Source organism: Candidatus Krumholzibacteriota bacterium (genome assembly GCA_034520215.1).
Taxonomy (GTDB): Bacteria; Krumholzibacteriota; Krumholzibacteriia; order Krumholzibacteriales; family WJIX01; genus JAGHBT01.
In genome coordinates, this window is the sequence record JAXHNR010000001.1 from 1 (window position 1) to 115,343 (window position 115,343).

The 115,343-nt window shown below is 45.5% G+C and carries 97 protein-coding genes and 2 tRNA genes (1 of these 99 running past the window's edge); 80 read left to right on the top strand and 19 right to left on the bottom strand.

The features are described 5' to 3' along the window. Positions 1 to 260, top strand: a 260-nt coding sequence (locus U5O15_00005) for a hypothetical protein (protein ID MDZ7859045.1), incomplete at its 5' end; no start/stop codon positions are given. Between the two features lie 251 nt (positions 261 to 511). Here U5O15_00005 and U5O15_00010 read toward each other — a convergent pair. Then, a complete protein-coding gene (locus U5O15_00010; GenBank protein ID MDZ7859046.1) occupies positions 512 to 682 on the bottom strand; it encodes a hypothetical protein in 171 nt (56 codons plus the stop codon). A gap of 215 nt (positions 683 to 897) precedes the next feature. On the opposite strand from U5O15_00010, the gene U5O15_00015 reads away from it, so the two are divergent. The 4 genes from U5O15_00015 to U5O15_00030 all read left to right on the top strand — a co-directional run bounded on the left by U5O15_00015 (position 898) and on the right by U5O15_00030 (position 7,132). After that, positions 898 to 1,071 carry an NAD(P)-binding protein gene (locus tag U5O15_00015; GenBank protein ID MDZ7859047.1) on the top strand — a complete coding sequence of 58 codons (174 nt, stop codon included), beginning with the start codon at positions 898 to 900 and terminating at the stop codon, positions 1,069 to 1,071. 183 nt (positions 1,072 to 1,254) lie between these two features. Then, on the top strand, positions 1,255 to 2,142 hold the full coding sequence (locus tag U5O15_00020) for a Glu/Leu/Phe/Val dehydrogenase (protein ID MDZ7859048.1): 888 nt from the start codon (positions 1,255 to 1,257) through the stop codon (positions 2,140 to 2,142). Between the two features lie 60 nt (positions 2,143 to 2,202). Beyond that, complete coding sequence (locus tag U5O15_00025; GenBank protein MDZ7859049.1) at positions 2,203 to 3,960, top strand: PEP/pyruvate-binding domain-containing protein; 1,758 nt, start codon at positions 2,203 to 2,205, stop codon at positions 3,958 to 3,960. Further along, complete coding sequence (locus tag U5O15_00030; protein MDZ7859050.1) at positions 3,953 to 7,132, top strand: PEP/pyruvate-binding domain-containing protein; 3,180 nt, start codon at positions 3,953 to 3,955, stop codon at positions 7,130 to 7,132. Before U5O15_00025 ends, U5O15_00030 begins: the two co-directional genes overlap by 8 nt. A 1-nt stretch (position 7,133) precedes the next feature. Here U5O15_00030 and U5O15_00035 read toward each other — a convergent pair whose 3' ends face one another. Beyond that, positions 7,134 to 8,000 (bottom strand): metallophosphoesterase, encoded by an 867-nt coding sequence (locus tag U5O15_00035; GenBank protein ID MDZ7859051.1) that lies wholly within the window; start codon positions 7,998 to 8,000, stop codon positions 7,134 to 7,136. A 426-nt stretch (positions 8,001 to 8,426) separates the two neighbouring features. Then, positions 8,427 to 8,594, bottom strand: coding sequence for a hypothetical protein (locus tag U5O15_00040; GenBank protein ID MDZ7859052.1), 168 nt, complete (start codon positions 8,592 to 8,594; stop codon positions 8,427 to 8,429). A 219-nt stretch (positions 8,595 to 8,813) separates the two neighbouring features. Here U5O15_00040 and U5O15_00045 point away from each other — a divergent pair, with 219 nt between their 5' ends. The 4 genes from U5O15_00045 to U5O15_00060 all read left to right on the top strand — a co-directional run bounded on the left by U5O15_00045 (position 8,814) and on the right by U5O15_00060 (position 13,317). Beyond that, on the top strand, positions 8,814 to 9,857 hold the full coding sequence (locus tag U5O15_00045) for a DUF4236 domain-containing protein (protein MDZ7859053.1): 1,044 nt from the start codon (positions 8,814 to 8,816) through the stop codon (positions 9,855 to 9,857). A gap of 39 nt (positions 9,858 to 9,896) precedes the next feature. After that, positions 9,897 to 11,378, top strand: a complete 1,482-nt coding sequence (locus U5O15_00050) for an aminotransferase class III-fold pyridoxal phosphate-dependent enzyme (protein MDZ7859054.1) — start codon at positions 9,897 to 9,899, stop codon at positions 11,376 to 11,378. A 212-nt stretch (positions 11,379 to 11,590) separates the two neighbouring features. After that, complete coding sequence (locus tag U5O15_00055; protein ID MDZ7859055.1) at positions 11,591 to 13,090, top strand: SDR family oxidoreductase; 1,500 nt, start codon at positions 11,591 to 11,593, stop codon at positions 13,088 to 13,090. A 32-nt stretch (positions 13,091 to 13,122) separates the two neighbouring features. Continuing rightward, entirely contained in the window at positions 13,123 to 13,317 is a 195-nt protein-coding gene (locus tag U5O15_00060; GenBank protein ID MDZ7859056.1) for a hypothetical protein, read from the top strand. Positions 13,318 to 13,332: 15 nt separating this feature from the next. Here U5O15_00060 and U5O15_00065 read toward each other — a convergent pair whose 3' ends face one another. Further along, positions 13,333 to 13,860 (bottom strand): DUF4136 domain-containing protein, encoded by a 528-nt coding sequence (locus U5O15_00065; protein ID MDZ7859057.1) that lies wholly within the window; start codon positions 13,858 to 13,860, stop codon positions 13,333 to 13,335. A 228-nt stretch (positions 13,861 to 14,088) separates the two neighbouring features. On the opposite strand from U5O15_00065, the gene U5O15_00070 reads away from it, so the two are divergent. The 4 genes from U5O15_00070 to hutH all read left to right on the top strand — a co-directional run bounded on the left by U5O15_00070 (position 14,089) and on the right by hutH (position 21,065). Then, positions 14,089 to 15,129: a putative manganese transporter gene (locus U5O15_00070; GenBank protein MDZ7859058.1), complete on the top strand. Its 1,041-nt coding sequence runs from the start codon at positions 14,089 to 14,091 to the stop codon at positions 15,127 to 15,129. A gap of 283 nt (positions 15,130 to 15,412) precedes the next feature. Continuing rightward, on the top strand, positions 15,413 to 17,491 hold the full coding sequence (locus tag U5O15_00075) for a DUF3857 domain-containing protein (protein ID MDZ7859059.1): 2,079 nt from the start codon (positions 15,413 to 15,415) through the stop codon (positions 17,489 to 17,491). Next, a complete protein-coding gene (locus U5O15_00080) occupies positions 17,491 to 19,425 on the top strand; it encodes a DUF3857 domain-containing protein (GenBank protein MDZ7859060.1) in 1,935 nt (644 codons plus the stop codon). The genes U5O15_00075 and U5O15_00080 overlap by 1 nt, the downstream gene beginning before the upstream one ends. Before the next feature lie 59 nt (positions 19,426 to 19,484). After that, positions 19,485 to 21,065, top strand: coding sequence for a histidine ammonia-lyase (gene hutH, locus U5O15_00085; GenBank protein MDZ7859061.1), 1,581 nt, complete (start codon positions 19,485 to 19,487; stop codon positions 21,063 to 21,065). A gap of 74 nt (positions 21,066 to 21,139) precedes the next feature. On the opposite strand, the gene U5O15_00090 is transcribed toward hutH, so the two are convergent. Further along, the gene (locus U5O15_00090) at positions 21,140 to 23,245 is read right to left on the bottom strand and encodes an oligopeptide transporter, OPT family (GenBank protein ID MDZ7859062.1); all 2,106 of its coding nucleotides are present in this window, start codon (positions 23,243 to 23,245) and stop codon (positions 21,140 to 21,142) included. Between the two features lie 589 nt (positions 23,246 to 23,834). Here U5O15_00090 and U5O15_00095 point away from each other — a divergent pair. From U5O15_00095 to U5O15_00180, 18 genes are all read left to right on the top strand, one after another. After that, positions 23,835 to 24,524 carry a YggS family pyridoxal phosphate-dependent enzyme gene (locus tag U5O15_00095; GenBank protein ID MDZ7859063.1) on the top strand — a complete coding sequence of 230 codons (690 nt, stop codon included), beginning with the start codon at positions 23,835 to 23,837 and terminating at the stop codon, positions 24,522 to 24,524. 120 nt (positions 24,525 to 24,644) lie between these two features. Continuing rightward, complete coding sequence (locus U5O15_00100) at positions 24,645 to 24,908, top strand: YggT family protein (GenBank protein ID MDZ7859064.1); 264 nt, start codon at positions 24,645 to 24,647, stop codon at positions 24,906 to 24,908. Between the two features lie 97 nt (positions 24,909 to 25,005). Then, on the top strand, positions 25,006 to 26,319 hold the full coding sequence (locus U5O15_00105) for a DivIVA domain-containing protein (GenBank protein MDZ7859065.1): 1,314 nt from the start codon (positions 25,006 to 25,008) through the stop codon (positions 26,317 to 26,319). A gap of 281 nt (positions 26,320 to 26,600) precedes the next feature. Then, complete coding sequence (locus U5O15_00110) at positions 26,601 to 27,425, top strand: purine-nucleoside phosphorylase (GenBank protein ID MDZ7859066.1); 825 nt, start codon at positions 26,601 to 26,603, stop codon at positions 27,423 to 27,425. A gap of 68 nt (positions 27,426 to 27,493) precedes the next feature. Next, the gene (gene ileS, locus U5O15_00115; GenBank protein MDZ7859067.1) at positions 27,494 to 30,646 is read left to right on the top strand and encodes an isoleucine--tRNA ligase; all 3,153 of its coding nucleotides are present in this window, start codon (positions 27,494 to 27,496) and stop codon (positions 30,644 to 30,646) included. Between the two features lie 27 nt (positions 30,647 to 30,673). Beyond that, entirely contained in the window at positions 30,674 to 31,075 is a 402-nt protein-coding gene (locus U5O15_00120; GenBank protein MDZ7859068.1) for a TraR/DksA family transcriptional regulator, read from the top strand. 4 nt (positions 31,076 to 31,079) lie between these two features. After that, a complete protein-coding gene (lspA, locus tag U5O15_00125; GenBank protein MDZ7859069.1) occupies positions 31,080 to 31,559 on the top strand; it encodes a signal peptidase II in 480 nt (159 codons plus the stop codon). A gap of 107 nt (positions 31,560 to 31,666) precedes the next feature. After that, complete coding sequence (locus tag U5O15_00130) at positions 31,667 to 32,647, top strand: RluA family pseudouridine synthase (protein MDZ7859070.1); 981 nt, start codon at positions 31,667 to 31,669, stop codon at positions 32,645 to 32,647. Then, positions 32,637 to 32,981, top strand: a complete 345-nt coding sequence (locus U5O15_00135) for an STAS domain-containing protein (GenBank protein MDZ7859071.1) — start codon at positions 32,637 to 32,639, stop codon at positions 32,979 to 32,981. The genes U5O15_00130 and U5O15_00135 overlap by 11 nt, the downstream gene beginning before the upstream one ends. Positions 32,982 to 32,999: 18 nt before the next feature. Continuing rightward, complete coding sequence (locus U5O15_00140; protein MDZ7859072.1) at positions 33,000 to 33,431, top strand: ATP-binding protein; 432 nt, start codon at positions 33,000 to 33,002, stop codon at positions 33,429 to 33,431. 142 nt (positions 33,432 to 33,573) lie between these two features. Then, entirely contained in the window at positions 33,574 to 35,835 is a 2,262-nt protein-coding gene (locus tag U5O15_00145) for a GAF domain-containing SpoIIE family protein phosphatase (GenBank protein MDZ7859073.1), read from the top strand. Positions 35,836 to 35,842: 7 nt separating this feature from the next. After that, complete coding sequence (gene ruvX, locus U5O15_00150) at positions 35,843 to 36,280, top strand: Holliday junction resolvase RuvX (GenBank protein MDZ7859074.1); 438 nt, start codon at positions 35,843 to 35,845, stop codon at positions 36,278 to 36,280. Further along, complete coding sequence (gene mltG / locus U5O15_00155; GenBank protein ID MDZ7859075.1) at positions 36,277 to 37,293, top strand: endolytic transglycosylase MltG; 1,017 nt, start codon at positions 36,277 to 36,279, stop codon at positions 37,291 to 37,293. The genes ruvX and mltG overlap by 4 nt, the downstream gene beginning before the upstream one ends. Then, positions 37,290 to 38,102, top strand: coding sequence for an ATP-dependent sacrificial sulfur transferase LarE (gene larE, locus U5O15_00160; protein MDZ7859076.1), 813 nt, complete (start codon positions 37,290 to 37,292; stop codon positions 38,100 to 38,102). The genes mltG and larE overlap by 4 nt, the downstream gene beginning before the upstream one ends. Before the next feature lie 116 nt (positions 38,103 to 38,218). Beyond that, positions 38,219 to 38,374 carry a hypothetical protein gene (locus tag U5O15_00165; GenBank protein ID MDZ7859077.1) on the top strand — a complete coding sequence of 52 codons (156 nt, stop codon included), beginning with the start codon at positions 38,219 to 38,221 and terminating at the stop codon, positions 38,372 to 38,374. 13 nt (positions 38,375 to 38,387) lie between these two features. After that, positions 38,388 to 38,464: transfer RNA gene (locus U5O15_00170), tRNA-Val, on the top strand. A 310-nt stretch (positions 38,465 to 38,774) separates the two neighbouring features. Further along, positions 38,775 to 40,028: an SUMF1/EgtB/PvdO family nonheme iron enzyme gene (locus tag U5O15_00175; GenBank protein MDZ7859078.1), complete on the top strand. Its 1,254-nt coding sequence runs from the start codon at positions 38,775 to 38,777 to the stop codon at positions 40,026 to 40,028. A gap of 216 nt (positions 40,029 to 40,244) precedes the next feature. Beyond that, on the top strand, positions 40,245 to 40,703 hold the full coding sequence (locus tag U5O15_00180) for a superoxide dismutase [Ni] (protein MDZ7859079.1): 459 nt from the start codon (positions 40,245 to 40,247) through the stop codon (positions 40,701 to 40,703). Positions 40,704 to 40,899: 196 nt separating this feature from the next. Here the strand turns inward: U5O15_00180 and U5O15_00185 are convergent, their stop codons facing one another. Then, positions 40,900 to 41,208 carry an MTH1187 family thiamine-binding protein gene (locus U5O15_00185; GenBank protein ID MDZ7859080.1) on the bottom strand — a complete coding sequence of 103 codons (309 nt, stop codon included), beginning with the start codon at positions 41,206 to 41,208 and terminating at the stop codon, positions 40,900 to 40,902. Between the two features lie 481 nt (positions 41,209 to 41,689). Here U5O15_00185 and U5O15_00190 point away from each other — a divergent pair, with 481 nt between their 5' ends. Both U5O15_00190 and U5O15_00195 read left to right on the top strand, forming a co-directional pair. Beyond that, positions 41,690 to 42,394, top strand: coding sequence for a fasciclin domain-containing protein (locus tag U5O15_00190; GenBank protein MDZ7859081.1), 705 nt, complete (start codon positions 41,690 to 41,692; stop codon positions 42,392 to 42,394). A 395-nt stretch (positions 42,395 to 42,789) separates the two neighbouring features. Further along, positions 42,790 to 44,178: an aminopeptidase P family protein gene (locus tag U5O15_00195; protein MDZ7859082.1), complete on the top strand. Its 1,389-nt coding sequence runs from the start codon at positions 42,790 to 42,792 to the stop codon at positions 44,176 to 44,178. A 129-nt stretch (positions 44,179 to 44,307) separates the two neighbouring features. Here the strand turns inward: U5O15_00195 and pepT are convergent, their stop codons facing one another. Further along, complete coding sequence (gene pepT, locus U5O15_00200; protein ID MDZ7859083.1) at positions 44,308 to 45,534, bottom strand: peptidase T; 1,227 nt, start codon at positions 45,532 to 45,534, stop codon at positions 44,308 to 44,310. A 68-nt stretch (positions 45,535 to 45,602) separates the two neighbouring features. Next, positions 45,603 to 47,009: a C1 family peptidase gene (locus U5O15_00205; GenBank protein ID MDZ7859084.1), complete on the bottom strand. Its 1,407-nt coding sequence runs from the start codon at positions 47,007 to 47,009 to the stop codon at positions 45,603 to 45,605. Positions 47,010 to 47,250: 241 nt separating this feature from the next. Between U5O15_00205 and U5O15_00210 the strand changes: the two genes are divergently transcribed. Next, positions 47,251 to 50,640, top strand: coding sequence for a M20/M25/M40 family metallo-hydrolase (locus U5O15_00210; protein MDZ7859085.1), 3,390 nt, complete (start codon positions 47,251 to 47,253; stop codon positions 50,638 to 50,640). Between the two features lie 682 nt (positions 50,641 to 51,322). Here U5O15_00210 and U5O15_00215 read toward each other — a convergent pair. Further along, entirely contained in the window at positions 51,323 to 52,012 is a 690-nt protein-coding gene (locus U5O15_00215; protein MDZ7859086.1) for an SPOR domain-containing protein, read from the bottom strand. A gap of 439 nt (positions 52,013 to 52,451) precedes the next feature. Between U5O15_00215 and U5O15_00220 the strand changes: the two genes are divergently transcribed. The 4 genes from U5O15_00220 to U5O15_00235 all read left to right on the top strand — a co-directional run bounded on the left by U5O15_00220 (position 52,452) and on the right by U5O15_00235 (position 61,694). Further along, complete coding sequence (locus U5O15_00220) at positions 52,452 to 53,906, top strand: C1 family peptidase (protein MDZ7859087.1); 1,455 nt, start codon at positions 52,452 to 52,454, stop codon at positions 53,904 to 53,906. 179 nt (positions 53,907 to 54,085) lie between these two features. After that, positions 54,086 to 57,136, top strand: coding sequence for a PD-(D/E)XK nuclease family protein (locus U5O15_00225; GenBank protein MDZ7859088.1), 3,051 nt, complete (start codon positions 54,086 to 54,088; stop codon positions 57,134 to 57,136). Continuing rightward, complete coding sequence (locus U5O15_00230; protein MDZ7859089.1) at positions 57,133 to 60,573, top strand: UvrD-helicase domain-containing protein; 3,441 nt, start codon at positions 57,133 to 57,135, stop codon at positions 60,571 to 60,573. The genes U5O15_00225 and U5O15_00230 overlap by 4 nt, the downstream gene beginning before the upstream one ends. 161 nt (positions 60,574 to 60,734) lie before the next feature. Beyond that, positions 60,735 to 61,694, top strand: coding sequence for a VanZ family protein (locus tag U5O15_00235; protein ID MDZ7859090.1), 960 nt, complete (start codon positions 60,735 to 60,737; stop codon positions 61,692 to 61,694). 85 nt (positions 61,695 to 61,779) lie between these two features. Here U5O15_00235 and U5O15_00240 read toward each other — a convergent pair whose 3' ends face one another. After that, entirely contained in the window at positions 61,780 to 62,562 is a 783-nt protein-coding gene (locus U5O15_00240; GenBank protein ID MDZ7859091.1) for a sulfide-dependent adenosine diphosphate thiazole synthase, read from the bottom strand. Positions 62,563 to 62,880: 318 nt separating this feature from the next. Between U5O15_00240 and U5O15_00245 the strand changes: the two genes are divergently transcribed. The 16 genes from U5O15_00245 to U5O15_00320 all read left to right on the top strand — a co-directional run bounded on the left by U5O15_00245 (position 62,881) and on the right by U5O15_00320 (position 81,312). Next, positions 62,881 to 64,326: an aminoacyl-histidine dipeptidase gene (locus U5O15_00245; protein MDZ7859092.1), complete on the top strand. Its 1,446-nt coding sequence runs from the start codon at positions 62,881 to 62,883 to the stop codon at positions 64,324 to 64,326. 192 nt (positions 64,327 to 64,518) lie between these two features. Continuing rightward, a tRNA-Trp gene (locus U5O15_00250) sits at positions 64,519 to 64,591 on the top strand. A gap of 57 nt (positions 64,592 to 64,648) precedes the next feature. Beyond that, complete coding sequence (trpS, locus tag U5O15_00255) at positions 64,649 to 65,674, top strand: tryptophan--tRNA ligase (protein ID MDZ7859093.1); 1,026 nt, start codon at positions 64,649 to 64,651, stop codon at positions 65,672 to 65,674. After that, a complete protein-coding gene (locus tag U5O15_00260) occupies positions 65,674 to 67,299 on the top strand; it encodes a tryptophanase (GenBank protein ID MDZ7859094.1) in 1,626 nt (541 codons plus the stop codon). Before trpS ends, U5O15_00260 begins: the two co-directional genes overlap by 1 nt. 218 nt (positions 67,300 to 67,517) lie before the next feature. Then, positions 67,518 to 69,233, top strand: coding sequence for an ATP-binding protein (locus tag U5O15_00265; protein ID MDZ7859095.1), 1,716 nt, complete (start codon positions 67,518 to 67,520; stop codon positions 69,231 to 69,233). Between the two features lie 422 nt (positions 69,234 to 69,655). Next, positions 69,656 to 70,474, top strand: coding sequence for a protein-glutamate O-methyltransferase CheR (locus U5O15_00270; protein MDZ7859096.1), 819 nt, complete (start codon positions 69,656 to 69,658; stop codon positions 70,472 to 70,474). A 25-nt stretch (positions 70,475 to 70,499) separates the two neighbouring features. After that, positions 70,500 to 72,161, top strand: coding sequence for a methyl-accepting chemotaxis protein (locus U5O15_00275; GenBank protein ID MDZ7859097.1), 1,662 nt, complete (start codon positions 70,500 to 70,502; stop codon positions 72,159 to 72,161). Positions 72,162 to 72,201: 40 nt separating this feature from the next. Further along, on the top strand, positions 72,202 to 72,708 hold the full coding sequence (locus U5O15_00280; protein MDZ7859098.1) for a chemotaxis protein CheW: 507 nt from the start codon (positions 72,202 to 72,204) through the stop codon (positions 72,706 to 72,708). 60 nt (positions 72,709 to 72,768) lie between these two features. Beyond that, entirely contained in the window at positions 72,769 to 73,275 is a 507-nt protein-coding gene (locus U5O15_00285; protein MDZ7859099.1) for a chemotaxis protein CheD, read from the top strand. Beyond that, a complete protein-coding gene (gene cheB, locus U5O15_00290) occupies positions 73,275 to 74,342 on the top strand; it encodes a chemotaxis-specific protein-glutamate methyltransferase CheB (protein MDZ7859100.1) in 1,068 nt (355 codons plus the stop codon). The genes U5O15_00285 and cheB overlap by 1 nt, the downstream gene beginning before the upstream one ends. 4 nt (positions 74,343 to 74,346) lie before the next feature. After that, positions 74,347 to 76,101, top strand: coding sequence for a chemotaxis protein CheA (locus U5O15_00295; GenBank protein MDZ7859101.1), 1,755 nt, complete (start codon positions 74,347 to 74,349; stop codon positions 76,099 to 76,101). Then, positions 76,064 to 76,675 carry a chemotaxis protein CheC gene (locus U5O15_00300; GenBank protein MDZ7859102.1) on the top strand — a complete coding sequence of 204 codons (612 nt, stop codon included), beginning with the start codon at positions 76,064 to 76,066 and terminating at the stop codon, positions 76,673 to 76,675. Before U5O15_00295 ends, U5O15_00300 begins: the two co-directional genes overlap by 38 nt. Before the next feature lie 24 nt (positions 76,676 to 76,699). Beyond that, positions 76,700 to 77,077: a response regulator gene (locus U5O15_00305; GenBank protein MDZ7859103.1), complete on the top strand. Its 378-nt coding sequence runs from the start codon at positions 76,700 to 76,702 to the stop codon at positions 77,075 to 77,077. A gap of 23 nt (positions 77,078 to 77,100) precedes the next feature. Beyond that, positions 77,101 to 78,918, top strand: coding sequence for a tetratricopeptide repeat protein (locus U5O15_00310; GenBank protein ID MDZ7859104.1), 1,818 nt, complete (start codon positions 77,101 to 77,103; stop codon positions 78,916 to 78,918). Between the two features lie 18 nt (positions 78,919 to 78,936). Then, complete coding sequence (locus tag U5O15_00315) at positions 78,937 to 80,061, top strand: DUF4388 domain-containing protein (protein ID MDZ7859105.1); 1,125 nt, start codon at positions 78,937 to 78,939, stop codon at positions 80,059 to 80,061. Positions 80,062 to 80,349: 288 nt separating this feature from the next. After that, entirely contained in the window at positions 80,350 to 81,312 is a 963-nt protein-coding gene (locus U5O15_00320; GenBank protein ID MDZ7859106.1) for an asparagine synthase-related protein, read from the top strand. A 109-nt stretch (positions 81,313 to 81,421) separates the two neighbouring features. Here U5O15_00320 and U5O15_00325 read toward each other — a convergent pair whose 3' ends face one another. From U5O15_00325 to U5O15_00345, 5 genes are all read right to left on the bottom strand, one after another. Beyond that, a complete protein-coding gene (locus U5O15_00325; GenBank protein MDZ7859107.1) occupies positions 81,422 to 82,807 on the bottom strand; it encodes a YfcC family protein in 1,386 nt (461 codons plus the stop codon). Between the two features lie 243 nt (positions 82,808 to 83,050). Continuing rightward, positions 83,051 to 83,611, bottom strand: coding sequence for a flavin reductase family protein (locus tag U5O15_00330; GenBank protein MDZ7859108.1), 561 nt, complete (start codon positions 83,609 to 83,611; stop codon positions 83,051 to 83,053). A 30-nt stretch (positions 83,612 to 83,641) separates the two neighbouring features. Continuing rightward, positions 83,642 to 84,733, bottom strand: a complete 1,092-nt coding sequence (locus tag U5O15_00335) for a DUF362 domain-containing protein (GenBank protein MDZ7859109.1) — start codon at positions 84,731 to 84,733, stop codon at positions 83,642 to 83,644. A 21-nt stretch (positions 84,734 to 84,754) separates the two neighbouring features. Beyond that, complete coding sequence (locus tag U5O15_00340) at positions 84,755 to 85,366, bottom strand: DUF4405 domain-containing protein (protein MDZ7859110.1); 612 nt, start codon at positions 85,364 to 85,366, stop codon at positions 84,755 to 84,757. Between the two features lie 229 nt (positions 85,367 to 85,595). Beyond that, on the bottom strand, positions 85,596 to 85,808 hold the full coding sequence (locus U5O15_00345; GenBank protein MDZ7859111.1) for a hypothetical protein: 213 nt from the start codon (positions 85,806 to 85,808) through the stop codon (positions 85,596 to 85,598). A 335-nt stretch (positions 85,809 to 86,143) separates the two neighbouring features. Here U5O15_00345 and U5O15_00350 point away from each other — a divergent pair, with 335 nt between their 5' ends. The 18 genes from U5O15_00350 to U5O15_00435 all read left to right on the top strand — a co-directional run bounded on the left by U5O15_00350 (position 86,144) and on the right by U5O15_00435 (position 104,825). Next, a complete protein-coding gene (locus U5O15_00350; GenBank protein MDZ7859112.1) occupies positions 86,144 to 88,312 on the top strand; it encodes a S46 family peptidase in 2,169 nt (722 codons plus the stop codon). Positions 88,313 to 88,395: 83 nt separating this feature from the next. Beyond that, on the top strand, positions 88,396 to 89,271 hold the full coding sequence (locus U5O15_00355; GenBank protein ID MDZ7859113.1) for a DMT family transporter: 876 nt from the start codon (positions 88,396 to 88,398) through the stop codon (positions 89,269 to 89,271). Positions 89,272 to 89,313: 42 nt separating this feature from the next. Beyond that, positions 89,314 to 90,675 (top strand): reductive dehalogenase domain-containing protein, encoded by a 1,362-nt coding sequence (locus tag U5O15_00360; GenBank protein MDZ7859114.1) that lies wholly within the window; start codon positions 89,314 to 89,316, stop codon positions 90,673 to 90,675. Positions 90,676 to 90,819: 144 nt separating this feature from the next. Continuing rightward, complete coding sequence (locus U5O15_00365; GenBank protein MDZ7859115.1) at positions 90,820 to 90,975, top strand: hypothetical protein; 156 nt, start codon at positions 90,820 to 90,822, stop codon at positions 90,973 to 90,975. Between the two features lie 210 nt (positions 90,976 to 91,185). Then, positions 91,186 to 92,175, top strand: coding sequence for a MoxR family ATPase (locus tag U5O15_00370; protein MDZ7859116.1), 990 nt, complete (start codon positions 91,186 to 91,188; stop codon positions 92,173 to 92,175). An 87-nt stretch (positions 92,176 to 92,262) separates the two neighbouring features. Further along, positions 92,263 to 93,123, top strand: coding sequence for a DUF58 domain-containing protein (locus U5O15_00375; GenBank protein MDZ7859117.1), 861 nt, complete (start codon positions 92,263 to 92,265; stop codon positions 93,121 to 93,123). Positions 93,124 to 93,176: 53 nt separating this feature from the next. Next, positions 93,177 to 94,229 (top strand): hypothetical protein, encoded by a 1,053-nt coding sequence (locus U5O15_00380; GenBank protein MDZ7859118.1) that lies wholly within the window; start codon positions 93,177 to 93,179, stop codon positions 94,227 to 94,229. A 15-nt stretch (positions 94,230 to 94,244) separates the two neighbouring features. Beyond that, complete coding sequence (locus tag U5O15_00385) at positions 94,245 to 95,261, top strand: hypothetical protein (protein MDZ7859119.1); 1,017 nt, start codon at positions 94,245 to 94,247, stop codon at positions 95,259 to 95,261. 16 nt (positions 95,262 to 95,277) lie between these two features. Further along, a complete protein-coding gene (locus U5O15_00390) occupies positions 95,278 to 96,333 on the top strand; it encodes a VWA domain-containing protein (protein MDZ7859120.1) in 1,056 nt (351 codons plus the stop codon). Positions 96,334 to 96,339: 6 nt separating this feature from the next. Continuing rightward, positions 96,340 to 97,353 (top strand): VWA domain-containing protein, encoded by a 1,014-nt coding sequence (locus tag U5O15_00395; GenBank protein ID MDZ7859121.1) that lies wholly within the window; start codon positions 96,340 to 96,342, stop codon positions 97,351 to 97,353. Next, the gene (locus tag U5O15_00400; protein MDZ7859122.1) at positions 97,350 to 98,489 is read left to right on the top strand and encodes a tetratricopeptide repeat protein; all 1,140 of its coding nucleotides are present in this window, start codon (positions 97,350 to 97,352) and stop codon (positions 98,487 to 98,489) included. The genes U5O15_00395 and U5O15_00400 overlap by 4 nt, the downstream gene beginning before the upstream one ends. A gap of 14 nt (positions 98,490 to 98,503) precedes the next feature. Next, positions 98,504 to 100,396, top strand: a complete 1,893-nt coding sequence (locus U5O15_00405) for a BatD family protein (protein ID MDZ7859123.1) — start codon at positions 98,504 to 98,506, stop codon at positions 100,394 to 100,396. 5 nt (positions 100,397 to 100,401) lie between these two features. Continuing rightward, entirely contained in the window at positions 100,402 to 101,262 is an 861-nt protein-coding gene (locus U5O15_00410) for a tetratricopeptide repeat protein (GenBank protein MDZ7859124.1), read from the top strand. A gap of 42 nt (positions 101,263 to 101,304) precedes the next feature. Continuing rightward, entirely contained in the window at positions 101,305 to 102,714 is a 1,410-nt protein-coding gene (locus U5O15_00415; GenBank protein ID MDZ7859125.1) for a C1 family peptidase, read from the top strand. A gap of 32 nt (positions 102,715 to 102,746) precedes the next feature. Then, positions 102,747 to 103,112, top strand: coding sequence for an HIT family protein (locus tag U5O15_00420; GenBank protein ID MDZ7859126.1), 366 nt, complete (start codon positions 102,747 to 102,749; stop codon positions 103,110 to 103,112). 211 nt (positions 103,113 to 103,323) lie between these two features. Continuing rightward, positions 103,324 to 103,458, top strand: a complete 135-nt coding sequence (locus U5O15_00425; GenBank protein ID MDZ7859127.1) for a hypothetical protein — start codon at positions 103,324 to 103,326, stop codon at positions 103,456 to 103,458. A gap of 103 nt (positions 103,459 to 103,561) precedes the next feature. Beyond that, positions 103,562 to 103,819: a PqqD family protein gene (locus U5O15_00430; GenBank protein ID MDZ7859128.1), complete on the top strand. Its 258-nt coding sequence runs from the start codon at positions 103,562 to 103,564 to the stop codon at positions 103,817 to 103,819. A 31-nt stretch (positions 103,820 to 103,850) separates the two neighbouring features. Next, complete coding sequence (locus U5O15_00435) at positions 103,851 to 104,825, top strand: hypothetical protein (GenBank protein ID MDZ7859129.1); 975 nt, start codon at positions 103,851 to 103,853, stop codon at positions 104,823 to 104,825. Between the two features lie 170 nt (positions 104,826 to 104,995). On the opposite strand, the gene U5O15_00440 is transcribed toward U5O15_00435, so the two are convergent. From U5O15_00440 to U5O15_00455, 4 genes are read right to left on the bottom strand one after another with little or no spacing between them, the layout of a single operon-like run. Beyond that, positions 104,996 to 105,832 carry an ABC transporter permease gene (locus U5O15_00440; protein ID MDZ7859130.1) on the bottom strand — a complete coding sequence of 279 codons (837 nt, stop codon included), beginning with the start codon at positions 105,830 to 105,832 and terminating at the stop codon, positions 104,996 to 104,998. Next, on the bottom strand, positions 105,819 to 106,679 hold the full coding sequence (locus U5O15_00445; GenBank protein ID MDZ7859131.1) for an ABC transporter ATP-binding protein: 861 nt from the start codon (positions 106,677 to 106,679) through the stop codon (positions 105,819 to 105,821). Before U5O15_00445 ends, U5O15_00440 begins: the two co-directional genes overlap by 14 nt. A gap of 35 nt (positions 106,680 to 106,714) precedes the next feature. Beyond that, positions 106,715 to 107,992, bottom strand: coding sequence for a nucleotidyltransferase family protein (locus U5O15_00450; protein ID MDZ7859132.1), 1,278 nt, complete (start codon positions 107,990 to 107,992; stop codon positions 106,715 to 106,717). A 2-nt stretch (positions 107,993 to 107,994) separates the two neighbouring features. Further along, positions 107,995 to 108,498: a lasso peptide biosynthesis B2 protein gene (locus U5O15_00455; GenBank protein MDZ7859133.1), complete on the bottom strand. Its 504-nt coding sequence runs from the start codon at positions 108,496 to 108,498 to the stop codon at positions 107,995 to 107,997. A 966-nt stretch (positions 108,499 to 109,464) separates the two neighbouring features. Between U5O15_00455 and trxA the strand changes: the two genes are divergently transcribed. The 8 genes from trxA to U5O15_00495 form a co-directional block, all read left to right on the top strand. Continuing rightward, positions 109,465 to 109,818, top strand: a complete 354-nt coding sequence (gene trxA / locus U5O15_00460; protein ID MDZ7859134.1) for a thioredoxin — start codon at positions 109,465 to 109,467, stop codon at positions 109,816 to 109,818. A 193-nt stretch (positions 109,819 to 110,011) separates the two neighbouring features. Further along, entirely contained in the window at positions 110,012 to 110,329 is a 318-nt protein-coding gene (locus tag U5O15_00465; protein MDZ7859135.1) for a hypothetical protein, read from the top strand. Between the two features lie 46 nt (positions 110,330 to 110,375). Beyond that, positions 110,376 to 111,437, top strand: a complete 1,062-nt coding sequence (locus U5O15_00470) for a V-type ATPase subunit (GenBank protein ID MDZ7859136.1) — start codon at positions 110,376 to 110,378, stop codon at positions 111,435 to 111,437. 27 nt (positions 111,438 to 111,464) lie between these two features. Further along, a complete protein-coding gene (locus tag U5O15_00475) occupies positions 111,465 to 113,453 on the top strand; it encodes a V-type ATPase 116kDa subunit family protein (protein ID MDZ7859137.1) in 1,989 nt (662 codons plus the stop codon). 15 nt (positions 113,454 to 113,468) lie between these two features. Then, on the top strand, positions 113,469 to 113,870 hold the full coding sequence (locus U5O15_00480; protein ID MDZ7859138.1) for an ATP synthase subunit C: 402 nt from the start codon (positions 113,469 to 113,471) through the stop codon (positions 113,868 to 113,870). Between the two features lie 63 nt (positions 113,871 to 113,933). Continuing rightward, positions 113,934 to 114,239 (top strand): V-type ATP synthase subunit F, encoded by a 306-nt coding sequence (locus U5O15_00485; GenBank protein MDZ7859139.1) that lies wholly within the window; start codon positions 113,934 to 113,936, stop codon positions 114,237 to 114,239. Positions 114,240 to 114,274: 35 nt separating this feature from the next. Next, entirely contained in the window at positions 114,275 to 114,913 is a 639-nt protein-coding gene (locus tag U5O15_00490; protein ID MDZ7859140.1) for a V-type ATP synthase subunit E family protein, read from the top strand. A gap of 3 nt (positions 114,914 to 114,916) precedes the next feature. After that, positions 114,917 to 115,343, top strand: the 5' portion of a protein-coding gene (locus U5O15_00495; protein ID MDZ7859141.1) for a V-type ATP synthase subunit A. The gene runs 1,343 nt beyond the window's last position; the window shows 427 of its 1,770 coding nt (coding positions 1-427); its start codon is at positions 114,917 to 114,919; its stop codon lies off the right edge, out of view.

Sequence of the window (115,343 nt, forward strand, 5' to 3'; positions counted from 1 at the left end):
CCGTATCCGCCCGCTTATGTGGTCTACGCAGCGGGAACTCTGACGCCGACAAGGTTTCCAAAGTTTTCGCCTGCCGAGGTAGTAGTCACATACGCCCACGCAAAGGTGAATACTACCTCCTCGACCGAATGACGAAGGCATGTCCGAACAAGGTTATCTTCCCCGTTCCCAACGCGGTGTCGAAGGGGATGCTGGAGTTATTCCCACCGTCGAGGGAAACGGCGCTCGTCGGTCCCACCGCCGAGGAAGTGCGGGAGTAAAGACGACCTGTCCACTACCTCGGACAAACTGAAGCAGATCTTCGATTCAGCCAGACAGATGGTTCCGAAGATTTCCACAGGAGATGTAATTACCGCCTTCTCCGGCCTACGACCGCAAACAGCCCTGCCGGACGGAGATCTTCTACATCGCGGCAAGCAGAAAGATTCCGCGCTTTATTCATGTGGCCGGCATTCGGTCGCCGGGCCTCACCGCTCTCTCCCGCCATTGCCGAAGTATGTGAAGGATATTCTCAAGACAGAGGGACTCGTACTGAAAAGAACGAACCGACTACGATCCAAAAGTCGATGATGTGCCCCGAATCAGAAACAAGTCTGTCTACGAAATCGACGAACTCATCCAGGAAAATCCACACGACGGTAACACCCCCTGCCGCTGAAAACGTCTCGGAAGCCGAAATCATCGTAGGCAATACGCCGAGGCCACGAGACGCTCGATGGCATCAAATTTTTCTACCCGCGCCCAAATGGGTCGTTGTCAGGGAGGATTTTGTACCGGCAAGATTATCAACATACTCATGAGGGAAACCGGAAAAAGCTACGGGGAAGTGACGAAACGCGGTCCGAAGAGCCCGGTACTGCGGGGAGAATGATGCAGAGAATTAGGGAATAGGATACATTGGTCATCGGAGGAGGTGCAGCTGGGCTCGCAGCGACACACACCATCCACGATAAGGGATACCGTGTTGCTTTAGCCGAACGGGACGTCGAACTCGGAGGTGTCCTGCTGCAGCGCATTCGCATACGGTTTTCCGGGCTACAGGAGTTCAACGAAGAGCTCACCGGCCCCTGAATATGCGCGAGCGATGGACCGAAGCGGTGATGTCCACCGATGTAAGGAAGCATGGACCGGTACCACCATCATGGAAATTCACCATTCCGATGGGGGAAGAAGGAGTGTATAGGCTATGGGGCAAGCAGACGTAACTGAACCAAGGCCTGCAAAAAACTGTACGTATTGCTGTAAAGGCAGCTGATGAAGAATCTCGGACCGCTTAATGATGTTCCCGCTCCGGATGTTATGACGAGCCCACAGCACATGCTGTGGATGCTGGACGAATTCGAAACAGTCAGGGGTAAAAAGCTGCCCGGTTTCATAACGGGAAAACCGGTTGGAATGGGAGGATCTCTGGGGAGAACAGAGGCTACAGGATATGGAGTAATATTCAACGTCAGGGAGGCGCTCAAGGAGCTGGGTATACCGCCCGCAGACACAACGGCAAGTTTTCAGGGATTCGGCAATGTGGCTCAATACGCCATTGAACTCTACACCAAGATATGGGGCAAGGTGATATGCGTTTCCTGCTGGGATCAGCAGGACCAAACCTCTTACAGTTACAAAAAGAGCGGCGGCATAGATCTTGAGGAGCTTCTGGGGATCACCGACCGTTTCGGCGGTATCGACAGGGAGAAGGCGCAGGAACTCGGTTACGAAGTGCTTCCCGGGGATGCCTGGATCGAACAGGATGTGGATATTCTGGTGCCGGCTGCGCTTGAGAATCAGATTACAGCTGACAACGTAGGGAAAATAAGTGAAAAGGTAAAGATCATCGCGGAGGGTGCCAACGGTCCTACCGCCCCCGATGCAGATAAGGAGATAGCCGAACGGGGTATCTTTATGATTCCGGATCTTCTGGCCAACGCCGGGGGGGTTACCTGCAGTTATTTCGAACAGGTACAGTGCAATATGAACTACTTCTGGGAGAAGGATGAGGTAATAGGTAAACTGGACGCCCAGATAACCAGCGCGTTCGAAGCGGTTAATGAAATGAGAAAATCCAGAGATCTCTACGCTCGGGAAGCCGCTTATGTTATAGCTGTAGGAAGAGTTGCCGAAGCCTGTGCGGAGCGCGGCTGGGTCTGAGTCGTTATGTAGGGCGAGACGGGAAGTTTAACCTCTTTTTCAGCTTAGAGGATCTCACTGATGGGGATGAAAAATTACAGCCCGCATCGTGGCCTGCTGGTGCCGTTTGACCGGGATTTCTTTTCCAGTGATCATAGATTCACATATATTGGGAGAGGTGAACTGGGCGGCAAGGCCCATGGCCTGGCAGAGATGAAGGGTATCATAGATTCCGAGTTAGGCGGAAGGTTCGCCCCGGATCTGAATGCTTATATCCCCACACTGACTGTAATAACAACGGAATATTTCGATCTCTTCATGAAGGAGAACGATCTCTATTCCATAGCGTATTCCGACAAGAGGGATGATCTGATAGCTCATGCCTTTCAGAGAGCCCACCTTCCGGTAAGGTTGGTGGGGGATCTAAGGGCGCTGGTACATGAGGTTCATACGCCGTTGGCTGTGAGGTCTTCCAGTATGCTCGAGGATGCCATGTTCGAGCCCTTCGCCAGTGTCTACGGCACCAAGATGATACCGAATAATCAGCCCGGAGTGGACAAAAGGTTCAGTAAACTCGTAGAAGCGGTTAAATATGTTTATGCATCCACCTTCTTCGGGGCGGCCAGAAACTACATGAAAGCCACCCATCACACCACCAGGGACGAGAAGATGGCTGTGATTATTCAGGAGGTGGTCGGATCGAAGTTCGGAGAGAGGTTCTATCCGAATATCTCGGGAGTTGTAAGGTCTTATAATTTCTATCCAACCGGAAACGCTTCCCCTGAAGACGGTGTGGCGGATCTGGCGCTGGGGCTCGGAAGAACCATAGTAGACGAAGGGATGGCCTGGTCTTACTCTCCGGCTTATCCTAAAGCGGGCGCGCCGTTTAACTCCATAAACGACATGCTGAAGAATACCCAGACAGAGTTCTGGGCTGTGAATATGAAAGGCCCCGCCGCTTACGATCCCCTGAACGAGACCGAGTATATGAATAAATACGATTTGACAGACGGCGAATATGACGGAACTCTGAAGAATATCGCCTCCACACTGGATTCTCAGGACGGCAAAATCGTTATGGGGACAGGACGCAAGGGTCCCCGGATTATAGATTTCGCCCCGATTCTGAAGGCTGGAATCATACCCCTCAATGACCTTCTCAAGACACTTCTCAAGGCCTGCGAGGACAGTCTTGGAGTAATGGTGGAGATAGAATTCGCCGTCCGGATGGACATAAAAAGAGGAAAACCCGCCGAGTTCGGATTTCTCCAGATCAGGCCGATGGTGGTCTCGGAGTCCACAGTGGAGCTGGATGAAAATGAAATGAGGGGGGAAAAGGTTCTTCTGTCATCAGAGACGGTGCTGGGAAACGGAACTATTGATTCCATAAGGGATATAGTCTATGTCGACCCGGAAAAATTCGATGTCAGGAAAACAGAGAAGATAGCCGAAGAAATGGATGCTCTTAACCGGTCGTTGGTCAAGGCGGGGAGGGAATACATTCTTGTTGGATTCGGAAGGTGGGGCACTTCCGATCCTTCAGGCGGAATTCCGGTGAAATTTGACCAGATATCAGGCGCAAAGGTGATTGTTGAGGCTTCTCTTCCCGGACTCAGCTTCCCCCTGAGCCAAGGTTCTCATTTCTTTCACAATGTTACCAGTTTCAAGATCTTCTATTTCTCCCTGGAGCACAGGGAAGAATCAGGTATTGACTGGGAATGGCTGCGGAACAATAATATTATAGAAGAGACCGAGCATTTGAAGCACGTCGAAACCTCCTCGCCTCTGCGGGTAAAAGTCGACGGTAGAAAGAGCATGGGAGTCGTGTTGCATGGATGACAAGAAGAATATTTCGGATAACCTGATCCAGTCCTTCCGTGAACGGGAAAAGGAGCTGAAATGCCTCTACAGGATCGAGGAGATCCTTAAAAAATCCGGAAAGGAAAAGCAGCAGGTTTACGACGAAATTATAGAAGCTATTCCGTGGGGCTGGCAGTACCCCCAGTACTGTATGGCAAGGATTACCATCGGCACCGATGTTTACCAGCCTCCGGGTTTTGAGGAAACCCCCTGGGTACTGGAAGCAGATATCATGGTTCAGCAGAAGAAGGCTGGAGAGGTTGCGGTATACTATACCAGGGAGGTGTCCGGGGAGGACCAGGGCCACTTTCTCAAACATGAAAAGAGACTCCTCGAAGCGATAGCGGACAGGCTGGGCAGTCATATCCTTTACATGCAGCTTGAGGAAGCTCCTGACGGTGAAGTCAGCCGCGAACAGAAGGATGAATCCAGACAATGGCAGGTTATCCTTAATCTTCTCAGACACACTGACAGGAATCTGCACGCAACCCTCTGCGAGAAGATGCTGAATCATCTGAACTGGAGCGGTATTGCTGAAGTGGAGGAGATAGAATCGGGTTGTCTCGGAAAGAACCGGACAATGGACAATGAATTGAGCGGTGAAGTAAATCAGCCCGGAGAGAGACAGAAGATCGATTTATGCGATGAGACATGTGATAAGATATTCCGTGTCGCCGCCAAGCACTTCACCGACAGCAGGATACTTAATTACCTTCAGAAGTGGATAGCTGACGATAAGCTCAAATTCCTTGCCCACGTTGCCAACAGGAACCTGACGTTGCCTGAGGTGATATCAGCTGTCAGGCGCTACCGCGATATTGCCGGCGAGGGGGTGGAACTGTCCAATGTGGCGAAAAAAGGGGTGGTAGTTTCTCTGATAAGGAAGTTCTTCTCCAGCCAGCTGAATTATATAAGAATTGCCAAGAATTACTTTTCCATCGAAGATTTTTTCAAGATTATAGACAGCATAATTTACACCAAGGACAGCCGGGGAAGACTGGGCGGCAAGAGCGCTGGACTTTTTCTGGCTGAGAATATTATAAGGAAGTCAAAAGATTCAAAGGATCTCTTTAAGGAAATAAAGACGCCTAAAAGCTGGTATATTACCTCTGATGTTCTACTGGGATTTCTGAAGTACAATAACCTGGATGAAATCATGGAGCAGAAGTACAAGGATATAAGACAGGTGCGTATGGAGTACCTTTACGTGGTAAGAACATTCAAGAACGGAAGTTTCCCTCCGGAGATAGTTCAGATGCTCTCGATGGCCCTGGATGAATTCGATGAAAAGCCCTTGATAGTGAGATCTTCCAGTCTTCTGGAAGACAGCCTGGGGGCGGCCTTCTCGGGTAAGTACAAAAGTCTGTTCCTGGCCAACCAGGGCAGTAAGAGGCAGCGGCTGGAGGACCTGATGGACGCCATCGCGGAGGTGTATTCTTCCACTTTCGGGCCTGATCCGATACAGTACAGGGCGGAGAGGAACCTTCTCGACTTCAACGAAGAGATGGGGATAATCATACAGGAGGTAGTGGGAAACAGGATAGGGGATTATTTCCTTCCCGCTTTTGCCGGCGTGGCTTTCAGCAGGAACGATTTCAGATGGTCGCCCAGAATCAAGAGGGAAGATGGATTGATGCGGATGGTCCCCGGGCTGGGAACCAGGGCAGTGGACAGGATAAGTGAGGATTACCCGGTACTGGTGGCCCCCGGACAGCCCTCGCTGAAGGTGAACGCTACCCCGGATGAAGTGGTTTACTACTCTCCCAGAAAACTCGATCTGATTAACCTCCGGACTAAATCTTTCGAGACGGTGGATATTAAGGAGCTGCTGAAAAAGCATGGGCGGGAGCTTCCTCTGTTCAGCAAGATGGTATCCAGATATGAGGAAGGCCATCTGAAGACTCCTCTGGCGATGAATATCGATTTTGAGAAGGATGACCTGTTGGTTACTTTCGACGGTATGATAAAGAAGACCAGATTGGTCGAGCAGATGGACGGGGTACTTCGAATGCTCTCAGACAAGCTCGAGACATCCGTGGATGTGGAGTTCGCCCATGACGGAGAGGATCTCTACCTTCTGCAGTGCAGGCCGCAGAGTTTCTCTGAGGACAGTGCTCCGGCGGCGATTCCGAAGGATATCTCCGAAGAGAGAATGCTCTTTTCCGCTCACCGCTATATTTCCAACGGGCTGGTTCCGGACCTGACACACATCGTCTACGTCGACCCCGAGAAGTATTCACAGCTTTCCAGCAGGGAAGAGATGGCAGAGGTGGGAAGGGCTGTCGGCGAATTGAATAAGGTGCTTCCCAAGCGCGGGTTCATACTGATGGGGCCGGGAAGGTGGGGAAGCCGCGGTGATATAAAGATGGGTGTCAGCGTGACTTATTCCGACATAAACAACACCGCCGTTCTTACTGAGATAGCAAGAAAAAAGGGCAACTATATGCCCGATCTGTCATTCGGGACTCACTTTTTCCAGGACCTGGTGGAAGGGCAGATTCGGTATCTACCCCTTTACCCTGACGAAGAAGAGAACGTCTTTAATGAACGCTTTCTTCTTGGCTCCAGGAATATTTTGTCTGAAATCGTTCCTCAATATTCGCATCTGGGAGATGTAATAAAACTGATCGATCTGCCCGAAGTAACTGACGGGCTCATCCTGAGGGTTCTAATGAATGCCGAACTCAACGAGGCGGTCGGTATACTCGCGGAACCGGATAAGAAGCAGATAAGGGAAGGGGTTCAGGTGGAGGACCATGATCTGCCCGCGGAGAAGCACTGGCTGTGGAGGTTGAGAATGGCGAAGCATATAGCTTCCGAGGTCGACCCGGAGCGTTTCGGTGTAGAGGGATTCTATGTTTTCGGAAGTACAAAGAACGCCACGGCAGGCCTGAACAGCGATATAGATGTCCTTATACATTTCAGGGGCACAGAGAACCAGCGCGAGGAGCTTAAGCTTTGGCTGGAAGGTTGGAGCCTGTGTCTGGATGAGATAAACTATCTGAGGACCGGTTACCGTACGGGGGGCTTGCTGGATGTTCATATAGTCACCGACGAGGATATAGAGAATAAGAACAGCTACGCGGTCAAGATAGGCGCTGTTACAGACCCGGCCAGGGAAATTCCTCTGAAAAAGAAGAAGAACAAATAGTTCAGATCAGCTCACGTTCAACATTATCGATGTCGGCCAGGTCAAACCTGACCAGGGCAAGTTCGGGTCCGTCGTGAGCTGCCGTTACCGCCAGGGTTTTTCCGATCCGTTCCCGCCAGCAGCCTGTAATTCGAGCTGATTCATGAATGTGTCCGTGCATGGTCATCAGGGGCTGCCTCTTTTCTATGAATCTTTGAATCGCAATGCTTCCGACATGTACATCCAGGGGGGTGTGATCTATCCTGACTCCGTCGAGATCGGCCCTGTCGATGTTTGTCTTATAGGGAGGCGAATGGAACAGGAAGATCGCGTTATCCATATCATGTCCTTCGGTAAGTTTCTCAAGGTCCTCTTTAATAGTACCGTACTTGAGATCGTTCTTATCCATGGAGAAGCTGTGGCTCCCTTCTTCAGGAGATATACATCCTATATCAACGAATCGGGAGACATCATACCGTTCCCAGTCTTTAAGCCTGAAGGGGGTGGGAGGAACAAAGGAATATCCGAATACCTGCCAGCGGGCAGCCTTCGCCCTGCGGCCGTGAATGTAATCAATAAGCCCTTCTTCTGATGCTTCTATCAATGAATTTTCTTCGTGCCTGCCGTCGTCGTTCCCCAGAATAACAAAAACACGCGGGTATGAATCGCCGAGCCCGTCACGAAGTTTGGCCAGTTCACCGAGAAAGTAACCGCGTAGAAATCTCTCTCCGGAGAACTGCGGCGGATCTATCGGAGGAAGAATATCCCCGCCGACAAACAAAAACCCCGGTTTTTCCTCCGCCACAGCCCTAAACAGCTTTGTGAACCTGGGGGTCTTGCCGTGAAGGTCGGAGACGAAGAATGATCTGGTATTCTGTTCAATACTCATAAAGAACCTTCCTGCCGGTATATGCCGGACACGTTACAATATAACGAATACCCCCGCTGTGGCAATATATAACCCCATGTGGAGTTCCCCCAATTTTTATAACCTATAAGGTAGTCGATGATTTGTAACAGTATGCGGCTGATTGATATTTTCAAAATCGTGGTCAATTCCCCCGGCGAGTGAATTGCCACTCCCGCCTCGGGCTCGCTCTTTCTGCCCCTTCGGGCCAGAAATCCTTGCCCGCTCGCCCTCCGGAGGGTTTTGAAAATATCAATCAGCCGCACTCATCAGCAATGAAAGCCCTATTCCACTTACCAATCCTGATAACTGATTGTATCTCGCAATGTTATTACAATACTTGCCGAATTTTCAGAGGGAACTCCAAATAACCCCATTTCTCTAATAGCTGTATTTGCTGTAATCTTTCTATCGGGGGCCGATTACCAGCCTGCCGGGAAAATCCAACGCTCTTCCCGATAAGCATTTTTCAGGTGAATTGCCCTGCCACCCGCGTCTTAAGTGTCTGTTCATGTCCGCTTTTACTGCCGATGTGGTAGAAAGCCGCTGGATGCTGGATGAACACGCGCTCTTCATCTATAAACTGTATACAGCAAATGAGTTATCAGCAAAGATAGTGGAGACTCTGAGCGTGTCGGAGTAAGCGTTTCTGAAGATTCAATATCTAAAAAAAAATAATGGTATCTTGATATTTTAAGCGATTGCCTCTACTATATATCTGTAGTAAGTATCCGCGCCCGACTTGCCGAAAACTCTAAGCAAACTGAAGGGGGTATAGCCATCGGTTTTCGTTTTATAAAGCGTAAACGTATAGCACCCGGGCTGACTCTGAATCTAAGCAAAAGGGGCGGTTCGGTCTCTGTGGGGCCCAGGGGGGCCAGGGTGTCCGCGGGAACTTCTGGCACCCGTAAAACGGTAGGCGTTCCCGGAACGGGATTATACTATACAGAGCGTAAAAAGCGCGGAAGTTCAAAGAAGCGTAAACGGTCATCCGGTTCACGCTCATCCTCTTCAGAGGTTTATTCACCCCGCCGGGTTCCGGTTGAGAAGAGAGTTACACTCGGGTTTTTTAAGAGGTTGTTTACCCCTCAGGACGAGGAGGATTTTGTTGACGGCCTCAAAGCATTTGTTGAAAAGGATGAAGATAGAGCTCTTGAATTATTCTACAAGTCGATGCATATAGCAGACTCCGCTTTTATGGCTGGATTTATTGCCCTTAAGCGGAAGCGCTTCCCGGACGCAGTTTCAGCTTTTCTCGCCGCTGATAAACTGCATAATAATTTAGGACGCTACTTTGATAAATACGGAATTTCTCTCTTTCTCACCATGTCTATTACAGATGAAATTACCGCCCATATCGCTCCGAAGCGAAGGGGGCTTTTCCTCGGGCTTGTCGAGGCATACCAGGAGCTTAAAGAATATGATAAAGCTGTAAAAACCCTTTTGAAACTCCGCAATCTGGCCCCGGACGACGTGCTTGTAAAGGTCTCTCTGGCCGAGCTCTCTCTTGAGGCCGATCCGGGTGACCATAGGGCATGCCGGGAGATAGTAAAAATGGCATCTGATGTAGAGAATGAATCTGACATTCACGCCGCGCTTCTGCTTTACAAAGGAAAGGCACTTAAGACTATGGGGCTTTTAACAGCAGCCAGAGATGCCCTGACGAAAGCTGCCCGGCGGAAAAAAGACAGAAGCAAAACTCTGCTTAAAGCCATTCGTTATGAACGGGCTCTGGTTTACGGCAAACTCGGAAGAAAGTCGAGGGCGCGGGCTGAATTTGAGAAATTATACGCGGAAGATCCGTCTTATGAGGATGTCGCCGCCAGGTTGAAGGTATAAAAACAGCAATTCTTTACATTCGGAATAAAGGAGAAAATCATGGCTGAAGATCCTATTATGCTTCTTGAAAAGATAAGAGATTATGGCGGGAAGAGGATCACCGGCGGATTGGACGATGACGCAATCCGTAAGTTCTGTGAAAGGGACGAAAAGCTGCCGCTGGCAATTAAGCGGGCGGTAAGCGAGCATAAGCGTCTCCGCGGTGAGTTTGAGAAAGAACTTTCCATGCCTGAAGAAGAGCTTTGCAAATTACTTCAATCGGAGTTCGTTAATTTTTATAAATCAGAGACCAGAAATCCATTTGTAGCTATAAGCGCCGCGGGGCCGTGGATAGTGACCAGCCACGGCGCGGTTATACACGATTCAGCCGGTTACGGCATGCTGGGTATGGGCCATTCGTCGCCGGAACTGCTCGAATCGATGGCAAAGCCCTGGGTGATGGCGAATGTTATGACTCCCCAATTCAGCCAGAAACGATTTACCAATCGCCTGAAAAAGGAAATCGGGCATACACGCGGGGAATGCCCCTACAGCCGTTTCATATGCATGAACAGCGGATCTGAATCGGTGAGTGTCGCTTCCCGCATTTCTGATATTAACGCCCTTCTGGAGACCTCTGAGGGTGCGCCTCATGAGGGCAGAACGATAAAGCAGCTGGCGGTAGAGGAAGGCTTCCACGGGCGCACATACAGAGCCGCGGCCGTTTCCGATTCATGTATGGACGCCTATAAAGAACATCTCGCTTCTTTTCAAAAGGGACAAACTCTTGTAACCGTACCCCTCAACGATTGTGAAGCGCTTAAAGAGGCTTTTGCGCGGGCGGAGAAAGAGAATGTTTTCTTTGAAGCTATGTACATTGAACCTGTCATGGGTGAGGGTGAGCCCGGAAAGGCGGTTTCCAGAGAGTTTTACGACCTCGCCAGGAAACTCACTCTTGAAAGCGGCTCGATGTTTATAGTCGATTCTGTTCAGGCGGCCTTAAGGGTACAGGGTTGTCTGAGTATTGTGGACTACCCCGGGTTTGAAGGCTGCGAAGCCCCCGATTGCGAGACCTATTCAAAAGCTCTTAACGCCGGGCAATATCCGTTGTCTGTTCTGGGTTTGAATAAGAAGTTCGCCGATATATACACACCCGGCGTGTATGGAAATACCATGACTACAAACCCGAGGGCGCTCGAAGTAGGATGCGCTGTACTCGATGATATTACAGACCGTCTGCGGGTCAACATACGTGAAAAAGGTGAAGAACTTTACGAAAAGTTAGAAAAACTGGCCGCGGAATTTCCTGAAGCGATAATCTCGGTAACTGGCACAGGTTTGATAGTCAGCGCCGAATTAAATCCGGACAGGTACCAGGTAGTGGGTGAAAAAGGATTCGAATATTACCTGCGTATCCACGGTATTGGAATGATACACGGCGGGCACAATGGAATAAGATTTACTCCGCATTTTAACATTACATCAGAGGAAATAGATCTTATCATCAAAGCTGTAAGGGACGGACTGAAGGAGCTGGGGTAGGGTAGGCTTTCAGAGGGGTATTCTTAAAAGTTTCCTTGACCTCTTTCGCCGCCCCGCGGAAATGTCTCACGCGGCGATTTTGTTGTGATGAACGATTATTCCTGTAAAGTGTTATTATAAATTCTCGTGACAAAAAAATGAAGTAACAGCTTCTTATAAAAACCTGCCGGGAGTTTGTTTTTACCGGCCGGGCAGCGTAACGGGACGAAAGAATGGCCGCTGTGGGAATTTCTATTGAGAGTTTGTTATGTCAGGGCTTACCGACGGAACCTGACCCTGATGCCGGTACGGTCCTGGTAACAGGAGCAAGCGGATACATAGGCGGCAGGCTGGTCCCTGAGCTCACGGCGCGGGGATATAATGTTCGTGTGATGGTCAGGGGGTATCCCTCTGAATATAAAGCTCTTTGGCCCGAATGCGAAGTTGTTGTCGCGGACGCTCTTGATATGGACGCTTTAAGACGCGCTCTTGAAGGAGTGTCAGTAGCGTATTATTTGATTCATTCCATGCTTCTGGGCCGTGAGGAATTTGCCGAAGCGGATATCAGGGCGGCCTGTAATTTCAGGAAAGCGGCTGAGGAAAGAAATATCAGGAGAATAATATATCTCGGGGGTCTTGGCGATGTGGCTAAGGGTCTCTCGAAACATCTCAGAAGCAGGATTGAAGTTTCAGAAGAACTGTGTTCCGGAAATGTGAAGGTTACAGTGCTTCGGGCCGCTGTGATAATAGGTTCCGGCAGTGCTTCCTATGAAATTATGGGGAATCTTGTAAAAAAGCTGCCGATTATTCCTGAGCCGCGGGCGGCGAAAAGTCTCTGCCAGCCTATTTCAATAAGGGATATAGTGAAATATCTCGTAGCTGTTCTTGAAATAGAAGAGACATCGGGAAAGATGTTTGACGTTGGAGGCCGTGAGGTTATGAGTTATTCAGAGATGCTGGAAAAGACTGCCGCTGTTCTAGGTGTAAAAAGGGTTTTTGTACCGGCATCTTTTTTTAGCACAGGGGCTTATTCATATATAACGAGTCTCCTCACACCCGTTCCGGGGCCGATTACGAGATGCCTTATGGAGGGATTGAAGAATGATGTTGTCTGCAGAGAAAACAAGATAAAAGAGTATGTGGATTTTGTCATGGTGGGGTTTGAAGAAGCTATAGAGAGAGCAATTGCCAAAGAAAAAAAGGACAGAGTGAAGACAAGATGGTCCAACGCGTATTACCCTTCTAGGAAGTTCCTGCCGAAACTCGGCGATTTGAAAGAAGCTCCCCAATATAAGGCTTTTGCTTCACTTGTTACCGGGAAGGAGGCGGCGAAACTTTTCGGTTCAATCTGCGCGGTCGGGGGGCCTGAAGGATGGTTCCACGGTAACTGGTTATGGCGGCTCAGGGGCGCGATTGACAGAATAATACTCGGTGTCGGCACGTCGAGGGGAAGGCGTAAAATGTCTCATTTGAAGGTCAACGATGTTGTGGATTTCTGGCGTGTCGAGGATCTTCAGGTAAACAGAAGGCTTCTTCTGAGATCCGAGTTGAAGCTTCCCGGAAATGCCTGGCTGGAATTTAATATCTTAGAGAAGGAAGAGTCCAGAGAGTTGTCAATAACGGCATGGTATTATACCGGATCTGTTTTCGGAAAACTCTACTGGTATTTTTTTCTGCCCTTTCATCATTTTATCTTCAAAGGGCTTATAGAGCAGATTGAAAAAAGAAGCTGAAGGATTCCAATTTCAAGCAGATCACAAGAAGTGTGACTCTGAAAAGGGGAACACAACTAGCGAGGGTGATATTGAAGGAAGCGAAAGCTCTTCTTCCCGAATCTGTTCCGCGGCAGGGAGTTCGGCTTATAGGTGTGGGGCTTTTGAATCTTCAGCAGGCGGGTAGGGGAGAGCAGATCTCTCTGTTCGAAGAAGGGGCCCTCGGCCCCGGATCGCTTCTCGAATGATCACCCTTAAATTCTTTAATCCCTTTTTATCGGAGGATATTCCCTGAGCAGTCTTTCTACCGATTCGGCGATATCCTCCGCGCTGTTTTCCCTTCCGTGAAATACACTGGAGGCCCAGCCCCGCCATACGAGCTGTTTGTTTCCCGCGTCGACAAAATCAAGGATTAAAGTCCCTTCTTTATATTTACGCACACTTACCGGCCGGTTATGAAAACGTCTCCATCCGCCGTATCCGTAGCGTGTCACGTCAACCTTTCTCTTCGTTCCGATGTAATAGGTAATGAGAAGATCGGCTGTCGAGCGCCCGGCCTTTATGAATCCCATTTTGGCCATTTCCCTCTCAACCGCTGAATGAACGTGTTTTCTTATCAGCTGGTCCTTCATCAGTCTGTTCCGGGGTTTTATCTTATTCTCGGGTATCCATCTGTACGTTTTGTAGAGGGAGAAGTCCGCGCCACGGTCAAAATCTGTTTTTACGCGTATCGTGGAACAGCTGGATAAAAAGAGCAGAACAACAGCTGCGGGTATAAGGAATTTTTTCATTTTATTTCCTCTCCGTATCTTTAATAAATATTACCTTCACTCTCTGCTGACCGTTGAGAATTGTCTGAAGAGTTCTTTTCAACTATCAGTGTACCCCCATGACCGTATACGGCTCAAGTGATATTGTTCTTTACATCGGAGGTTTTTTTTGATATAGCGGGGTTATAAAATCTATTTCGAAAGATCTTTCAGCTTCTCTAAAAAGCTTGTTTTAAGGGAAGAGATGTCATGACAAGAAGTATAATTGGTATATTCAGGCAAACGGTTATGATCACGGGATTTGTATTCGTGATGATGCTTTTGCTCGAATATCTCAATGTTCTTACGAGCGGGGTCTGGCGGAAAATCTTATCTTCCAACAAGTGGGGGCAGTATCTGGTGGCGGCTCTTCTGGGAGTAATTCCCGGCTGTCTGGGCGCGTTTGCCGTCGTCGCGATGTATTCCCACGGATTTATCAGTCTGGGCGCCGTTGTGGCGGCTATGATAGCGACAAGCGGTGATGAGGCTTTTCTGATGCTGACGATGATCCCCTCTCAGGCTCTTATAATCAGCGGACTGCTTTTCGCAATTGGGATTATAGCCGGGGTTTTAACCGATTTTTCCCTCGGGAAACGCGGGATTTCCGGCAAAGATGAATACTGCGAGCTCGAAGTTCATGAAGACTACGGCACCTGCTGCTCATTTTCAGCCGGGCGCACTACAAAGGTTTGGAAGAACTGTTCGCTTGCCAGGGCGGTTCTCGCGCTGCTTTTAGTTTTGATAATAGCTGCTGTTGTGACGGGACATATAGGCCCGGGCGAATGGAATTGGATCAGAGTAACTGTTCTGATTGTTTCAGCCGGAGCGCTTTTTGTTGTCTCTACGGTAACGGATCATTTTCTGCAGGAGCATCTCTGGGAGCATATAGCAAAAAGACATCTCCCGAAAATTTTCCTCTGGGCTTTCGGCACCCTTCTTCTGATATTTATTCTGAGGGAGTATCTGGATCTTGGAATAAGCGGACACTCAGGATGGGGGAGATGGATCTTTCTTCTGGTTGCCTGTCTGGCGGGGCTGATACCGCAATCCGGCCCCCACCTTGTTTTTCTCACCCTGTATGTGAGCGGCACACTCCCCTTGAGTATCCTTCTGGCGAATTCTATTGTTCAGGACGGTCACGGGATGCTTCCCATGCTCGCTGAATCCAGAAAGGCCTTTTTTCTGGTAAAAGCTGTTAACATTCTAGTAGGGCTGCTTGTAGGAGCAGCCGCTTTGGCGGCCGGGTTTTAAGCTCAGCCGCATTAAATAACGTTGATGGATTCATTCCAGTTGTTTTCCCCTGTAACTAATTCTCAATCCACAATTTAGTGGATTCATTGCTGAACTTTTGGGGAATGTCATGCAAATATGTGAATACCCCGGAATTTGACCGTTCCTCGAGGTTGGCGGTTTAAAAGAAATTTTAATAACAGTTTTATTGTCTACCCCCTTGACCGTAAATACAACTTGCTATAATCTACTATTACTTAAATAACTGCCGATAGAATGAGATTTATAAGACAGGAGGTTCAGTTTGCAAAGAAATGGATGGATAAAGTATTTTTCCTTCGCGGCCCTGCTGGGGTTGATTCTTCTTTCAGCCCCCGCGCATTTGCAGGCCTCGCGGGAAAGTGATCTTCCGCCGGGAGATACGCCCCCGCCGGATCTGTTTTCGCGCCTGGAAAGGGCCGGAACCGCAGAGGATCACGATGGAGCAGCCAGTGTTATAGTATACGATTACTCGAGAAACAGCGTGAAACCATCCGGGGTTACCTATGTTGATAAATACCTTATTTACAAGGTTTTGAGTTCCGCTGGATGCCGGAACAGATCGGTGCTCAACTGGAAATACGATCCAAGGAGCAGTCACGTTGAGGTCCGTGAGGTGAACATCGTAAGAGACGGTAAGCGGATTCCGGTTGATGTTTCACGCGTGCGTGATCTTCCGGCTCCGCAGTCTATGATATACTGGAAGGACCGCGTCAAGACCCTTCAGCTTCCAAGACTTAGGATAAATGACGGCATTGAAATCAGAACATTCCGCAAGGGGTTTACATACGCTTTGCTCGGGCACGCTGAGAATGAAGCGCCTGCAGGAGCGGGAAGTGATACCGCATCCACTGTGGAAGGGGACGAAAAGTATATTCCCCCTATGCCCGGGGAGTACTTCGATATAGTGCTCTTCTCCGCCTCGAAACCTGTTATAGAGAAGAAGTACGTATTGAGTCTTCCGCCGGATAAGAGGCTTCACTCTGAAATATACAACGGACCCCTTTATTCCAGCACTACATATAATGATGACTGCACGGAGTACGCCTGGTGGGGGCTGAACCTGCCTTCGAGAACTCACGAACCCGCCCAGCCGGCCCCGAGCGACTATGCGCCCAAGGTTGTTATGGCGACTGTTAAAGACTGGGAGACAAAGAGCCGCTGGTTTTTTGACGTTAATCGGGGACAGTTTGATGTTACAGGGGCGATCAGAGAGAAAGTGGATGAGATATTCAGAAAAGCTGATATTGAAGACGCATCCGAAGAACGGAAAGCAAAGGCTCTTCTTCACTGGGTTGCTCAGAATATTCGTTACAGCGGACAGACTATGGGTGAGGGAGAGGGGTTTACCCTTCATCCTGGTTCCATGATATTCGATCAGCGAAGCGGTGTATGCAAGGATATCGCGGGAATGTTGATTACTATGATGCGGGCGGCTGGGATGGATAGTTACGCGGCGATGACGATGGCTGGAAGCCGTATAGAGAAAGTCCCCGCCGATCAGTTCAATCACTGCGTTTGCGCACTGAGGGGAGAGGACGGATCTTTCGAAATGTACGATCCGACATGGGTGCCGTTTAACAACGATATATGGTCGCTTCTGGAGGCGGAACAGGACTATCTAATTGGAACTCCGGGCGGGGAAACTCTTGACAGAATTGCCTACAGCCCCCCGGAAGAATCTCCGCTCAAGATTGTTCACAACGCCAAACTGCGCCGTGACGGCTCGCTGGAGGGTACGTTCGAGCTGTCGGGATCCGGAGCGCTTGACAGCAGGTTGCGCCGGATTATATCAGGAAGCCGCAAATCGGAACTTGACTTGACAGTGGCGGGACTTATCGTTCCAATAAGCAGCAGGGTGGAAAGGATCGAATATGAGTTTCTTAAGCCGGATGACTTCAGCTCGGATATGTGGGTTAAAATAGATTACCGCATCCCTCGTTTCGCGCTTCGCGTAGCGGGAGGGTACGAGTTTAAAAGTCCACTAATGAAAGTCGTTCTCAATAACGCCCGGCTTTTCCGGGCGGCTTCAGTTAATCTGGATGAACGAAGAGAAACAGATCTCTTCCTGTATTACACTCAGCTCATCGATGGAACAGAAAGAATCAGAATGCCGAGAGGCTACGAAACTGCCGATCTTCCCTCGTCTGAAGAGATAGACCGCACATACGCCTACTTTAAAGGTTCCAGCAGGGAGGACGGCGCCGACCTTGTGATCAATCACCGCGCCGAGATACGAAGGCGGCAGATTCCGCCAGACGGTTACGGCGGATTCCGCGAAGCGCTTGAGGAGGCAAAGTTATGGGGCGAAGAAATCTTCCGTATTGAGAAGGGAGGCAACTAATGAAAGCTTTAAGGACAAGCGGTCTGGTCACTTCTCATTTAGTCATTATGCTTCTTTTATCGATCCCCGTTTTTGCAGGACAGATGGGTGTCTCTGAGGGGCACGATCTTGACAGGTTATGGGCGAGGGCGGAAAAAGAGCTCGACCCTTCCGGCGAAGATGCTGTTCTGCTTCTGGAGAGCAGGCATATTTCTATTCTCGAAAACGGATTAAAGCGCGCGCGGGTACATAGCGTTGTATGGATAGGGACCGACCGCGGCGTGCGGGAATACGCCGATCTGCGGATTCCCTATAACACTGCTTCTTCGAGTTTAAAAGTAATAAAACTGAGAACGTGGCGTGACGATAAATGGTGGCCGGATGAGAAGGAGATAAGCTCCACCGCGGTCGTAAAAACACTTCCGTTCGGACTAACCGGAGCGGATGATTATACAGATATGCGCGAGGTGATGCTTCTCCACGACGGCGTTGAGATTCCCTGTATTATCGAGACGGTATATGAGATAGAAGAGCCGCGCGGATCGGAAAAGGGTTGTGAAGGGTTGTGGGTATTCCCCCGGAATGACCCGGCAGCTCTGGTAGAATACAGTGTTTCAGTTCCGGAAGAGGGGGTTTTTAATTTTTCGGGCGGAAACGGCGCCCCTGAACCCGAAATGATCTCAGGCAGCGGAGAAGCTAAAACATATATCTGGAGAATGGAAATGACAGGCAGTCTCGGACTGCCCCGTATATCTGATTCCGCTGATTATTATCCCTATGTAGTATGGTCAACTTGGAAGAGCTGGAATGAGCTTGGCAAGAAGGTTCTTTCGAGCTTTGACAGCGCGGCCGGATTGACTGAGGAGCTTACGGACACTCTGGCTGAGAGAACAGAATACGAGCCGAGTTCAGCCGCGAAAGCCCTAGCCGCGGTTGAACTTGTAGGTGAAAAGACCCGCGGCATTCATTACGACTCCAGCTTCTGGTTTCTATCCCCGCGTCCCGCGAAGCGCACCTGGGAAACCGCATACGGCCACTCTCTTGACAGGGCTGTTCTTGCCGCGGCGCTTATGCGTAAAGCCGGGCTGAATGCTCAGCCGGTGTACCGTTCGAAGGGTTTTCGCCCGATTGATACCGGCGTTCCGGGACTTTCCAGGTTTAAGAGGATTGGACTCTATGTGACAGGCGGCGATTTTCAGGCCTTTTACGAGCCGTATGAGGGAAAGCTGTACGAAGGATCCGGCAAATTCACGGGCCGGGTTGTCTTTGAGCCGGCGAGCGGAGAACTTCCGGGAATGCGGAAGGTTATGTGTGATTCCCAGACTGTTAGCGGATTGGATTTGGTTCTTACCATCAAACCAGGTGACGGCGGAAACTGGACGGGCAAAGGAGAATACAGGGCGGAAGGTTTGTTCAGTCCCTATGATGAAATGACAGGATCGGGTTTCGAAGCTCTGAATTTTTTAAGAAATACGGTCAGCTCTATGCTCGAGGGGGCAAAGGTGAGTGGTTTTAATCCCCGGATTTTTACGCCCTCGCTTGTCAGTACGGCCTTTGAGTTTGAGTTGGAAAGCAGAGATCAGGACCGGCATGGACGAGAGCGGTTTATAATCGGAGATCCCGAGGGAAGTATACTCAACAAACTTTCATCGGGGATATATCTTTACCAGGAGAGCAGGACTTCACCTGTTCTCCTGCGGGGAAAGTTTAAACAGCGAATCTGTCTCAGGATTAAAACGGGCGGCAGGGAAATTGTCCGTCTGCCCAAAGAGAGGGAGATAGACAATGAAGCGGGGCATTATTCTCTCAGCGCGGGAAATAAAGACGGCTGGATTACTGTCAGCCGCGAACTGATATTAAAAGTGAAGACAGTATCTGGTGAACTCTGGCCTGAGCTGAAGGCGCTGCTGATCGAGGAGGAAGATCCGGCGGGCAGAACTGTTATGATAAGGTAAATCCGCGTGGTCGCCGCGTGTCGGGGTTTTGATGTCACGCCGGAACACAGAGGGAGTGAATTACGTTGAGCGGAGAGGTCTTTAAATACGGACGCGAACAGCTCTCGGCCGCGAAAGCGCTCGGGATTGCCGAAGGCGGCATAAAGGGGATACTTACTGAAAAGGCCGCGGGACAGATAGAGAGAGGAAAAAATACCGTTGAGGCAATCTTAAAAGAAGGGAAAACGGTTTACGGTATAAATACGGGGTTCGGCCCCCTTTGTACGACAAAAATATCTGCCGAACAGACGAATCAACTACAGTATAATATTCTGAGAAGCCACAGTGTGGGTGTCGGAGAAAAAGTGCCGGACAGGATAGCTAAGCTGTCGCTTATTCTCAAAGCTCACTCGTTCGCGCTTGGCTATTCGGGCGTGTCCATTAGAACGGTTGAGAGGATACTGTGGCATATCGAAAATGATATTATTCCCGTTGTCCCCTCTCAGGGTTCTGTCGGAGCGTCGGGCGATTTAGCGCCCCTCGCTCACACCTTTCTGCCCCTGATAGGTCTAGGTAAAGTCAGGTATAAAGGGGTTGAATACGATTCGGGGGACATTCTTCTAAAATTAGGCAAGAAACCCCTGCAGCTCGGCCCGAAAGAAGGGCTGGCACTGATAAACGGCACGCAGTTTATAACGGCATTCAGCGCGGCGGCTGTCGACAGGTTTAAGAACTGTCTGGACAACGCGGACATAATAGGCGCGATGACATTAGAAGCCCTGCTCGGCTCAACCTCCCCCTTTACCGAAGAACTTCACCGCCTGCGCCCCTACCCGGGAACCAGATATGTAGCCCGCAGGCTGAAGGCCCTTCTGGAGGGATCTGAAATGGTCAAGTCCCATTTAGACTGCGCGAGAGTTCAGGATCCCTATTCGCTTCGGTGTATGCCGCAGGTGCACGGCGCCTCAAGAAACGCCTGGCTTCATCTGAAAGAAACGGTAGAGATAGAGCTGAATTCCGTTACCGATAATCCGGTTATTCTAGAGGGGAATAAAGCTTTAAGCGGCGGCAACTTTCACGGTCAACCCATCGCTCTTCCTCTTGACTATGCCGCCGTGGCCGTAAGTGAGCTGGGAAATATTTCTGACAGAAGAACATATCTTCTTCTCGAAGGAGGTTACGAGGGTTTGCCGAAATTGCTCATGAGGGATATCGGCATTAACTCAGGTTTTATGATGGCGCAGTATACATCCGCCGCTCTTGTTTCCGAAAACAAGGGTTTGTGCTTTCCCGCGAGCGCTGACAGCATCCCCACATCTCTGGGACAAGAGGACCATGTAAGTATGGGATCTATAAGCGCCAGGAAATTAAACAGAATAATTGATAATCTCGAGAACATTCTGGCGGTTGAATTGCTCTCCAGCGCTCAGGCATTTGATTTCAGAAGACCCCTTAAGTCGAGCAAGATCCTTGAATCGTGCCATAAATATATAAGGAGATTTATCAGGCATGCTGAGAGAGACAGGATATTCGGAGAAGATTTGAATATTGCCAGGAACATTATAGTGGATGGGAAATTGGCGGAGATCTCGCGCGAAGCGGCGGAAAAAGAGAACATTCTTCTGTTAAATGACGAAGAGAAGATATTTGAAGACTATTAAAAGGGGCGGGTGATTAGAGTCGCGCCCCCTTGAGCTTGTTAAATAGATTATAGTTTGTGCCGGTTGAATAAAGATCAGCTTTTAGAAACCTTCTTTGAAGCTGTTCTTACGAGCACGGCGCACAGTATTGCGAATATAATTACGCTGAACCAGCTTTTATCAGTGAGCCCTCCAAGTATCCCGGGGCCGAAAGCCAGCATCTTATCCAAATCAAATCCGGTAAGTATAGCAAAGAGAAGCCCGCCGAGCGCTCCTCCGGCTATAAGCCCGCTGCTGAAAAGCATTCCGGAACCGGACTCCTCGCCTGCTTCTTTGCCCCGGCCGGAGAATTTGTCGACACCCCACTTGAGGGCTCCCCCGACGAAGATCGGGGCGGTGATCGAAAGGGGCAGATATACGCCAACGGCAAACGCCAAAGCGTTCACTCCGCACAGCTCCATGCCGATCGTCAGGGATATACCCATAAGGATAAGTATCCACGGAAGACGCCGGTTTAAGACTCCGTCTATAACAGTCGCCATAAGGCGGGCTTGAGGCGCGGGAAGTTTCGAAGAGCCGATTCCCGCTTCCTGCCTTATCACGTGAGAGGGATCTTCTTTTTCGACGAAAAACTTTTCTCCCGTACCCGGACTGCCGTAGACATTGAATTTTATTCCGTCGCGCTCGATCACTCTCTCGAGCGACGCACTTTCCGGAATGGTGAAGTAGGGATCTGTGATAGTCTCTTCTACGGTAAAGGCGTTGTTAAGGGTTATGAGTGTTACGCCAACGAGGAAGATAGAGGTGAAAGCACCGATTATATATCCATATTCCTGTTTTTTTGGAGTACATCCGATGAGATAGCTTGTTTTGAGGGCCTGCGCGACATTTCCCGCGTTTGACGCGCAGATACATACTACCGAGCCGATCATCAGGGCCACAGCGGTGTAAACTCCGCCCGACCAGCCGACAGCCAGAAAAAGCAGAGAAGTAACCATCAGGGTCGCGATTGTCATTCCTGAAGTCGGGTTCGATGAAACTCCTATTTCGCCCACAAGTCTTGATGATACCGTGGCGAAGAAGAAACCGAAGATTATAATAAGTATAGTCGCTATGAAATTTCCGAAAAGGTGCCCGGGATGAATTATAAAAGTAAGAAGCATAAGGATCAGTATAAAAGCCAGACCGATACCGACAATAACGAATGTAATCGGCAGATCCCGCGATATTCTGCTTATCGATTCTCCGCCCCTTTTTACCCCTCGCAGCTCGGCTATGGAATCTTTGAACGAGTAAATGATCGTCGGAAGAGCCTTGATTAGATTTATTATTCCTCCGGCTACAACCGCCCCTGCCCCTATGTACCTCACGTATTTGCTCCACAGGATCGAATAATTTGTCACATCTCCCAGAGTTTTTGTAATTATTGTTCCGCTTCTGCTTATTTCAATTGGAATTGACGCGCCGAAGAATTTGATCAAAGGTATTAAAAGCATCCAGGAAATGAACCCTCCGGCCACCATGATTCCGGCGATTCTAGGTCCTATGATGTATCCTACGCCCAGAAGTTCGGGAGAAACCTCGCAGTTCAGAGTGGCGCCGTTGTAGAATTTCGGATTCCATACGGGGGTTTCTTTCCAGAAGCGCCCGGTGGTCATCAGCAGTTTGTAAACGATGCCTATCCCCGCTCCCCAGAATACGGATTTAGCGTGCGACCCCCCTTTGTCTTTACTCTTGATAACTTCGGCGCAGGCTATACCCTCCGGATAGGGAAGAATGCCGTGTTCATGTTCGATAAGATAGCGTCTCAGGGGAATAAGAAAGAATATTCCGAGAGAACCGCCTGCCAGAGCGACAATAAAGGTTTTTGTTATATCGAGCTGGAATCCGAGAAAAATCAGCGCGGGAAGTGTGAATATAACTCCAGCGGCGATCGATTCGCCCGCCGCTCCGGTGGTTTGCACGGTCGCGAGCTCGAGCACGTTGACCTTCTGCTTGAATCCCGAGAAGAACGCGATTGCTATAATCGCTATCGGGATGTTTACGGCAACTGTAAGGCCGGCTTTGAGGCCTAGGTATACTGTGACAGCGCTGAACAAAAGTCCCAGTACAACTCCGAGCAGTACAGCCCGCAATGTAAATTCAGGTAAATTTTTATCCGCGGGGATGTAGGGTTTAAATTCCTGTTGTTTTTCATTCATTCTATTCCTCTTTCCTGGGTGACAATAACTTTCAGGGTTCATATTTACTTACTTATAGAAATAGCGTCAACATATTTTTAAGTCGGAGTTTCACAAATTTTTTATTAATCGGCCGGCAAACAGCCTCAAAAGGAAAGAACGAGTCCGAGGCTCAGAGCGCGCAGACTTGCTCGGCCGCCGGGGAAACTCCAGTTCATATTACAGGAGTTCCCCCGAAAATTCGGCAAGTATTGTAATAACATTGCGAGATACAATCAGTTATCAGGATTGGTAAGTGGAATAGGGTTTTCATTGCTGATGAGTGCGGCTGATTGATATTTTCAAAACCCTCCGGAGGGCGAGCGGGCAAGGATTTCTGGCCCGAAGGGGCAGAAAGAGCGAGCCCGAGGCGCAGAGCCAGCGGTTTCCTCGGCCGGCGAGAAACCGACCACGATTTTGAAAATATCAATCAGCCGCATACTGTTACAAATCATCGACTACCTTATAGGTTATAAAAATTGGGGAAACTCCACTTCATATTAAGATTGAATTTAATCAGCTTAAGAGTTACGATAGGATTTGGTTATTCTATTTTGAGAGGTGTAAGATAGTGTCATTCGAGGAAAACTTAAAAGATACTCAGGAAAGAATAGAAAGGGCCGCTCAAGAAGCCGGGCGTGATCCTTCTGAAATAACTATAGTTGCCGTTACCAAGACTCACGGACCGGAGGTTGTTGAAGAAGCGGTATCAGCGGGACTTTTTGATATCGGTGAAAACAAGGTTCAGGAATTTCTCGAAAAATCGAAAAATGTGTCGGCAAACTGCAAGTGGCATTTTATCGGTCACCTGCAGAGGAACAAGGTCAAAAAGATTATCGGACGATTTGAATTGATACATGGAGTTGATTCACTCAGACTCGCGAGGCGCATAAGCAATCTAAGCCTCGAAGAGGGAATCGTTTCGGATATATTGATTCAAGTCAATACGAGTGGTGAAAAATCTAAATTCGGAATTGAATCTGATGAAGTCGAGGAGTTCTGCGGGAAGGCTTCAGGGCTTGAGGGAATAAAAGTGAGAGGTCTTATGACAATGGCGCCCTGGGTGGATGACACCTCTGTTATAGCAAATACATTCAGAGGGCTTCGCATTTTGAGTGAAAAGCTCCGGAGACAGGATATGGAAAATATCTCGATGGAGCATCTGTCTATGGGTATGACTGATGATTTTGAGATTGCCGTTGCCGAAGGATCTACTATTTTACGGCTTGGAAGAGTTCTTTTCGGCCCGAGAAATGTGTAAAACCGCTCCCTCTTCCGGCAAAAAAATTGCCGGAAATTGTATAAAGCGGCAATTTCTCGCCGGGCCGGGCGAAAAACTGAATTATCAGTAAGGCCGCAAAAGCTTGAATAGTTATGAATTATGGATTATTTTGTAAAAAGTCCGTCTGGATTAATAATTGCCTTCCTGAATGTATGCACGTTTATGCTGCTGATTTATATATTGCTTCAGATCCTGGAGGAAAAACAAAGGGGGAAGGTTTTTGCTATACTCGACAGAATTTTTTCTCCGATCCTTACGCCCCTTCGAAGGTTCTTGCAGGCTGGAAGGATCGATTGGGCGGCAGTCGGGGTAATAATAATTCTGCAGTTGGCAGCTTTTATTATTAAGAAATGGCAGTATTAATAGACCGGTTGTTTTACCGGGTTTGGCGAAATGGAAAATAAAAACCAGAAACTAATTTGTTAAGAGGCGGAAACGCCCTGAAACAGGAGGACAAGCAATGAGGATTACTCCGCTGGATATAAGAAGACAGGAATTCAAAAAGAGTATGCGCGGATTCGACCCGGATGAAGTAAGCGCCTTTTTAAATACTGTTGCCGAAGAATATGAAGCGGCTCTCAATGACAATAAAGGCCTCCGTGAGCACATTGTCAATCTTAAGGCGAGAGTGGATGAATTTAAATCTATGGAAACAAATCTTCGCAACACACTCCTGACCGCCCAGCAGTTGACGTCGGACGCGAAAGAGAACGCCAGGCATGAAGCCGGGCTCATTTTAAGAGAGGCTGAAGTTGAGGCTGAAAAGGCATCTGAGAACATACGTTCCCATACGAGGCAGCTTCGCAGGGAAATACTTGAACTTAAGAAACAGAAGGACAACTACCTTACAAGGCTTAAGACACTTATAGAGAACCACCGCGAGATGATCAATGGGTTCGAAGATGATTTTGCCCAGTCCGATCAGGAGATTGAAAATCTGGAATCAAGAATAAAGGAAGATTCAAGAAAGAGCGTCCAGCACCGGAGAATGAGCCGGGAAAAGATAACCGAGAAATTTTCACGTAAACTCGAAGAGAAGCGGGTTGAGGAAGAAAACACCGAGCCTCGAGGAGAAGAAGCCGAAGGAAAAAGCGCGCCGCAAGGCCCCCTGGGCGCGGGGGAAAAAGATGACCTTTCGCCGCGAACCTCCGATGAAGAAAGATCTTTGCAATCTTCTGCTGAAGCTGATTTCTCCAACCCCGAAAACCCAGCCGCGGAGGCAGACGGGGACATGGATATAATAGAGGCCCGTTTGAATAATTTAAACAGGGATGAATTTCAGCAGAATAGTGATGAAGCTGATTCTGCTGAGAATGAGGATGTGGAGGGGGAAAACTCCGAAAGTGATCAATGGGATAATTATGAGGTAAGGAAGAAGGAAACGGACTGGAAGAATTATGAGATTTCCTCCGAGGATAATTCGGCGGAGGATGGTGTTGAAGAAGCCCTTTCAGGATTAACAGAGGAATCGGGTCAGAGTGAGCACGAAAGCGCCGGAAGAGATGATAAGGAGGGGCTGTCCGCCTACGCGGAGGAAGAATCAGCTGAGGCGGAATCCGGCGTGGACGAGACTCGGGACAACCCTCAAGGTCAAGGGCGGCAACAATCTGAAGGATATGAAATGAAACAGGAAAGCAAAGAGACAGGAGAAGAAAATAGCGGCGAGCAACCTGAAAACGGATTGAATTCTGAAGAAGAAGCGGATGAGGATGGTACCTGGTCAATGGACCGCTTGAAAGAGAATGTTACGAATATTGGAAAACAGGACAGTTGATAAGGTTCTGCCGGTTTTCAGCCGGCTGATACAAGGCAAACTATAAAATGTCAGGGTATTACCTCAGGGATTGAGCTTACCAGAGTTCAATCCCTTATGTTAAAAGGGTTTTCCGGCAGTGAAATCTTTTATATATTTCAGATAAACCTTGCCGGATAATACAATAATATGTATAAGAGGTAGTTGAGTGCGAAGGGGATATTGGAATCAGGATTGAATGAGTCCGGGTTTTTTTGATAGAGGCTTTTAGTCAGCCCGGGTTGAGAAGGAAAGGGCAATATATGTCGTGTCTGTATGACGATATCAGAAAAGCTGTTTCATACATTAGGAAACAAGTAAAAACACGTCCGGCATACGGGCTGATTCTCGGCAGCGGCCTTGGCGGACTTGCCGGCAAGATAGATGTCAGCGCAAAGATACCATACGGCGAGATTCCCGGATTTTCCGTTTCGACTGTGGAGGGTCTTCACGCGGGCAATTTGATAATAGGCAAACTGTCAGGGAAGCGGGTTGTGGCTATGGAGGGGAGGGTTCATTACTATGAGGGATACTCTATGAAGGAGATAACATTTCCAATTAGAGTGATGAAGGCTCTGGGGGTAAACTCCCTGATATTAACTTCCGCGGTAGGCGCCATGAACCCTCAACTTACGCCGGGGTCACTGGTTGTGCTGACAGATCATATAAACCTGATGGGGGATAATCCCCTTATCGGCCCGAACGATGAGAGGCTGGGTCCCCGTTTCCCTGATATGAGCATGCCCTATAACAGGAATTACATCTCGAGAATCGAGAAAGTGGGGCTGGACCTGAAGATCCCCTTAAAGAGGGGGGTTCTTGCCGCCGTGGCGGGACCAAATCTTGAAACAGCGGCTGAATACCGTTTTCTGAGGCGCGTGGGCGCTGATATAGTGGGAATGTCTATAGTCCCCGAGAATATTGTGGCGGTACATGCAGGGATGAAAGTGCTTGGGATATCGATCGTTACCGATCAAGCTCTTCCTGACTGTCTTGAACCTGTTGATATAAAAGAGATAGTAAGAGTGGCAAAAAAGGGCGAGAAAAAATTGTGCAAACTGGTCAGAGAATTTCTAAGAAGGTTTTGAGTATTTCTCCTGTTAACATTATATTCCTTAGAGGAAATGTCGTATAGGTTACAGATGGAGCAAATGAAGTGAAAGAGAAAGAGAAGAAAAATATATACAGAGATCTGCCCCCTCTTGCCAAACCCGCCGAGGCTGAAGCGGAAGTGTTGAAATATTGGGATGATTACGGGATATTTGGCAGAAGTCTCGAGAAGCGTTCTCCGGAAAATCCTTTTGTGTTCTATGAAGGGCCTCCCACGGCTAATGGGAGACCCGGGGTTCATCATGCTATGTCAAGGACAATCAAAGATACGATCTGCAGATTTAAAACAATGCGGGGATACAGGGTTGAAAGAAAAGCGGGGTGGGATACACACGGACTTCCGGTTGAGATAGAGGTTGAAAAAAAGTTGGGCCTTGACGGCAAAGAACAGATTGAAGAGCACGGAGTCGAGGATTTTAACAGGGAATGCCGGAAGAGTATATTTAAGTATCTGGATGAATGGCACGAGTTCACACGCATGCTCGGTTTCTGGCTTGATCTTGACAACCCTTATGTTACATGTACGAATGAATATATAGAATCGGTGTGGTGGATTCTTAAGCAATTCTGGAATAAGAATTTACTTTATGAAGGACATAAAATTGTTCCCTATTGTTCCCGTTGCGGAACTTCACTCTCAAGCCACGAAGTCTCGCAGGGATACAAAGAAGTAAAAGATCCTTCAATTTATTTCAAGCTCCCCCTCAAAGACGAGGAGGCGAGCTTTCTTGTCTGGACCACGACTCCATGGACTCTGCTTTCCAATGTGGCTCTCGCGGTCGGTCCTGAATATAAATATGTAAAAGTAAAGTCTAATGGAGAAATCCTTATACTTGCCGAAGCTCTAACGGCTGTCTTAGGAGATGAATTTGAGGTTCTTGACAGGTTCGACGGAAAAGAGCTTGTAGGCAAAGAGTACAAACCCTGCTTCCCCTATTTTGAAGACGCCAAGGGCGCGTTCAGGGTAATAGCGGGGGATTTTGTGACTCTCGCCGACGGTACGGGAATAGTTCATATCGCGCCCGCTTTCGGTGAGGATGACTATAAAGTAGGAGAGGCTGAAAATCTGCCCTTTGTTCAGCCTGTTGATAAGAAGGGGAGATTTACTGAGGATATCGAGCCCTGGCCCGGCGTCTTTGTAAAAGATTGCGACCCCGAAATTATTGCTGATCTTAACAAGCGGGGGATACTCTACAGGAGCGGAGAGATTGAGCATTCATATCCGTTCTGCTGGAGGTGTGATTCCCCACTTCTTTACTACGGCAGGCGCTCATGGTATATCAAGACTACTGCCTTTAAGGACAAGCTGATTGAAGCCAATTCTAAAATAGAATGGTTCCCCCCTGAAGTAGGAGAGAACAGATTTGCCAGATGGCTTGAGGGGAATGTCGATTGGGCTTTAAGCCGTGAACGCTACTGGGGCACGCCCCTTAATATCTGGATATGTAATTCGTGCGGAGAGAAGTTCTGCCCCGCAGGTGTGGAGGAATTAAAAGAGGTCAGCGGGAATTTTCCCGAAGACTACGATCTCCATAAGCCTTTTGTTGATGAGCTGGATGTCTCGTGCCCCCAGTGCGGCGCAAGCATGAAGAGGGTTCCGGACGTTATCGATTGCTGGTTTGATTCAGGCGCGATGCCGTTCGCGCAGCATCATTACCCTTTTGAAAACAAGGATGTTTTTGAGAATCAGTATCCAGCGGAATTTATCAGCGAAGGTGTTGACCAGTCGCGCGGATGGTTCTATTCACTTCTCGTAATAGGGGTATTTTTGAAAAAAGAAAGTCCATACCGCAGATGTCTGCCCCATGGAATGGTTCTCGACGCCAATGGCCGGAAGATGAGCAAAAGCCGGGGGAACGCGGTTTTCGCGCGCGACGCTCTGAACACTTACGGCGCCGACGCTCTAAGGTGGTTTCTTATGACATCGGGAGCTCCTCATCTCGCAAAGCGCTTTGATACGGATTCCCTTAAGGACTCGGCCAACAGATTTATCGGCACATTCAAGAATCTTTACAGCTTTTTCGCGATGTACGCGAGACTTGACGGTTTTGTTCCAGCCGGAGAAATCGAAAGTGATAATTTAATAGATAAATGGCTTCTTTCCGTATATAACTCTACGATAAAGGAAGTTACAGAAGCTCTGGACGCTTATGACATTAACCGGGCAGGCAGAAAGTTATCGGTTTTCGCTGTTGACCAGCTCAGCAACTGGTATTTAAGACGCTGCCGCAGAAGATTCTGGAAGAACGAAATGAGCGGTGATAAAAGGGCGGCTTATGAAACATATTATATGGTTCTCAGTGGATTGACCAGGCTTATGGCCCCGATTGTACCTTTTATAAGCGAGTCTGTTTATCTGAGACTCAACAGCTACAGGGAGGAAGAAGAGGGGAATCTCAGTGTTCATCTGCAGGATTATCCTGAATATGACGAAGAGATGATTGACGGAGAGCTTGAAAGAAAAATGCGGGAAGTTCTTCAGGTTGTAATAGCCGGCAGGGCGGCCAGGAACAAAGCGGGAATAAAGGTCAGAACACCCCTTTCTGAACTCCTTGTATCTAATGCCTCTTCCGGAAGGGTTGATTGGCTGGATGATCAGGGGTATACATCTCTGGTTCATGATGAGCTCAACGTTAAAAAGATATCATACGCGGAGAGTGCCGATGACTACATTCTTCTTACTGCCAAACCGGAATATTCCTTGCTCGGAAAGAGGTTTGGTAAAAAGATAAAGGAAGTATCCCGGGTTATTGAAGAATTGCCAAGCGCTAAGCTTAAGGCTCTCGAATCTGACGGAGAGATATTTATCGATATTGAAGGGAAGAGAGAAAAATTTATATCCGAGGAAATCAAAATATCCAGGAAGACCATCGAAAACTTCGAAGTGGAAGAAGAATCCGATATGACGGTTGTTCTTAACACTGAATTAACCCCCGAACTGATTAGAGAGGGGATAGCCAGAGACTTAGTGAACAGAATTCAGAATCTGAGGAAGGACTCGGATTTTGAAATAAGCGATAGAATAGTTTTATCCCACGAATCTGATGAGGAAATTGAAGAGGTCTTTGCTGAATTCGACGATTATATCCGAAGTGAAACTTTAACTGAGTCTATTTCCAGGGGTAAAAAGGATTGGCCTTTTACCGCGGAGTTCGAACTTAATGACTTAAGCGTTAAAATCTGGACGAAACTTACCTGACATGCTCAGGTGGAAGGAGAATCGCAGATGCCTTCAAAAAAGAGAAAAAAGTATAATAAAAAAGAACTTGAAAAATTCAGAAAGGATATAATTGCTGAGCGGGACAGGATCATAGAAGAGCTTGACCGGATCAACGAATTGATAACTTCTTCAGCGGAAGACGAGGGAGCCAAAAAGACATATTCGAACCATTTGGCGGATCAGGGAACAGACGGCATGGAGAAGGAGAAGCTGTATTCCTATGCCAGCCAGAAAGACTCTTATTTGAGGGCCTTAAACGAAGCTATGGAGAGGCTGGAGAGAGGGATCTACGGCAAATGTGATATATGCGGGGATTTGATTCCCAAGAGAAGACTGAATGTGGTTCCTTCGGCGAGGTTATGCATTACGTGCAAAAGTGATCAGGAGAGCGGACGGAAGGAACGATAAATAGATGCTGTATTTTACGGTTGCCGCCCTTGTTGTTATCCTCGATCAGACTACCAAGAGGATTGTTCTTGAAACATGCTCAAGGGGGGGCGGCAGGGAATTGATAGGAAACTTCCTCAGGGTAAGATTGAGCTACAATCCCGGCGCGATACTGGGTGTGCTTTCAGGTTCGAGAGTTCTCCTTTTGACTGTTACAATAATTTCTATTATAGCGCTTATCTTCTTCGCGTATAAGATGAGATACGCCCCGGTCATTAAACGTTTTTCTCTGGGACTTATTCTCGGAGGCGCGTTCGGCAACCTCATTGACAGAGTGGCCTCCGGGAGTGTAGTTGATTTTCTCGACATGGGGATAGGCAAGTACCGGTGGCCCACATATAATATAGCGGACGCCGCTGTAACTGTCGGGGCGATTATACTGATTTCAGGGTTTATTCTATCTTCTGATTCTTCCAGTGAAGAAGAAAGTGAAAATCCTCATTAATTCATACGCGCTTTTCTTGTAATATCAAAGATGTTTACCGGCGGCGATTTTGGAAAAGATAACCGTTATGAAGTTCAACGAGAAAGCATTGCCGTCTCAGGGTTGTCATGAGTAAAAGAATCTATGAATTTGTTGTCGACGAGAAAAGTTCGGATGAAAGACTTGATCGGTATCTCGGAAAACAGATCGAGGAGCTGTCCAGATCAAGGCTTAAGAAGGCGATAAAATCCGGAGAGGTTTTTGTCGACGGCCGTGAAGTGAGAAAAGCCGCGTACAGAGTCACAGGCGGCGAAAAAATTTTTCTTGAGTTTACTCCTCCTTCGCCCATGGAAGCCTTCCCCGAAGATATTCCTCTCAGCATTGTTTATGAAGATAAAAGTCTTTTGGTTCTGGATAAACCCGCCGGGCTTGTCGTGCATCCGGCTCCGGGGCATCGAAGCGGCACTCTTGTTAACGCTTTATTGTATCACTGTAATGATCTCTCGGGGATTGGAGGAGTACTGCGCCCCGGTATTGTTCACAGACTTGATAAAAACACTTCGGGGCTACTCGTTGTAGCCAAAAATGACGAGATTCATCATTCTCTCTCCCGGCAGCTTATGGAGAGGACTGTTTCAAGAGTATATCACGCGATAGTGTGGGGCAGAATGCCCCGCGGTGAAGGGGTAATTGATTTTCCTATAGGCAGATCAAGACGTAACAGGAAGAAGATGGCGGTGTTAAAATCGGGCGGCAGGGATGCTGTGACAAGCTACAATGTTATGGACACTTATCAGCCTTTCCAGTATATTGAAGTAAAGCTCGGTACGGGAAGAACCCATCAGATAAGGGTGCATTTTTCCTATTACGGAAGACCGGTTCTCGGGGACCCTGATTATGGGGGCAGGAAACTGCGGAAAAGGAGTCTGTCCGACAGGGAAAGGGAAATTGCTCTGAAGGCGCTTTCTGTTATTGACAGGCAGGCTCTTCATGCCGCCGAATTGTCATTTTATCATCCGATTGCCGAAAGGAAGATGAGTTTCAAGACAGCCCTTCCGGATGATTTTGAATCGGTATTGTCGGTAATAAGGGAGGATGATGAAATATAAAACAAGAGAAAGCAGCGGGGTTGTGATCGTAGAGTTATCCGGAAAGCTTATGGGCGGCTCCGATTCGGCAAAATTCAGAGATCTTATATATGATCTTTTGGAGAAAGGCAAAAAAAATATTGTAATTGACCTTGGAAAGGTTTCATGGGTAAACAGCGCGGGTGTGGGGATTCTTATTTCGGGCTATACGACGATGCGGAAACATCAGGGTGATTTAAAATTGCTTAACGTTTCGAACAAGATAAAGAGCCTTCTTTATGTGACTAAATTGAATTTAATATTTGAATCTTTTGAAGATGAAACCAAAGTTATTCAAAGCTATTTTGAAAATTGATTTGAAGGGGGGCAATTTGTGGCTGAATCTATAATGATGGAATTCCCGAGCAAGTACGAATATCTCAATCTGATCAATATTATTTGCGGAGAAATAGCGGATGATATGCAGCTTGAATCAAGTGTGGCGGATGAGGTTGCGATTTCAGTGATAGAGGCGTGCACGAATGCTCTGGAACACGGCAACAAATCCTCTCCCGAGAAATGTATACGGATTGTTATCAACCGTCACCCGGACAGGATTGTTGTGGAAGTATATGATAGGGGAGACGGGTTTGATTATAAAGAGTATTTGGAACATATTCCCGACCCTTCAAATATTCAGGAAACGCGCGGGAGGGGAATTTTTATTATGAAAGAAATGATGGATAATCTGTCTTTTGAGTTTGTAAAGGACAGAGGGATGAAAGTGACCCTTGAGAAGAGGTTAAACGGATCAAAGAAAAAGTAATTTCCGGATATACTCTTTTTACGCGAGTTCCAGTATTTTAAGCGTGAACAAACCACAGCGGATAAAAAGTTAAGTTCCTAAGTGCAAAATTATATTATCCGGAGTAAAAAATAGCGGTTTAGAGCCGTTTTGGGAGTTTATGATGGCTGCTTCTTCATTTCTCGCTTCATTATATTTTATATGCGGGGCAGTAATTTTCTTTGTGGCGATTACAATTCTCCGTTATTCAGCAAGGGATATTGTTGGTTGGGCCACAGTTCTGGTTCTCTTTTTCTCCGGCACAGGCCCCCTTCTCAGCGCGCTGGGAGTCATCCTTAAAAGCAATCTTAACGAGGGAGCTTTTCTCTTCAAAAGTCTTATTGACAGCTTCGATTACACCTGGGAATTTTTCTTTCCGTCATTAGTTCTTTTCGCGCTTGTTTATCCCGCCAAGCATAAACTATGGAAGTATATCAGGAAGGTTTCGATCATTCTGTTCCTGCCGCATCTCTTCCACTTGATTCTGGTAATATTCCTGATAGACAGAATAAATCCATCTGATTCTTTTTCATTCTTGAAGGATGTCTCATTTTTGCCGGATACCTTAAGTTCATATCTCGGTGAAGCAGCTAATCTTCTCGGAGTCTTTACCGGAATGCTTTTTAAAGTACATACCAAACTTTTTTCTGTCGTAAATATTTCTTACGCGGCTTTTTCAATGATTCTGCTGAGCCGTTCCCGAAAGCTTAAACTTACTCCAAGAGCTATCAGGCAGACGTGGTTTGTAATCGCCGGACTCGGAGTCTGTGTGGTTACCTATTCTGTTGCCAGATTCATCCCTGTTTTCTGGGGATATGGGGCCAGCGCCGGGCTGAGTGTTGCTTTAATCAACGCGTCTCTCATAATCGGGGGAGGCACAATAGCCTATGTTGTTGTGCGGTACAAGTTTCTTGATATTAAGTTGATCGCCCGGAAGGGAATATTCGTTGGCGGAGTCACAGCTGTTATAGTCTCTACTTATCTTATTATCATAAAACAGCTTGTATCCTTTATTAGAGGATTTTCAGATATAAGTATAGAAGTGCTGGAGATTGGCCTGATAGTTATTTTCATAATCATCTTTCAACCCGTTCTGGTAAGGATAGAAGACTGGGTTGAAAATATATCGATCGGGGAGGGGAAGAATCCGAGGGAAAGAATAAAGGCGCTCAGCAGTGAGCTGCTTTCAATAGTTAATATCGACAGTATGAAGAAGACAATCAAAGAAACTCTCTCGGATCTGTTTGAGGTCAGGAATCAGGAGATAATCCTCAGAGATGAAATTTATTCTCTTGTTCGCGGGGAGGATTTCGAAAAAATGGAATCCATCTTTGAGGTAGCGGGCGAGCCGATGGGAAAGCTCGATTTTATCGAATCAATGGGATTTGAAAGACCGAAGAGAAGGGGGTTTCTGCCTCCATCGGAAAGAGATATCGCGGTTTCCGTTAATAATCTTCCCCGGGGGATAAAATGGCTAGCCGGCTTTGAGGTTATAGTTCCCGTTATGAGAAGTGGAAAGTGTTCAGCTTTGATTCTGCTTGGGAAACATGAGCAGAGGGGGCATTATTCGGCAGGGGAGATCATGCTGCTTTCGATGCTTTCCACCCAGATAGCGGCTGTTTTTTCAAGGGTCGAACTCCTTGAAGAAGTTATTGAGAAAAGGGTTATGGAAGAAGAATTGAGTATCGCCCGTAATATTCAGCAAAATCTTCTTCCGTCTCGCGCTCCGGAACTTGAAGGATATGAGGCTTCAGCGGTGAGTATTTCCAGCAAACAGGTAGGGGGAGATTATTTTGATTATATAACCCGTGACGATCTGTTTGCTTTCGCGGTGGCGGATGTCGCCGGTAAAGGCGTCCCCGCCTCTCTGCTTATGGCTTCGATGCAGGCAAGCCTGAGGTCTATGAAGGACAGGATAGAGGATCCCGTAAAGGTTGTAAGCAGTCTTAATAATGTTATGTGTGATATTACCGCTGACGATAAATTCGCCACACTTTTTTACGGATGTGTTAATCTTAGCAGGAACAAACTGCTCTACAGCAATGCCGGTCATTTCTTCCCGGTTATTATGAGAGCGGACGGTAAAATTGAAGAGCTGGATTACAGCGGGCTTATTCTCGGAGTTCAGCCTGAGTTTGAATACAGGAATCTGAAACTGAAATTTAAACCGGGCGATACGCTGATAGTTTCAACCGACGGAGTTCTGGAAGCTGAAAATGAAGACGGCGAATTTTACGGTGAAAAGAGGATGAGAGTATTTCTTTCCGAGCTCGCGGGCAGAGGCGCTGACGAGATAAGAGATTCTATAATAAGAGACGTGGGAAAATTCTCGGCCGGCAGTAAAGAAAGAGACGATACGACGATTCTGGTGCTTAAGAGGAACTGACGGAAGAATGCCCCGAAACCGTAAAGAAGATCCGCCCCGCGTACTGGGACTTGACCCGGGCGGGAAAAGAACCGGAATCGCCCTAAGCGATCCGCTGGGTATAACAGCGCAGGGACTTGAAACATTTGTTGATAGTTCGAAGATGGGTTTGCCGGAATATGTAGAGAAACTGGCGGGGGAATATAATATTAAAACTGTTGTAATCGGAATGCCACTCTCTATGAGCGGAAAAGAAATAGAGGGGACGGGAAGATCGAGGGCGCTGGCTTCTTCTATAAAAGAGAGAATAGACGCTGAGATTGTTTTTGTCGACGAGAGAATGACAAGCCTTGAATCTGAAAGGCTTCTGAGGCGGGAGGGCAGAGTGCGGGATAAAGGAAATATAGATAAAATATCGGCCGTTCTTATTCTGCAGAGCTATCTTGACGGAGTTGATAGAATATGAAAAAAATTCTGACTATTGGGGCCGCCGCTGCTGTTGTTATGATATTTGTGTCGTTATTATATACAGCGGCCCTGTATTTCGATAGCGAGACTCAGAGCGGAGAGAAAGGTGTGGTTGTAAGAGTTCATCCAGGCGAGGCCCTTTACGATATTCAGGCTAAGCTGGAAAAAAAAGGGGTTCTTGAGCATTCAACTATTTTCCGATGGGCCGCATATCTTAAAAGAAAAGAGAAAGATATTAAGGCCGGGGAATATCTCTTCAAGCGCGGCGAAAGCGTAAGAGCCGTTCTAAGTAAGCTTTCAAGAGGAATTGTTGAATATAAACGTATTGTCGTACCCGAAGGCTTTATGGTCAAGGAGATCGCCTCGCTTCTATACAGTAAGGCCGGGATTGATTCCTCCGCTTTCGAAAGCGCGGTAAGAGACGATTTATTTATAGAGAAACTTGGATTTGAAGCTGAATCCCTCGAAGGGTATCTCTTCCCGGACACCTATCTGATATCCTGGCCCTATACAGCGAGAGAAATAGCCGCGCAGATGGTAGAGCGGTTTAAGACCGTATATTCTGAAGAAATCACAGAAAGAGCAGATTCACTTTCAATGACCATGCACGAGATTGTAACCCTCGCATCGATCGTCCAGGCGGAAGCTATGCTGAAGTCAGAGATGCCCCGGATATCAGCTGTGTATCATAACAGATTGGAGAAGGGGATGAAACTTGAAGCGGATCCCACCGTTGCCTACGCTCTGGGCGGGGTAAGACGGAAACTCTGGTATAATGATCTGAAGGTTAAATCGCCTTACAACACGTACATTCATAAAGGGCTTCCGCCCGGTCCTGTCTGCAGCCCGGGAAGGGCCGCTTTAGCCGCCGCCGCGTACCCGGCAGAAGACTGCGGGGATTACTATTTTGTAGCAGACGGCAAGGGCGGGCATATATTCAGCAGAACTCACGCCGAACATAACAGAGCAAAGAGAAGGGTTAAGTCGGAAAATAAGAAGAGTGGCAGATGATGGTTGCGGAAACTGAAGAGAAAGTTAAAAAGCTCACCGAAACAATAGCGGAATATCCTCTTAAAGTTGCCGTAGCTTTCTCAGGCGGAGTTGACTCAGCGTTCCTTCTCAGTGTGGCGAGCGAGATTCTTGGTAGTGATCTATTCGCGGTTACGGTCAACGCCGGGTTTGTTCCCGGGCGGGACATAGATCACGCGGAGTCTGTCGCTGAAGCGCTCGGCGTTTCACACGAGATTATATATGTTGATTTTAAGGAGATAGATAATTTTACCGATAATCCTCCGGACCGGTGCTATTACTGCAAAAGGGCTATTTTTGCAAAGCTGAAAGAATTTGCCGGAGCGCAAGGGGCTGAAACTGTCATTGAAGCTACAAACGCGGATGACCTGGAAGATTACCGGCCGGGGATCAGGGCTCTTTCCGAGCTGGATGTTAAAAGCCCCCTTATTGAGGCCCGGTTCAGCAAGAATGAAATCCGGAATCTCTCTAAGGAACGAGGTGTTCCCGGCTGGGACAGACCTGCCGACGCGTGTCTTGCCACAAGAATAGAGACAGGACAGCAAGTTACCGAGAGTAAGCTTGAGCAGATAGAAGAAGCCGAAAAATATCTGAAATCCCTTGGATTCTCGCTCTGCAGAGTAAGGCATCACGGCGCGCTTGCGCGTATTGAAGTTAGCCCGGATAAGATCGGTAATATTTTACACTCTGCCGTCCGCCGCGGAATAGATAAGCGTTTCAGAGAGCTTGGGTTTATATATGTAACGGTGGATATGGAAGGATATAAAAAAGGGAGTATGAATAAATTATAAAATAGAGTAGTATTAAAGCCGGTGCCTTGAAACGAATATCTTGACAATAGAAGGCAGGTTAATATCATTTAAAGAGTAGCGAATTTGGGCAAATACGATAAAAGAGGAGTTCAAGGTTGGATTTAATAAGAAAATATAAGAGTGTGATTATGATTCTGGGATTGATATCGATAGTCAGCGGGTACATCTTTCTGGCAAATAATTCAACCTCACTTGCTCCGGTACTGCTGGTTCTCGGATATTGTATCCTTGTACCAATCTCGCTTCTGTAGCATACCCGATTGTGGGCGATTAGCTCAGCTGGTCAGAGCACCTGCCTTACAAGCAGGGGGCCACTGGTTCAAGTCCAGTATCGCCCACCATTTATTTCCTTATATTACAATAAGATAGAGCTTGCAGGCCTTATGTAGTGATGGTGTGTTTTTTACAATGTCAACACATTGCAAGGTTAAAGGAGGATTATGCAACTTCTTATACCAGCAGATATACGCTAAGCCTACAGGCTTGGCCTCCGGCACATTCGGTAAAGCCGAATGGCGCAAACCTGCGAAATGGTTATATGAAATAGCGCGCAGAAGTATACAATTGCTTGAGCTGAAATTATGAATAGGGTATGATGATTTTTTATAAGAAAGGGACTCAGCATTTGTTTTATAACCAGGGATGCAATTAATGCGAAAGTTTTGTATTTTATCTGTAATTGTTTTTATTGTATCTCTTTCAGTGCTTAACTGCAGTGAAGATGAAGTGACCAGCCCTGATAATGGAGGCAATGATCCGACGGTTAATATAATCAGTCCGTCAGATGGCGAATCATTTGTAGAAGGTGCTACCATTACTTTCACTGGAACAGGGGAAGATTTTGAGGGGAACGTTTTACCGGACAGCGCACTTATCTGGACATCGGATATTGATGATACCATAGGAACCGGTACATCATTTGATAACGATAGTCTTTCTATGGGTGATCATGTAATAACGCTTACGGGCATTGACACTGATGGAAGAACCGGTTCGGAGAGCATAACGATAGAAGTGACTATGCCGGAAGGTTTTGTATTGATCCCAGCTGACACCTTCACGATGGGCAGCCCGGCTGATGAGCCCTCTAGAAGCAGTAACGAGACTCAGCATGCAGTGACCCTGACAAATGATTACTACATGTCTGAGACGGAGATAACAAACCAGCAGTATGCCGATATGGCACAGTGGGCGTATGATAACGGTCACTGCACGGCTACGAGCTTAAGTCTGCAGGATAACCTGGATGGTTCGATGGTGGAACTTCTTGACATGGGCGACAGTGACTGTGAAATTTCTTTCAGCGGCGGCACATTCACCGTTGATTCCGGCAAAGAGGATCATCCAGTTCTGGAAGTATCCTGGTTCGGGGCTGTCAGCTACTGCGATTGGCTGAGCATGAAGGCAGGGCTAACGAGTGCTTATAACCACAGCAGCTGGGAGTGTAACGGACATGATCCCTACAATGCTGAAGGGTACCACCTTCCGACAGAGGCGGAGTGGGAGTATGCGTGCCGAGCAGGGACTCAAACTCCGTTTAATACGGGCAATTGTCTTGATGCTGGGACAGAGGCGAACTATGACGGTCGCTATCCCTATTCTGGCTGTCCCTCCGGACCTTACGAAGTATGGACTGTGCCAGTGGGCAGTTATCCAGCCAATAGCTTTGGTCTGTATGACATGCACGGAAATGTATTGGAGTGGTGCAACGACTGGTATGGAAGCTACAGCGGAGATGAGACGGACCCTGTTGGCCCCGCTTTTGGAAGTTCTCGCGTTCTTCGCGGCGGCGGTTGGGGCATCTATGCACACTACTGCCGTTCAGCGCTCCGCGCCGGGACCACCCCGTCGGGCACGCACTACAGCTTCGGTTTTCGTGTTTGCCGCGCGGTGTTTGCCCGCTAGTCTCCATGGGTCCCTTGGATTCTTGGACACTTGGACCTTGGAATTTTTTTTGGGGGGTGCGCTACTTCGATATAACAAGAGCATTTCCGCATCGGAGCGAAGCGCGGCTGCCCTGCGGGAGATCCTGTCGGATGTCTCGGGGATGCCTTAAATGTTATCCGGCATGCTTTATTAATAAATTGTCAGAGCTAAATGGCCATAGTGAGAGGAAGAACAATGAAAAATGCAGCAGTTATTATTTGTATTATTGTTCTATGCTTTGTTGCTCAGAATGTTCTAGCACATTGTGAGATACCATGTGGTATTTATGATGATGGGATGAGAATAAAATTAATACGAGAGCATATCGCTACAATCGAGAAATCGATGAAGATGATAACTGATCTTACAAGTGTAGAGGAAAAGAATTATAACCAGATAGTACGATGGATTAATAATAAAGAAAATCATTCGAACGAACTCCAGCATATTGTAACTCAATATTTTATGACTCAAAGAATAAGCCCGATGTCGAATGATAAACCAGAAGACAGAGAAGAAGGCTTAAATAAGCTAGCTTTGTTACATTCATTGCTTGTTTCTGCCATGAAAGCAAAGCAATCAATTGATTTAAAACATATTGCGGACATGAGGGCGATTGTGGATAAATTTGAAAAGTTGTATTTCAAGGATTAGTAAAGCACGCAGTATATCAAATCTGTTCGCGGCTGCGCGTTGGCACCCGGGCTGTAGGAGCCTCAAATTGCCAATGCGGGGAATTTTATTTAGTTTGATTTCAAATAATAAACTTTAATAACTGCAACTTAGATAGATGGTTGCGGCGTTATCGGGATAATCTTATAAGAATCGATAGATGGTGAACCCGAAACAGTTATTCCTTTGATATATCCCTTCCGATTATCTTTTCTACGTCGTCTATCTTCCCTGTTAAACGGCCGGTTGCCCCTTTTCTGTCATCAATAGTGATAGATGTAAGAACTCTGCCGGCCTTTTCTTTCATCAGGTTGTGGCAGTCCATGATCAAAGACATGACTTCTTCCTGAGGTCCTTCAACCGTTGTGTGCATAGCGCCCATACGGTAATCCAGACCCGATTCGTCGATCAGTGAAATAATTTCAGCAACGTATTTACTAAGACTTTCTCCAACTCCCACAGGTGCCACAGAAAAACTGGCAAGCATATTTCTTCTCCCTTTTGTATGTTTAGCTGTGCCTTAATAAAAAGCTTTTCATTTTAATTAATAACAGCACTGCGCCATTTTTTCCATTATCTTTTCCTTGGGGGTTCTTTCTGTAAAGACCGCCGTATAAGTTGTCCTTTTTGAACCTTTAGTATGTCAGGCTCAACTGCCGGCAAAGCTATAGTCCCCCCGGCAGACGAATCTCTTTGACCAGGACTTCCCTCGAAAATTACCCTGTTATTTAGCTAAGCACAATTTATTAAGTCAGTTATTAATAATAACAAGTGGAAGATGAAAACCAGTAAACTTCAGACAAATATGTTCTCCCTTTAAAAAAAATCGGGGAAAAGGAACTCAGAATTAATATATATTGACATTGTAATGATTTCAATGTTATAATGTTTTCAATAATTCCTGGGAGAATAAATTCGTCAGTACCGCCCATGAGGCGGTGCATAACCTTAATTGAGGGGAGTTCACAATGAAACGTTACCTGCTTATCGCTATGGGACTCGTATTCGCTGTCACCTTCATATCCTGCTCCGAGACCTCAACCAGTCCGGAAGATTACAGCTCACTGAAAGAGTTGGATTCTATGGATGAAAGCGTTGAAATCACGGGAAGAATGAATGAAGGCGCGATGAAGCGCCAGATGAACGGCATGAAAGGCAAGGCTCTTCCTCCCGGCGGCATGACCATCGCCGAAATCGCGGAGGATGCCGGCTTCACCCTGCTGCTTGCGGCCGTAGGGTACATAGCCGAGATGAATCCCGACAGCCCGCTCATTGCGGGACTGCTCAACAACGACCAGTATACCGTGTTCGCGCCGACCGATGATGCGTTCCTTAACCTGGTCGCCGCGGTCGAAGATCTGCTCGATCCGGACATCCTCGCTGAAGAGGGTCCGTTCGCGGCGATAGATGATCTGCTCGGCGCCGGAACGATAGAGGCAGTGGTAAGTTACCACGTTACAGAAGGTCGCCGCGCCTCCAACAGCGTAGTTCCGCGTAGGCATGACAGGACCATCATGACCCTGCTAGAGGGAGCGACATTCTCAGTGTCTACCGACGCTATGATCACAGCGGTCGGCAACACCGCCTACATTGTCACCCCTAACATCTCCGCCAGCAACGGCATCATCCACGTGATAGACGCCGTAATACTGCCGGTGGACCTCGGTCTGTAGACTATTTGGGTGATATTTCACAACAAGGGCCGGGTCCCGCGTGGACTTCGGCCCTTGTCATTGATTCAGAAAATAATTAAACCATAAAATATGTCACAACATCTGCCGCTTTACTTATAAACTAAGGGCTATGGCTGTGCTTATAGTCTCATCGTCAGGGGAGAACGTCCCTGGAAGCAGGGTGCAGGTCAGCTATGAGGGGACTGAAGCCGGCAAAAAAATTTTCGGTATCCCTGACTGCTTGACTCGATCTCGAAGTTGGTATAGCATGAAGGGCTAACGTGTTTAACGTACGTTTATGATTGGAGCAGTTAAATTCAGTATGTTTTCTGATCGTCATAGTAAGAGATAGGCCACGTTGTTTTTAAGAGTTCATAATCAGTAAAGGAGAAGACATGTTTTACATTGAAACATACAGGGATCGAAGAAATGGACTTAAAAAGAAGGTGGAATCGGGGATTATTCTTCTGCCGGGAAATAATGATGCGCCGATGAATTATACCGCTAACACATACCATTTCCGTCAGGACAGCTCTTTTCTCTACTATTTCGGAATAGATGAGCCTGGCCTTACGGGGATTATTGATATTGATAATGATGAAGAATTTATATTCGGTGATGATGTTGCCATCGAGGATATTATCTGGACCGGACCTCTTCCGAAGCTTGCCGGCAAAGCTAAAAAGGCGGGTGTAGAGAAGACAAGACCGTCATCTGAATTGAAGGATACTATACGAGGTTATATCAAAAATGACAGAAAAATTCATTATCTGCCTCAGTACCGCGCGGAGACAGTTCTGCGGATTGAAGAGCTGACGGGGATAGAGCATTCGTCCGTTAATAATTTGAGCAGCGAAGAGCTGGCAAAGGCCGTTATTTCCCAGCGGTCAATTAAAACTGAAGAAGAGATAAAAGAGATAGAAAAGGCTCTGGATATCAGTTATCAGATGTATACCACCGCGATGAGTTTGATCAGCCCGGGAATCTACGAACATCAGGTCTGCGGAAAGGTTCATGGAGTAGTGCTCGCGAACAACAGCCATTTGTCTTTTCCCTTTATCTTTTCTGTTCACGGCGAAACACTTCATAATCATTCCTATAATAATATTATGGAGGAGGGAGATTTAGTACTTATGGATTCAGGCGCCGAATCCCCTCTCCATTACGCGAGCGATATAACAAGAACGATGCCCGTAACCGGTAAATTTACAGGCAAACAGAAGGATATATACAATATTGTACTCAAGGCTCAGCTTGACGCGATTGAAATGATGAAGCCCGGGGTTCTAAACAGGGATTGTCATTTAAGGGCGGCTAAGACTATCACGGAAAACCTCAAAGAACTGGGGTTGATGAAAGGTGATCCTGATGAAGCCGTAGCGGCGGGCGCCCACGCTTTGTTTCTACCTCACGGCCTCGGACATATGATGGGCCTGGATGTTCACGACATGGAAGGGCTTAATGAAGATCTCGTCGGGTATGACGAGAATGTTCGCAGAAGCAAGCAGTTTGGATTGAGCGCGCTTAGACTCGGAAGGGAGCTTCGGCCGGGATTTGTGCTTACCGCCGAGCCGGGAATATACTTTATTCCGGAATTGATCGACCGCTGGAGGGAAGAAAATAAACTGGAGGAATTCATCAATTATGATGAGGTTGAAAAGTACCGTGGTTTCGGCGGTATCCGGATTGAAGATGATGTTCTTATAACCGGAAGCGGCCATAAGATCCTCGGCGAGCCTATAGCAAAAACTGTAGAGGATGTTGAAAGCTGGTGCGCTAGGTAGAGATAGCTCTGCTGAAACTCAAGCTGCCGTGCAGTTCCGCGGGACATTTATGACGGTCCTGTATCGCTAGAGGCGTTTATCCTCCCCTTGGAGGCGGTTTATATCTAATGCCGCAAGGTACACCTGATATTACTTGGCGCTGTAAAGCTCGATTATCTTAAGAATCACTTCGACAGCTTTCTCCATAGATCTGACCGGAACGTATTCAAATCTGCTGTGGAAATTATGTCCTCCCGCGAATATATTTGGCGTGGGAAGTCCCATGTAGGATAATCTGGCTCCGTCGGTGCCTCCTCTTATGGGCGCCTTAATAGGTTTTATTCCGGAATCGATCATGGCTTTTTCGGCTGCCTCTACTATATGCATAACAGGTTCGAGTTTCTCCCTCATGTTGAGATACTGTTCTTCGAGCTGCACATCTACTCTTCCTTCACCATGTTTTTGATTGAGGAAGTCTCCGATTCCGCGGGCGAGATCTTTTTTCGCTTCAAATTTCTCCATATCATGGTCTCTTACGAGATAGGAGAGTTTTGTTTCTTCCACGTCGCCCGAAACACTGATAAGGTGGAAGAACCCCTCCCTTTTTTCCGTATAGAAAGGTGTTTGTTCCACGGGAAGCATAGAGTTGTATTCCATCGCGATCAGCGAGGAGTTGATCATTCTGTTCTTAGCGTATCCAGGGTGAATATTGCGTCCCTTGACTGTAATTACAGCCTTGGCGGCATTGAAATTTTCGAATTCGAGTTCACCGAGTTTTCCTCCGTCAAGTGTGTAGGCAAAATCAGCACCGAACTTTTTAACGTCGAAATGATCCGTGCCCTTTCCTATTTCCTCATCCGGCGTAAAAGCTATTTTGATAGTGCCGTGTTTGATATCGGGATTTCTGACAAGGTGTTCCGCTGCGGTCATGATCTCGGCGATTCCCGCCTTATCATCAGCGCCGAGAAGGGTCGTTCCGTCAGATGTAATCAGGGTATCGCCTATATAATTCTTAAGCTCCGGAAAGCTGTCGGGAGAAAGAACGATATTTTCCTTCTTGTTTAAGACGATATCCTTTCCGTCGTAGTTTTCAACGATCTTTGGTTTTACTCCTTCGCCTGAAACATCAGGGCTTGTATCGAGGTGGGCTAAAAAGCCTATAACGGGAATCTTTTTGTCCAGATTGGCTTCGAGCGTGGCGGTCACGTAGCAGTGCTTGTCAACGCCGACATCTTTCAGCCCCAGGTCTTTAAGCTGAGCGGCAAGTTTTTCGGCCAGATCAAACTGAACCTTTGTACTGGGGCTTTCTTCGGATCCTTCCTCGGATGTTGTGTTGATCTTTACATATTCAAGAAATTTGTTTACTAAATCTGACATTTTTATCCTTTCATATTAAACGGCAAAACGGTTCTTTAAGAACGCGGCCCGGTTTTTCTCACCTCAGGCTACTTATCTTCCGCCGGCAGAAACATCGGGTCCCACGGATGAAGCTGTACAGGTTCAGTTTTGAGTATTTCAAGAACTTCGGATGAAATATATTCCTCGTGAATTACAACCCTGAACATATATTCATCAAACCACTGATCGGTCATGGTGATAAAACCTTCCTGGCCCTCTTCTTTGCCCCAGCTGTTTTCAAGAAGCCATTTTACGGGGGTTCCGCTTTTATCTGTCTCCATACCTACGAGTGTCATTCCGTGAGTGGAGCCGCTTGCTGACGCGAGAATACGCTCCTTTTTGTTCATGTCGAATTTAATTCCGTAAAGTGCTTCGTAATCGTTGTTCGAAAGGCTCAGAAGTCCTTCACTCCGGTTCAGCTGCTTTCCCACGTCACAGGAGAAATACATCGCCTCTTCATCTAAAAGAGACTCTCGGGCGAATTTCTTAATCTCCGCGTTTGGAAGATTTATATATGTCCAGTTGAATGCTTCAACCATGTCACGGTCATATTCTATCTCGTAGAGTTTATAATAGGGGCGGGTGGGATCGTTCATCAGCATCACGTAATCTTTAAGGTCAACGTCGATTGTTTCTCTGAAAAACTCAAGCGGGGTATATTTTTTAAGGTCACTGATATTACCGTCTTCATCTTTGTAACGCCATGTAAATTCCGCGGGCGGTTCACCAAGGTGATAGACAAGTAATTTGTAGATATCTATCAGCATTTCTTCTTTTGCTTCCCGAAGCTCTCTAATCTCTTTGCCCTTATTATGCATCTGGCGTAGCCGAACTCCGTCTTCGCGGAGTTTCTTTCTGAGAACGCTTCTCATCCTTTTAGTGTTTGAGCTGTGGTAGGTCTCGGGCATGACGCTTAAGGGGACAAGCCCGTATTTTTCTATTACGGCGACTGCCATGTTCCAGACTCCTCCGTCGCTTACGGGATGGTCAAAAAGCCATTCCACCTTTCTGTCCTTATAATCTTTGCCCCTTGTTTCTATGATCCCCTCGAGGAAAAGGTTGGCTTTTTCGAGCTGATCCCAGAAGAAGGAGTAGTTTTCTGAAAATTCAAAGCTATCCAGGTTGAATTTTTCCCTTACCTTCTGTCTGATTACATTTAAACTCGTAAACAACCAGCATCTGCCGGTTGATTTCTGATCTGTAATTCCTTTAACATCCAGCCTCACGGAAAAGTAATGATCGGTTTTACCGGCATTTAAGCGGCTGGGCAGAAGCTTTTTAATATCATTATTACTTATGGAATTGATTTTTCCCTCATCCTTTTCCAAGCCGCGCATTTTCTTAAGTAGAGTCGGGGAAATAGCTCCCTCCTCTTTTCCGGCGGCTTCGGCGGCAGAGGTTGAAATTAGTAACACGGCGGTAAATAGAAGTAACACGAGACTTCCCTTTTTCATTATTTCTCCTTTCAATGTTATCCCTGTTATTCCGAATTAAAATAGGATTTTACATCAGTTGATATATTCGGTCAAGACAGCAGTAACGCGAAGTCTGTTTTAATCGTGAAGCGAAAAAAGAATTAGGCTAAAGGGGAAGAATTGTTATAATTATTTTACAGCTTTACCGTAGGGGAAAGTTAAGCTCAAGTTTGTCCCGGTTAGTTTGCGGGCCTGTTATGGTTTTTGGCGGGAGGCATCGATGCTGAAAAGACGCTGGACGATGGTAATTTTCTTATTTCTGTTTTTCTTCGCGGATCTTTCTGCCTCAGAGAACGTTATTCATCATAAATTATCTCTTTCTATAGATCCAGCTGAGCATTTTATAGATGTTTCCGACAGAATGATTCTCCCTGAGGGGATCCTGTCACAACCTTTGACTTTCCTTCTTCTGTCCGACCTCGAGGTTGAATCCATGACCCCGGGTGTCACTTTTGAACTCGAAGGGCGCGGAGGGGCGGATGATATCGGAATGGACCGCGAAAATTTCGACAGACCCGGATTTACCAAAAACAGGTATAAGATTTTAATTGATGATATGCCTAGCGGAGATCTGGTTATCGACTTGGCATTCAGCGGGAGTATCAATTATCCGATAAAACAGCGGGGCTCTGAATACGCCAGGGGTTTCAGCAGAACTCCCGGAATTATCTCGGATAAAGGTGTTTATCTGTCGGGGTCCACATTCTGGGTGCCTTCATTCGGCAATAGACTGGTAACATTTGAGCTTACAGCATCGGTTCCGGACGGGTGGGATGTTGTAAGCCAGGGGGCCGGAATGCCCTGTGAGAATAAAGACGGAAGGACGGTTGTCCGCTGGGATTGCATGAAACCTATGGAGGAGATCTATCTGATCTCGGCCGAATTTTGTAAGTATTCGAGAACCGCCGGCGGAGTTGCTTTAATGGCTTTCCTCAGGACTCGCGACGAGAATCTCGCCCTGAAGTATATGGATACTACAGAACGGTATATGAAGATGTACAGTGAGTTGATCGGTCCTTATCCATATTCTAAGTTCGCCCTCGTGGAAAATTTCTGGGAGACGGGTTATGGAATGCCGTCCTTTACACTTCTGGGGGAAAAGGTAATCCGCTTTCCGTTCATACTTCATTCATCCTATCCACATGAACTTCTTCACAACTGGTGGGGCAACAGCGTTTACGTTGATTTCGCTAACGGCAACTGGTGCGAGGGGCTTACGGTTTATATGGCCGACCATCTGATCAAACAGCAGCGCGGGCTGGGAGCCCGATACAGACGGGAGAAGCTTCAGAGATACACCGATTATGTAAGCAGAGGAAATGATTTTCCCCTCTCCAGTTTTACCTCGCGGAGTGACGCTGCATCTGAGGCGGTAGGATATGGCAAAGGTATGATGATGTGGCACATGCTGAGGCAGAATATAGGAGACGAGCTCTTTATAGAGGGTGTAAGGGCTTTCTACCGAAGAGGCAAATTCAAATACGCCTCTTTCGATGATATACAAAAAGCATTCGAGTCTGTAACGGATAAAGATTTAGAGTATTTCTTCAGGCAGTGGGTCACCGGGACAGGAGCCCCGAAGCTGAGTCTTGCCGGAGTTAAAGCAAGACATAAAGGCGAAGATTATAATATAGAGATTAAACTGAAACAACGGCAGGAAGGTGAAGCTTATATTCTCGATATCCCGGTAGCAATTTCATTTAAGGAAAGAGTTGAAATTAAAAAGGTGAGAATGAGCCGGAAGGAAGAGGTATTTAGATATACTTTCAAAGACAGGCCTCTGTATTTGAGAGTCGATCCGAGCTTCGATCTGTTCCGCGAACTTGGCTATAATGAAATTCCGCCTTCTCTTTCGAGCGCGTACGGGTCTGAAAATATTCTCGTTATTCTACCTTCCGGCGCGGATCATGAGGATTTGGAAAATTACAACAACCTGGCCGGATTATGGGCCGAAGACAGTTCTTTGAATATTGAAATAACAGATGACGATCAGGTTGACGAACTGCCCCCTGACAGAGCGGTGTGGATCTTCGGCGTAAATAACAGCTGCAGAGATTTTGTCCAAACGGCACTGGAGGAATATGACGCTGAAATATCAGAGGAAACGGTAAAGATCGGAGGCATGAAGTTTGGATGTAACTCTAACAGCTTTGTAATTTCAGTGCGTCATCCGCGTAATCCCGCGATTTCTGTTGTATGGCTCACTGTGGCAGAAAGCGGAGCTGTCGAGGGATTGGCAAGAAAACTGCCGCATTACGGCAAGTACAGCTATTTAGTCTTCGAAGGGGTTCAGCCCACGAATATAGCCAAGGGCAGCTGGGATGTTGTTGATACTCCAATGGCCTCGGAAATTTCCTGGGACGGGGATCATAAGGGAAAAGGGTTTGCCGTGAAACTTCCTGAAAGGAAAGCGCTGGCAGAACTTGCTCCCGCCTTTTCTGCTGAGAGAATGAAGAGAGACATCGAATATCTGGCAAGCGATGAACTGGAGGGACGGGGCCTGGGATCCGAGGGGATAAGAAAGGCCTCGGTATATATAGCGGAGAGATTTGAGGAAGCGGGGCTTTCCCCTGCCGGAGATGACGGCACTTTCTTTCAGACCTTCGAGGGTGTGATAGATGCCGGGGGGAAGACTGGCAAAATCAGAAATATCATAGGATTTTTGCCCGGCGCGAATGAAGGATTAGAAAAGGAATCTGTTGTTATATGTGCTCATTACGATCATCTGGGATACGGCTGGCCCGATGTCCGAAAAGGTAATGAAGGGATGATTCACAATGGCGCGGATGACAACGCGAGCGGGGTGGCGGTGATGCTTGAGCTTGCCCGGCGGCTCGGAGAAAGCTTCAAGCCGGGGAGAAGTATTGTGTTTGCCGCGTTTACGGCTGAAGAGAACGGGCTTTTGGGCTCGAGGCATTATGTTGCCAACATGAAACAGTTTCCCGCTGAAAAATGCGCGGGTGTACTGAATCTGGACACCGTCGGGAGGCTCAGAGACGGGAAACTGCTAGTCCTGGGCAGCTCCAGCGCCCGTGAATGGAAACATATCTTTATGGGCTGCGGTTATGTTACGGGAGTTGAGGCGGAGATGGTGAGCAAGGACCTGGACGCGAGTGATCAGGTCAGTTTTCTTAAAGCAGGTGTTCCCGCTGTTCAGATTTTTTCCGGTCCTCACGGGGATTACCACAGGCCTACTGATACAGCAGAGAAAATTGATTATGCAGGCCTCGTAAAGGTAGCGGCATTTACAAGAGAGGCTGTTATTTATCTAACGGAAAGAGAAAACCGTCTGCTGTTTTCAGGCGGGAAGAAGCAGGATGCCAAGCGGCGTCATAGTGGGGGGAAACGTGCTGTTTCTACCGGATGTATGCCTGATTTTACTTTTAAAGGAGATGGAGTCAGGGTGGCCGGTGTTTCTGTGGATTCCCCGGCGGCAGAGGCGGGAATGAAGCAAGGGGACGTAATAATTCTTATTGGCGGCATCAGGGTAGCTGACCTAAGGGAATATTCTGCGGAGCTGAAGAAATACAAACCGGGAGACGCTGTCGAGATCACATTTATCCGAAAAGGTAGAAAGATAACTAAAACCATTGTCCTTTCTGAACGTTAGATATGATTTCTTTTAAACACGAAAGAATCCGGGTAGCTGCTGCAGCCGTTTGAACTTACCCTTGCTGTACGCGACGCCCTGGAAGAAGAACACCGGGTAGTTGAATTTACTCCCCGCGTATGGTGGTTTCCCGGCGGGTTCAGCCCGTTCGGCTCTGAAGCAGGGATTGACAGATACAACAGTAATATAACAGAAGAGAAAACAGGCGCGGTAGAAGACGAGGGCAAAAGCACTCGCCCGCGGAAGGGTTCACCCTTATCTGTCTGCGCTGGATTTCAGGTAAGGCATGAGAAGTGGAAGGAGAGAGGGGTTGACCACGGAGATTTCAGAAAGGAAGAGCTGCTTCCCTTTTGTCTTGTTCGATCCCGGATATCTTCAAGGCATATTCTTGAGGCCGGATACCTTGCGGACAAGTATGAATCGGAAAGGACTGGCAGTCTGGCCGGAGAATCCTCAAGATGGGAGAACAGGATTAAGCTGTCATGGGAATTCGTTTTCAGCGGCAAAAGCCGCCTCCGTGTTATCGAGACAGTAGACCTCGACCCTGAGGACTGGGGAGAGTTCTCCCTGCATGATCATTTTTTTGTGATGCTTCACGTCGCTTTTTAACTGACTAATTTATAAAGTTAAGCCGTAAAGAAATTTTCATCTTCACGGCTTGAGAATGGTTATATCGTAATGATTATATGTTTTCGGGGTAGTATTCCAGCACCCAGGCCTCTTTATTGATCTCTTTCTGTACCTTTCTGAGCACTTTAAACGCTTCTTTTTCCGTTCCGAATGACTGGTAGGTAACAGCGCTCATCCTTCCATCGAGAACGGGGAAAATTTTTGAGTTGTAACCTTTGCCTTTGAGCTTTTTGCTGTAATTTAGAGCGTTACTTGGTTTTTCAAAACAACCGAGTACGATATGATATTTTTCCCTGCCCGCGGGAGGAGTTTTTACCTTCGGCTCAACGCTTTCCTCCGCTGGTTCTGTTTTTTCCGGTTCACTTTCTTTTGAAATTTCTCCTGCGGGGGAAACTTCCTTTTCGAGAGTTTCTTTAATTTTTTCCTCTTTCCTGAAAGTGAGAATACTGTCAATTACGCCAATTCTTTCAATCGCGTGGCTGGCTGACGGGTCGATAAGGAGGGCGGCTTCGTAATCTTTCTTTGCCTTCAGGTACTCATTCTGCCTGAAAGATTTATTTGCTTTTGAAATCAGAGACTCGTATTCTGAATCGTCAGTCCCGGATTGATAATTTATGAACATAAATACAACAACCAATATAACAAGTACAGGCACAATCCAAATCAGGGCCTTTTTAATATTAATCGTACTGTTTGACTTTTTTTCATATTCAAACTTTTCCGGGGTGTGTTCTTCATCCATGATATGCCTCCTCTTAAAAACTGAAACGGCATTTTTAGTTAAAGCGGCCGGAGCCTGTTAAAAAGGGGCACTGTGCGGTGCTGATGATCTTAGTGGATGGACTGACCCTTTAGGTTGAACTGTATTTGATAAGTAGCGCCGCTGTCAACAAAAAACTGTCAAGCTCATCTTTCTGAGATTAAGCCCGAGGATTATTCTCCTTTTAATCACATTCATTCATTCCGAAGCTCTAAGAGTAAAATGATTGAGTTTTATTGAAGGATATGGTATAATCGATGCTTAATGAGTAAGTTGTGGGGAGAAAGTAGTGTATTATCCACGGGAGTCGGCCCCGCGGCAGCGGCATCTCATGGATTATTTCAGTGTCGAAGTGGACCTTCTGCATGTTCTTCCAGCCGTGGTTGTCAGATTTTGCCGGTCTGGGGAAAGGAGAAATTTAATGAAATCGAAGTTTGTTATTGTTTTATTCGCCGTGTTCTTTGTGGCGATTTTTACAATAGGAAGCGCGTATTCGCAGGAACCTATTGTGGCTCAGAAGAGGGTGTATAAGGCGCCGACCGGCGAAAACTTTGGATATATTCCGCCGCCGATGGACCTTAGCCACATCACACCCACCGAGCACCTGCTGGGAGCTGCTGCCAGTTCCTGGGACTGGAGAACGATGGGGGGAGTTACTTCCGTTAAAAATCAGAACCCTTACGGGACTTGTTGGTGTTTTGCCGCCTGCGGAGATCTCGAATCTAAAGTTCTAATTAATGAATCAGTTACCGCTGATTATTCCGAATTGAACATTCAGGCATGCAATCCGACGACCTATCATAATTGTGACGCTGGTGGTAACGCCTGGATTTCCAATAATTACCTTTCACTTTCAGGTTCCGTTAATGAAACGTGCGATCCCTATCCGGGAGGATGCCCGACGCCAACCTGCATTAACCCTTCCTGCACCTTCTTCAAACAGGTCCGGGAATGGAAGCTTATTCCCAATGATGTTACAGCAATAAAAAACGCCGTACAGGGATACGGACCGGTATATACATCTATGTACGCGAGTTTTTCCGGGTTCGGCACTTATGACGGAAGCTACTGTATTACATATTCAGGTACTGAAACTACAAATCATGCCGTTGTGATTGTGGGCTGGGATGACGATATGTGCAGCGGCAATGGCGCCTGGATTGTTAAGAATTCCTGGGGTACAAGCTGGGGCGATAACGGGTATTTCTATATCCAGTACGGATCCGCCAGTATAGGGCAAAACTCCACTGTTATCAGCCGCTATGTAAATTACGATTCAGATGAAACGATTTATTATTTTGATGAATGGGGCTGGTGGACTTCTGCCGGTTATGGAGACGGTAATGACTGGGGTCTTATGGAACTTACCCCATCCGGAGATAATGAATATCTTAAAAAGGTTTCTTTCTCAGCAACCGCCTCGGGCTGTTCATATACAATAAATGTCTATGACGATTTTTCGAGCGGATCGGTTTCAAATCTGCTTTCAGGCCCTGTCTCCGCCACTCTTTCGGAAGCGGGATATTATACCGTGGATCTGCCTTCTCCTCTTTCTCTTGCGTCAGGCGATCCTGTTTATATTGAGGTTGAATTCAACACCGGAAGCTACGCTTATCCTGTTCCCTACGACGATACTGGAACGATGGAGACGGACAAGTCATTTATCAGTAATGACGGCGTGTCGTATACAGCGCTTGACAATGGCAGTTATGCTATGGGTGATATAGCGATACGCGGTGTAGTCGAGGTTATAGAACCAACCGCGATGCCTCTATTGAATCCCGTTGTCCTTACGATTCTTGCGCTCGTATTAGTCCTGTCGGCAGCTTTCATAATCAGAAAGCGTGTCGAGGTAAAGGCATACAACGGCAAATAGACGCGTTGGCTTAAGTGTGTAGTATAAGCGGATTTTTTTAAGGCCGGCAGATTAATCCTGCCGGCCGTTTTTAGTAAGTCCAAAGGGAAAATCATTCTTTAATAAATTAACACATTTCTGCTACTATTGATTCTGAGTGTTTCAGAATATTTTATTTATATCCGGGATCTGTGCAGATAATGAACGCGACTGTAATAACAGCTGAAAGCTATTCGCGGCTCAGGGTGTTGCTTAAAGAAGAGATCGAACGCCGGAGCAAGTCAGATAAATTTTCTCCGATTAACATCCTCGTAAGATCAAATCTAGTGGCCGGGCAGCTTCAGTTATTTCTTTCAAGAAGACTGGGCGGAATTTTCAACGTTAGATTTATGACCTTCCCGGACCTTTTGACAAATATAGAAAACCTTTCAGGAATATATTCAAGCGGAAAATTGCCGGCCGGTTCGGAAAGGATTCTCCTTGAAGAGATCGTCTCTTCAGGATCTGTTCCGGACTATTTCAACGCGATAGCAGATACCGAGGGGTTTATCGATTTTCTTATTGGCACTTTTTCCGATCTTTCCGAGAGCGGCTGCACGGCGGGTATTGCATCTGAAATTATAAACGAGAAGGGAGGCGGGCTTCCCGAAAGGGTATTGGGGGTTCTGTCTCTCTACACTACTTTTAGAAAGAGGGTTCTTGCCTTGGGCCTGGACGTACACGCCCGCTTTGAAAGAGCGTGCGGGCTTGCCGGAAATGTCAAACTTAACGGGCCGCTCTATACCTACGGCTTTTACGATTTTAACGAGATGCAGCTGAGGCTTCTTATGGAAGCGGCGGTTAGAGGGAAGGTTTGCCTTTTTGTTCCCGCCGGCGAAGGGGGCAGATACAGATTCGCGGCGAAAACACTTAAGCGGCTGAAAAAGAGAGGGGCTGAGCTTTCGAGTTCAGGCTCTGATGACGGTTCCAAGGAATCTTCGACCCTTTTATTGGAAGCTTCGGATGAAGAGACGGAAGCGGCGGCGATTGTCCGGTTGATACTTAAGAAGATCAGAAGGGATAAAATACCTTTTAGGGATATCGCGGTTATTTACCCATCAGGTGGGAATTTTGCTCCTCTAAAAGAAGTGCTGGAGGATGCGTTGATACCGTTAGAACCTCCTATTGAAAGAAGCCGGGTTTTCCGTGCGGCAAATCTTCTTCTCGACCTTCTCTCCGGACCGGTAAAAAGAAAGAGGATGGTTGAATTTCTGATTTCCGCTCCTCTTGAGGTTCCTGCCGGCTTAGAGTCTGAATCTGATCCCTTTTCGCTCTGGGTGAAAAAGAGCGCCGAGTTTGGACTTACGGGAGAAGACGGCTGGGTAGAGGGAAACGGTAATTTGATTGATTTTCTTTCACGGGGGGAGGAGTCTCCGGATACAAAGGAGGCGGTTCTCTCGGCTAAAATAACAGGGGATATCTTAAAGCGTATAATGGACGTGAGGAAAACCTTTGAAGAAGAAAATGGCTGGCCGGGAATGTCCTCCCTCCTGTCGGTTCTATTCAGGGATATTTTCAAAGATGATAAGGAAGTAGACCAGCTGTGTATTGCCGTTGAAGGTCTTTCCCGGCTTGACCGCGTTTCTGACTCTGTGTCCTTTTCGCTTTTAGCGAAGACTGTCAAATCTCTTCTTCGCGGTCCGGGCGAACCGAGAGGCAAACTTTCAGGAGAAGGAATTAATCTGTTGACCCTGGATCAGGCAAGGGGACTTTCTTTTAAGACAGTTTTCCTGGCTGGATTGAACGATGAAAACATCCCGGGAGTAATCAGACAGGACCCGTTTCTTAAAGATACAGAAAGAGCGAAACTCAATGAAGCCGCGGGAGGAAAAATATTTCTTCAGAAGAAGACGGGAAGACTTGCCGAACTGGAACTTATTTTCACGCTGGCCGTCCAGTCCGCCGCGAGTGAATTGATCTGCAGCGCGCCTCTCTCTGACGCGTCTTCGGGGAATAAAAGGATAAAATCCTTCTTTCTGGAATCATTTGAGCGATCGTTAGATGTGTCTGGGAAGTGCGGGGTTGAGAAGAAAAAGGTCTTCAGAAAACAGATGCCGGAAAGGGTTGATGAGCTGCTTAGTATTGACGAATTTGACTATTCGAGGGCTCTTTCCTTCCGCGAATCAGGGGGGGGGAATATTCCGCCGGGAGACTTCTTTGCCAGGTCGATAGAAATGCTTAAAAACAGGCGGAACGAAAGTCGCTTTACTCCCTTTGACGGCGTCTTCGAATCTCGCGCGGCGAGAGCTTGCGTTCGTTCAATGCTGGAAAGAAAGGGCTATTTATTTTCAGCGACATCGCTGGAAAGATACGCTAAGTGCCCCTTTTCCTTTCTGATGAATAATGTCCTTCAGGTTGAATCGCTTGAGGAACCGGAAACGATAATCGGCATTAATCCGATGCAAAGAGGGTTTATAGTTCACGAGCTGCTCGAGCGGTTTTACAGAAACCTGGCCGAAAAAGATCTACTTCCCGTTAAAAGAGATAAATGGGAGCTGATATGGAAGGTTTTCAAGGAAACGGCAGACAAAATATTTGGGTGGTATTCAAGAAATCGGCCGGTAGGCCTGGAATTGTTGTGGGAAATGGAGAAGGGCAAGATAGAACGTTCCGTAAATATATTTCTCGAAAAGGAACTGGATGAAAAGGGGGAGTACACGCCCGTTTTATTTGAAAAACCGTTTTCTTTAAGCCCGGATGACATCGAATTAATCCTGCCCGGGAATAAGAGGAAAGTCGGATTCAGAGGCAGAATCGACAGAATAGACTTCATGGGAAATGAATCTTTTAGAGTAATCGACTATAAAACAGGGAGTTTAGAGGGTAAAAAAAATAATACTCTAAGGGGAGGCGACTATCTTCAGCTTCCAGTGTATCTTTTAGGGGCTTCGAGTATTTCGGGACGTCCTTTAGAGACGGGCATAGCGGAGTACAGAGCGGTTAACACAAAAGGGAAAAAAAGCGCGGTGCGGTTCGATGGGGAGAGACTGGCGGAGATGAAAACCGAATTTGAAGAGATCTTAGATACTATCGTAAGCGGTATAGAAAAGGGGCTCTTCTTCGCCGTTCCTTCGAAGGATAATTGCAAGTACTGTTCTGCCGCTTCTGTATGTCCGGCCGGCAAGGAGTCGATTTTCAAGAGAAAGGCCGGTTTTGATGGCAGGTGCAGGGACTATTTGGAGATGAAAGGATTGATTCAAGGTAAAAAATGACAGGTGGTAATGAGCAAACTCTGGTTGATCAGGCTCAAAGAGAAAGAGCCGAAGAAGCGGTAGATGAATCTCTGTGTCTTGAGGCTGGAGCGGGAACGGGGAAAACGACTCTACTGGTCAACCGCTATCTTTCGATTCTAAAGAAGGGGCGGGCAAAATGCACAGAGATTGTCGCTATTACTTTCACGGATAAAGCTGCCGCGGAGATGAAGACAAGGCTCCGAAGAGAAATATCGGAATTGACCCGGTCAGCTGGAGATGACAGCTTCGAGCTTGAAGAAAGTCTTGTTGATCTGGAAAGGGCTCCAATATCCACAATCCATTCGTTTGCCTCTTCAATTTTGAGAGATTTTCCCGCGGAAGCGGGAATAGATCCCGATTTTTCAATGCTCACAGACCCGGATGATTCTTTGTTTCTGGAGGAATGCTGGCAGGATTTCCTCTCCTCTACCTCATATCCGAAAGATTATTTCCCTAAGCGTTTCCTGAATGTGGGAGGGGGAGTTGATAAATTAAAGGAACTTGCCTTTGCTTTTTACCACAGCCGTTCAGAGCGTCATGTAGAGGGTATTCTCGGAAAAGAGGATGAAAAGGAAACTGCAAAAGAGAAAAGCAGCTTAAAAGGAAGGCGGAACCTGACAGATATTGAAACATTTTACCAGGATTTAAATAAGTATGCGGATATGCTCTCAAGTTATATCCGTAATCATTGCACGAACCATAAAGACAATGGATTTATAGAAATAGAAGCGTTCCTCGGGAAGTTTGAGGTGGCGCGTCATTTGGAGGGGGAGAGTCTGGAAGACTTCCTTCTGCTTTTGGATCTGCCAAAGGCAAAAGGGGCTAAGAAGAACTTCGATCCGCCGGAGATATGTACAGAACAGAAAAAAGCCGTCAAGGAAATGGCGGCGCTTCAGAGAGAATACCGGAAGATTTTCATGGATAGGACAGCGGAAGGTCTTACAGGCTGGTTTGTAGAATTTATTGAATACGTAAAAGAACGCAAAAAGGCTGAAGGGGTCCTTGACTTTGACGATCTTTTGATAGAGACGAGGAAACTTCTTGATAACGATGAAGTTCTCGATCTTCTTAAGGGGCGGTATCGCTATATTCTCGTTGACGAGTTTCAGGATACCGACTCTCTGCAGGCTGAGATTGTTTTTTTGCTCGGAGGCATGAATAGAGACGGGAAGTTTTGCCGGCGTCACGGCCCTTCGAGTTTATTTATTGTGGGAGACCCGAAGCAGAGTATTTACAGATTCAGGAAAGCGGACATTGAGGTTTATGAAAATGTAAAAAGGCATTTTATAGAAGAGGGTTCATACCTTAAGATAACCCAGAATTTCAGGTCTGGAAGAGATATTATAGAATGGATAAACGCTTCCTTTTCAGCTTTGATAAGGAAACCCGAAAGGGGCGGGTATCAACCCGCCTATGAAGCTATCGAAGCCCACAGAAGAGATGCCGGCACAGAAGTAATCCTGCTGGACCTTGAATACGGCGATAAAAAGATGAATGCTGACGGGCTGCGGGCTCTGGAAGGCGATGGTGTGGCCAGATTCATCAAAGAGATTATTTCTGAGGAGCGGATTGTAAGAGATGTTAATACGAAGGAGTTCCGTCCCGTAAAATACAGTGATATTGCTTTGATCTACCGGGGAAGTACAGGTCTGGAAAATTATGAGGAACCCCTTCGTTTAGAGGGAATTCCGTATATTGTGGAAGGGGGCGGTCTTTTTTATAAGAGGCAGGAAATCCGGGATCTTTCCATGGCGATGTGGGCGATCGAAGATCCGTTCGATTCTATAGCTCTGGTTTCAATCCTTCGTTCATCCCTTTTCGGGTTCAGTGACGAAGAAATATATTTGTTCAGGGAAAACGGGGGGGAGCTGAATTATCTGTCCGGCGGGGCCGCTGAAGATTCCGGATTTAAAGATATAGGGGAAGCTTTTAAAGTTCTTTCCGATCTGCACGAGGGCCGGAATGAGATAGGAGCTTCCGCGACTATGAAAGATCTGTTGCGAAGGACAAATTATAGAGAGGTTTCTCTTTTCAGGCCGCACGGATATCAGAGGGTCGCCAATATCAAAAAAGCCGTCAGGAGAGCCCGCGATTTTGATAACTCCCTCCGTTCATTCAGATCTTTTGCCGGATGGTTCAAAGATCAGTGGTTGTCCGAAACCAGAGAGGGAGAATCATCCCTTGTCGATGAAGATGAAAACGCGGTCAGGCTGACAAGCGTTCATAAATCAAAGGGTTTGCAGTTTCCGGTAGTAATAATGATAAACCTGCTTCAGGAAATAAAACACAGGAATAAGATTTTAATCGACCGGGGTAGAAAGATAGATTTCAGTTTGAGAGACAATTGGAATACAAGTGAATTCGAAAAGAGCTTTGAAAGGGACGTGCTGAAGGAAAACGCTGAAAACCTGAGACTTCTATATGTGGCTTCCACGAGGAGCGGCGACCTTCTTGTAATCCCCGAAGTCCCTAAGAAGAAGAGCTATTTTCAGCTTCTCAAAAACAATCTTCCAACGGGGTCTGATTACGAAGCGGATGATCCTGATATTGGAGAATCCGCGGGCGATGATCAGAAGGGGGAAAACAGGTTCAAGGAGGCAAAAGAACTTGTCACGAGGCTTTCCGTATCGACCCTTCCTCTTTTGAGTGATGTTGTAAAGCCGTTTGCCCGGATAGATAAGACAGATAAAAGGTCAAGAAGCAAGAGCCGCGGGGAAAAGGAAGAATGGATTGAAGGGAGAAAAAGACTTATCGATAATGCCGCGTCCGTTCCCTTGACAATCACTCCGTCATCTTTAAAAGATGTAGAAAGGATGATCCGTCATTCCCCTCCGGAGTCAGAAAGCAGGATATATAGTAAAGAAGGATCCGGCAATGCGGCGGATTTCGGGCTTGCTTTTCACCGTTTGATGGAAATCGCCGACTTTAACGCCCCGGAAGATATTGAAAAACTGGCCGAAGCTGTGTCGGTCGAATTCGGTCTGCCGGGCAAAAAAGATGACCTTGCTTCTCTCGCCTCGAAGGCTTTGTCGTCGAATTTGATAGAGGCGGCCCTGAATTCGGAAAGAATACTCCGCGAAGTGCCGTTTTCGGTTCCGGTTAGAGGGAAATCCGCGAAAGATGATTTAAGAGAAATGTTTATTAACGGAAGGGTTGATCTGTTGTTTTATTCAGCGGGGGTGTGGACAGCTGTTGATTATAAGACAGATAACATCAGGGACCCTGAAAAAAGATTTAAAAATTACCGGGGTCAGGGGGCTCTCTACGCGCTGGCCCTCGGCAGGATCGGAATTGAGCTTCGAGGCGGCGTAATATTCTACTTTGTCCGGCCGGATAAGGAAATAAAACTGGAAATTGAAGATATCAGTGAAGATGACTTATTGTCTTTCGGAGTTTCGATAAATAAATCTGTATAGCAGCCGGGTAGATATTGGAGCGTAAATCTAAGGCGTCATAATAATACCGGTTATCAATTTATATATTGTGCTGCTGAAGTCGAAGGGACAGCAACCCGGGTGTAGAGTAGGCAGAAGAACTTAACCCCATCCGTGCTGCTTTTCGGCAAAGAGAGGAAAAATTGAACAAAACTATCAGAGGAATAATCCTGCATGTTTTCTTTGCCGGCGGGTTGATTTTTCTGGTTATAGGTGGACCTGGTTATAACGCGGCCAGATCTATTAGGGATGGCTGGGATCTGGGTCACGCGGTCCTTTTTATTTTATTTACTTATATTCTCTATCGGGATTGGAAGAAATTTGCAGATAAAGCCCTGATATCACAATGGGTCTTAGTATTATCATTTACCGCTTTACTTGCCGCGGCAACGGAAGGAATTCAATATTTTGTAGGCCGGCAGTTTGACCTCCTCGATATACTCAGAGATTTATCCGGCAGCGCGATAGGCATGCTGCTTTTGGGGAAAGTTAGTGCCGGCGGCAAAAAAGCGGGGAGGTTGATGGGTGTTCTTTTAATTACCATTCTCGCGATAATTACAGCACGACCCTTTCTTGTTTCAATAGCGGATGAATACATTGCGGCGAGACAATTCCCGGTGCTTGCAAACTTTGAGACACCGTTTGAAATTGGCCGCTGGAGGGCTGATGGAGAGATATCGATTTCCGGTAATATTTCGCGCGGCGGGGATTCTTCATTAAAAATAGAATTTACAACAAAAACATATTCCCCTGTTACTATGAAGTATTCTCTGGGGAAATGGGAAGAGTACGACACGCTGAAGTTTTCGTTTTGCAATCCTGATACGGCGGATTTAAAAGTGGCCTGCCGCGTTCACGATAACAAGCATATAAAACATGGAAACGCGTATTTGGATCGTTTCAATCGTTCTTTTATTCTGAAAGGCGGATGGAATACTTTTGCTATCCCCGTCTGCGACCTGCGGAATGCCCCTTCAACCAGAAAAATGAACTTGAATAGGATAGAAGAAATCTCATTTTTCAGCATGTCCCTTCCGGTGCCTAGAACTGTTTACCTCGATGATGTTTTATTAATAAAAAGAGAGAATCGCGGGGGAAATTAAAATTGGGGAAACTCCAATACTATAGAAAGGATTGCTAAATATGAATATTTCGTTTGTTCGCGCCTTGACAGCCGCTTAGCCTTATTTACAGCTTTTTTAGTTTTTCAGAAAGGGTTTTTGCCACCTTTTTTCCTGAAAGGAGCATGCCTCCGAATATGGGGCCCATTCGGTATGAACCGAACACTGCGTTCGCGCACATACCCGCAATAAATACATTAGGAAAGACTTCGCGTGTATTTTCAAGTGTTGTTTGTTCGGCTCTGTCGGCCCACATGGATTGCTCCCCTTCCACTTTTCCAGACGGAGTCATAAGTCTTGAATCAACCTTGTTTTCGATTATCCTTATTACTTCAGCCGGATGGCCTGTGGCGTCAACGATATATTTTGACTCGATCGTAAGCGGGTCTACGTGCAGTCCCGCCATTTCGACCGAGGACCAGTTGATCACTATCCCGGCGGCTTTATTATCTTTAAGCATTATATCTTCCGCCATGATCAGGTTGAAGATTTTAGCTCCATTCTTAACCGCGGCGGCACCGATTGAGCAAACCGCTTCTATTGAATCCGCGGTATAGTATCCTTCCGAGAAGGGAGTGGTTTTAACACCAAATTCATCAAGAACTTCCCTGCCTTCTTCCTGAACTACTATCTCGTTCATCATCATGCCCCCGCCCCACATTCCTCCTCCGATACTGAGCTTTCTCTCAATGACTATTGTTTTAAAATTAGCTGCCGCGAGATCTGAAGCCGCGACCAGACCTGAAGGACCGGCACCTACAATAACGACGTCACAATTTAGTGAGTCCAGAAGCTTGTTGGTGTAAGTCTTTATTATAGCTTCGGTTACTATTTTCTCATCCAATGGCATTTCGTTTCTCCTTAGAATTCAGGACATATTAAGGGTGATGATGATTTTAGATCTACTTTTTATTCATTATATTACTGCAATTTCTCTACATCTGCTTTATTTCTTAACCAATCTGACTATCGAGGTCAAGACTATTCTTTTTATAGGATTAAAATTAAGCAGGGGTTGACCATTTTTAATTTGTCCCGTATAATGAGTTTCCTTAAATAGAAACAGAAGGCGTTTTATGTATTGAATGTATTTGATACGGTTTTAAACATGAATAAGCGTCAGACGGTTAGCATCTGTGCTGGCGAAAACTTGAAGGAGGTAGGGTAGATGTCATTAAATGAACTTAAACCGGCTAAGCTCTGGGAACATTTCGGGAAAATATGCGAAATTCCGCATTGTTCAGGTAATGAAGAAGAACTTGGCAATTATCTATTATCATTTGCCAAAGAAAAAGGCCTTGAAGCTGAAAAAGATGCGGCGGGCAACGTTGTAATCCGCGTACCGGCTACTGAGGGACATGAAGATGCGCCTGTAGTCGTTCTCCAGGGGCATCTTGATATGGTTTGTGAAAAAGACAACGATGCGGATCATGACTTCGCGAAAGATACAATCAAGACTGAAATCGACGGCGACTGGCTTACGGCTAAGGGTACGACACTGGGAGCTGACAATGGTGTCGGAGTAGCGGCGGCGCTTGCAGTAATTGATGAAGATGTTACTCACGGTCCTCTGGAGATACTCTCCACTGTAAGTGAGGAAGTTGGATTAATCGGCGCGGGCAAATTGGAGCCCGGATTCCTCAAGGGAAAGACATTGATGAATCTGGATAGCGAAGAGTTAGGAGCCGCTTATATCGGCTGTGCCGGAGGTGGTGACAGTGTTCTTAGACTGCCGCTTGAAAAAACCGATACACCGTCTGATTTGAAAGGAGTCTCTATAAGAGTAACGGGGCTTCGCGGAGGACACTCAGGAATAGATATTATTGAACAGAGGGGTAACGGTATTAAAATACTCACGAGGATCCTTTCAAAGATTTTCTGTGAGAAGGAAATCAGCATAACTTCCATTGAAGGCGGGAAGATGAGGAATGCCATTCCGAGGGAAGCGGTTGCTTTGGTAGCAGCTCAGAGCTCGGATATTGGAGAAATTGAAAAGATAGCTAAGAGCGAAGTTGAAACTATAGCTATAGAATTGGGGGGGCGCGAGAAGGGTCTTAAAGTCGTCGTCTCTTCAGAGGAGGCTCCTGATAAGGTTGTAACGAAGGAATCACAAAAAACTCTTCTTGACCTTCTGACTGCTCTTCCTCACGGCATCGAGGCTATGAACTATGATATAGAAGGGCTTGTGGAGACGTCAACCAACCTCGCAACCATTAAGATGGATGATAATACGGCCGTTATAGGTACATCAACACGAAGCTCGATTATCACAGCTTTAAACGCCCTGAGCGCGCGAATAGGCGCCGTCGGACGTCTTGCCGGTGCCGAAGTTCAGGAGGAAGCGCCTTATCCGGGGTGGATGCCTGATCTTGATTCAAAGATCCTCGGTGTAGTAAAAGATGTACATAAAAGGGAATTTGGAGAGGAGCCCGAGATGAAAGCTATTCACGCCGGTCTGGAATGCGGAATAATCGGCGAGAAATTCCCGGGTATGGATATGGTTTCATTCGGCCCGTGGATAGAGCACCCTCATTCACCGGAAGAGAGAGTTAACATCCCTTCCGTTGAGTCATTCTGGAAGCTTCTCACCGCGGTGCTCGAAGAAATGGCATAGAGATATAACGGAATTTAAGATGAATTATTGCCTTGCCGGAGTCCGGATTTGCCGCCGGTACTCCGGCAATACGGCGATTATTCCGGGTTGGTTGTCATTAGGTTTACAGAGAGTACGACAGGTGTTTATTGTTGAAACTTAAGGGCTTGACTTTGTTCTTTGAGTTATTATTATTATTTAAAATTACATTAAAGGGATGTGGCTCAATTGGCAGAGCATCGGTCTCCAAAACCGGCGGTTGCAGGTTCGAGTCCTGCCATCCCTACTTTTTATTATCTCTTCCATTGGATTTAAATTTGAAAAGGATATGAGGAGGTAGTGAATGCCAAAAAAGAGGGTCACCAGCGGTATGCGGCCTACAGGCAGTCTCCACCTGGGGAATCTACTGGGAGCGCTTGACAATTGGGTTTCCCTGCAGGATGAATATGACTGTTATTTTTTCATAGTTGACTGGCATTCTCTAACGACGCCTGGAGGCGGCGGCGCTGTTGGATATGAAAATCTTGATGGTTTGAGAGATAATATCAATGAAATAGCGATAGACTGGGTTTCGGCGGGCCTCGATCCGGACAAATGTTCCATCTTTGTTCAGTCCTTTGTTCCTGAAGTAGCGGAACTCAACTTGATTTTTTCAATGGTTACGCCTCTCGGCTGGTTGGAACGCAATCCTACATACAAAGATATGGTAAAGAATTACGGGATAGAATCTCCGAGCTACGGACTACTTGGATATCCAACACTGCAGTCCGCGGACATTCTTCTCTATAAGGGAGATTTAGTGCCCGTTGGGAAAGATCAGGAAGCTCATATCAATATGACAAAAGATCTGGCCGCCAGATTCAACAATCTCTACGGCAGGGATGTCTTTCCCCTCACAAAATCACTTCTTACCAAAGTTCCGAAAGTGCCTGGAATTGACAGCGTAGATAAGAAGATGAGTAAGAGCTCCGGGAATCATATAGCTCTTTCCCTCGGGGAGGAAGAAACCACTAAAAAGATTAAGAGCATGTTTACAGACCCCGTTAAGATAAGGAAAGATGACGCCGGCCATCCTGACGGATGTGTTGTCTTCGCGTTTCACAAAATATATAACAATGAAAATCTCGGCGGTATACGTTCCGAGTGCGAAGCGGGCGAAAGAGGATGCGTTGACTGCAAAATGCAGCTCGCGGCTAAAATGAATGAAGCGCTGCGCCCGATAAGAGAAAAAAGAAAATACTTTGAACAAAAACCGGAAATAATCACCGATATTTTAGAATCCGGCGCGTCCAATGCCCGCCGGATAGCTGCAGGGACACTTGAAGAAGTAAAAGAAGCTATGAAACTTCCAATCAGGAGGGGTGTTTAATGTCGGAGGCTATAGACTTTTTCATTTCTGAATTCAAAGATAAGATAAACAAAAAAAATAAGCCCGGCCGTTATTTCAGGCCTCGTCCCTATCGAAACGCGTCGGTCCGCTTCAGAAATTGTTCAATTGAAAATTTTGAAAAAAGGCGCGACCTTCTCGAAGGTGAAGCCGGACTGAACCCGTTTATATTCCGGTCTGATATGATCCCGGGTTGCGATCTGCTCTCCGATTCAGGCACTACCACAATGACAATGAGACAGTGGGCGGCGATGTTTCTGGGAGATGAGGCTTATGGCTCCAACGAGGGATATTTTGAACTTAAGAATCAGATTCCTGAGACTTTCGGCGAGGATTGGAAATGTGACGCAAGTTGTAAGTCGGGAGGAAATCTGTTTATTTTCCACCAGGGCAGGGCCGCGGAAAACGCCCTGTTTACTGTTTTGAAGCGTTTGATCACAAGTAAGGGAAAAACTAAACTGTCGAACGGTCTTCTGCCTAAATTAAAGAAACGTATTAAATCAAATTTACTAAGTGTCAGGCCCGGAGCAGACCGGTCGTCTGGTCCTTTGGTTATCATTCCGAGCAATTCGCATTTTGACACAACACAGGGCAATATTGAGGATAAAGGAATGGTCCCTGTAAACCTGCCTTGCCCGGAGCATCTGACAGACAGCCGCGGCAGTCACTTCAGGGGAAATATGGATACCGACGAGATCGAAAATTTACTGGAAAATGAAGGAGACAGGATCCCGCTTGTATATCTGACCATTACTAACAACACAGCCGGCGGGCAGCCGGTTTCCATGGCTAATATTAAAAAGATTCGAGAAACAACCGACCGTTTTAATATACCATTCTTCTTTGATGCCTGCAGATTTGCCGAGAACGCGTGGTTTATCAAAAAACATGAAGAGGGCTACTCTGGAAAGCGTATTTCTGAAATAGTGCATGAGATGTTCGGCTATGTTGACGGTTTTCATATCAGCTTGAAAAAGGATGGTCTTGTTAATATGGGTGGAGCGGTTGTTCTGAAGGAGGGTGGACGGTTTACAGAAAAATATCCTGATTTTAAAGAAGAATTAACAAACTATCAAATAATGACAGAAGGGCATCCCACATACGGGGGGCTTGCCGGAAGAGATCTTAAGGCGATTGTTGAGGGGCTGAGGGTTGTGATAAGACAGGATTATCTGGATATGAGAATAAACCAGGTAAAAAGACTTGCCGATAGACTTACCGCGGACGGAATCCCCATAATTGAACCCGCGGGCGGGCACGCTGTATATATTAATATCGACAAATTTTTTGATGGAATTAAGACTGAAGATTTTATGGGAATTTCCATAGCGGCACTTCTTTTGATTGCCGGACATAGAGTTTGTGAACTGGGCACTTACGCCTTCGGACGATACAAGAACGGAAAAGAGCTTCCGCCGGATCCGAGAGTAAATTATGTAAGAGCGGCTGTTCCCCGCCTTGCTTATGAGGATGCCGATCTGATGGCTTTCGCTGAAGCCGTAAAAGTCCTTTTTGCCGGCAGGGACCGTGTACCCGGTGTTAATGTCGAGTATGGACGCGATTTGCCTCTGCGGCATTTTAAAAGCAGATTTTCATTTAAAAAGTAGAGATTGTGGAATTTTTTTTATTCCCTCCTGCTGTAATTCATCTTCAGACCTTAAAAAAAATCCCCCTTGGAAATTCTACCCTGATCCCCGCCACAGAATTTACATTTTACAGGCAGACCCCGAAAGCTGAAATCATTTTATGGAATATTTAATGCATATAAATATGTGATTGAATTTTTTTCATATCAGGGGCAGTCCGGGGGAGGAATAATTATTATATGATAAATGATAACAGCACAATTCTAAAAAATGTTGAAGCTGATTGTGAGGGAAAACAGCTTTCAGCAGTGATGGAAATAGCCAATATTGTTAATTCCCGCCTGGACCTCAAACACGTTCTGTCAAGGATAGCAAGGGAGATGAACAGGGTCGTTGATTATGACATAGGATGTGTGGCTGTCCACGATAAGGATAAGAACTGCCTTAACTTAAGGCACATATACAGAAAAAACGGCGATGATTCGTACGAGGGCAGTTATGTGCCCCTCGATGAGAGTAATATTATTGGATGGGTCGCTATTAACAGAAAGCCGGTTTACAGGAGGGATATCTTTGGGGATAACCGCTTTGAAGAGATTATGAAGGAGGATAATCTCAGATCGGATGTTGTTATACCACTTATGGCCAAGGGTTCATTTATCGGCACCCTAAATGTCGGAAGCTATGAGCCTGACCATTTCTCGGACACAGACCTTGAACTTATTAAGAATTTCAGCAGATTGACTTCAATTGCCGTTGGAAATTCCATTATGCTGGATGATCTGACTTTTCTTGGAAATAAGTACAAGAATCTTATGAATAACGCGAAAGATATCATAACACTTTTAGATCTAAGCGGAAAGGTCATAGAGTGCAGCGATTCAATTGAAAAGGTATTTGGATATACGAAGGATGAAATTATAGGCAAAGAAATTTTTGAATTTACAACACCCGATAGACGGTGGAAATCGAAAAATATAGTAACACGCGTAATTAAGGGTGAATTGAGCCGGCTCACAGATATTCCTTATGTTAAGAAGAACGGTGATATTGTATATCTTGATGTGGATGTTAGTATTATGAGATTGAGAAATAATCCATATATTCTGTCAATCTCTCATAATATTACTGAGAGGAAGATTCTCGAAGAGAAGATAAGAAGTAAGAATCGTGAACTTGTTGAAAAGAACAGAAAACTCGTCGATCTCGATAGATTGAAGAATGAATTTCTCGGCAGGGTAAGTCATGAGCTGCGAACACCCTTATCGGTTATAATGGCTTATGTTGACAGTCTGAAAGGTGAAGATGATCTAAATCCTATAGATGCGGAAACGAAGGAAGAATTCCTGGACGTTATTTTCAGCCAATCGAGTAAATTGCTGGGGATCATTAATGATCTGCTTGATCTTTCAAAAGTGGAAGTTTCCAATACAATGCTTGATATTGCCCAGGGGAGCATAAATGAAATAGTACGGATTTCAGCAAAATCTCTTGAGCGGAAAGCCAATAGTAAAAGTATAAAAGTTTTATGCGATTTGGATGAGAATATCCCTATTATCAATTTCGATGTGATGCGCCTGCAGCAGGTTTGTGTTAATCTTCTCGGCAACGCGGTGAAATTTACTAAGGAAGGGGAGGAAATAATCGTTCACACAAGCTGTGATGAAGAAGAAGTGGTTGTCTCGATCAGCGATAAGGCTCCCCGCATCAAGGATGAAGATATAAACAGGATATTTATGGATTTTACTCAGATAGACGGCGGACCGAGTCGATCGAGAGATGGTATGGGAGTGGGGCTTCGCCTCGTTAAACATTACGTTGACCTTCACGGCGGACGTGTCTGGATAGATAGGAGAGAACCGGAAGGAAACACTTTTTCATTTTCCATTCCCACTGATATAAATCCGGATAAAAAGCCGGGCAAAGTATTAGATATTGAAGAAAAGACCTTTTAATCATCTATAAAATCTTCGCTTCAATTTTTCTATATTATTATCAGCAGAAGCAGCAATTTATTTAGAATTTTTATGCACTTGTGTAATTGTTTGAATATCAACTCTTTCTGACGTGAGTTTTCCCATTTGCAAACCTCTTTACAATTTGTTTGCAAAAAGCAAGATGTTTACTGTAATTCCTCAAACATTCCTGTTGTAGTTTTTACTTCCCCTGCTCTATTTTTAATTCCGCCTATCATTATTGTAACTGCTTGTTATTAAGTCAGTAATGCTGATTTATCATTATTTCCTGAATAGATGTGTGTAGCATGCCGTCTAAGTGGAATAGCATTTGCGAGCTTCCTTTCCGGTAGCAACACTCTTTATAAATAGGTGGTAAAAAAACAGGGGATAGACAATTATTTTTAATGCCAGGGCGGGAAATGAAAACTGCGGAGAAAAGACTCGATATAGATGATCTTGTTTTATATGTCAAATCAGAGACCGGATTTGATCTGTCCAAGTATCGTCCAACAACTTTAAACAGAAGGGTGTCCCACAGGCAGTTTGCGCTGGGTCTTAGTAATATACACGATTATATTCTGTATCTTTATGCCAATCCCTCTGAGTTGAGAAATATAACGGATTCTACAACGATTCATGTTACTGAATTCTTTCGCGATCTGGATGTTTTTGATTATTTCCCGAGCAAGTTGCTGCCCGCCGTTGTCGAAAGGAAGAAAAGGGGAGCCGCGGATGATATCAGGATTTGGAGTGCCGGGTGTTCCACGGGACAGGAGGCATACAGTATTTCGATACTGCTGGACAAGTTTCTCAAAAATTATGAGATAGAAGCTGAAGTTATCGGAACCGATATTTCCGAAAAGGCGTGTAATTCGGCAAAAAAAGCCATCTATTCAGACGAAGAAGTGGAATACGTTCCGGAAGATATTATCAGAAAATATTTCAGGAAAAGCGAAGACGGTTATACTGTTATTGAACGGATCAGGGAAAAAACCTCTTTTTTCGCGCATGATCTCTTCTCATCCCCCCGGTTTTCGGGATTCGATATTGTAGTATGCAGGAATGTTTTGATTCATTTCAAACGGGATTATCGCGAAGAGGTAATAGATAGTTTTTATTCCGTTCTTAACGATTCAGGATTATTAATACTCGGTAAAAGTGAAGCTCTAAGTAAGGTTTGGAAAGATAAATTCAAATTATTGAATCCATCAATCAAAGTATATCAGAAAATAACGTAACGATCAATTTTAAGGAGGGTTAATAATGGATATTTTCAAGGCGGGAAAATCAGTAAAATGGAATATCATTATAGTAACTTCAATATCTCTGGCTATTGCCTGCGGGGTTGTCTCTTTTTCGACTATCAGGATATCGGAGACTGCCGTTAAAAACGCCGTCTCTGAAAGGGATGAGTTTTGGAGTGAATTCACCGGAGACTTGACATTGAAAGTTAAAAGTATAGAGAAAAGTAAAGATCTGACTTCTCTATTTGCTGATTTAAGAGAGGATTATCCAGAACTTAAAGGGATCGAACTGATCGATTCGGATAACAGAATCCTGGCAACTACATTTAATCCCAAAGATCCAGCTGTTGTGCCTGGAATGGAAGAAGGGTCCGAACAAGCCCAGACAAACGGTGCCGCTGACAAAAATTCTTTGATGATACCAGTTGGCGCTGGTATGGGAAGGGTATTAAAACTTGTTTTTGACCCCGATCACGCGGTTGCCAATGAAGCGGGAATAAAATTAGGAGTATTTCTGGTAAACAGCGCCATGATGGCCGCTCTGTTTTTTCTCTTTTACGCGCTTGTTAATAATATGGTTCGTAAACCTCTCCAGAGTCTTCTTTCCGCCTGCAAATCGGTTGCGAAAGATTCAAAGAATCTCGCGGATGGAATTAATATCGATTCCAGGGATGAATTCGGAGAACTGGGCGTATCTCTGGATCATATGTTCCGTAATATCATGGAGATTATAAACATTATTAAAAACACCTCTGACAAAGTAAATTTTTCAGCTCAAAACCTGTCGGCTTCCACCGAAGAGGTAAACTCAATTACGGAAGAAACATCCATGACTATTCAGAACATCGCGGAATCCTCCGACATGCAGGTTCAGAAGGTTATGGATATGAACAGGGAAATCAAAAGTATGGAGAGATCGGTCAAACAGGTAGTTAAAAGCGCTGAACTTGCCGCTTCCGCCTCCGCTAACGCGTCAAAAACCGCCACTGATGGAGGGGATTCGGCTAACGAGGCTGTGGAGAAGATAAACAAGATATATAAAGTAACCGAGGAATCATCTGAAATAATCAGACATCTTGGCGACAGGTCGAACCAGATTGGTGAAATCGTAGATGTAATAACCGATATAGCTGATCAAACGAATCTTCTGGCTCTCAACGCGGCTATTGAAGCGGCTAGAGCTGGCGAGGCGGGAACTGGATTTGCCGTAGTCGCGGAAGAAGTCAGAAAGCTCGCGGAGGGAAGCGCGAAAGCCGCGGAGGAGATAGCAAAGCTCATTCAGAAGACTCAGAAGGATACTAATACTGCCATTGAAAGCATTGAGATTGGTTCCAAGGAGGTTACGGAAGGCCGTGAAGTAATAACAAAGACGGGCAAATTCCTCGATAAGATTGTGGAAGTGCTTAAAAGCTCAAGTGAAATGGCCAGAAGAATATCAGCCGCCACAAAAGAATTAAGCAGAGGGATGGCAAATGTCACAGCTTCGATAGATGAAATTTCAGGCAGCGCCGGCGAAAATGCTTCAGCAACACAGGAAAGCGCCGCATCCATGGAGCAGATGACATCTACTATGGAAGATGTAGCTACAGCCGCTCAGGAGCTCAGCAATCTTTCTGTACAGCTGAGTGATAATGTCAGCCGATTCAGTGATGAAAGTGCTGAAGTAGAAGTAGAGGCCTAAAAAAGGTTTTAAATACCCTAGATACAAGGGGGGTTGCGTAATGGTACATGACACAAAGGAAAGTTTTTCTGAGATACAGGTAGTTACCTTTAAGGTTGAAGAAGAAAACTATGCTGTTTCAGTGTCAAACGTTAAAGAAATTATTCTTCCGGTTGACACATTCCCCGTACCGGGAATGAAGAAACCCGTAAAAGGGGTTATTAATTTAAGAGGAGAAATAGTACCTGTGCTTGAAATACATTCTATTCTCGGACTTCCCGGAAGTAACAAAGAGAAACGGCAAAATGATAAAAGATTTATGATTCTCGACAGTGAAGACAGTGTGGTTGGCTTCGAGGTTGACAGTGTCATGGAAGTTGTGAAATTCAAAGAAGATATTATACAGCGATCCCCGCATATAGGAAAGAAGACCATAAACGAGGATGTACTGCTTGGAATAATTCACTCCAAGAGTGAAATAATCATAGTTATCGATCCAGTTAAGCTTATGAATAGTTGTATGGATATGGATGAATTAGCGAGAAGCATCAAATTTTCTAATTGCTGATTACAAAAGGTTTGAAAAAAAGATTATTACAAAATAGACCGGTTCCCGGGAGGACAACTAGTGGAATACATCAGAAGAGAGGAATCGACGCGGAAGGTTATGATGGGTAGATATAAAACAGCTAGCGCGCCGGACAAAATGCAGACGATAGCGCTGGGGTCATGTGTTGGCGTAACCCTATATGATAAAAAGGAGAAAATTGGCGCTTTAGCTCATGTCATGCTCCCCAGCTGGAAGAGAGTTAGTAACAACAAGAACAGAGAAAGATTTGCCGATTCGGTTATAAAGCTTATGGTCAAAGATTTATCAGATTCCGGAGCCGATACTCAGGATTTGACTGCCAAGATATTCGGCGGAGCGAGGATGTTCGACCATATAACAGGAAGCAAAGGGGCTTTCAGTGTAGGAGACTCGAATATAATTGCCGTAAAAAATGAACTGGCGCGGGTAGGCGTGCCTATAACTGTTGAGAGGGTTGGCGGGCGCAAGGGTAGAACGATTACATTTGATCTCTCTGACGGGAGGGTGCTGGTCAGAGACTCCAACGGGAATGAGGAAATTACATAATGGAAAATAGGGGACCAAGAAAAATCAGGGTATTAATAGGTGAAGATTCTCGTTTTGTAAGCAGGCTTATTGCTGATGTTTTTGAGAAAGATCCTTCGATTGAACTAGTGGGAATTGCCGGAGACGGCCATGATATTCTTAAGAAAGTTGCGGAATTGAAACCCGATTGCATCACTCTGGATTTGGAAATGCCCCGTATGAATGGATTGGAGACATTGCGGTATATTATGAGTGAATGGCCTACTCCTGTTGTTATTCTCAGCGCTTGCGGCGATAAAGCGGCCATGAAGACACTCACATGTCTGGAATACGGCGCAGTTGATTTTATTTCCAAAACAGGGAACGGCAAATCATTTTCAGAGGAAGAGTTGCTGTTCAAAGTTAAAATGGCTGCCAATGCTCACCCCAAGAAAGTGAGATTTTTGCCTCCGCATTACGACTTTAATATCAAGAGACCGCGAACAAAATCCGAAGTCCTTGAGTACGTTATAGTTGTCGGCGCCAGCAGCGGCGGTCCCAGGGCGTTAATGGATATCATTCCAAGGCTGCCGGGTGATCTTCCGGCCGGAGTGGTTGTGGTGCAGCATATGCCTTCAGGGTTCACACGGCATTTCGCTGAAAGGCTTGATGAAAGATCAAAGATGGTTGTCAAGGAGGCGCAAAACGGAGATCTTCTGCTTCCCGGCAGAGTTCTAGTAGCACCGGGAGGGAATCACCTGATATTTGAAGAAAAAGGGGAAATGCTCTCCGGTGTACTTTTACAGCGTAATGAAGGGCAAAAGACAGCTTGTCCTTCCATGGATTTCGCTATGAGTTCCCTGGCGCCGGTATTCAAAGATAAATTGATAGGAGTTGTGCTCACGGGAATGGGCAGGGACGGTTTATCCGGAAGTGAAGTTGTGCGCGAATTCGGCGGAAGAATCATTGCTCAGGATCCCGCTACATGTATTGTGTCGGGGATGACCGGGTCTGTTATAAATGAAGGCCTGGTAAATGCCGTTGTTCCGTTGGAAAAAATATCAGAGGCGATGGTTAACGAGATAAAAAGATTTAAAGCGGAAGTGTAGCTTTATGGAAATCAGTGAATATAAAACTCTTTATACTAATGAAGCCGCGGATATTCTTCAGGCCCTTGAAAACGGGATTATGAAGCATGAGGACGGTGCCGGCGAGCTGCCTGTTGATGACCTGTTTCGTCATGCTCACAATCTAAAGGGGATGTCCGGAACGATGGGCTATGATTCCGTGGTTGAAGCGAGTCATTCAGTAGAAAATGTTCTTGGTATGTGCAGAGAGGGAAAGATATGTATATCCAGCGAAGAGGCTGATGTCCTGTTTAAGGTAATCGACTTTCTACGCGATATGGTAAATGATGTGGTTGAAAACGGAGAAAGTGATAAATCCAGAATACTGCTGGAAGAAATAAAATCTGTTATAAAAGCAAATTTCGAGGATTCAGCAGATAGAGAAACGGGGGGTAAAGATTTACAAGCAGAAGATGATTCTAAATCAACAGCTGACTGCAAAAGGGGCGCGGAGGATACCGAGAAAGCTTATGGAAACGACCAGGATATGAAAGAGAAGGATAAGAATAAAAATATAAAATCCTCAAATAGAGATAGTTATTACACAAAAATATCTTCCACCCGCGTTGAACTTGAGAGACTCGATAACCTTATGGATCTCGTGGGCGAGTTGATTATCAGCCGCTTCAGGTTGAGCAGTTTAGCTGAAGAGATCGAGTCAAAGGCATTGGCCGAAGAACTGCTTATGGCGGGAAGACTGATTTCGGGGATTCAGAAGGAAATTGTTGAAGCCAGACTTGTGCCGGCCGGGAATGTGTTTCAAAGGTTTAAGAGGCTGGTAAGAGATGTTTCAAAAGAATTGAATAAAAAGGCCAGGTTGAAGATTGTAGGAGCTGATATAGGGCTGGACAGAACAATTCTCGAGATGATGATCGACCCGCTGGTTCATATTATTAGAAACGCGCTTGATCACGGTATAGAATCTCCGGCAGAGAGACAAGCAGCCGGAAAGGATGAAGTGGGTAAAATCAGTCTCCGTTGCAGTAGAGAAAGAAATTTTGTGATAATTGAGATTGAGGATGACGGGAAAGGGATAGACCTCGGCGAGGTTGTAAGGAAAAGGGGTAATACTGATATCGAGGACGACTCCCTGGCGGACAGCTCCGGCGAAGAGTTATGCCGTATATTAACATCCCCCGGATTCAGCACAAGAAAAGAAGTGGGGAAATATTCGGGAAGGGGAGTGGGGATGAATGCCGCGAAAAAAGCTGTTGAATCACTTGGCGGCGCGGTTTCCGTAGACAGCAGCCCCGGGGAAGGGACTAAAATTCAAATGCGGGTCCCTATAACTCTTTCGATTATAAAGGCGTTGTTGTTTAAAGTGGCGGGCGAGATCCACGCTCTACCTGTAGAATATATTAAAGAAACCACGAGAGTTGAAAAGAATTCATTTAAAACAGTTGGCGGATCCAAAGTATTTCTTACGAAGGATGGAGCTATTCCTTTGATTCAGCCTGGAGAAATCTTCAAGGGAGATAAAAGTGATTTTGGGGCGAGATTTGTAAAGGTTATTGTGTTGGAGACGGAAAGGGGTATCGGGGGATTAGTCGTAAGCAGAATACTGGGACAGCAAGAGGTTGTTATAAAAGGACTTCCGAGTTTAATAAGAGGAATGGAAGGGGTGTCCGGCGCGACAGTGCTTGGAAGCGGCAAAGTGGCGTTTATATGGGATCCCCGCTATTTATTAAGAGAAAGGCAGAATTATGAATTTGATCGAGAGACAGTCGTATCTCAAACTTGACGCTTTAAAGGAGCTGGGAAATATCAGCTCTGCTCATGCCATTACAGGTCTGTCTGAGCTGATGAAGAAAAGGATAGATGTCTCAATAACTAATGTGGATATAATTCCTTTGAAGATAATAAACACACTTTTCGACGGGCCTGAATCTATGGTGTCGGTTGTTTATCTGGAGGGTTATAACGAGAACTTCAAGGGAAAGATGTTTTTGATCCTCAGCTATTCAGAAGCCGATAAGATGGTCAATATGGTATCTAATAGCCGCCCGGAAGATGTAGATCCGGATGAATATAATTTGTCAGTGTTAAAAGAAGTCGGAAATATCATGTGCGGTTGTTATCTGAACACCATGTCAGTCTTTCTTGGAAGTAAGATTATGTACTCTGTTCCTTATGTGTCAAAAGACATGCTTGGAGCAGTTATGGATTCAATACTTGCCGATCTCAGTATTGAATCAGATTACGCGATTGTTGTTGAGACGGCATTTAATTTCAGAGAAGATCAGGTAAATGGTTTCCTGTTCTTTATCCCCGATACGGATTCTCTGGAAAAGCTTTTTGAAGTTATTGGAGTGTAACTACTTAGGAAAGGAGCAGCAAAGATGAAAGCCAGAATTCTAGTTGTGGATGACGCGATATTTATGAGGAAAATGATCACAGACATTCTTGAAGGAAGCGGGATGGAGGTTGTAGGGGAATCTGAAAACGGTTCTGATGCCGTTGAAAAATATAATGAACTTAAGCCCGATCTTGTAACAATGGATATTATTATGCCGGGAATGAACGGTATAGATGCTGTCAAAAAGATAATTTCCAATGATTTCAAGGCGAAGATAGTTATGTGCAGCGCCCTCGGACAGCAGGCCCTTGTTAAGGACGCGCTGGCGGCTGGAGCTCAGGATTTCCTGATCAAACCTTTCAATCCGTCGAGAGTCATAGAGGTTGTAGAGAAGATCATCAACCAACCAGCTGCGACATAAATTTAGATATGAAAGGATTATGAATGTCCGGGCTTAGTGATAATGAACGGGAAGTACTTGAAGGTTTTGCCTCCAGAGTGGATAAGAACGACCCTGGGGCTATGAATAATCTCGGGGTTCTCTATTTCAGAAAAGGGATGTACGACGAGGCTATTAATCAGTTCAAAGAAGCGCTCAAAACTGATTCTAAGTTTAACCTCGCCAAGGAAAACCTACAGTATCTTTTCTCCGAAACAGGTATGGAAGACCCGGACGTAGAGCGGTGGAAAAAGGAAATCGAAAAAGATCCGGATAATGATCAGGCTCTTTTGAGGTTAGGGATCAGTTATCAGAATATGGGCAAATTCAGTGAAGCGGTTCGTATTCTGGGAGATTTTGTCAAACGCAATCCGGATTATCATATGGCGCGAATTCATCTTGGAAGCGCCCTTAAATCACAGGGGTTGTATCAACAGGCACTTGAACATTATCTCGCCTCCGGAGAGAATGTTCAAAAATCCACTGTGTTTCATACTGATTTAGGTGAAATTTACTATAACCTCGGTAGAACCGATGAAGCGATAATGGAGTTTAGGGCCGCGATCAAACTGGACCCTGAATACTGGAGGTCCCATTTTCTTTTGTCTTTCGCGGACGGTGATATCGGTAATTTCCAGGAAGCACTTGAAGAGAGCAGAATTGCCTCAAAGTTGAATCCGTCGTTTCAGAACAATGAAGCGAATCTGGCACTTAATGATAGAAGGGGAGCGGGAGCTGATACTACCCGGAAACAAGAGAATGATATCCCTTCTCTGGAGAGTACGTCATTTACTTTGGGTAAAGCCTACATGGAGCGCGGTTACTATTCTGAAGCCCAGAAAGAGTTTAAAAAAGCTGTAGAGGAAATGAATGATAAGGATAGGGTATACGTGGAAATCGGCAAATTATATATGATAAAGAAAGAATACTTAGAGGCGCTGCCGGTTTTTCTTAAAGCCCTGCAGATAAACGATGATAACCCCGAGGCATTCCGTTTCTGCGGATCTATCTATCATATAAGAGAGGAATTAGATAAAGCGGCAGCTTGTTATCTGCAGTCGTTCAGACTTAACCTGGCAGATGTCAATACGATAAACAATCTTGGAGTCATTTTATACCAGGTTGGTTTGATTGAAGAAGCGGAGCGGATGTTTAAGAAGGGTTTGAACTTAAAAATATATAACCTGGAGCTTAACTATAATTTCCTGACATGTAATTTGCTGAAAGAAGAATACATGATGGTGGAAAATCTTATTCAGAGGCTGGAAGCCTTTGTTGGTAAGAGTGCCGCTCTTTATGAAAAAAGAGCGATCCTTCATTTCAGGATGGATCGTATGACCGCCGCCCTCTTTGACATTCAGAGCGCCCTGAGCGTTGATCAACGTCACAGCGACGCGATTTATCTCAAAGGGCTGATACAGCTCCGTGAGGAGGATTTCGCGGGTGCTATAAAATCAATTCTCGAAGCAGCCTCGATAAAAGAAGAATATACGGGGTTTTATCTGACGCTCTCAAACGCGGGTCTGGGAGAAGGCGAACCTATAAAGATAGATTCCAGTTTAATAAAGGATGTTGACGAGAATCTGGTCGAACTCCTCAGTTCGGGGATTGAAAGAAGGTTCGATAAAATCAGAGAATCCCTCGAGTCAATAGTATCGAGTGGGGTAAGTGATTTGGAAGAAGAAAAGAATAATAAAAAAGAAGCAGAAGGAAGAAATTCAGAGGAAAATAGAGATAATAATAAAACGGAAAGCTCGGAAATCCAGCAAAATAGAGAAAAAGAGGAAGAGGATTTCTTTAGTGCTTTCAAGATGAAACAATAGTTTTGAGGGATTAAATTTATGGCCATTAAGTCGTCAATCGGTGAGCTCACGCTATTTGATTTATTTCAGATCCTGTATCATAATCAGAAAACGGGACGTTTGATAATAACAGATTCTATCAGGGAAAGAGGAGCTCATATTTTATTCAAAAATGGGTTCGTCTGTTTTGCGTACGTTTATGATAAAGCCCCTAAATCAATTGAAATTGTTCTTAAAGAATGGGGGGTTGTTGATGAAATCAGCGCGGCTGAGATTGATAATAAGTGGGGGAGATATAATTCTCCGCTTGATTGTCTGAACGGCGAAGGGATTTCATCGAGAAACTACCTGGAAACTTTTATTTCCGCGCGAGTAAAGGAAGCGGTATATAGTATATTAAAATGGGAAAACGGGGATTACCATTTTATAGAAGAAGAAATAGATGAAAAACGCGAATGCTTTGTTATGTTGAAGACTGTAAATCTAATACTTGAGGGCGCGAGAAGAATAGATGAATGGTCAAATATACAGAGCAAGGTGCCGTCGAGGCACACGGTGTTTAAATTCTGCGAAGGCAAAGAAAAACAGCAGTTAAATTTAAAACCCAAAGAATGGGAAATTCTGTCTCTAATTGACGGGGGACGCTCGGTCTTTGAAATTAATGAAGAAGTGGGAGAAGATCTTTTTTCAACCAGTAAATTGATATACGGTCTTGTTGTTATGGGAGTAATAGAGGGTGTTGAAAATAATGACGGCCCCGGCTCTGATATCAGCAAAGAAGATATAATTGAGAAACATCTTCGCCAGGGAAGAATCTTCTACAACAGATTAGATCTTAAAAAAGCGATGGTAGAGTACGAAAAAGTAGTACAGATCGACTCTCATTGTTTTGAAGCCCTCAGAATGCTGGGAGAAATATACTATAAGATGGATATGCTCAGTGAATCCCTCAGATTCTTGGAAAAAGCGCGCGAGCAAAGACCCGATAACCAGAAAGCGATGTTTATAAAAGGATATCTGCACGCCAAACTGGGAGAAGTTGAAGAAGCTATTAGCGAGTGGCAGGAATTAAAGGAAAAAGCGGAAAGCAGAAAAATAATAAAGCTCGTTGAAGACAGGATTTCGGTCGCGCGGGACTGGTCGAGAGTAATGGCGGAATATTGACATTCTACTTTTCCTTTCCGCGGTAACCTACCGTAAAAATATAAACTCTTTTTCATCTCTTTAACGCTCATCCTGTAGATGGATCAGTCGGGGCAGGCAATTCTCTAAATATCATAAGGGTTTACTGAACAAGATTAATTGACTCGATATAACCAAAAGCTGTATAATACGAATTGCAGCTGTTTATCTTATTCGGGGAAACTCAAGCTATGAATTTAGTTTACTATATGCGGCTGCGGACGCGGCATCCGGAAGAATAACATGACACTATGAAAGAAGGAGAAAAAAATGATTAAGGAAATTTCCGCCCGGGAGCTTGATCCCGAAGATTTTATAATAAATAAGGTCAAGGAGATAAGAGATGCTGTTGGTGATGATATCGCGATCAACGCTCTTTCAGGCGGCGTCGATTCTTCTACCGTTACCATGCTTGGCAGCAGAGCTCTGGGGGATCGGATGGAAACCGTCTTTATCGAGAACGGACTTATGAGGGAAGGGGAATCTGAACAAGTCGCGAGACTTTTCAAGAAATCAGGAATAAAAGTTGAAATAGTTGACGCCAGGAGTGAGTTTTTAGCAGCGCTTGAAGGTGTCACCGATCCCGAGGAGAAGCGTGAGGTTATAACTCAGACTTTCTACAAAGTTGTTTTTGGGCGCATAGTGGATGAGACGGGTGCCAAATGTCTTCTCCAGGGTACCATTTTGACAGATATAGACGAGACTCTGGCCGGAATCAAAAGACAGCATAACGTTTGCAAACAAATGGGAATTGACCCGCAGGAGGATTTCGGCTATAAAATCATCGAGCCGCTGATTCAGCTTCGCAAGGACGGTGTGAGGAAAGTGGGAAGTGCTCTCGGGCTGCCGGCTGAACTCTTCGAGCGTATACCTTTCCCCGGACCCGCGCTTGCGGCGCGCGTGATAGGCGAGGTAACGCGGGATCGTGTTGAAACGGTTAGAAAAGCTACGAAGGTTGTTGAAAAGATTCTGAGAGACACGGGGGCATTTCAGTATATGGCGATTCTTCATCAGGACCGCGTAACCGGCATGAGAGACGGTGAGAGAGATTTCGGCCAGCAGATTGAGATACGCTGCTGGGAGAGCAAAGACGCGCGAACCGGAAGTCCCACATGGCTGCACTTCGAAACTCTTGAAAAGCTGGCCGAAGAGATTACTCGCTCCGTGCCCGGAGTTGTAAGTGTTACATACAATATAACTTCTAAACCTCCTTCCACTATCGAGGCGATCTGACGAAAGGGGCGGCGGAGCTTAAAAACCCTGATATCGTTCTCAGGGTAAACTTATTGGGCAACGAGTAAACTCTATCGCCGCGGCGGAAAGAAATGCGCCCCCTTGAAAATCAATTCCAGCCGGAAAGAACAGGCCATACCAGAAGAAGAAGGGATATAATAAAGAAGCATATCTGCATGAGAAAATTCCACCTGAACCACTTCTCGTATGGAATCTTCGCCATAGCCAGAGTTCCGACAGTTACGCCCGATGTGGGAATTATCATGTTTGTGAATCCGTCTCCCAGTTGATAGGCAAGGATGGCGGTCTGTCTTGTTATCCCCGAGAGATCCGCCAGCGGAGCCATAACAGGCATCGTAAGAGCCGCCTTGGTCGAACCGCTCGGTATAAAGAAATTGAAGGCGAGCTGGATTATATACTGAAAATCGGCAGCCGCCATTCTGGGTAATCCCGAGACTGACTGTGCCATATAGTACAGAATAGTGTCCATAATACCGCCCTGTTCGAGGATAACTATGATTCCTCCTACAAATCCCACGACAAGAGCGGCCGACACCATATCTTTGCACCCCTTAATAAATGAATCGGCTATGCTGTTCATACTCTGTCCCGAAATAACAGCGCTTGCGAGTCCCATCGCGAGAAACAATCCGGCTATCTCCTTTATATACCACTGAAAAACAATCACGCCTAATATCATAAAGATTATGCCGAGAAGCAGTATAAGCAGACAGGCGCTGTGCCTCCAGGTGAATTCCCTTATCGATTCCTGCTTTTCCTTGAGTTCTTTTCGTTTTTCCCGGTCAAGTTCGTACATAACGCTTTTTTCAGGGGATTTCTTTATCCTTGCCGCGTAAACCATCACCCAGGCAATAGTAAATCCGGTAACGATAAACCATATAATCAACCGGTACCCCATTCCGGAAAGTGGTTTGATTCCGGAAAGGCCCTGGGCGATCTGAAGGGTGAAAGGATTAATGAAAGCTCCGGCGAACCCCACTCCCGCGGCTAGAAATGTCAAACAGACCCCCACTATGGAATCGTAACCGAGACTTATAGCGAGAGGAACGAAGATCAGAACAAAAGGCATTGCCTCCTCGCACATACCGAACACGGCTCCGAAAAGGGAGAAAATAGTCATAACAATCGGAATAACGAGAAATTCCCTGCCCTTGAGCGCGTTTACGAGTTTCCCGATTCCGGCGGTAATCGATCCGGTTTCATTGAGCATATAGAAAGCGCCTCCGACTATAAATATGAAGGCGATTATCTCACTGAGTTTCAGGAATCCTTTTATCGGGGCGGTAAATATTTCAAGTCCCTGCGGATCCGATTCTGTTTTTCTGAAAGTATCCTCCACGATAACCGTCCGCTTCACACCTTTTACTTCCTTTTCCATCCTGTCGTATTCTCCGCCGGGCAGGACCCAGGTCAATGCCGCTGAGATAACAATCAGGGTAAAGACTATCACAAAAACATTCGGTATTTTTTTCATCTATTTCTCCCGAAAAATATTCGAGTTTTAAGTACCATGTGATAATAACCTAATATCATAAAAGCTTAAAAACAAATCCGGGGGGAATATAATTTTATCCCTGAGAGTGTAAAATTCAAAAGAGCTGTCAGATATTTTTTCCTGAAACCATTTCGTTCCTTCATAATATTAAATAAATATTGCGAAGGATCTAAATGAATATGCTTTTTATGCGGCTGAAATAATCTTTTTATCGCGGGGCGCCTATTCAGGAGTTTCAATAGATCTTCCGCTGACGGCGAATTCAGCTCCCCCGATATGGTGAATCAGTTCGAGCCGGCCGCTGAAATCCCATTTTCCGTTTGAGTAGGCATCTTCCCGTACCTGGGCCCGGAGTATATCCGCTATCAGAAGGGAGCTGTATCCCATATCGACGACCTGTGAGATTCTGCATTCTATCCTGGCCGCGGCTTCGGCCACCATGGGCGCTGAAATCTCTTTTGCTTCAACTCTGCTGAGTCCGGCTTCTTTGAATTTGTCCCGCACATCCCTTCCGCTGTTCTTGCCGCAGTAGATAACCGACTCTGCCAGTCCAATATCCGGTATGTTGATACCGAATTCCCCTGTCTTTTTTATGAAGCCGTATGTGTAATGGCCTTTTCCACTGAGTATAGCGACCATGGGAGGTTTTTTCCTGAGGGGCATGTTCCAGGCTACAGAGAAGATATTATCCTCTTTTCCGTCTCCGGCTGTGATAAGAAGAACTGACCCGGGAGTCAGCAGTCTGTGAGGATTAGCCGTTTCAATGTATTTGCCGCCTGACATTTAGTAGATCTCCTTCCGTGGAAGTCACTGTCAAACATTTTTTAAATCGTAGTTAATATTCCCCATTTTTATCTCACTGGCATAATTGATCTGATGATTACCGCTCACAGAATTTACCTTTAGAAACGTATCTTCAGAGCCGTATGCCTTATTTACCATATCCAAGCTGGCTTTTTCGACAGCCACAATGTCCGTGGATGCCAGAACACCTACATCCTCCATGAAGGGTTTTTTTGCCCATCCGGCACAATCACAATCCTTGGAAATATTAGCCGCCACATTTATAAATACCGCGTTCTTAGCTTCGCAAATACCCTTGGCATATTCACATAACCGCTCCATGAAAACGTTGTTTTTTGTGCTGCCCCAGGGTACATCAAAAGCCCCTACGGGGCAGATAGTAAGACAGCTGCCGCATCCGATGCACTTTTCGGGATCGATTTTGAGGGGTTCGATTGTGATTGCTCCGCCCGGACAATTATTAACGCATGCCCCGCACTGGATACATTTTGACGGATCATATTTTGGGATTGTAGAAGCGTGCATTGCCATTTTTCCGGCTACAGATCCCATGCCCATTGACGCGTTTTTGATAGCGCCGCCGAAACCCGACATGCCGTGACCTTTGAAGTGCGTGAAAAATACGATGGTGTCGTAATTATCAATATGGCTGCCCGTAATAATCTTTTTGTAGTGTTTGCCGTCAACGGGAATTTCCTTGTCGCCTTCGGCGTCAATGATGTCTATGGGCGCGAAATCAAATCCGTGATTTTTTGCCAGCTGGATATGGCTTTCTTTGTCATTCCGCCATTTGCTGACATATAACACACTCGTTTCTATCAAGGTGGCGTCTAGTTTTTGAGCGAGGGGTTTTAGCATGTGTGGTTCGATGTAATTCTTGTTTCCTTCTTCGCCAAAGTGAACCTTGATCGCGACTTTCCCCTTTACGTGTTCTTCAATTTTGTCGAAAACCTCTAAAACGCCTTCAGGTGAACTTTTTTTGCTGAAGAATACATTAGATCTTGCTTTTTTCCGGCCAAAGATGATTTCGGGATATGACAGCGCGAGCGCGAAAGAACCGGTTGCCGCGATGAATTCCCGACGAGTGATCTTATTACCCATAATTTGCCTCCCGCAATAAAATCAAAGAATGAAAGATAACATTTTGTCCCTTCCCTTAAGGTGTATAAAATATTTCCAGTGCCATATTATATGAAACAGGGAAATTACAAACATTGCAATGCCAAACTCAACGTGCCAGAACAACAAATCGTAATAGAACGAGAATGTAATTCCGTAGCTTACCAGAATAGCCAGAACAGCGCCAGTAATACCGGATACAAGGAAAGTGATTAATAAGAGAATATTCCAGATCTTTCTGTGTTTTGACCGTTTGATTTTTCCCTTATTTTCGAGAGACAGAGTGATAAAATAAATTAAAGTCAAAGTCAGAGCTATGGGGATAAAATAATAATTTATCACTTCTTTCGTTTCCTCTTGAGTGTCAGCGTTATTCTGAACGTCATTTGCGGTTATTCTATCTTCCGGCGGGATTTGTGACAAATCACAGATGCTGTCGTTGTCTGTATCGATGTATTTACAACATGTTCCGGGAAAGGGTTCGTTTTTCCTCCCAAATGGACAATTATTCCATTCAGTTCCGTTCAACGGCCCGTTAATTATTAAAATAAAAAGTATAAAAACGGGTATTAATATATTCCCGGTTTTATATAGATGTGTAAGAGGCTGTTTCATACTCAGAACCTTTTGTGTATAAGTAAAATCGGGGGTTACCAGATATCAGAGAAAATTTCCTCATCAGTAATAGGTCACTTCTCTCAGGCTTCGTAAGGAACATATAAGATTCCGGCAAATGCTATTCGCAATTTGGCTGGATGGAAGAATAATTTCATCTCATCCGCAAACGGACCTAAAAATCATCATAGGAATTATAAGAGTAAAAAGTCGGCGAGTCAACGTCTTGTTAATTTGGAGTTCCCCCAATTTTTACATGTTCTTTGTATATCCGGCTATTGGTATTGTCAAAAACGCCGTCTATTTCCCCTGCGAGGAAATAGCGTCTCCCGCTCTCAGACTCGCTCTTTCTGCCCCTTCGGGCCAGAAAACCATGCCCGCTCGTCTTCCGAGAGGGTTTTGAAATACCAATAGCCGGATAGAAACTAAATATCAATTCCACTTATCATTATGGGTAATTACTTGATAGTTATGCCATTACTAAAATATTGCCCTGATTTCGAGGAATGTCCTGCTTGTTAATTTGGAGTTCCTCCAATATTTTTAATTCGATGTCGATAATCAGTCTCCTCTCATTCTCCAGCTGAGTTAAAAGGTCGCGTCAGATCAGCTCGAGGAAAGGTCAGCGCTGCGTCCATGCAGTGACAGGGAAACTTTAAATCTGTAAAATAACCGATAAATGAGTGCTTTTCCGATTTATCCTTTTTTGTTATATTTTCATCCTAAATCAGAAGAGTAACAAACAGTAGTAACAATCTTATAGAGAAGGAGGTTTTGATGAGGTTTAAAGCGGTTGTATCTGTATTGGCGCTTTTTGTTCTTCTTGCCGCTTTCCCTGTCTCAGCCGAAGAAGGTATGTGGCAGCTCGATAAAATAGGCGATAATCTCTTCGAGCAGATGAAAGATCTGGGTCTTGAGCTTTCGCGGGATGAAATCTATATGCCTGAAGGTGGTGGAATTGCTTCCGCTATAGTCGATCTTGGCGGAGGAACCGGTTCATTTGTTTCCGGCAAGGGATTGATTCTAACCAATCATCATGTGGCTTTTGCGGCTCTTCAGAGGTCGAGTTCAACGGAGAGCAATTTCATAGAAAAAGGTTTTTACGCGGATTCATACGACAGAGAAATCAAAGCCCCCGGTTATAGGGCGTCCGTTCTGCTTTCTATTGAAGATGTATCCGATGAAGTGCTCGGCGCGGCGAAGGGGCTTGAAGGTGTTGAAAGGTACGAAGCTATCGAAAACAAGACAAAAGCGCTTGTCAAGAAAGCTGAAGAAGGAAAAGACGTAAAGTGCCGAGTTTCGAGTTTCTACGGAGGAATGCTCTATAAACTCTTTACCTATTTTACCATGAAGGATGTAAGGATCGTTTATGCTCCTCCGAAATCGATCGGGAATTACGGAGGCGATATTGATAACTGGATGTGGCCCAGGCACACGGGTGATTTCTCGTTCTTCAGGGCTTATGTCGCTCCTGACGGAAGTTCCGCGGAATATTCCGAGGAGAATGTTCCTTTCGAGCCCGACGTTCATCTTACTATTTCAACAGAGGGGTACGAGAAGGATGACTATACGATGATAATAGGTTTTCCCGGAAGTACGATGCGTTACCGTTCATCATATTCGGTGGGGTCCAATCAGAACTGGAGCTATCCTCTAAGGATAAAAGTCTTCGGCGAAATGATAGATCTATTCAAGAAAGCGGCGAAGGAAAAACCCGCCGCGGCTATAAAAGTGGCTTCCTTTGATCAGATGCTGAATAACGCGATGAAGAATTACAAGGGTATGCTGGAGGGTTTCAAAAAAGCCGGCCTTCTTGACTTGAAGGTTAAGGAAGAAAAGCAGTTCAAGGAATGGCTGAACGGGAACAAGAAAATGAAAAAGAAATACGGCGATCTTCTCCCATCCATAGAGTCTCTTTACAAGGAACAGGAAACTTACCGTGAAAAGAGTTTTGTCATGGGACTTGCCAGTTTCGGGTGTCAGATGCTCAGGGCCGCCAACATACTTGTAAGATGGAGTGAGGAAAAAACCAAGGATGACCTGGAGAGAGATCCCGGATATATGGAGAGGGATACCACAAAACTTAAAACCGGTCTCAGAACCATCCAGATGAGTTATGATGAAGGTGTGGATAAAAAGGTTCTTAAGTATTTTCTGGCAAAATCCCGGGAGCTTCCCGAAGAGCAGAGAGTAGAGGCATTCGACAGTTTACTGGCGGCAGCGGACGGCAGTGATCCTGAAAGCAGGATTAATGACGCTGTAGAAAAGCTCTACGAGAAAACCGATCTCGGTAAAGTAAATGAAAGGCTGCGTGTTTTTGAACTCTCACGCCGGGAAGTTTTAGAGTCTGAAGATCCCTTCATCAGGTTGGCGCTGAGCCTTGCCCCTGAAAGAAGGGAGATGGAAAAGCGCGGCAAGAAATTCAGCGGTGAGATATCAACTCTGAGACCTAGGTTGATAAAAGCATACAGAAAGTTCAAGGGCGGAGCTTCCTATCCGGACGCGAACAGCACGATTCGCCTTACCTTTGGAACTGTAAGGGGATATTCACCCTCAGAAGATATTAATTACGGTTACGTTACTTCCCTCAGCGGTGTTGTTGAAAAACATACCGGGGAAGCGCCCTTTGACTGTCCGGAGAAACTGCGCGAGATCAGCAAGGCGGGGGATTACGGAAAGTATGAGGACGAATCACTCGGGGATGTGCCCGTTGATTTCCTTTCAACCTGTGATATAACGGGAGGAAACTCCGGAAGCCCCATAATGAACGGTAAGGGAGAATTAATAGGCGCGGCTTTTGACGGAAATTACGAAAGTATATCCGCCGATTACCTTTTTGACGAGGATCTGACAAGATGTATAAGTGTGGATTCACGTTACATTCTTTTCATTCTCGACAGGTACAGTGGAGCGGATAAACTTCTTGAGGAGCTAACGATACACTAATGCCGCAAGTACATTATAATTAATGAATGTTACTGGCGGGAGAGGACGCTCTTCCGCCGGTTTTTTTACAAAGGAAAGCATAAATGGGGGAATTCTTCGCGTTATTATGCGCTTTAATATGGGGACTTGCCGTAATATGCTTCAAAAGGTCGGGAGAGAGCGTGTCCCCGTTCGCTCTTACTCTATTCCGTGTGGGTGTGACAAGTTTTCTTCTTGTTCTTACCGTTAAGATCACGGGAGAAAAGATATGGAACAACGCTCCTCCCCAAGATTATCTGATTCTCTTTGCCAGCGGTGTTATAGCTATCGCGGTATCTGACACTATGTTTCATCACGCTCTTAATGAAATCGGCGCCGGGCTTATGGCCATTATGGATTGTTTCTATTCCCCCTCAGTTATATTATTTGCCTTTCTGCTTCTGGGGGAAGGAATAGGAATTCCTCAATTTGCGGGAATGTTTCTTGTCTTTACGGCCATATTTGTTTCTTCCAGGCATAAGCCGCCTCCGGGAAAATCCAGGCGGGAGTTGATAATTGGACTCCTCTGGGGAGTGGGAGCCATGGTGACACTCGGATTCGGAGTTGTAATAGCAAAACCGGTGCTTTCAAGGTCATCGCTCATATGGGCAACCGCGGTCAGGCAACTGGGAAGTCTGTTTGTTCTTATTCCTGCGGCTCTTATTTCAGGGAAGAGGAAGAAATACTTTTCCGTTTTCAAACCTTCGGCGAGCTGGAAATTTTCTCTCCCCGGAACAATTCTCGGATCGTATCTGGCTCTTATTTTCTGGTTGGGTGGAATGAAATATACCAAAGCGGGAACAGCAGCGATACTCAATCAGACCAGCACGATATATGTAATCATCTTCGCGGCCATATTTCTGGATGAACCTTTTACAAAGCGCAAATTTGTCTCGGTGGTACTGGCATTTGCCGGTATACTGCTTGTGAGTTTTGGTTAACTGATCACAGTTTATGTCAGATATGCTTCCTGGAGGCGTATAATGATTGAGATACTGAATCTCATCGCAATGGCTGGTGTAGGATTATTCTTCTTCTCTCTCGGAGTTACTTCTCTCGTCGAGAAAGAATTCAGAGCCGCTCTCTTAAGCGTCGCGTTTTTAATATCCGGCATCCTTCTCTGGTTGCTTTTAGATCAATTTTCAGATATTGGATGGATCGGGGTGTTCAATGCCGCGGGGCTCGCCTTCCTGGCGGTTTTCGGGATTGTTTCCCTCTTGGGATTTTTCCCCGGATCCGGTGAAGAAAGAGATATCTCACGGGCGGTTAGCTACGATGAACGCGACAACATGTTTTCAAGAAGTAATTTGTGGAATCATCCTCATCTGATGAAAGAATACTATAAAGATAAACCTCGTTTAAAGGAGATAGACGGGGAAATCCGCGGCAAGCCCGGTTTTGGGTCCAGTAAGCATACATATTTTGATTATTACTCGACCCCGTGTTTTATTGCCGCTTTTGAGTATCTCGAGAAAACAATTCCCGCTTCAAGGGGTGTGCCGGCACAAGAGAAAAAGAAGATAGATAAAAAGAAATTTACTAAAGCGATAACTGAAATAGCAGAGTTCTACGGCGCTTCCGACGTGGGATTTACGTCCCTTAAGGGGTATCATCTCTATAGTCATAAAGGTCGGCACGCGGACGGCTGGGGAGAAGAGATAACAAATACGCATAAAACGGCTATAGTAATTGTCGCGCCAATGAATGTCGAGATGTTTAAAAAAGCGCCTTCCAACGCGGTGATTCAGGAATCCGCCCGAAAATATGTGGAAGTTGCAAAGATATCGAATTTGGTTGCCGGTTATATCCGCGAATTTGGATACCAGGCCAGGGCGCATAATGACGCGAATTATGAGACCCTGTGCGTTCCGCTCGCGGTTGACGCGGGGCTGGGCGAATTGGGGAGACTCGGTCTGCTTGTTCATAAAAGGTATGGGCCAAGTGTAAGACTCGCGGTAGTAACTACCGAACTGGAACTGCCGGAGTCGCGAAGGAAGAATTTTCATATCGAGAGTTTCTGTAAAATCTGCAAAAAGTGCTCTGATAATTGTCCTACCGGATCTATAAGCGGGGGGAGTGAGCCGGAGAGCAGGGGGTTTAAGCACTGGTCAATTGATCAGGAAAAGTGCTTTTCTTACTGGAGAAAAATCGGTTCTGACTGCGGAATCTGCCTCGCAGTTTGTCCGTATTCAAAACCTGACAATTTTATGCACAGGCTGGTTCGTTTTTATATATCGCGTAATATATTGAACCAGAGAATCGCGCTCTTTTTTGATGATTTGATGTACGGGCGGAAAAAGAAAAAGCCGAAGAAGAATCCGGATAAAATATTTCTCAGCAGATAATCAGCATACTGTTACGAATCTCCCGCCACCTTGTCGGTTTATAAAAATCGAAGAAATTCCACGCACAGAACACAGGACATTCCTCGAAATCAGGGCAATACTTTAGTAATGGCATAACTATCAAGTAATTACCCATAATGATAAGTGGAATTGATATTTAGTTTCTATCCGGCTATTGGTATTGTCAAAAACGCCGTCTATTTCCCCTGCGAGGAAATAGCGTCTCCCGCTCTCAGACTCGCTCTTTCTGCCCCTTCGGGCCAGAAAACCATGCCCGCTCGTCTTCCGAGAGGGTTTTGAAATGCCAATAGCCGGATATACAAAGGAATGTAAAAAATTGGGGAAACTCCAACACAGAATATTCTTGAAATTGGAACTTGAATTTTAATATTGTATATAATACTTAATGCGGCATTTGCAATCAGGCTTTCAGGTTTCGGAAGGCCTGAGTTTATTTGCGAGCAGGAAGTTTTAGTTGTAGAAAATGGATTTTACCGGGAGAAGATGATTATGGCGATTGACGTTAAGCAGATCGGGGAAAAGGTTAAGAAGGAAAGCGCTGTTTTAGAAAGGATCAGAACTGAATTTTCCAGAGTCATTGTAGGCCAGGAGTATCTGATCGACCGTCTGATGATAGGGCTTTTGTGTAATAATCACGTTCTTATCGAAGGTGTGCCGGGGCTCGCGAAAACGCTCGCTGTCACTACTCTTTCAAGAACGATTCACGCCTCTTTTCAGAGGATACAGTTTACTCCTGATCTCCTTCCGGCGGATCTGCTCGGAACTCTCATATACAATCCGCAGTCAGGTGAATTTACAACTAAAAAAGGACCTATTTTCGCTAATATCATACTCGCGGATGAGATAAACCGAGCGCCGGCGAAAGTGCAGAGCGCCCTTTTGGAAGCTATGCAGGAAAGACATATCACTATAGGGAGCGAAAGCCACCTGCTTGACGACCCCTTTATGGTACTTGCCACACAAAACCCGATCGAGCAGGAGGGCACGTATCCCCTTCCGGAAGCTCAAGTGGACAGGTTTATGCTGAAATTGAAAGTCAGTTATCCCAATAGAAAACAGGAGAAAGAGATTTTAAGGAAGATGGCCGGCTCATCGCCTGACACAGATGTTGACGCGGTTATCGAACCTTCCGATATAAAGAGACTCAGGAAATTAAATGACGAGATTTATATGGATGAAAAGATCGAAGATTATATCCTGGATATAGTCCAGGCGACGAGAAATCCCGAGGAGTACGGTCTCAAAATAAGCGATCTGATTCAGTACGGAGCTTCTCCTCGCGCCACTCTGTTTCTTGCTATGGCTTCGAGAGCGCACGCGTTTCTTCGCGGAAGGGGGTATGTTACTCCGCAGGACGTGAAGTCAATAGGCATGGATGTTTTAAGACACAGAGTGATAATTACTTATGAAGCTGAAGCTGAAGAGAAAGTCCCGGAGGACATTGTAAGTTTGATCTTTGATAATGTTCCCGTCCCTTAAACCGGTATACGTTGTCACGCTGAATTTATTTGCGTGCCGGTTGCCGGTAGAGCTTAAAAGCGAATCAATACCATGATTACGAAAGAGTTGTCGAAAAAGATAAGGGCCCTTCAGATAACTACAACCAGGGTTGTTAATGAAATACTCGCGGGTGAATACGGGAGTGTTTTTAAAGGCCGGGGAATGGAGTTTGATGAAGTAAGAGAATATCTTCCCGGCGACGATGTCCGTTCTATAGACTGGAATGTGACGGCTCGTACGGGAGTTCCTCACGTAAAGAGGTATGTTGAGGAAAGAGAACTTTCGGTCATGTTTATTGTGGATCTTTCCGCTTCTGGCAAATTCGGCAGCGTAAACAAACTTAAAAATGAAGTCGCGGCGGAACTCTGCGCCCTGCTCGCTTTCTCCGCCGTAAAGAATAATGACAAGGTCGGGCTGATTCTCTTTACAGACCACGTCGAGAAATATATTCCCCCTAAGAAGGGAACAAAGCATGTTCTCAGGGTTATCAGGGAACTCCTTAGTTTCAAGCCGCGAAAGGCAAAGACGGATATAACTGGAGCCCTGGATTTCTTTGGAAAGGTTGCCACTAAAAAAGCTGTCGTTTTTCTTGTTTCCGATTTTATCTCGGAAGGATTTGAAAAACGGATGAGTATAATTGGCAAGAAACACGATTTAATAGCGGCGACGATTGTTGATCCGAGGGAAGTTGTTCTTCCTGACGCCGGGCTTGTAGAGCTTGAAGACGCCGAAACCGGAGAGATAGTTCTGGTGGACACTTCGAGCGCCGGTGTGAGAAAGAATTATGAACATTTCGGCAGAGAGCAGTCCAGGAAATTCAAGAAGCTCTTCGCTTCTATGCGTATAGATCATATAGAGATCACCAACGGCAGAAATTATATCCCAGAACTTGTAAGGTTCTTCAGAATGAGAGAAAAGCGGTATTGACCCTTTGACTATATGGTTTTCAAAGGCATGGATTTAAAGAGAACGGAGCTCGTATGAATGAGAAATTAAATCTAACACTTGATCGCGGCAAAAGAGAGAAGGGAGTAAACGCGCGATTAGTATATTTTCTCCTGATTGCTGCCGTTCTGTTTGCAGGTATAAATCTGGCTCTTTTTCTTTCTGGTAGCGGCGGAACTTTTTCAGGCGGGAACAATCTCAGCGCTGACAGGCTCGAGGAACTGGCCCTTAAGCTGGAACGGCAAAATCTGCTTCAGCCCGCGGCCCGGACGTGGAAGGAGTATTTAGCCTTGTCCGGAGCGGACAGAGAAGAAAGGGCGTCCGTATGGTACAGAATAGGAAAAATATACCAGAGAGACGACGATTATAAGAGGGCTCTCGAGGCCTATTATCATTCGGAAATGTTTGGAAGTTTTGACTTTAAATCAGAACTTTCGAGAAGGACTACAGAATGTCTCGAAAGGCTCGGTATGTTCGCGGCGCTCAATGATGAACTGCGTGAGAAAACCTCCGTTTCTCAAAGCGCGGAAAAGGAAAAAGAGGTTGTGGCTGAAATAGGAAACTGGAAAATAACAAAAACTAAAATGGAAAGTCTGATCGAGAATGAAGTAGAAGCTGTTTTAAGCGGCGTCGGCCCCGGCCTTTCAGAAGAACAGAAAAACAAGCAAAAAGAGGAGATGCTCAGCAGCGTTCTTGAGGGGAAGAACAGAATGCAGTGGCTTCGCAGCTATATCGCGGAGGAGCTCATCTATCGCAGGGCGATGGAGGAGAAGCTGTATGAAGACCCCGAATATAAAGAGATGTCGCGCAGGAATGAGAGAAGATTGCTGGTGCGGAAATACCTTAGCAGGAAATACAGCTCGGAGATTTCTATTGGCGAAGAGGACCTTCGCGATTATTACGAAGATCACCGGGAGGAGTTTGTTGATGACGAAGGCGGCCGAAGGTCATTTGATCAGAGCAGACAAGAGGTCTACTCGAAGGTGAGAGCCCGCGAGGAGGGTGATGTTCAGAGGGAACTTATAGAAGAATTGATGAATAAGTACGATGCTGTAATACACAATTCAAAAATGGACAGTTCAGAGTAAGAACAGGGTTTAGTGATGGTTGAGAAAAACGGCGGAAATATAAGATTTGTCCGATATCTGCTTAGTGTTTCAGTGGTAGCGGCACTTTTATATTCATGCGGAATAAGTCATCCTCCCGAGGATACTGCCGATAAATATGAAATCGACCGTAATTTTACCAGGGGGCCTGTTGATTTTCGCGTCGCTGTGAGCAAAAAAGAGATTACTATCGCCGATAATGTAAAGTTACTTCTTGAGACAAAAGCCAGAGATAAGTATATGGCCGAGCTTCCTTCTTTCGGCGATAAGCTTCAGCAGTTCGGTATTGTCGACTACAGGACCTTCGAGCCCGAACTCGGAAAAGGTGACGAGGTGATTACAAAGCGGGTGTATAAGCTGCAGCCCTTTCTGTCCGGAGAGTACAAAATCCCTCCAATGGTTGTCGAATTTCACAGCGAAAGAGATACCGCCAGGCATTATATACGTTCAGATACAATAACTGTAAAGGTCAATTCGCTTCTGCCTGAGAACAAATCGTCACTTGAAATAAAAGATATCGCCGGCCCTCGGGAACTTCCCCGGGAATTTCCCTGGACCCCGGCCTTGGCGGGCATAATTCTTATTGCCGCGATACTCTCCGTGGTTGTTTTTAGATTGAGAAAGAAGAAAACGCGGGCTGTTCCGCCGCCCGCGGCCCATGAGGTCGCTCTCGCGAAACTTCAGAATCTTCTCGGCAGAAAACTTGCCGAGAAGAAGCTCTACCGGGAGTTTACGATAGAAGTTTCCGATATCTTGAGAGGATATATCGAGGACAGGTTTGGTCTGAAGGCGCCAGAGAGAACAACGGAGGAATTTCTTGCCGAAGCCGGAAGCGCGCTTGAGGTAGATAAAGAAAAGAAGGAGATGATTAAGCAGTTTCTTTTTCACTGCGATATGGTCAAATTCGCCCTTCTTCAGCCAACGCAGGAGGATGTGCGGAAGACCTTCGATTTTTGCAGGGATTTTATAGACGCCACAAAGATCAAAGAGGAGGTGAAACGGGAAGCCGCTTAGAGGGCTGCCTTACGCGATGAGATTTCTTTCTCCATGGGTTTTTCTTCTTCTGCTGATTATTCCGATCTATCTCTTTGTCAGAATAAGATATAGAAGGACACCGAGCATAGGGTTTCCATCCCTTGCCAATATTAGAAAGGCCGGCATATCCTTAAGACAGAGACTTTCTTTTATACCGGTATTTTTAAGAATCGCCTCTCTTATTTTGTTGATAATCGCTCTTGCCAGGCCTCAGATGGGTAGAGAGAAGATAAAGGATGTTACAAAAGGGGTGGCGATTGAGATGGTTATAGACCGTTCAGGCAGTATGGGCGCGGAGATGGAATACAGGGGGAGCAGGTTAAACAGACTGGAAGTTGTAAAGAGAGTATTCCGGGAATTTCTTATGGGTAACGGCAAAAATCTCAAAGGAAGAGCAAGCGACCTTGCGGGAATGGTCTCCTTTGCCAGGTACGCTGATACAATGGCTCCCCTGACACTTGGCCATGGAGCTCTCTTAAGATTTTTAGATACTGTTGATATTGTTAAGGAAAGAAGCCAGGACGGCACTGCTATCGGAGACGCCGTTGCTCTCGCGGCGGCGAGGCTTAAAACGGCTGAAGAGAATATGTCTTCCGGGGGTGATGCGGAAGAGAAGGAATATAATATAAAAAGTAAAATCATCATTCTTCTTACCGATGGACAGAATAATTTTGGAAAGAGAACACCGGTTGAAGCCGCAGACCTCGCCGCCAAATGGGGAATAAAGATCTACGCTATAGGTGTCGGCGGTGAAGGAGTTAATACAGTAAAAACACTTTTCGGAAGTTTTAAGATTCCTCAGAGCAGCCGGGTTGATATGAGCACCTTGGAGCAGATGGCGGAAAGAACAGGAGGCCTGTCCAGGCAGGCTGAGGATGAAGAATCATTAAGAAAAATATACGGCGAAATAGACAGATTGGAAAAGAGTGAAATAGAATCTGTCCGTTATGTGGATTACAGAGAATTGTTTGTGCCTTTTACAGTCGCGGCGCTGCTTCTTATTCTTCTTGAAAGAGCGCTGGCATGTACTATTTTCAGGAGGATACCCTGATAAATTATGCATATTGATAATGTAAAGATGCTGTCTTTTCTTTGGCTGGCTGTTCTTCCCGTTCTGTTCTACCTATGGGCAAGGTACAGACGGAAGAGAGCGCTTCAGCTGTTTATAGAAGCCGATCTTCTCGGCAGAATAGGTATGACTGTTATTCCGTCGAGGAGAGTGTGGAAATTACTGCTTGTAGTGTTGAGCTTGGCATTGATTGTCTTTTCTCTCTCCCGTCCGGCGTGGAATCCCAAGCCGCAGACAGTTGAAAGAAGGGGCAGAGATATTGTGTTTGTACTCGATGTTTCAAAGAGTATGCTGGCGGAGGACCTCGCTCCCAACAGACTCCGCCGCGCCAAGTTTGCCATTGAGGATATGCTCAAATCCCTTAAAGGGGACCGGGTGGCCCTTGTTGTATTCGCGGGATCAGCGGTTCTTAAGTGTCCGTTGACCCTCGATTACGGTTTTTTCAGGCTCATGTTGGAGAGGATAGATGTAAACAGTATTTCCCGGGGCGGAACTATGATAGGGGATGCCGTTAGAAAGGCGCTTGAAGACGGATTTGACGACCAGGAGAAAAAATACAAAGATATCCTTTTGATTACCGACGGGGAGGACCACGATTCGTTCCCGGTCCAGGCGGCCCAAGAAGCCTCTCAACGAGGAGTGCGTATTATAGCAATCGGGCTTGGTGATGAAAATCAGGGAAAGAGAATACCCGTTACAGATAAAGACGGACAAAAAACCTTTCTTAAATATAAGGGAAGAGAGGTTTGGAGCAGGCTTGACGCTGCAACTTTGAGGAAAATGGCCAATGCCACCGATGGCGGTAAATATCTGAACGTGGCCACCGGTAATATTGATCTGGGGATGGTTTACAGGAAATTAATTTCCGGTGAAGAAAAACGCAAAATGGAATCAAAGACAATCAAGTTGTATGAAGAAAAATTCCAGATATTTATAGCACTGGCGATAGCCCTTCTTATAATTGAAATGTTTGTTACGGAACGCAAGAGAGTGAAAGAATGAAACCCCGCAAGCTTTTAATAATATTCTGCATAGCGTCGTTGGTTCTGGTGATCTCAACCGCCTTTTCAGAATTGACTGCCGATACATCAGGCGATCTGGTATCAAAGGGGAACGATAGTTTCCGGCAGGGAGATTATAAAAGCGCCGCCGAGTATTATCAGAAGGCTTCGGTGAAAAAACCCGAATCACCCGTTATTCTTTTTAATATCGGAGCGGCGCTCTACAAAGAGGGTAATTTTAAAGAAGCCGGGGAATATTTTAAGAAGGCTGCCGGGAAGACGAGAGAACTCAACCTGGAATCCAGAGCGTGGTATAATATGGGGAATTGTTCCTTCAGGGAAGGCCGGAGGCAGACAGACAGTGATTTAGAAAAGGCTCTTGAGCACTACAAGGAAAGCGTCAGGCTCTACGGGACGGCACTTGAGAAAGACAGTACCGTAACTGACGCCGCCCTGAATATGGAAGTGGCAAGAATTGTGATAAAGGACCTTCTTGATCGTATAAAAGAGCAGGAAGAAAAGAAAAAGAAGCAGCAGAAAAAGATGAGAGAAATTGTAGATTCTCTGGTCTCTCTTGCCGGCCGGCAGGATAAAGCGCTTCAGCGGGACCGGGAGCTGGCTTCTGAAAAATCGAAGGGAGTATCGGGCTGGAAGGAAAGAGTAGGCAATCTTGAAAAGAAGCAGAAAAGCATAAAAGAAGGCACGGCCGGAGTTAATGATAAATTAAAAGAAATGTTTGATAAAAAACCGCCCTCTTCTGTTAAACAGGCCCTTTCTCATATTGACTCGTCACTTGCCGGTCAGAAAGATGCCGCTGAAAGACTTTCGGCATTCGAACCGGAAAACGCGTCAGGCGGTCAGAAAGTATCGTCCGAACAGCTGAAGAAAGCCATTGCTGAATTAACCGATAATCAGGATGAAAATCAGCAGAAGAAAGAGCAGCAGGGAAAAGGCGATAAACAGAACAAAAAGAATGACAAACAGAAAAAGCCGCAGCAGAAGAAACAGAAAGAGAAAGAGCCGGCAAAGAAAGAGAATGAAACAGCGAAAGATATCCTGTCTGAAGAAAAGGAAAGCAGAGAAAAGAGGAAACGGCAATCCGGCTCGGGCTACAGGGATGTCGATAAGGACTGGTAGATGGAATGTATTTCTTGATTAATAAAATACGTGAGAATAAAACAGGACAGACTGGGGCCGCGGCTGTATCTTTTGTTATATTTCTTGTCATAATATTTCTTGTTCATACTCCTGCTTTTTCTTCAAATGGAATAATTGCCCGTATGAGGGTGGAATCTAAGAATGTCTATGTCGGCGGAACATTTATTATGCAGATAACAATTATGGGTTCTACTGATGTCGAGCGGCCTGACCTTTCGAATCTCAAAGGGTTTGAAGTGGAATTCGCGGGCGGTTCAAACAACAGCAGCCAGTCTGTTTCGATTGTAAACGGCAATTTCAGCAGAACGGTCAAAAAAGAGTACGTATTTTCATATAGACTGACCCCCTTAGAATCCGGGGTTCTAAGAATCCCCTCCATCGCGGTCGAAGTTGAAGGCAAAGATCTAAAGACTAACGCGTTGACCATTAACGTCAGAGAACCCGAGGAAACAGAAGATTTTAAGCTGAGGCTGAGATTGTCGAGAGAGAGTTGTTTCGTGGGGGAGCCGGTTATCCTTTCTGTCGTATGGTATCTGCGCGAGGATGTAAACAGCTTCAATGTTACGGCGCCTTTATTACAATCCTCCGCGTTTGATATTGAGAAGCCGGAAATGAAACTTGATAAAAGGAAGAAATATTTCAGGGTACCGATCGGAGACAGGGAATTTATTGCCCTTAAGGGTAAGGGGACACTTGAAGGTGAAAGATACGCGACACTTGAATTCGAAATGGCTCTCATCCCTAAGAAACCGGGGGTTTTCAGTATACCCGAATTCATTATCTCGTGTGAGGTTGGCGGCGGATTCGGAAGAGACAATTTCTTTGATGACTTCTTCTCCCGGCATTCAATCAATCGTGAAAGACAGAGGAAATATGTAGTCCCTTCGAACAGCCCCTCGCTCACCGTTAAAGAACTTCCGAAAGAAGGCAGACCTGATGATTTCAGCGGATATGTGGGAGAGTACAAAATCTCCGCCGCGGCAAATCCTACTGTTGTAGATGTAGGAGATCCTATCACATTAAAAATAACCCTTGAAGGATCTGATTTTATGAATAATATCAATTTACCCCCCCTCGGTGAGATAGACGGATTTTCAGATAATTTCAAGATACCTTCAGAGAGAGCGGCAGGTGTTATAGAAGACGGGAAGAAGATATTCACACAGACAATAAGAGCGAAAAGTCATAAAGTGACTCGTGTTCCGCCGGTCAGGATTGTTTCATTTGACACTGCTGAGGAACGGTATATAACGGTTGAATCGAAGCCGATACCTCTTACGGTTAATCCTACAAGAACAGTTACCGCGAGTGATGCTGAGGGCTTAAACCGGGCTCGGGAAGGTTCAGCGCTGGAGCACTGGAGAGATGGTATTGCCTATAATTATAAGGGCGAAGATTTGTTGGTGAGGGCGGACTACGGTTTCAGATCACTAATGTCACACCGGTGGAGTATGCTTCTTCTTGGAGTTCCGCCCGTCCTTTTCGTGATACTTCTGACCGGGAATCTCATGTCAAGGAGAAGAAAGTCAGATCCGATGGCAAGACGGGCGAGGGGGGCGGCTAGAATATTAAAGAAGAAACTCAGCTCTCTCGCGAAGGATGATAATTTGAGCCGTGAAGTTGCCTGCGGCAGGATGTTAGAAGCGTTAAAGGAATATCTGGGAAATAAGCTCCGGCGTGAGGGCTCCGCTCTTACTTCTGGAGAGGTAGAAAAAGAGCTTGAGAGAAGAGGAATAAACGCGGAGCTTATAGAATCGTTAACAGAGATTATCAGGGTATGTGAGCATGGAACATACGCGGGGGTAAATACCGCCGAGGAGAATGATATTCTGATGTTGACAGACAGGGTGGATAAAATAATCTCGAGGCTTGACAAAAAATTATGACATTTTTGGCTAAAAAAATAAGTATTGATATTGGAGATTCCCTGAGCGTGGGAGCGGCGGTTCTTATTCTGGCCGCCGTGGTTATGATTATTCCTTTATCCCCTTGTGCCGCGGAACTTTCCGGCGAAGAGTTGCGGAATGATCTCGAAGCGGCCCAAGAAGCCTTTCAGAACGGTCTTGAGCATGAAGTGTCAAACCCTCTGTCAGCCAGGGATTATTTTAGAAGTTCTATTCTTCATTATAGGAGAATGATAGATGAAGGGGGAGTCAGGAACGGTAAGATATACTATAATATTGGAAACGCCTATTTCAGACTGGATGATCTGGGAAGAGCCATTTTAAATTACAAACGGGCGGCCCTTTATATTCCGAATGATGATAATCTGACGCGGAATCTTAAATACGCCCGGAGCAGAAGAAAGAACAAAATAGAAGAGAAAGAGAGGGAGAGAGTATTTAAAACTCTCTTCTTTCTTCATTATGATCTGCCCTATAGTGTGAGGTTTATTGTTTTTTCCGCTTTTTTCGCCCTGGTATGGCTCGCGGCTTCAGTATACATTTTTATCAGAAGCGGGAAACTTAAAATCGTGATCATTGTCTTTGCAGTCCTCGGCGGGGCATTTTTTGCTTCTCTTATGATTGAAAAAATCAATTTTACCGCGAGTCCCGAGGGTGTTATTATTGTTGACGACACTGTCGCGCGAAAGGGAGACGCGGAGACTTACCAGCCGAGTTTTACTGATCCGCTGAGCGTGGGAACGGAGTTTGAGTTAATAGAAGACAGGGGCAGGTGGTGGCAGATAGAACTTGTAAATGGAGTCAGGTGCTGGATAAAATCTAACGCGGGTGAGACGGTAATAGAATAAGGTCATGTCTTACCGGAAACTTTTTAAGGAAAGAGGTCTAAAATGAAAAGAGGTTTGAGGGTATTAACTGTTTTAACGGTGTTTATATCAGCTTTTGCCGCAGAGGGTTATACAAAAGATACCGGCGAGGGGTTAACTCAAGAGCTGATTCACAAACTCGAAAGTTCGTTAGTGCTTAATCCTCAAACACGAGCTCTTATAAACGCGGTTTCCAACAATGATTTAAAAGAGCTTACATTTAACAGAGAGTTTCACGGCAGGCATGATGATCTTTTTAGTGACAAGATTAAGACAAAGGGGATTACGGATCAGAAAAGCAGCGGAAGATGCTGGCTCTTTGCCGGATTTAACGTGATGCGCCCGGCGGTCATGGAGAAATACAATCTGCCCGAATTTGAGTTTTCAGAGAACTATCTGTTTTTCTTCGACAAACTTGAAAAGGCAAATACCTTCCTGGAAGCTGTAATAGAATCAAGGGGAAAGGATATAGATGACAGGGAGCTACAAACCCTTCTAAAAAACCCGGTTCCGGACGGAGGCTGGTGGAACTATGTGGTAAATTTGACTGAGAAGTACGGAACGGTTCCGAAATCAGTAATGCCGGAAACTAATAATACAAGTAATACGAGAATGATGAACCGGCAGCTTAACAGAATGGCCAGATCTTTCGCCGCTCGGATAAGAGAATCCGCCTCAGAGGGTGTAACTGAGGATGAATTGAGAGAGCAAAAGACGGAGATGCTGAAGAAGGTATACAGACTGCTTGTTTTGAATATGGGAATGCCTCCGGATGAGTTCACGTGGCGGATAGAGGATAAGGATCAAGAGATATTCGAAAAAAACTACACGCCTCTTTCTTTTTACAGAGAAGCTGTTGAGGTGGATTTAAAGGAGTATATATGCCTGCTCGATCATCCCGCGCACGAGTATAACAAACTTTACAGGATACGTTACTGCAGGAATATGTCTGATCTTTCTGATATGGAATTTATCAATCTTAAGATAGGCAGGTTGAAAGAGTTTGCTCTGGACGCGGTGCTCAGCGATGAGCCGGTGTGGTTCGCGGCTGATGTGGGTAAGGCTAACGATACGAAAAACGGCATTCTCGCTACCGGAGCTTATGATGAAACCTCTCTGCTTGGAACGGGGGTGGGGATGACAAAGGCAGAACGCGTGAAATACCGCGAAAGCATTCCCGGTCATGCTATGGTATTTATCGGTGTTGATTTAAATGAAGATGATTCACCGGAGAAATGGCTTGTGGAAAATTCCTGGGGAACGGATACTGGAAACGACGGTCTCTGGACGATGTATGACGAGTGGTTTGATAAATACGTCTATTCGGTAATAGTCAGAAAGAGTCATGTCCCCGGCGATGTCCGTAAGATTCTTGAGACAAAGCCCGAGATCCTCCCGGCCTGGGACCCTATGCGCGGAGCTTTTGATCGATAAGGATTAATTGACATTCCAAATGGAGCTATACAATGAAGAACTGTCCCTTTTGCGGAGAACAGAAGGTTCTTCTCGAAAATGATCTTGCGTACGCTATTTTCGATAAGTATCCAGTTTCTCCCGGGCATATTCTCGTAATTCCTAGGAGGCACCACGAGACCATCTTTGAATCAAACGACGAGGAAATAACATCCATTTTTTCTATCGTCCGGCAAGCAAGGGATTATCTGGCTTCAAAGTACGACCCCGACGGTTATAATATAGGAATTAATATCGGAAGAGCCGCCGGGCAGTCGATAAAACACCTTCATCTGCACGTGATCCCGCGCTACAGAGGCGACAGGCGATTGACCAAAGGAGGTGTGCGAGGCGTAATACCTGACAAGCAATCGTATTGATTTTATTCCTTTCTGCCGGGAATATATGATATATCACGCGGGGAATGTTTAAAAAATAAGCCGGATAAACGAAAAGATGATAAAAACTAACTGGGGGAAAATACAGATAATAGGGGTTGACAACTTGCAGTGGATTTTGATAGAATAATGGTTGTGCAGTGTAAATATAGTTTGATGAATTTGGAATGAGATTCCTAAGGGAGTAAACTTGATGAAGAAAGCACCTAAAGAGAATAATGGTAGGAATTATTCAAAACCTGAAGTAAAAAAGCATGAGAATCTTAAAGATATCACGCTTCTTTCTTTTTCGCCGCCTGAGTCGACATATGATATTGATAAACAATAACTGAACATAATTAATAGTTTAGTTAATAAGATCATTCAGGAAGCAAGTTGTGTTGAGGCTTGTTTTAGCGGGTGATTGCTATCTTAAAACGGGGGGATTTATTTTGTTTAGAATCAGCGATAAAGTTGTCTTCAGAAAGGTTGAAGACAAAATTGTTCTTATAAACCTCGAGACCGGTTATTATTATTCACTTAATGAAATAGGCGGATTTATATTTAACTCTATTCGAGACGGCAGTGACCCTTCAGACATACTGCGTGATATTAAGACAGATTTTGATGTTTCAGAAAGCAAGGCCGAGGACGATTTTAATAATTTCATAGAAGAACTTAAAAGAGAGGCGATTCTTTATTCTGCTTAGAGCGGCCGTAATTTGATGATAGAGAGGTTAATTGCAGTTTCATACTGACATCAGAATAAATAGATTTTCCGTTCGGGTAAAATCCGATGACGAAAGGGTCATCAAGTCTTTATCTGAATGGATAGATTCCGATATTTTAAGAATCCATAGAGATAAAATAATCGATAAAAGAATATTCCCAGAGATCAGATTCCATTCTGATTCTATCCCTGAAGAACTGCCGGAGCCGGATGAGGCGCGTCTAACCGCTTCTTTTGAAGATATAGATTTTTATTCCTATGAAGATTTCACACTTCTGGTGATAGGCGGAAGTTCTATCATAAGGGTCGAAAAAGAAAGTCCTATTGCAACGGGATATGTATCTAAGCGGCATCTGGAGTCGCCCTGGATACTGCGGCACAGGATAGTTTATCTTCCGGTCCTGGAGATCCTCAGAAATGAAGGGGCTTATTATATTCACGCCGGCTGTGTTACAAAGGGTAATAAGTCTGTTCTGCTATGCGGCGGCAGTGGAGGCGGAAAATCGACACTTACTTACGCGCTGAGTCTATCGGGCTTTTCCTATATGTCGGATGACGCCGTATTTATAGAGAATAACGGTGATAAAATAGAACTATTTTCATTTCCGGAGAGGTTGAAGTTAAGCGCGAAAAGCTGTTCCTTCTTCCCCGGGTTTGAAAAATACATCGATATTGCCGGTAAAGCAGAAATTCCGGTCGAAGAAACAGGGATAGAAAACGTTGCCGTGAGCGGCGGTCCCCACGCGCTGATTTTTCCGGAGATATCAAATGCTTCAGAAAGCAGGCTTCTTGATATTTCCAAAGAAGAAGCTTTTCTGCGATTAATTAGACAGAGCATCTCACTTACCTGTAATAAAGGTATCGAAGAGCATCTTGATCTGCTTAAGGAACTGACTGAAAAGTCATTGTGCCGCAGACTTGAGTTTGGAAGAGACTTTTCCCGCCTGCCGGAACTCTTTAGCGACGGTCTTTTTGACCGGTCCTGATATTCAATAATGCTAACAACGTTTGGAAGTGAATATAGTTTTCTAAAAGGGACTGCTGTTTTAGCGGGCAGGCTGGTTTATTATTGTTCCTGTCTGGTCATCTGCCGTTTAGTTTTATTGCATGTTTATAATCTTTTCGGCTTCAGGCTAAAAAAGAGGTTATATGGTTCTTAATAATGACACAATGTGCCGTCTTTACGGGTCTGCCTGAATGCCAGATTGAAACAGATAATACTTACAGGCAGAAAGATCACAATAAAGATAATGAGTGAATACGCTTCGTTGTGAAGCTGAGACAGTGAATGTCCTTTCAGCAGGGCGAGTCTTATTCCCCTTAGCGAATGTGTTATCGGGAGCAGTTGCGCGAGTTTCTGGCACCATTCGGGAAGCACTGTTATGGGGTAGAAAACCCCTCCCAGAAATCGCGATAAATGGTAAAAGAGCCAGTTAACGGGTGTTCCCTTCTTAAAGACAAGTATGAAACTTCCAGAGAGAATTCCAAGAGAACTGAACGCCAGTATTGTAAGCAGCAACATTACAATAGCGGCAAAATAATTCGGATTGCCGAGATTCGATTCAAAGAAAGCAAATCCGAAGATGAGGTATGCTATAACGTGTATCGAAGCGAACAGAAAGTTCCACAGTGTCTGGAATATCAGGATCGTCGTGAATCTGGTTCTTGTTACGAGAACCGCCTCCAGCGTGCCGGTCAGCTGGGCGTTGCGTATAGAGCTGGAAAAGCCCTCCAGTCCGACATTAAGATAGCTCGAAAAAGCTGTTCCAATGAGCACGAACGAGAAATAATTTCCTCCGTATGGCTGCAGCTGAGTCGAAACGGCAGGGTCGATAAGCTTTGCGAGAAAATAATATACGAGAAGACTGAGCCAGATGCTTGACAGCTTGAAAAGGAAATGAAGTTTGTAGCTTATCATAGTGATGAATTCCTTCTTCATCACGGCAAGCGCTTTCCTTAAGATCATTATAGCTCGGGTTCTATTTGATTTCACCGTTTTTCTCCGTTTTATTATTTACCAGAAGGAGATTGAATATCTCTTCGAAGGGCAGTTCTCCGCTGACACCGTGTTTTTTCTCAACAGAAGAACTGATCTCTTCGAGCGTACCTTTGATGATCGCTTTTCCCTTATTCAGTACCAGAATTCTCTGACAGAGATTCTTGATGTCACTGACTCGGTTTGTGGTGATAATTATTGTTTTGTTTTCATCTTTAGCAAAGCTTTTGATTAGTGATCTGAGTTTAAACGCCGAGCCGGGGTCCAGCCCCCTTGTAGGTTCGTCCATAAAGATAACATCGGGGTCGGCGAGGAGAGAACGCGCTATGGCCATTTTTTGTTTCATGCCCGATGAATAATTAAGAAAACGCTTATCTGAGGAATCCTGGAGTTCGAAACGCTCAAAGAGTTCACTTATTCTCCGCTTTGCCGTGTCGGGTGGTACTTCCAGAAGCTCCGCGAAAAAGTTTAAGTTCTGCCTGCCCGTCAATCTCCAGAAGAAGCTTCTCTCTTCGCTGAGGCAATAGCCGATCTTTTCCAGGACTTCTCTTCTTTCCTTTGCTACATCGTGGCCGTATACAAACGCCTTTCCTTTTGTTGGAGTAGTAAGGGTACACATGATTTTTACAGTAGTGGTTTTGCCCGCTCCGTTAGGTCCTATAATCCCGAATATCTCGCCCTCTCTAACCGAAAATCCGATATTATCCAGTATGAGTTTTTTCTCGCGGGTGAATTGAAATTTAAAAATCGATTTTATAGGAAGGGGTACTGGGTAATATTTTGTTATATTTTCACATCTTACAATAATTTTGCCGGTCTTCGAATTGTTTGAAAAGTCAGACATATTATTTACGTTTCTCTTTCCCAGCGGGCCGGCTGCTAATCTTGGTTCATATCAATTTGAGAGTCTAATCTTTTTTCGCTGAAAATTCCACCTTGAACAATAAAACCGAGAAGACCGGAGAATGTCAACACTTTAAACAGAAGGTATAATTTTTTGATGAATGCGCCCGATTTGCTTTTCTTCTTATGTAAAAATGAGTAATAAAAACTTTCGTGAAGCATATTCTGGTCGGGGAATACCAGACGATACAGATATTCTGACCGGTGTTTTATGCCACTTTTAAGAATAAAGGTAATTACAATTTCATGAATGTTTAAAAAAGGGGTCCAATTCCAGAGAAGCCCTCTCGGGTAATATGTAGTTAACGCGAAGTTTTTTAAGAAGCACCCAACTCTAAAATTCTCTGCGAGATCCTCTGGTACAAAGTTACCGAAGAGCGATTCGGAAAGTGTGATCGCAATTTTAAGTTCTTTTTCTGTTTCGCATTTACCCGCCCAGCTTAACGCGTAATTTAACCCATTTCTATCGAGCAGGAGTGTTAACTTTTTTATTTCAACAAGGTTTCTTAAGTTTAGAAATGACAGATAAGACAGGTGAACGCTCATATGCCATAATGTGTGTTCAAGACAGAGGGTTTTGATCTTATGACCGAGAACTTTTATAGAAACAGCTTTTTCTTTCAGGGTATCTATGTCCATAGTACTTCTTCTTTTTGGATCCAGAAGGGACCAGTGAAGTTCTATTACACTGTCCATCTGTTTGCCTCTGGTAAAGATTAAATGGAAATGATATTTTTTATATTCCCCGATAGATTTTACACCCGAATAAATCCTGTACCCTCTTTGCTCAAGAATTTCCGTTGCTTTGTCGATTTCTTCGGGATCTACAAGGATATCTGTATCCCGGGAAACCCTTATTCCGGGATCGCTGTAAAGCAACTTTGCCAGCGCGACACCTTTAACTACAACAGGTCTTATGCCATTCCTTTCCATGATTTTCAGTATCTCTACAAGTTCTGTCTCCTTTTTTAAGTATCTTGCCTGAGCGAGAATATATTCTTCTTTAAGTCTCGCAGAGACATTTGCTGGAAGCGAGTCTATCTTTCCGATATCTAAAAAGAAACGGTAGGCTTCAGCGAGACTGTAGTGATATTCAGCCAGTCTGATAAAATATTTCCAGTTGAAATTGCCTTTAATCAAAAAATCAATTTTAGTTATGATCGGATTGACATTTGACGCGGATTCTGTAATAGAACCGGCAATAATCAGAAATACCTTTTCTTCTGGTCTTAAATTCTTCAGTCGTTTTTTCATTCTTAATCAAACTGTGTTTTTTTAAGTTTTCCGTAATCTATATCTGTTCGTTCTGTTCCGTCTTGTGATTCAGTCTCAGGTATTGAAAAGAATAATGAAAACTCTTCTACTTTACCGTCGGGCTCCATGTATGGTTTGCCGTTTAAGGAAAGCCAGCTGTGTCCTGTCAGATTACCGTCTTCCCATTTGACGCCGAAATTTATTATAACGGGCTGACCGTAATAACGCAGGAAACGGAAAAGAAGAAGACTTCTTTTTAAACATGAATATTTAATACCGATCTTAGTTAGGATAAGCTGAATTCTTCTGCATAGATAAATAACTCTCTCCAGCGTCAAAGAATTGTCGGGATAATGTGTTTTGCCGGGAGTTATAATGGATACAAGCTTGTGTATTTTAAATATTTTGATCATAAAGGGTAGAATAAGCATGAATGAAAAAATATGAAGGACTAAAATAGACTCTCTCGAAGAGGATAGTATCGAAGCTATATTTTTTATTCTCATTATTCCTCGTAAACGGTAAATTTACTGGTTTCTGAAGAAATAAAGTGTTCAACCATAATATATGTTATTGATATTTTTTACAAGCACTGGCGGACAAATTTTGGAGTTTCCCCAATTTTTATAACCTATAAGGTAGTCGATGTTTTGTAACAGTATGCGGCTGATTGATATTTTCAAAATCGTTGTCGGTTTCCCCGGCGAGGAAATCGCTGGCTCTGCACCTCGGGCTCGCTCTTTCTGCCCCTTCGGGCCAGAAATCCTTGCCCGCTCGCCCTCCGGAGGGTTTTGAAAATATCAATCAGCCGCCTTAAATAACGTTAATGGACTTATTCCAGTTGTTTTATACGGCAACTAATTCTCAATTCACAGTTTAATGGATTCATTGCTAAATTTTTGGGGAATGTCCTGCTAGCGGGCAAATCAGGTAGTAAATATCATTTGACCGGACACTTCCAGACCGGAAATTCAAAGCTTCGATAAAGCATTTTAGAACATTCTTAAAAGGCAGATTTGTGTAACGTTATTGTTACAATTCTATCAGAATATGATTATTCCGCAACTTGTTAGTAAAACTCATCTTGGCTAAATCATAAACAAATACACTGTAACATTTATGTTACATTTGACTGCGGAAAGTAAATTACTTCGTTTTTTGTTGCTGTGTAAGAGATGTTATAACATCGGGTTATAAAATATATTTACTTTATACCTTACTGGAATGGTTAATGCAATTATAAATGGGAAAATTGAGATAATAGAAATTAATTCCATCAGGGGGCTCCTAATGGTGTGAGTTACTATCCCGCGAAATAACTCAAGTGTAACGCCGACGTGGAGTAGAAGGGGATCCTCCGGACGTAACGTCCGGAGGATTTTTTCTGTCCAATTTGTGATTCGCGTTAAATTTGATTATATTGCCTATTACCTGATGAATAATATTAATTTAAAATAGGGAGGTAATCTAACATGGAACCTTTGACAAAGGAGACCTTCCAGGAAAAGGTCTTTAATTTTACTGAGAACAAAGAGTGGAAGTTTGAAGGGGAGCTCCCATGCGTTATCGATTTTTACGCGGACTGGTGCCAGCCATGCAAGATAGTTACTCCGATATTGGAAGAACTGTCGGAGGAATATGAAGGTAAGATAAATATTTATAAGGTAGACACTCAGGATCAGCAGGAACTGGCGGCAGCGTTTGGAATTCGCAGTATTCCCTCTATATTGTTCTGTCCCAAAGATGGTCAGCCTCAAATGGCAGCCGGGGCATTGCCAAAAGATGCTTTTATAAAGGCATTTAAAGATGTTCTAAATGTAGAATAACAAAACCCGCGACCAAGGAAAAATCACTCTTGATGTGACACTTCTTTTCCATGTGAAACCAGTGAAAACTATGAATTTATACAAGAGTATTCCCGCAACTGATAACTGAGTTGACACTGTCTCGCAAACTGTTTTATAATCCCCCTATTGATTAATCGAGCTGTTATCATTCCTCTTGAAAAGGTGTTTGATCTTGAAAGAGATTGTAAAAAGGATTATGGAAACAGAGCGTGAGCTCAACGGAGATGTTGAAAATGCTCGTAATCGTTCTCAACAGATCGTCAGAGAAGCGGAAAAGAAGAGCCGGGAGACAGTAGAAGAAGCCAAGCGGGAAGCCGCCGCCAGATCTAAGAAGATCATAGATAAGATTAAGAGAGAGGCGGGCGAAGAAAGAACAAAGCAGGTGGAAAGCGTTAAGAAGAACAGCTCTGATCTTATTTCAAAAAAATCAAACGAAATAGAAGAGGTGACCGGCCGGATAGTAGGAATCGTGACGGGTACAGTAAAATAACGATCCTATCTTATTTTTTTCTGGTTTGGAGAAATGTTCATATAAGATGGTTTTTAAACCGATTAACAGATACTCCCTTGTAAATGCCAAGGTAAGAGCCAGGCTCAGCACTCTTCTGCCGGGCGAGGTGATAAAACGCCTCACTGAAAGTGCCGGTGTTGAGGAATTCTACAGTGGGCTGTCCGGCACGATCTACGAGGATGTTTTTTCCAGTCCTGAAATCGCGATTGATCCCAGGATTGCCGAGAAATTATTACTTGAGAAAGAAATAGCTTGGAATCTAGAGCTTATAAGTGATCTAAAGGATGAAGTTAGAGAGCTTGTTTCTCATTTTCTTGAAAAATACGAAATTGAGAATATTAAAAATGTTCTCAGAATCAGGGTCGGAACAGGGGCGGAGGATAATTATCAATATATTCCCGATATCAAACTTCCGAATTCAATTCCGTACGTAGAGTTGATAGAGGCTTCCACTATGGAAGACGCTTTGCTGCTTCTTGAGGGAACTCCCTATTTTTCTCCAGCCTTTGCGGCTTTGGATGATTATAGGGAGAAGAAAACGCTTTTTCCCGTGGAGACTGCTCTGGAGATTGATTATTATCGCAGACTGCGGGATAAGGTCGAAAAACTCGATAGGCGGGACAGGAGAATAGCTCGAAGGCTGATAGGAATCGAGATAGATCAGAAGAATATAGATTGGCTGATTCGCCTTAAATTCTACTACGATATTCCTGCCGCCGATCTGCTTGATTATAATATACCGGGAGGGAGTTCACTCGACAGTTCAAAATTAATCAAAATCTTTAAATCCCAATCTGTCGAGGAGTTGCTCTCCGCGGCTCTTGACCAGTATTTCGGAAAAGCCTCCGAGCTTTTTGCAGGCAAAGTGGGAAAAGGCAAACTCTATATTCTTGAAATAATCCTCTGGAATTACCTGGTAGGTGAGGCGAGGAAAGCTCTTGGAGGATTTCCCTTTACCGTGGGGACGGTTCTGGCTTATTTGATTCTTAAGCGAGCTGAAGTAAGAAATCTTATCACTATATTGAACGGCAAGGTGCTCGGGATGAACAGAGATAATATCGAGGAGCATTTAAGGGTTTTATTTTAAGGCAGTTGTATGTTTACACCAGAAAATATGCATCAGATAAATGTCGTTATCTTTGAGTCGAGGCTCGATGAAGTGGCCAGAGCCATAACGCGTCTGGGTATTCTTCATCTCGTAAGGCTTGATGAAGAAATGCCGTGGACGAGAGAAATCAAGGATTATGACGCTCCAGATAAGAGAGGAGAGATAGGAAGGTTAAGAGATCGTGTTTCAGTGTTGATGAAAGAGCTGGCTGTTGAAAAGGTTCCCTTCGCGCGCGGTGATGAATATATCGAAGAATTCTCTGATAGTAGTCTTGAAGAAATAGCAGGCAGACTTGAAGGGCTTGAATCAGAGTCGGAGGAACTGATAAAAAAGCGTAAAGAACTCGCCGTTCGCCTCAAACAGCTTCAAAGCATTTTCAGCCAATCCGCTCCGCTTCTCCAGTTGGGGATAATGTCGCCTGATGAAAAATACAGATTTTTAACTGTTCGTTACGGCATTGTAAGCCATGACAATATCGAGTACGTAAATGAAGAAATATCCCACCTTGCCGCGGTTGCCATGACTCTTGAAAGAAGAGGGAAAGAAGATGTGATTCTCCTTATCGGGTTGAAGAAGGACAGGCTCAAACTGAAACGGATTCTTCGTGAAGCGGCCTTCAGGGAAATCAAGATACCCTCTGATAAGGATGTCGCTGCCGGCACAGAGGTTATGACTGGAGGGATGCGAGATAAAATAGACGTAATCGAAGAGGAAATAAGCAAGATCAGATCAAAGCTGGAAGAGATTAAAGAGAAGAATGCTTCTTTAATTACACGATATTACCAGCTGCTTAATGTGGGAGAGCTGTTTATAAAGGTGAAGGGGTATATGAAGAAGACAAAAAAGACATATCTCTTCTCCGGTTGGATTCCCAGTTCAAGAAAGGAGTTCGTAAAAAGCGAGATTCTGAAAGCGGCTGGGGGGCAGGCAATAATTGAAGTTATAGCGCCTGAAGAGATTACCGAGGTTGAGGGAGGAAAGGTGAATGTCCCGGTTATGCTTAAACACCCGAATTTTATGAGGCCATTTGGGATGCTTGTTTCAAGCTACGGAATACCGAACTACAAGGTGATAGATCCCACTTTTCTAGTTGCCGTAAGTTTTCTGCTTATGTTCGGTATCATGTTCGGAGATATTGGACATGGGGCAGTGCTCTGTGTTATAGGATGGATTATGGGATTTCGCGGCAGAAAGAAAGATGTAAAGGAAAGGCCGTCGATCCTTGTGGGAAAACTCGCCTTCTATTGCGGGATTTCGTCGATAGTCTTCGGCGTTTTATTCGGAAGTGTTTTCGGACTTGAACAGCTGATTCCCGGGTTATGGCGGAGACCGATGGATAACGTAATCTATTTCTTTAAAATAGCCATCTTCTTCGGAGTTGCCATGATAAGCGGGGGTATTGTGCTTAATATCATAAATGCGGTCCGGAAGAATGATTTCAAAGCTCTATTCTTCGACCATGCCGGTGTTGTAAGCGCGGCAATGTACTGGTGCGGAATTGCAGTCGTTTCCGCCTTTCTGGCGGGCAGGCCTATTCCTGTCAGGCTTCTCGTGATCGGGATAGGGGGACCTCTCGTATTGATCTTCCTCAGAGAGCCGATCTTCGCCGCCCTGGGAAAAAGAAAACCCCGTTTCGAAGAGGGAGTCTTTACATACATAATGGAAACTGTTATTGAGATAATGGAAATTGTTACTGGATATCTCGGCAACACAGTTTCATTTATCCGCGTTGCCGCTTTTTCCCTTGCTCACGCCGGGTTGTTTGTAGCAGTATTCAGTCTTGTGGATATGGTCAAGGGCGGCAGCGGAGGTATTTTTTATTCAGCATTGATACTTATTCTAGGTAATGCTGTAATTATTGCTCTTGAAGGACTTGTGGTCACCATTCAGGCTATTCGTCTGGAATACTACGAATTCTTCAGCAAATTCTTTGTAACCGGGGGAGTTGAATACAAACCGATAGGTTTCGAAGACAGTTCCCTCCGGTCGAGGTGAAAGGAGAAATAAGTGATGTCGTTGCAGGTATTGCGCAGAAGAAGAATGAAAAAATGGATTACTATTTCAGCTGGAGCTGTGTTCGGTCTCGTATGTCTGGTTTTCCTGCTCACACTTACGAGTACGGCAGTGCATGTTTACGGACAATCTCAGGAAGATTCTAATGCCGCGGCGAGGGAGGAATTTACCGATAACAGAGCAAAGATAACTATGTGGGGTTTCGTTGCCGCCGCCTTTTCCACGGCAGTAGGAAGTGTCGGCGCTGGTATAGCCGTTGGCTACGTCGGGTCCGCCGCTCTCGGGGCGATTGGAGAAAAACCGGAATTAGCCGCAAAAGCTTTGATATATGTCGGCCTGGCGGAAGGAATCGCAATTTACGGGCTGATAATCTCTATTATGATTTTAACTAAATTGTAGGTAATGCCGATGAATTAATTTATAAGGATTATATTTGTCTGATAAAAGGACAGGGAATATTAAATGCGTTTCTATGTGATTGGTGATGAAAACACGGTTACCGGATTTAAGCTGGTGGGATTGGAGGGTGAGGTAGTCGATACAGCCGGAGGTGCCCGTGAAGCCCTGGAAAAAGCCTTTTCATCGAGTGATATCGGGATAATTATTATCACTGAAAGAATTGCCTCTACTATCCGCGAGGAGATTGAGGAGTACGCGTACGGGCGGGATTTCCCGCTGATAATGGAAATCCCAGACCGTGAAGGACCTCTCGAAGGCAGGGCGTCTATAAGAGAGATGGTAAATGCCGCTGTCGGGATAAAGATGTAATTTCGTTGCTTTGAATATAAAAGGGAGAAAAGGCCTTGGTTGATAATCAGTCAGTCGATGAGATTTGCAGCCGCATCAGAAAGGATGGGGAAAGAGAGGTAAATTCCATTCTGGATAAGGCGGAGAAGACCGCCTCTGAAATAATAGAGAAGGCGGAGGAAGAAAAGGATAGGATTATAAAGGAAATTATTGCCGAGGCTGAGCAAAAGGGAGAAACTGAACGCAGAAGAGAACTCAGCGGAGTTCAAATAGAGATTAAGAGAGCGAAACTTAAAATCCGTGAAGATGTCATAGCTAACGTCATGGAGAAAGTAAAAGAATCACTTGAAAAGGTTAGAGAAGAAAGCAGCTATCCGGTAATTCTGAAAGATATGATAGTTGAAGGCATAAAAGCTTTAGACGGAAAATCCTTTTTTGTTTTGGTCGACGGGAGGGATTTTCACATTATGAAAAAAGAAGTTATACCCGCTGTTCGCGCGGAGCTTAAAGGGGAACTGGAGAATGTGGAGATAAGAGAACTCGAAGAAGATTCTCTCGGTGGAGTTAAGGTCGGAGTGCCCGGCGGGAATGTGGTTTATGATAACAGATTCGAGGCAAGAATGTACAGATTGCGCGATGATATCAGAAATATGATATTCGAGAATATTTTCCGCTCTGAAGGAGGTGAGGGTTAAGGGGTGCTTGAGATAATTGGAAATGTGGATAAAGTTATAGGTCCCGTGGTTCAGGCGAGGAATATAACAAACGCCAAAATGCTGGACCTTGTGGAGGTAGGCGAAAATCATCTCGTAGGAGAGATCGTAAAACTGCGGGGAGAGAGAGCCTCGATACAGGTGTATGAAGATACAACAAGCCTTGTGCCCGGAGCGGATATCTACAGTTCCGGCGCGCCTCTTTCCGTTGAACTCGGACCGGGTTTGATCGGAACGATTTACGATGGGATTCAGAGGCCTCTTGAAGTAATCCGCGATTCTTCCGGTAAGTATATTCAGAAAGGGATTCATGTTTCATCCCTGGATCATGAAAAGAAATGGAAGTATGAGCCGGTGGTTGAAACCGGGGATGAAGTTAATGCAGGGGATATAATAGGTAAAATTCAGGAAA

Bases quoted from the DNA above. Each gene is read 5' to 3' on its own strand.
- U5O15_00010 (MDZ7859046.1), bottom strand. From the start codon at position 682: ATGATTTCGGCTTCCGAGACGTTTTCAGCGGCAGGGGGTGTTACCGTC.
- U5O15_00020 (MDZ7859048.1), top strand. From the start codon at position 1,255: ATGAAGAATCTCGGACCGCTTAATGATGTTCCCGCTCCGGATGTTATG.
- U5O15_00025 (MDZ7859049.1), top strand. From the start codon at position 2,203: ATGGGGATGAAAAATTACAGCCCGCATCGTGGCCTGCTGGTGCCGTTT.
- U5O15_00030 (MDZ7859050.1), top strand. From the start codon at position 3,953: ATGGATGACAAGAAGAATATTTCGGATAACCTGATCCAGTCCTTCCGT.
- U5O15_00035 (MDZ7859051.1), bottom strand. From the start codon at position 8,000: ATGAGTATTGAACAGAATACCAGATCATTCTTCGTCTCCGACCTTCAC.
- U5O15_00040 (MDZ7859052.1), bottom strand. From the start codon at position 8,594: ATGAAGAGCGCGTGTTCATCCAGCATCCAGCGGCTTTCTACCACATCG.
- U5O15_00050 (MDZ7859054.1), top strand. From the start codon at position 9,897: ATGGCTGAAGATCCTATTATGCTTCTTGAAAAGATAAGAGATTATGGC.
- U5O15_00055 (MDZ7859055.1), top strand. From the start codon at position 11,591: ATGGCCGCTGTGGGAATTTCTATTGAGAGTTTGTTATGTCAGGGCTTA.
- U5O15_00065 (MDZ7859057.1), bottom strand. From the start codon at position 13,860: ATGAAAAAATTCCTTATACCCGCAGCTGTTGTTCTGCTCTTTTTATCC.
- U5O15_00070 (MDZ7859058.1), top strand. From the start codon at position 14,089: ATGACAAGAAGTATAATTGGTATATTCAGGCAAACGGTTATGATCACG.
- U5O15_00080 (MDZ7859060.1), top strand. From the start codon at position 17,491: ATGAAAGCTTTAAGGACAAGCGGTCTGGTCACTTCTCATTTAGTCATT.
- U5O15_00090 (MDZ7859062.1), bottom strand. From the start codon at position 23,245: ATGAATGAAAAACAACAGGAATTTAAACCCTACATCCCCGCGGATAAA.
- U5O15_00100 (MDZ7859064.1), top strand. From the start codon at position 24,645: ATGGATTATTTTGTAAAAAGTCCGTCTGGATTAATAATTGCCTTCCTG.
- U5O15_00105 (MDZ7859065.1), top strand. From the start codon at position 25,006: ATGAGGATTACTCCGCTGGATATAAGAAGACAGGAATTCAAAAAGAGT.
- U5O15_00110 (MDZ7859066.1), top strand. From the start codon at position 26,601: ATGTCGTGTCTGTATGACGATATCAGAAAAGCTGTTTCATACATTAGG.
- U5O15_00120 (MDZ7859068.1), top strand. From the start codon at position 30,674: ATGCCTTCAAAAAAGAGAAAAAAGTATAATAAAAAAGAACTTGAAAAA.
- lspA (MDZ7859069.1), top strand. From the start codon at position 31,080: ATGCTGTATTTTACGGTTGCCGCCCTTGTTGTTATCCTCGATCAGACT.
- U5O15_00130 (MDZ7859070.1), top strand. From the start codon at position 31,667: ATGAGTAAAAGAATCTATGAATTTGTTGTCGACGAGAAAAGTTCGGAT.
- U5O15_00135 (MDZ7859071.1), top strand. From the start codon at position 32,637: ATGAAATATAAAACAAGAGAAAGCAGCGGGGTTGTGATCGTAGAGTTA.
- U5O15_00145 (MDZ7859073.1), top strand. From the start codon at position 33,574: ATGGCTGCTTCTTCATTTCTCGCTTCATTATATTTTATATGCGGGGCA.
- ruvX (MDZ7859074.1), top strand. From the start codon at position 35,843: ATGCCCCGAAACCGTAAAGAAGATCCGCCCCGCGTACTGGGACTTGAC.
- mltG (MDZ7859075.1), top strand. From the start codon at position 36,277: ATGAAAAAAATTCTGACTATTGGGGCCGCCGCTGCTGTTGTTATGATA.
- larE (MDZ7859076.1), top strand. From the start codon at position 37,290: ATGATGGTTGCGGAAACTGAAGAGAAAGTTAAAAAGCTCACCGAAACA.
- U5O15_00175 (MDZ7859078.1), top strand. From the start codon at position 38,775: ATGCGAAAGTTTTGTATTTTATCTGTAATTGTTTTTATTGTATCTCTT.
- U5O15_00180 (MDZ7859079.1), top strand. From the start codon at position 40,245: ATGAAAAATGCAGCAGTTATTATTTGTATTATTGTTCTATGCTTTGTT.
- U5O15_00185 (MDZ7859080.1), bottom strand. From the start codon at position 41,208: ATGCTTGCCAGTTTTTCTGTGGCACCTGTGGGAGTTGGAGAAAGTCTT.
- U5O15_00190 (MDZ7859081.1), top strand. From the start codon at position 41,690: ATGAAACGTTACCTGCTTATCGCTATGGGACTCGTATTCGCTGTCACC.
- U5O15_00195 (MDZ7859082.1), top strand. From the start codon at position 42,790: ATGTTTTACATTGAAACATACAGGGATCGAAGAAATGGACTTAAAAAG.
- pepT (MDZ7859083.1), bottom strand. From the start codon at position 45,534: ATGTCAGATTTAGTAAACAAATTTCTTGAATATGTAAAGATCAACACA.
- U5O15_00205 (MDZ7859084.1), bottom strand. From the start codon at position 47,009: ATGAAAAAGGGAAGTCTCGTGTTACTTCTATTTACCGCCGTGTTACTA.
- U5O15_00210 (MDZ7859085.1), top strand. From the start codon at position 47,251: ATGCTGAAAAGACGCTGGACGATGGTAATTTTCTTATTTCTGTTTTTC.
- U5O15_00215 (MDZ7859086.1), bottom strand. From the start codon at position 52,012: ATGGATGAAGAACACACCCCGGAAAAGTTTGAATATGAAAAAAAGTCA.
- U5O15_00220 (MDZ7859087.1), top strand. From the start codon at position 52,452: ATGAAATCGAAGTTTGTTATTGTTTTATTCGCCGTGTTCTTTGTGGCG.
- U5O15_00225 (MDZ7859088.1), top strand. From the start codon at position 54,086: ATGAACGCGACTGTAATAACAGCTGAAAGCTATTCGCGGCTCAGGGTG.
- U5O15_00230 (MDZ7859089.1), top strand. From the start codon at position 57,133: ATGACAGGTGGTAATGAGCAAACTCTGGTTGATCAGGCTCAAAGAGAA.
- U5O15_00240 (MDZ7859091.1), bottom strand. From the start codon at position 62,562: ATGCCATTGGATGAGAAAATAGTAACCGAAGCTATAATAAAGACTTAC.
- U5O15_00245 (MDZ7859092.1), top strand. From the start codon at position 62,881: ATGTCATTAAATGAACTTAAACCGGCTAAGCTCTGGGAACATTTCGGG.
- trpS (MDZ7859093.1), top strand. From the start codon at position 64,649: ATGCCAAAAAAGAGGGTCACCAGCGGTATGCGGCCTACAGGCAGTCTC.
- U5O15_00260 (MDZ7859094.1), top strand. From the start codon at position 65,674: ATGTCGGAGGCTATAGACTTTTTCATTTCTGAATTCAAAGATAAGATA.
- U5O15_00265 (MDZ7859095.1), top strand. From the start codon at position 67,518: ATGATAAATGATAACAGCACAATTCTAAAAAATGTTGAAGCTGATTGT.
- U5O15_00270 (MDZ7859096.1), top strand. From the start codon at position 69,656: ATGAAAACTGCGGAGAAAAGACTCGATATAGATGATCTTGTTTTATAT.
- U5O15_00275 (MDZ7859097.1), top strand. From the start codon at position 70,500: ATGGATATTTTCAAGGCGGGAAAATCAGTAAAATGGAATATCATTATA.
- U5O15_00280 (MDZ7859098.1), top strand. From the start codon at position 72,202: ATGGTACATGACACAAAGGAAAGTTTTTCTGAGATACAGGTAGTTACC.
- cheB (MDZ7859100.1), top strand. From the start codon at position 73,275: ATGGAAAATAGGGGACCAAGAAAAATCAGGGTATTAATAGGTGAAGAT.
- U5O15_00295 (MDZ7859101.1), top strand. From the start codon at position 74,347: ATGGAAATCAGTGAATATAAAACTCTTTATACTAATGAAGCCGCGGAT.
- U5O15_00300 (MDZ7859102.1), top strand. From the start codon at position 76,064: ATGAATTTGATCGAGAGACAGTCGTATCTCAAACTTGACGCTTTAAAG.
- U5O15_00305 (MDZ7859103.1), top strand. From the start codon at position 76,700: ATGAAAGCCAGAATTCTAGTTGTGGATGACGCGATATTTATGAGGAAA.
- U5O15_00310 (MDZ7859104.1), top strand. From the start codon at position 77,101: ATGTCCGGGCTTAGTGATAATGAACGGGAAGTACTTGAAGGTTTTGCC.
- U5O15_00315 (MDZ7859105.1), top strand. From the start codon at position 78,937: ATGGCCATTAAGTCGTCAATCGGTGAGCTCACGCTATTTGATTTATTT.
- U5O15_00320 (MDZ7859106.1), top strand. From the start codon at position 80,350: ATGATTAAGGAAATTTCCGCCCGGGAGCTTGATCCCGAAGATTTTATA.
- U5O15_00325 (MDZ7859107.1), bottom strand. From the start codon at position 82,807: ATGAAAAAAATACCGAATGTTTTTGTGATAGTCTTTACCCTGATTGTT.
- U5O15_00330 (MDZ7859108.1), bottom strand. From the start codon at position 83,611: ATGTCAGGCGGCAAATACATTGAAACGGCTAATCCTCACAGACTGCTG.
- U5O15_00335 (MDZ7859109.1), bottom strand. From the start codon at position 84,733: ATGGGTAATAAGATCACTCGTCGGGAATTCATCGCGGCAACCGGTTCT.
- U5O15_00340 (MDZ7859110.1), bottom strand. From the start codon at position 85,366: ATGAAACAGCCTCTTACACATCTATATAAAACCGGGAATATATTAATA.
- U5O15_00350 (MDZ7859112.1), top strand. From the start codon at position 86,144: ATGAGGTTTAAAGCGGTTGTATCTGTATTGGCGCTTTTTGTTCTTCTT.
- U5O15_00355 (MDZ7859113.1), top strand. From the start codon at position 88,396: ATGGGGGAATTCTTCGCGTTATTATGCGCTTTAATATGGGGACTTGCC.
- U5O15_00360 (MDZ7859114.1), top strand. From the start codon at position 89,314: ATGATTGAGATACTGAATCTCATCGCAATGGCTGGTGTAGGATTATTC.
- U5O15_00370 (MDZ7859116.1), top strand. From the start codon at position 91,186: ATGGCGATTGACGTTAAGCAGATCGGGGAAAAGGTTAAGAAGGAAAGC.
- U5O15_00380 (MDZ7859118.1), top strand. From the start codon at position 93,177: ATGAATGAGAAATTAAATCTAACACTTGATCGCGGCAAAAGAGAGAAG.
- U5O15_00385 (MDZ7859119.1), top strand. From the start codon at position 94,245: ATGGTTGAGAAAAACGGCGGAAATATAAGATTTGTCCGATATCTGCTT.
- U5O15_00390 (MDZ7859120.1), top strand. From the start codon at position 95,278: ATGAGATTTCTTTCTCCATGGGTTTTTCTTCTTCTGCTGATTATTCCG.
- U5O15_00395 (MDZ7859121.1), top strand. From the start codon at position 96,340: ATGCATATTGATAATGTAAAGATGCTGTCTTTTCTTTGGCTGGCTGTT.
- U5O15_00400 (MDZ7859122.1), top strand. From the start codon at position 97,350: ATGAAACCCCGCAAGCTTTTAATAATATTCTGCATAGCGTCGTTGGTT.
- U5O15_00415 (MDZ7859125.1), top strand. From the start codon at position 101,305: ATGAAAAGAGGTTTGAGGGTATTAACTGTTTTAACGGTGTTTATATCA.
- U5O15_00420 (MDZ7859126.1), top strand. From the start codon at position 102,747: ATGAAGAACTGTCCCTTTTGCGGAGAACAGAAGGTTCTTCTCGAAAAT.
- U5O15_00425 (MDZ7859127.1), top strand. From the start codon at position 103,324: ATGAAGAAAGCACCTAAAGAGAATAATGGTAGGAATTATTCAAAACCT.
- U5O15_00445 (MDZ7859131.1), bottom strand. From the start codon at position 106,679: ATGTCTGACTTTTCAAACAATTCGAAGACCGGCAAAATTATTGTAAGA.
- U5O15_00450 (MDZ7859132.1), bottom strand. From the start codon at position 107,992: ATGAAAAAACGACTGAAGAATTTAAGACCAGAAGAAAAGGTATTTCTG.
- U5O15_00455 (MDZ7859133.1), bottom strand. From the start codon at position 108,498: ATGAGAATAAAAAATATAGCTTCGATACTATCCTCTTCGAGAGAGTCT.
- trxA (MDZ7859134.1), top strand. From the start codon at position 109,465: ATGGAACCTTTGACAAAGGAGACCTTCCAGGAAAAGGTCTTTAATTTT.
- U5O15_00470 (MDZ7859136.1), top strand. From the start codon at position 110,376: ATGGTTTTTAAACCGATTAACAGATACTCCCTTGTAAATGCCAAGGTA.
- U5O15_00475 (MDZ7859137.1), top strand. From the start codon at position 111,465: ATGCATCAGATAAATGTCGTTATCTTTGAGTCGAGGCTCGATGAAGTG.
- U5O15_00480 (MDZ7859138.1), top strand. From the start codon at position 113,469: ATGTCGTTGCAGGTATTGCGCAGAAGAAGAATGAAAAAATGGATTACT.
- U5O15_00485 (MDZ7859139.1), top strand. From the start codon at position 113,934: ATGCGTTTCTATGTGATTGGTGATGAAAACACGGTTACCGGATTTAAG.